The organism is Massilia sp. BSC265 (genome assembly GCF_000740675.1).
In the GTDB taxonomy this organism is placed as follows: Bacteria; Pseudomonadota; Gammaproteobacteria; order Burkholderiales; family Burkholderiaceae_D; genus Telluria.
Genome location: NZ_JPXI01000040.1, coordinates 1 through 114,044, shown reverse-complemented (window position 1 = coordinate 114,044; position 114,044 = coordinate 1). Strand labels below are relative to the sequence as shown.

At 65.6% G+C, this 114,044-nt stretch carries 100 protein-coding genes, 1 tRNA gene, 1 pseudogene and 1 riboswitch (1 of these 103 running past the window's edge); of the genes and pseudogenes, 28 read left to right on the top strand and 74 right to left on the bottom strand.

The genetic code is table 11. From position 1 onward, the window contains the following. The 22 genes from MA09_RS20745 to MA09_RS20640 form a co-directional block, all read right to left on the bottom strand. A protein-coding gene (locus MA09_RS20745) for an alginate lyase family protein (RefSeq protein ID WP_036252697.1) crosses the window boundary here: on the bottom strand, positions 1 to 1,425 show its 5' portion. Its footprint begins 552 nt before the window's first position; 1,425 of the gene's 1,977 nt are visible here — the first part of the coding sequence; the start codon lies at positions 1,423 to 1,425; its stop codon lies off the left edge, out of view. A gap of 42 nt (positions 1,426 to 1,467) precedes the next feature. Continuing rightward, complete coding sequence (locus tag MA09_RS20740) at positions 1,468 to 2,580, bottom strand: glycosyltransferase family 4 protein (protein ID WP_229440803.1); 1,113 nt, start codon at positions 2,578 to 2,580, stop codon at positions 1,468 to 1,470. A 126-nt stretch (positions 2,581 to 2,706) separates the two neighbouring features. Continuing rightward, the gene (locus tag MA09_RS20735; protein WP_036252695.1) at positions 2,707 to 3,924 is read right to left on the bottom strand and encodes a glycosyltransferase; all 1,218 of its coding nucleotides are present in this window, start codon (positions 3,922 to 3,924) and stop codon (positions 2,707 to 2,709) included. 105 nt (positions 3,925 to 4,029) lie between these two features. Beyond that, positions 4,030 to 4,890, bottom strand: coding sequence for a beta-1,6-N-acetylglucosaminyltransferase (locus MA09_RS20730; RefSeq protein WP_036252693.1), 861 nt, complete (start codon positions 4,888 to 4,890; stop codon positions 4,030 to 4,032). Positions 4,891 to 4,976: 86 nt separating this feature from the next. Continuing rightward, entirely contained in the window at positions 4,977 to 7,211 is a 2,235-nt protein-coding gene (locus MA09_RS20725) for a DUF4962 domain-containing protein (protein WP_036252691.1), read from the bottom strand. A gap of 287 nt (positions 7,212 to 7,498) precedes the next feature. Next, a complete protein-coding gene (locus tag MA09_RS20720; protein WP_081897732.1) occupies positions 7,499 to 8,320 on the bottom strand; it encodes a glycosyltransferase family 2 protein in 822 nt (273 codons plus the stop codon). Next, entirely contained in the window at positions 8,310 to 9,518 is a 1,209-nt protein-coding gene (locus MA09_RS20715; RefSeq protein WP_229440802.1) for a glycosyltransferase family 4 protein, read from the bottom strand. The genes MA09_RS20720 and MA09_RS20715 overlap by 11 nt, the downstream gene beginning before the upstream one ends. A gap of 15 nt (positions 9,519 to 9,533) precedes the next feature. Beyond that, a complete protein-coding gene (locus MA09_RS20710) occupies positions 9,534 to 11,057 on the bottom strand; it encodes an oligosaccharide flippase family protein (protein ID WP_036252688.1) in 1,524 nt (507 codons plus the stop codon). Further along, a complete protein-coding gene (locus MA09_RS20705; RefSeq protein WP_036252686.1) occupies positions 11,057 to 12,532 on the bottom strand; it encodes an O-antigen ligase in 1,476 nt (491 codons plus the stop codon). The genes MA09_RS20710 and MA09_RS20705 overlap by 1 nt, the downstream gene beginning before the upstream one ends. Positions 12,533 to 12,568: 36 nt before the next feature. Beyond that, on the bottom strand, positions 12,569 to 13,333 hold the full coding sequence (gene epsI / locus MA09_RS20700) for an exosortase-associated protein EpsI, B-type (RefSeq protein WP_036252684.1): 765 nt from the start codon (positions 13,331 to 13,333) through the stop codon (positions 12,569 to 12,571). Further along, positions 13,330 to 14,334 carry an exosortase B gene (gene xrtB / locus MA09_RS20695; RefSeq protein WP_307184160.1) on the bottom strand — a complete coding sequence of 335 codons (1,005 nt, stop codon included), beginning with the start codon at positions 14,332 to 14,334 and terminating at the stop codon, positions 13,330 to 13,332. The genes epsI and xrtB overlap by 4 nt, the downstream gene beginning before the upstream one ends. Position 14,335: 1 nt before the next feature. Further along, positions 14,336 to 15,250, bottom strand: coding sequence for a chain length determinant protein tyrosine kinase EpsG (epsG, locus tag MA09_RS20690; protein ID WP_373887861.1), 915 nt, complete (start codon positions 15,248 to 15,250; stop codon positions 14,336 to 14,338). A gap of 69 nt (positions 15,251 to 15,319) precedes the next feature. Further along, positions 15,320 to 16,726: a chain length determinant protein EpsF gene (gene epsF / locus MA09_RS20685; protein WP_036252682.1), complete on the bottom strand. Its 1,407-nt coding sequence runs from the start codon at positions 16,724 to 16,726 to the stop codon at positions 15,320 to 15,322. A gap of 216 nt (positions 16,727 to 16,942) precedes the next feature. After that, a complete protein-coding gene (gene epsE / locus MA09_RS20680; RefSeq protein WP_036252680.1) occupies positions 16,943 to 17,731 on the bottom strand; it encodes a polysaccharide export protein EpsE in 789 nt (262 codons plus the stop codon). 54 nt (positions 17,732 to 17,785) lie between these two features. After that, a complete protein-coding gene (locus MA09_RS20675) occupies positions 17,786 to 18,850 on the bottom strand; it encodes an EpsD family peptidyl-prolyl cis-trans isomerase (protein WP_229440801.1) in 1,065 nt (354 codons plus the stop codon). Positions 18,851 to 19,022: 172 nt separating this feature from the next. Further along, complete coding sequence (locus MA09_RS20670; RefSeq protein WP_229440800.1) at positions 19,023 to 20,060, bottom strand: GDP-L-fucose synthase; 1,038 nt, start codon at positions 20,058 to 20,060, stop codon at positions 19,023 to 19,025. Between the two features lie 2 nt (positions 20,061 to 20,062). Next, positions 20,063 to 21,178 (bottom strand): GDP-mannose 4,6-dehydratase, encoded by a 1,116-nt coding sequence (gene gmd / locus MA09_RS20665; protein WP_036252678.1) that lies wholly within the window; start codon positions 21,176 to 21,178, stop codon positions 20,063 to 20,065. Positions 21,179 to 21,458: 280 nt separating this feature from the next. Further along, entirely contained in the window at positions 21,459 to 22,841 is a 1,383-nt protein-coding gene (locus MA09_RS20660) for an undecaprenyl-phosphate glucose phosphotransferase (RefSeq protein WP_036252676.1), read from the bottom strand. 18 nt (positions 22,842 to 22,859) lie between these two features. Continuing rightward, positions 22,860 to 24,089, bottom strand: a complete 1,230-nt coding sequence (gene epsL, locus MA09_RS20655) for an XrtB/PEP-CTERM-associated polysaccharide biosynthesis outer membrane protein EpsL (RefSeq protein ID WP_229440799.1) — start codon at positions 24,087 to 24,089, stop codon at positions 22,860 to 22,862. Positions 24,090 to 24,145: 56 nt separating this feature from the next. Beyond that, the gene (locus MA09_RS20650; protein WP_081897731.1) at positions 24,146 to 24,874 is read right to left on the bottom strand and encodes a CAAX prenyl protease-related protein; all 729 of its coding nucleotides are present in this window, start codon (positions 24,872 to 24,874) and stop codon (positions 24,146 to 24,148) included. Positions 24,875 to 24,915: 41 nt separating this feature from the next. Next, positions 24,916 to 26,874 (bottom strand): ATP-binding cassette domain-containing protein, encoded by a 1,959-nt coding sequence (locus MA09_RS20645; RefSeq protein WP_036252794.1) that lies wholly within the window; start codon positions 26,872 to 26,874, stop codon positions 24,916 to 24,918. Between the two features lie 175 nt (positions 26,875 to 27,049). Beyond that, positions 27,050 to 27,124 (bottom strand) — tRNA-Arg (locus MA09_RS20640). A 346-nt stretch (positions 27,125 to 27,470) separates the two neighbouring features. Here MA09_RS20640 and MA09_RS25485 point away from each other — a divergent pair. Further along, positions 27,471 to 27,602, top strand: coding sequence for a hypothetical protein (locus MA09_RS25485; RefSeq protein ID WP_267872590.1), 132 nt, complete (start codon positions 27,471 to 27,473; stop codon positions 27,600 to 27,602). Between the two features lie 3 nt (positions 27,603 to 27,605). Here MA09_RS25485 and MA09_RS20635 read toward each other — a convergent pair whose 3' ends face one another. From MA09_RS20635 to MA09_RS20610, 6 genes are all read right to left on the bottom strand, one after another. Continuing rightward, positions 27,606 to 28,382, bottom strand: a complete 777-nt coding sequence (locus MA09_RS20635; protein ID WP_051933661.1) for an EAL domain-containing protein — start codon at positions 28,380 to 28,382, stop codon at positions 27,606 to 27,608. A gap of 101 nt (positions 28,383 to 28,483) precedes the next feature. Continuing rightward, positions 28,484 to 28,993, bottom strand: a complete 510-nt coding sequence (locus tag MA09_RS20630; protein WP_152594744.1) for a MarR family winged helix-turn-helix transcriptional regulator — start codon at positions 28,991 to 28,993, stop codon at positions 28,484 to 28,486. Positions 28,994 to 29,000: 7 nt separating this feature from the next. Next, positions 29,001 to 30,647 (bottom strand): AMP-binding protein, encoded by a 1,647-nt coding sequence (locus tag MA09_RS20625; protein WP_036252674.1) that lies wholly within the window; start codon positions 30,645 to 30,647, stop codon positions 29,001 to 29,003. Positions 30,648 to 30,743: 96 nt separating this feature from the next. Continuing rightward, the gene (locus MA09_RS20620; RefSeq protein WP_036252673.1) at positions 30,744 to 31,427 is read right to left on the bottom strand and encodes a response regulator transcription factor; all 684 of its coding nucleotides are present in this window, start codon (positions 31,425 to 31,427) and stop codon (positions 30,744 to 30,746) included. A 51-nt stretch (positions 31,428 to 31,478) separates the two neighbouring features. Next, the gene (locus MA09_RS20615) at positions 31,479 to 35,744 is read right to left on the bottom strand and encodes a two-component regulator propeller domain-containing protein (RefSeq protein ID WP_051933659.1); all 4,266 of its coding nucleotides are present in this window, start codon (positions 35,742 to 35,744) and stop codon (positions 31,479 to 31,481) included. Next, positions 35,741 to 36,910, bottom strand: coding sequence for a patatin-like phospholipase family protein (locus MA09_RS20610; RefSeq protein WP_036252672.1), 1,170 nt, complete (start codon positions 36,908 to 36,910; stop codon positions 35,741 to 35,743). The genes MA09_RS20615 and MA09_RS20610 overlap by 4 nt, the downstream gene beginning before the upstream one ends. Positions 36,911 to 37,189: 279 nt before the next feature. On the opposite strand from MA09_RS20610, the gene MA09_RS20605 reads away from it, so the two are divergent. Next, entirely contained in the window at positions 37,190 to 37,918 is a 729-nt protein-coding gene (locus tag MA09_RS20605) for a PEP-CTERM sorting domain-containing protein (RefSeq protein ID WP_036252671.1), read from the top strand. Between the two features lie 151 nt (positions 37,919 to 38,069). On the opposite strand, the gene MA09_RS20600 is transcribed toward MA09_RS20605, so the two are convergent. The 5 genes and pseudogenes from MA09_RS20600 to MA09_RS20585 all read right to left on the bottom strand — a co-directional run bounded on the left by MA09_RS20600 (position 38,070) and on the right by MA09_RS20585 (position 41,884). Further along, complete coding sequence (locus MA09_RS20600; RefSeq protein ID WP_373887860.1) at positions 38,070 to 38,261, bottom strand: RNA 2'-phosphotransferase; 192 nt, start codon at positions 38,259 to 38,261, stop codon at positions 38,070 to 38,072. 54 nt (positions 38,262 to 38,315) lie between these two features. Beyond that, positions 38,316 to 38,388: pseudogene (locus tag MA09_RS25610) on the bottom strand (hypothetical protein); the annotation flags it as partial. 18 nt (positions 38,389 to 38,406) lie between these two features. After that, a complete protein-coding gene (gene ggt, locus MA09_RS20595; RefSeq protein WP_229440807.1) occupies positions 38,407 to 40,185 on the bottom strand; it encodes a gamma-glutamyltransferase in 1,779 nt (592 codons plus the stop codon). Between the two features lie 104 nt (positions 40,186 to 40,289). Continuing rightward, complete coding sequence (locus MA09_RS20590) at positions 40,290 to 41,048, bottom strand: 3-hydroxyacyl-CoA dehydrogenase (protein WP_036252670.1); 759 nt, start codon at positions 41,046 to 41,048, stop codon at positions 40,290 to 40,292. A 149-nt stretch (positions 41,049 to 41,197) separates the two neighbouring features. Next, positions 41,198 to 41,884 carry a hypothetical protein gene (locus MA09_RS20585; RefSeq protein WP_036252669.1) on the bottom strand — a complete coding sequence of 229 codons (687 nt, stop codon included), beginning with the start codon at positions 41,882 to 41,884 and terminating at the stop codon, positions 41,198 to 41,200. Between the two features lie 163 nt (positions 41,885 to 42,047). Here MA09_RS20585 and MA09_RS20580 point away from each other — a divergent pair, with 163 nt between their 5' ends. Continuing rightward, positions 42,048 to 42,560, top strand: a complete 513-nt coding sequence (locus tag MA09_RS20580) for a thioredoxin domain-containing protein (protein ID WP_036252667.1) — start codon at positions 42,048 to 42,050, stop codon at positions 42,558 to 42,560. 110 nt (positions 42,561 to 42,670) lie between these two features. Here MA09_RS20580 and adk read toward each other — a convergent pair whose 3' ends face one another. The 6 genes from adk to MA09_RS20555 form a co-directional block, all read right to left on the bottom strand. Then, on the bottom strand, positions 42,671 to 43,327 hold the full coding sequence (gene adk, locus MA09_RS20575; protein ID WP_036252665.1) for an adenylate kinase: 657 nt from the start codon (positions 43,325 to 43,327) through the stop codon (positions 42,671 to 42,673). 204 nt (positions 43,328 to 43,531) lie between these two features. Further along, the gene (gene kdsB, locus MA09_RS20570) at positions 43,532 to 44,284 is read right to left on the bottom strand and encodes a 3-deoxy-manno-octulosonate cytidylyltransferase (protein WP_036252663.1); all 753 of its coding nucleotides are present in this window, start codon (positions 44,282 to 44,284) and stop codon (positions 43,532 to 43,534) included. 4 nt (positions 44,285 to 44,288) lie between these two features. After that, entirely contained in the window at positions 44,289 to 44,459 is a 171-nt protein-coding gene (locus MA09_RS24305; protein WP_081897729.1) for a Trm112 family protein, read from the bottom strand. Then, complete coding sequence (gene lpxK, locus MA09_RS20565; protein WP_036252661.1) at positions 44,440 to 45,465, bottom strand: tetraacyldisaccharide 4'-kinase; 1,026 nt, start codon at positions 45,463 to 45,465, stop codon at positions 44,440 to 44,442. Before lpxK ends, MA09_RS24305 begins: the two co-directional genes overlap by 20 nt. Before the next feature lie 30 nt (positions 45,466 to 45,495). After that, on the bottom strand, positions 45,496 to 45,939 hold the full coding sequence (locus MA09_RS20560) for a biopolymer transporter ExbD (RefSeq protein WP_036252659.1): 444 nt from the start codon (positions 45,937 to 45,939) through the stop codon (positions 45,496 to 45,498). Continuing rightward, positions 45,939 to 46,544: a MotA/TolQ/ExbB proton channel family protein gene (locus MA09_RS20555; protein WP_036252657.1), complete on the bottom strand. Its 606-nt coding sequence runs from the start codon at positions 46,542 to 46,544 to the stop codon at positions 45,939 to 45,941. Before MA09_RS20555 ends, MA09_RS20560 begins: the two co-directional genes overlap by 1 nt. A gap of 1,296 nt (positions 46,545 to 47,840) precedes the next feature. Here MA09_RS20555 and xseA point away from each other — a divergent pair. Then, positions 47,841 to 49,214 carry an exodeoxyribonuclease VII large subunit gene (gene xseA, locus MA09_RS20550; protein ID WP_036252655.1) on the top strand — a complete coding sequence of 458 codons (1,374 nt, stop codon included), beginning with the start codon at positions 47,841 to 47,843 and terminating at the stop codon, positions 49,212 to 49,214. A gap of 85 nt (positions 49,215 to 49,299) precedes the next feature. Beyond that, positions 49,300 to 49,878 carry a superoxide dismutase gene (locus tag MA09_RS20545; protein WP_036252653.1) on the top strand — a complete coding sequence of 193 codons (579 nt, stop codon included), beginning with the start codon at positions 49,300 to 49,302 and terminating at the stop codon, positions 49,876 to 49,878. Between the two features lie 64 nt (positions 49,879 to 49,942). On the opposite strand, the gene MA09_RS20540 is transcribed toward MA09_RS20545, so the two are convergent. Beyond that, positions 49,943 to 50,851, bottom strand: a complete 909-nt coding sequence (locus tag MA09_RS20540; RefSeq protein WP_051933658.1) for a LysR family transcriptional regulator — start codon at positions 50,849 to 50,851, stop codon at positions 49,943 to 49,945. Positions 50,852 to 50,960: 109 nt separating this feature from the next. Between MA09_RS20540 and MA09_RS20535 the strand changes: the two genes are divergently transcribed. From MA09_RS20535 to MA09_RS20515, 5 genes are all read left to right on the top strand, one after another. After that, the gene (locus MA09_RS20535; RefSeq protein WP_036252651.1) at positions 50,961 to 51,806 is read left to right on the top strand and encodes an oxidoreductase; all 846 of its coding nucleotides are present in this window, start codon (positions 50,961 to 50,963) and stop codon (positions 51,804 to 51,806) included. Positions 51,807 to 52,002: 196 nt separating this feature from the next. Continuing rightward, entirely contained in the window at positions 52,003 to 52,407 is a 405-nt protein-coding gene (locus MA09_RS20530) for a heme-binding protein (protein ID WP_036252649.1), read from the top strand. 45 nt (positions 52,408 to 52,452) lie between these two features. Then, positions 52,453 to 53,265 (top strand): SDR family oxidoreductase, encoded by an 813-nt coding sequence (locus MA09_RS20525; protein ID WP_036252647.1) that lies wholly within the window; start codon positions 52,453 to 52,455, stop codon positions 53,263 to 53,265. A gap of 59 nt (positions 53,266 to 53,324) precedes the next feature. Continuing rightward, the gene (locus tag MA09_RS20520; RefSeq protein WP_036252646.1) at positions 53,325 to 53,861 is read left to right on the top strand and encodes a nuclear transport factor 2 family protein; all 537 of its coding nucleotides are present in this window, start codon (positions 53,325 to 53,327) and stop codon (positions 53,859 to 53,861) included. Positions 53,862 to 53,936: 75 nt separating this feature from the next. Continuing rightward, entirely contained in the window at positions 53,937 to 55,736 is a 1,800-nt protein-coding gene (locus MA09_RS20515) for a monovalent cation:proton antiporter-2 (CPA2) family protein (protein WP_229440798.1), read from the top strand. Here MA09_RS20515 and MA09_RS20510 read toward each other — a convergent pair. Beyond that, entirely contained in the window at positions 55,733 to 56,605 is an 873-nt protein-coding gene (locus tag MA09_RS20510) for an EAL domain-containing protein (protein WP_051933657.1), read from the bottom strand. The genes MA09_RS20515 and MA09_RS20510 overlap by 4 nt on opposite strands. 170 nt (positions 56,606 to 56,775) lie before the next feature. Between MA09_RS20510 and MA09_RS20505 the strand changes: the two genes are divergently transcribed. Then, the gene (locus tag MA09_RS20505; protein WP_036252644.1) at positions 56,776 to 57,669 is read left to right on the top strand and encodes a LysR family transcriptional regulator; all 894 of its coding nucleotides are present in this window, start codon (positions 56,776 to 56,778) and stop codon (positions 57,667 to 57,669) included. Positions 57,670 to 57,935: 266 nt separating this feature from the next. Here the strand turns inward: MA09_RS20505 and MA09_RS20500 are convergent, their stop codons facing one another. Continuing rightward, a complete protein-coding gene (locus tag MA09_RS20500) occupies positions 57,936 to 58,874 on the bottom strand; it encodes a LysR substrate-binding domain-containing protein (RefSeq protein WP_051933656.1) in 939 nt (312 codons plus the stop codon). Positions 58,875 to 58,969: 95 nt separating this feature from the next. Between MA09_RS20500 and MA09_RS20495 the strand changes: the two genes are divergently transcribed. Beyond that, entirely contained in the window at positions 58,970 to 60,040 is a 1,071-nt protein-coding gene (locus MA09_RS20495) for a tartrate dehydrogenase (protein WP_036252640.1), read from the top strand. A gap of 99 nt (positions 60,041 to 60,139) precedes the next feature. On the opposite strand, the gene MA09_RS20490 is transcribed toward MA09_RS20495, so the two are convergent. Further along, positions 60,140 to 62,122 (bottom strand): S9 family peptidase, encoded by a 1,983-nt coding sequence (locus MA09_RS20490; protein WP_081897726.1) that lies wholly within the window; start codon positions 62,120 to 62,122, stop codon positions 60,140 to 60,142. A 319-nt stretch (positions 62,123 to 62,441) separates the two neighbouring features. Here MA09_RS20490 and MA09_RS20485 point away from each other — a divergent pair, with 319 nt between their 5' ends. Further along, the gene (locus tag MA09_RS20485; protein WP_036252638.1) at positions 62,442 to 63,131 is read left to right on the top strand and encodes a response regulator transcription factor; all 690 of its coding nucleotides are present in this window, start codon (positions 62,442 to 62,444) and stop codon (positions 63,129 to 63,131) included. Positions 63,132 to 63,271: 140 nt separating this feature from the next. Here MA09_RS20485 and MA09_RS20480 read toward each other — a convergent pair whose 3' ends face one another. From MA09_RS20480 to MA09_RS20470, 3 genes are all read right to left on the bottom strand, one after another. After that, complete coding sequence (locus MA09_RS20480) at positions 63,272 to 63,970, bottom strand: hypothetical protein (protein WP_036252631.1); 699 nt, start codon at positions 63,968 to 63,970, stop codon at positions 63,272 to 63,274. Next, on the bottom strand, positions 63,970 to 64,815 hold the full coding sequence (locus MA09_RS20475) for a MipA/OmpV family protein (protein ID WP_036252629.1): 846 nt from the start codon (positions 64,813 to 64,815) through the stop codon (positions 63,970 to 63,972). The genes MA09_RS20480 and MA09_RS20475 overlap by 1 nt, the downstream gene beginning before the upstream one ends. 68 nt (positions 64,816 to 64,883) lie before the next feature. After that, entirely contained in the window at positions 64,884 to 66,119 is a 1,236-nt protein-coding gene (locus MA09_RS20470; RefSeq protein WP_152594742.1) for a protease complex subunit PrcB family protein, read from the bottom strand. A gap of 305 nt (positions 66,120 to 66,424) precedes the next feature. Here MA09_RS20470 and MA09_RS20465 point away from each other — a divergent pair, with 305 nt between their 5' ends. Together MA09_RS20465 and MA09_RS20460 are read left to right on the top strand one after the other, a co-directional pair. Continuing rightward, entirely contained in the window at positions 66,425 to 67,726 is a 1,302-nt protein-coding gene (locus MA09_RS20465) for an ATP-binding protein (RefSeq protein WP_036252624.1), read from the top strand. 57 nt (positions 67,727 to 67,783) lie between these two features. Beyond that, entirely contained in the window at positions 67,784 to 68,368 is a 585-nt protein-coding gene (locus MA09_RS20460) for a DUF6151 family protein (RefSeq protein WP_036252622.1), read from the top strand. A 16-nt stretch (positions 68,369 to 68,384) separates the two neighbouring features. Here the strand turns inward: MA09_RS20460 and MA09_RS20455 are convergent, their stop codons facing one another. From MA09_RS20455 to MA09_RS20435, 5 genes are all read right to left on the bottom strand, one after another. Further along, positions 68,385 to 68,714 carry a hypothetical protein gene (locus MA09_RS20455; RefSeq protein ID WP_036252621.1) on the bottom strand — a complete coding sequence of 110 codons (330 nt, stop codon included), beginning with the start codon at positions 68,712 to 68,714 and terminating at the stop codon, positions 68,385 to 68,387. After that, a complete protein-coding gene (locus MA09_RS20450) occupies positions 68,711 to 69,373 on the bottom strand; it encodes a thiol:disulfide interchange protein DsbA/DsbL (protein ID WP_036252620.1) in 663 nt (220 codons plus the stop codon). Before MA09_RS20450 ends, MA09_RS20455 begins: the two co-directional genes overlap by 4 nt. Before the next feature lie 227 nt (positions 69,374 to 69,600). Continuing rightward, positions 69,601 to 71,286: an alkaline phosphatase gene (locus MA09_RS20445; protein WP_036252619.1), complete on the bottom strand. Its 1,686-nt coding sequence runs from the start codon at positions 71,284 to 71,286 to the stop codon at positions 69,601 to 69,603. A gap of 82 nt (positions 71,287 to 71,368) precedes the next feature. Continuing rightward, the gene (locus tag MA09_RS20440) at positions 71,369 to 72,262 is read right to left on the bottom strand and encodes a cobalamin-binding protein (protein WP_036252618.1); all 894 of its coding nucleotides are present in this window, start codon (positions 72,260 to 72,262) and stop codon (positions 71,369 to 71,371) included. Continuing rightward, positions 72,262 to 74,271: a TonB-dependent receptor gene (locus tag MA09_RS20435; RefSeq protein WP_036252617.1), complete on the bottom strand. Its 2,010-nt coding sequence runs from the start codon at positions 74,269 to 74,271 to the stop codon at positions 72,262 to 72,264. Before MA09_RS20435 ends, MA09_RS20440 begins: the two co-directional genes overlap by 1 nt. 92 nt (positions 74,272 to 74,363) lie before the next feature. After that, positions 74,364 to 74,690, bottom strand: a riboswitch (cobalamin riboswitch). Positions 74,691 to 74,815: 125 nt separating this feature from the next. Between MA09_RS20435 and MA09_RS20430 the strand changes: the two genes are divergently transcribed. From MA09_RS20430 to MA09_RS20420, 3 genes are read left to right on the top strand one after another with little or no spacing between them, the layout of a single operon-like run. Beyond that, on the top strand, positions 74,816 to 77,050 hold the full coding sequence (locus MA09_RS20430) for a M1 family metallopeptidase (RefSeq protein WP_152594741.1): 2,235 nt from the start codon (positions 74,816 to 74,818) through the stop codon (positions 77,048 to 77,050). Beyond that, positions 77,047 to 77,970: a hypothetical protein gene (locus MA09_RS20425; protein WP_036252616.1), complete on the top strand. Its 924-nt coding sequence runs from the start codon at positions 77,047 to 77,049 to the stop codon at positions 77,968 to 77,970. Before MA09_RS20430 ends, MA09_RS20425 begins: the two co-directional genes overlap by 4 nt. A gap of 50 nt (positions 77,971 to 78,020) precedes the next feature. Beyond that, positions 78,021 to 78,821, top strand: a complete 801-nt coding sequence (locus MA09_RS20420) for a class III extradiol ring-cleavage dioxygenase (RefSeq protein ID WP_036252615.1) — start codon at positions 78,021 to 78,023, stop codon at positions 78,819 to 78,821. Positions 78,822 to 78,936: 115 nt separating this feature from the next. On the opposite strand, the gene ylqF is transcribed toward MA09_RS20420, so the two are convergent. Continuing rightward, positions 78,937 to 79,884 carry a ribosome biogenesis GTPase YlqF gene (ylqF, locus tag MA09_RS20415; protein WP_081897725.1) on the bottom strand — a complete coding sequence of 316 codons (948 nt, stop codon included), beginning with the start codon at positions 79,882 to 79,884 and terminating at the stop codon, positions 78,937 to 78,939. Positions 79,885 to 80,051: 167 nt separating this feature from the next. Here ylqF and MA09_RS24920 point away from each other — a divergent pair, with 167 nt between their 5' ends. After that, positions 80,052 to 80,204, top strand: a complete 153-nt coding sequence (locus tag MA09_RS24920) for a hypothetical protein (RefSeq protein WP_161783243.1) — start codon at positions 80,052 to 80,054, stop codon at positions 80,202 to 80,204. A 25-nt stretch (positions 80,205 to 80,229) separates the two neighbouring features. Here MA09_RS24920 and MA09_RS20410 read toward each other — a convergent pair whose 3' ends face one another. The 3 genes from MA09_RS20410 to MA09_RS20400 form a co-directional block, all read right to left on the bottom strand. Continuing rightward, entirely contained in the window at positions 80,230 to 81,432 is a 1,203-nt protein-coding gene (locus tag MA09_RS20410) for a hypothetical protein (protein ID WP_200883108.1), read from the bottom strand. A gap of 13 nt (positions 81,433 to 81,445) precedes the next feature. Then, positions 81,446 to 82,339, bottom strand: a complete 894-nt coding sequence (locus MA09_RS20405) for a hypothetical protein (protein ID WP_373887859.1) — start codon at positions 82,337 to 82,339, stop codon at positions 81,446 to 81,448. Positions 82,340 to 82,511: 172 nt separating this feature from the next. Beyond that, positions 82,512 to 83,441 carry a histone deacetylase family protein gene (locus tag MA09_RS20400; protein ID WP_036252612.1) on the bottom strand — a complete coding sequence of 310 codons (930 nt, stop codon included), beginning with the start codon at positions 83,439 to 83,441 and terminating at the stop codon, positions 82,512 to 82,514. A gap of 240 nt (positions 83,442 to 83,681) precedes the next feature. Between MA09_RS20400 and MA09_RS20395 the strand changes: the two genes are divergently transcribed. From MA09_RS20395 to MA09_RS20375, 5 genes are all read left to right on the top strand, one after another. Then, on the top strand, positions 83,682 to 84,602 hold the full coding sequence (locus MA09_RS20395) for a MoxR family ATPase (protein WP_036252611.1): 921 nt from the start codon (positions 83,682 to 83,684) through the stop codon (positions 84,600 to 84,602). After that, positions 84,603 to 85,625 (top strand): DUF58 domain-containing protein, encoded by a 1,023-nt coding sequence (locus tag MA09_RS20390; RefSeq protein WP_036252610.1) that lies wholly within the window; start codon positions 84,603 to 84,605, stop codon positions 85,623 to 85,625. Further along, positions 85,622 to 87,631, top strand: a complete 2,010-nt coding sequence (locus MA09_RS20385; protein ID WP_036252608.1) for a DUF3488 and transglutaminase-like domain-containing protein — start codon at positions 85,622 to 85,624, stop codon at positions 87,629 to 87,631. Before MA09_RS20390 ends, MA09_RS20385 begins: the two co-directional genes overlap by 4 nt. Further along, positions 87,628 to 88,839: a lytic murein transglycosylase B gene (gene mltB / locus MA09_RS20380; protein ID WP_036252607.1), complete on the top strand. Its 1,212-nt coding sequence runs from the start codon at positions 87,628 to 87,630 to the stop codon at positions 88,837 to 88,839. Before MA09_RS20385 ends, mltB begins: the two co-directional genes overlap by 4 nt. A 451-nt stretch (positions 88,840 to 89,290) precedes the next feature. Beyond that, entirely contained in the window at positions 89,291 to 89,626 is a 336-nt protein-coding gene (locus MA09_RS20375) for a hypothetical protein (RefSeq protein WP_036216124.1), read from the top strand. Positions 89,627 to 89,832: 206 nt separating this feature from the next. On the opposite strand, the gene cysM is transcribed toward MA09_RS20375, so the two are convergent. The 18 genes from cysM to gyrA all read right to left on the bottom strand — a co-directional run bounded on the left by cysM (position 89,833) and on the right by gyrA (position 108,987). Continuing rightward, positions 89,833 to 90,735, bottom strand: coding sequence for a cysteine synthase CysM (gene cysM / locus MA09_RS20370; protein ID WP_036252606.1), 903 nt, complete (start codon positions 90,733 to 90,735; stop codon positions 89,833 to 89,835). Positions 90,736 to 91,010: 275 nt separating this feature from the next. Continuing rightward, complete coding sequence (locus MA09_RS20365) at positions 91,011 to 92,417, bottom strand: M20/M25/M40 family metallo-hydrolase (RefSeq protein ID WP_051933655.1); 1,407 nt, start codon at positions 92,415 to 92,417, stop codon at positions 91,011 to 91,013. A 234-nt stretch (positions 92,418 to 92,651) separates the two neighbouring features. Beyond that, entirely contained in the window at positions 92,652 to 92,951 is a 300-nt protein-coding gene (locus tag MA09_RS20360) for a hypothetical protein (protein ID WP_161783242.1), read from the bottom strand. A gap of 87 nt (positions 92,952 to 93,038) precedes the next feature. Next, positions 93,039 to 93,431, bottom strand: a complete 393-nt coding sequence (locus MA09_RS20355) for a hypothetical protein (protein WP_152594739.1) — start codon at positions 93,429 to 93,431, stop codon at positions 93,039 to 93,041. A gap of 383 nt (positions 93,432 to 93,814) precedes the next feature. Then, the gene (locus tag MA09_RS20350) at positions 93,815 to 94,180 is read right to left on the bottom strand and encodes a helix-hairpin-helix domain-containing protein (RefSeq protein ID WP_036252603.1); all 366 of its coding nucleotides are present in this window, start codon (positions 94,178 to 94,180) and stop codon (positions 93,815 to 93,817) included. Positions 94,181 to 94,278: 98 nt separating this feature from the next. Continuing rightward, a complete protein-coding gene (gene rfaE1 / locus MA09_RS20345) occupies positions 94,279 to 95,256 on the bottom strand; it encodes a D-glycero-beta-D-manno-heptose-7-phosphate kinase (protein WP_051933654.1) in 978 nt (325 codons plus the stop codon). 12 nt (positions 95,257 to 95,268) lie between these two features. Continuing rightward, entirely contained in the window at positions 95,269 to 96,444 is a 1,176-nt protein-coding gene (lapB, locus tag MA09_RS20340; protein WP_036252601.1) for a lipopolysaccharide assembly protein LapB, read from the bottom strand. A gap of 33 nt (positions 96,445 to 96,477) precedes the next feature. Further along, positions 96,478 to 96,801 carry a lipopolysaccharide assembly LapA domain-containing protein gene (locus MA09_RS20335; RefSeq protein ID WP_036252599.1) on the bottom strand — a complete coding sequence of 108 codons (324 nt, stop codon included), beginning with the start codon at positions 96,799 to 96,801 and terminating at the stop codon, positions 96,478 to 96,480. 197 nt (positions 96,802 to 96,998) lie between these two features. Continuing rightward, positions 96,999 to 97,304, bottom strand: a complete 306-nt coding sequence (locus MA09_RS20330; RefSeq protein ID WP_036252597.1) for an integration host factor subunit beta — start codon at positions 97,302 to 97,304, stop codon at positions 96,999 to 97,001. Positions 97,305 to 97,324: 20 nt separating this feature from the next. Further along, positions 97,325 to 99,031: a 30S ribosomal protein S1 gene (gene rpsA, locus MA09_RS20325; RefSeq protein ID WP_081897724.1), complete on the bottom strand. Its 1,707-nt coding sequence runs from the start codon at positions 99,029 to 99,031 to the stop codon at positions 97,325 to 97,327. A 262-nt stretch (positions 99,032 to 99,293) separates the two neighbouring features. Continuing rightward, complete coding sequence (gene cmk / locus MA09_RS20320) at positions 99,294 to 99,956, bottom strand: (d)CMP kinase (protein ID WP_036252594.1); 663 nt, start codon at positions 99,954 to 99,956, stop codon at positions 99,294 to 99,296. A 63-nt stretch (positions 99,957 to 100,019) separates the two neighbouring features. After that, a complete protein-coding gene (aroA, locus tag MA09_RS20315; protein ID WP_036252592.1) occupies positions 100,020 to 101,363 on the bottom strand; it encodes a 3-phosphoshikimate 1-carboxyvinyltransferase in 1,344 nt (447 codons plus the stop codon). Continuing rightward, positions 101,360 to 102,265, bottom strand: coding sequence for a prephenate dehydrogenase/arogenate dehydrogenase family protein (locus MA09_RS20310; protein ID WP_036252591.1), 906 nt, complete (start codon positions 102,263 to 102,265; stop codon positions 101,360 to 101,362). Before MA09_RS20310 ends, aroA begins: the two co-directional genes overlap by 4 nt. After that, entirely contained in the window at positions 102,265 to 103,368 is a 1,104-nt protein-coding gene (gene hisC, locus MA09_RS20305) for a histidinol-phosphate transaminase (protein ID WP_036252589.1), read from the bottom strand. Before hisC ends, MA09_RS20310 begins: the two co-directional genes overlap by 1 nt. A gap of 23 nt (positions 103,369 to 103,391) precedes the next feature. Then, positions 103,392 to 104,462: a prephenate dehydratase gene (gene pheA / locus MA09_RS20300; RefSeq protein ID WP_036252587.1), complete on the bottom strand. Its 1,071-nt coding sequence runs from the start codon at positions 104,460 to 104,462 to the stop codon at positions 103,392 to 103,394. Between the two features lie 148 nt (positions 104,463 to 104,610). Further along, positions 104,611 to 105,702: a 3-phosphoserine/phosphohydroxythreonine transaminase gene (gene serC, locus MA09_RS20295; protein ID WP_036252585.1), complete on the bottom strand. Its 1,092-nt coding sequence runs from the start codon at positions 105,700 to 105,702 to the stop codon at positions 104,611 to 104,613. Between the two features lie 15 nt (positions 105,703 to 105,717). Next, complete coding sequence (locus MA09_RS20290; protein ID WP_036252583.1) at positions 105,718 to 106,284, bottom strand: DUF2059 domain-containing protein; 567 nt, start codon at positions 106,282 to 106,284, stop codon at positions 105,718 to 105,720. 87 nt (positions 106,285 to 106,371) lie between these two features. Continuing rightward, the gene (gyrA, locus tag MA09_RS20285; protein WP_036252581.1) at positions 106,372 to 108,987 is read right to left on the bottom strand and encodes a DNA gyrase subunit A; all 2,616 of its coding nucleotides are present in this window, start codon (positions 108,985 to 108,987) and stop codon (positions 106,372 to 106,374) included. A gap of 349 nt (positions 108,988 to 109,336) precedes the next feature. Here gyrA and ompA point away from each other — a divergent pair, with 349 nt between their 5' ends. From ompA to MA09_RS20265, 4 genes are all read left to right on the top strand, one after another. Continuing rightward, a complete protein-coding gene (gene ompA, locus MA09_RS20280; protein ID WP_036252579.1) occupies positions 109,337 to 110,053 on the top strand; it encodes an outer membrane protein OmpA in 717 nt (238 codons plus the stop codon). A 144-nt stretch (positions 110,054 to 110,197) separates the two neighbouring features. Then, positions 110,198 to 110,899 carry a bifunctional 2-polyprenyl-6-hydroxyphenol methylase/3-demethylubiquinol 3-O-methyltransferase UbiG gene (ubiG, locus tag MA09_RS20275; RefSeq protein ID WP_036252577.1) on the top strand — a complete coding sequence of 234 codons (702 nt, stop codon included), beginning with the start codon at positions 110,198 to 110,200 and terminating at the stop codon, positions 110,897 to 110,899. A gap of 52 nt (positions 110,900 to 110,951) precedes the next feature. Next, a complete protein-coding gene (locus MA09_RS20270; protein ID WP_036252566.1) occupies positions 110,952 to 111,659 on the top strand; it encodes an HAD family hydrolase in 708 nt (235 codons plus the stop codon). Positions 111,660 to 111,796: 137 nt separating this feature from the next. Continuing rightward, positions 111,797 to 112,531, top strand: a complete 735-nt coding sequence (locus MA09_RS20265) for a glycine zipper 2TM domain-containing protein (protein ID WP_036252565.1) — start codon at positions 111,797 to 111,799, stop codon at positions 112,529 to 112,531. 91 nt (positions 112,532 to 112,622) lie between these two features. Here MA09_RS20265 and MA09_RS24300 read toward each other — a convergent pair. Next, positions 112,623 to 113,995, bottom strand: a protein-coding gene (locus MA09_RS24300) for an IS3 family transposase (RefSeq protein WP_152594738.1) whose coding sequence is annotated in 2 segments (ribosomal slippage) — positions 112,623 to 113,524 and positions 113,524 to 113,995 — 1,374 coding nt in all. Because the reading frame shifts where the segments join, the coding sequence is not laid out codon by codon here. Positions 113,996 to 114,044 lie beyond the last annotated feature (49 nt).

The window sequence follows — 114,044 nt, the reverse complement described above, 5'->3', positions numbered from 1 at the left end:
CTGCCAGTAGGAATAGGTGCCGGGATCGATCAGGCACTCCTCGCCGGCCACGGACAGGGTCATCGCAAGCGCGTCGGCATGCCCGTGGGCAGCGATGCCGAGGTAGCCGAGCGGACCGCAGTCGAGCATGCCCTTGATTTCCTGGTGCTCGCCGAAGTGACTGCCGAACAGGAGGTAGCCGCCGTCTGGGAAGGCCCAGCCGCTGTCGACCTCGTGCGGGTCGCAGTCCGGGCGCGGGCCGGGCAGCGCGTGCAGCAGCCAGCGCACGCCCGGATGGTTGTCCGCGAATCTGTCCCCACCTGCGCCGAAGACGATGTCGCCCAAAGCCAGCAGCTGGGCGGCGCGGTCCATGCCCGAGGCATCGAGGCGGAACACGCAGCCATCGTCGGCGTCGCCCACTGCCGGCAGGTTGCCGCCGGCGTCGCGCACCGAGCGCAGGAAGCGCAGCGCACGCTGCAGCGAGGCCCAGTACGGGCGCGGGAAAGGCTGGCCGCAGGCCTGGCCCATCAGGCCGGCCACGAACAGGAATTCGCTCGAGAAGATATGGTAGGCAAAGGCCTGCTCCCGGTTGACGCCGTCACGCGAGAACTGGACCACCGCCTCATGCTCGAGCTCGCGGCGCGCCTGCTCCAGCCAGCCGGCGGACTCTTTCCAGCACGGCCAGGTGCTGGCGCCGACGTACAGACCGGCCAGCTCGCCGATCAGGTGGTTGTTGGCCGAGGAGTGGCGCGACAGGTGGCGCGCGATGCTGCGGCAGTGGGCGTGGATGCTGCCCTGCCAGTCCTCGCGCAGCTTCTGGCCCGATTCGCCTTCGAACAAGGAACTCTTCTCGCCGCCCACCAGCTGCCATACGAGGCTCCAGTTGATCAGGCGGATGCCGAGCTCCAGCGAGCTGGTCCAGTTGGGACCGGTGAGCGGCGGGCATTGGTCGAGCCAGCTGCGCAGCTGCTGCGCGAGCGCATGCAGCCAGCGCACCTCGCGGCTCAGCACCCAGGCTTGCGCCAGGCGCACCAGGTGCAGGTGGCGGTTCAGTTCCCACACGTGCTTGATGTCGCCGACCAGCTCGCGGTTGGTGATCGGGATGTCGCCGGCATAGATCGCCGGACCGACGACGCCGGTCTCGGGGTCGCGGTTCCAGGCGGTGGGCACGCCGACGTCGAAGCGGCGTTCGGCAAACAGGACCACGTGGCCGGCGCAGATGCGGTCGGCATCGAGCAGCAAGGCCTCGATCTCGGCGGCGTCCAGCGTAGGAGCGCCCTGCACGGGCAGCGTACGTGCACGCGGCAGCGGCGCCGGCGCCGTGCGGCCGGCCATGCGTCGGCCCATCCTGGTGGCCGCCGCCTGGCGGACACGGTAGCCCACTTCGGCAACCGACATGCAGCGCAGCCGGTTCACCAGCCATCCCAAGCTTCCTGTTGCGTTCATAGCTCTCCCCTCGCTTTGCGAAGTTGCCGCGATGTCTTTCACTCAGCTGCGCTGATGCCGCTGTTGCCGCAGTTGTTGATACACCGCTGATATTTGTCCGATCACGACGCCGGACTCGAATTCCTGCTCGATGGTGGCGCGGGCGCGCGCACCCAGGCGCTCACGCTCTGCCTCGTCGCCGAGCAGCCTGCCGAGGGCGTCCGCCAGCGATGCCACGTTGCCGGGCTCGACCATCAGCCCGTTGTCACCGTCGCGCAGCGCGTCCGGGATACCGCCGACGCCGGTGCTGACCACCGCCTTGCCGGCCGCCATCGCCTCGAGCAGCGCCATCGGCAAGCCTTCGGCATGCGACGGCAGGCAGAAGATCGACGCACGCGCCAGCTCTTCCGCCTTGCGCCGGGCGGTGACCCAGCCCAGCTCGGTGATGCGGTCGGCCACGCCCAACTCGGACGCGCGGCGCTGTACCCGATCCAGCTCGCCTTGGCCGCCGATCGCCAGATGTACGTACGGAAAACGTTCGCGCAGCAGCGCGAGCGCTTCGAGCAATTCGTAGATACCCTTGCGCGGCTCGACCTGGCCCAGGAAGAGGATGCGGCCCGGCTCGCTCCCAGCCCCTGTCCGCGGCGGCAGCGGTACCGAATTCGGGATCACGACGATGTTCGCGCGCGGGGCGAAACCCTGCAGGTAGCCGGCCCAGCGGCTGGAGAGCGCGATGACGACCGAGCTCTTTTCCAGCGTGTGGCGGATCCAGCGCCGCATGAGCGGACTCGAGCGTTCGATGAAACTGTCGAAGCAGGCGCCGTGCAGGTGGAAAACGGTCTTGGCGCCGCTGGCGCGCGACAGGGCCAGCAGCACCGACTTGCGCACGAAACTGCCGTTCGAGGCCGCGTGCGCATGCACGACTTCCGGGCGGCGCGCCAGGCAGGCCAGGGTGCGCAGCAAGCCCTTGAAGGCGGCGCCGACCTTGGCCGCACGGCTGCCTTCGGCATGCGTCGGGACGTAGCAGACGCCTTCGCGCTCGAACAGCCCGTTCTGGCGCAGCAGCGAGACCACGGTGGCGACACCGCCCCGTCCGCCAGGCTCGGTCCCCAGCATGAGCACCTTCGGCGACGCATGGGTCGCCGCTGGCGCTGCTGGTGCCGATGCCCGGTTCATGCCATTTGCCTTTCCTTCAGGTGCTTCCAAACGGGTTTGCAAATTAGAAATTGTTTTGGATAGTACAACAGTGTTTACTCCCGGTCGCGCACAATACGATGCCCGACGGATCAAGATGTTGCTTTTTCACCCTCGTCGCGGCAGGATTTTCGTGTACGTTTCTGCAACAATGCGACCCAGAATAGCATAGGTCCGGTGGCTTCTTACGTACGCTGGGCCACGTTTCCCCAACTCTGCGGCGAGCTCCTTGTCCTGCAACAGGCGCCGCACGGCCGCAGCGAAAGGTGCCGCCTCCATGGGCGCGCACAGCCCTGCCCTGCTCTCGTCGATGACCAGTTGCTGGTCCGGGATGTCGTTGGCCACGCTGGGGATGCCCAGCGCCAGGTATTCGACCAGCTTGGTCGGCGAGGAAACGTCGAATAGCGTGCCGCGCGGGATCGGCGACAATCCGACCTCGGCGCGCACCGCATAGCCGAGCGCGGTGCGCTGGGGCAGCCAGCCGGTGAGCAGCACGTGCTCCCCGATGCCCCGTTTCGCGATCTCGGCGCGCATCCAGTCCATTTCGTCATTGGAGGCGGCGTCGCCGGCAATCACCAGCAGCAGGTCGGGGAAGTCATCCTTGAGCTGCTCGGCCACGTCGAGCAGGAAGTCGGAGCGGCGCGCCTGGGCGATGCGGCCCAGGTAGAGGACGACGCGGCGCCCGATCAGGCGGGGATCGTCGACCGGCTCGACGCTGTTGCGGTCGAACAGCGTGGCATCGACGCCCATCGGCACGGCGGTCATGCGCGCCCGCTCGAAACCCTTGGCGGCCATCCAGTCGGCCATGGCCTCGCTCTGCACGAAGATGTGGTGGGCGCCCGGCAGCACCAGGCGGTAGATGACGATGCGCGAGGCCCAGGCGCGCAGGGCGTGGCCGAGCCACGTGAGTCCTTTCCCGCGGCTGCCGATCTCGTCGCGCCGCACCTCAAAGCCTTCGACGATCGGGAAGGACATCCAGTAAACAAAGGGGACGCGCAGCACGAAGGCGGCGATGCGCCCGAGCAGGCCGGAGGCGATCTTGTCGCGCACCTGGATGCAGTCGGGCCGCCCGCGCCGCCTTGCGCGCAGCAGGCCGCGCAGGTCCCAGAGCGGCGACATGACGGCGGCAAAGCGCGACTTCAGGCTGCCCACCGTGTGCATGCCCCCGGCCGGCCAGGGGGCGCCGGCTTCGCTGCCGGACTGGCCGACCAGTTCGGTATTCACGCCGTAGCGCGGCATCTCGGCGCCGAACAGGGTCGCGACGTCGGCACGCAGCGGCGGCAAGGGATCACGAACGATGAAGGCAATGGACAGGGGCTTGCGCATGAGGCCAGTATCGATAGGACGGACCCGCCGATTCTAGCGCGGCCGCAAGCGCGCACGTTTCAGGAATGGTATCGATATGTGCGCCAGGACACGCGCGGCAGATGCTCAGGCAGCTGCCCGGCTCTCCTTCCACTGCACCAGCACCGGCAGCAGCCCGGCGCTGGCCTGGCTGTCCAGCTTGCGGCAGAAGTGGGCGTTCGAGGCGCGGATGCGCTCGAAGTCGCCGGCATCGAGCACCTTGGGGTTGCGCGCGCCCTGCTCGGGCCATTGCACGTAACGGAAGTTATCCGACAGCACCCGGCCGGCAAAGCGGGAATGCATCACCAGGGTCTGGAACAGCATCTCGTCCGGACACTGGACGGTGCGCATGAAGCGCATCAGGCGCGGGTAGGCGTCGGCGAGGCGCAGCACCTCGGCCAGACAGTCGCGCGACAGTGCCCACCACGAGGAACCGCCGTGCGGCACGAAACCGTCCGGCATGCTGCGCCGGCGTCCGCTCGCGCGCAGGACGCGGTTGGCCAGGCCGCAGGCCAGGCGTTCCAGCCGCCCTCCTCCTTCCCGGTAGAAGAACTGGTAGCGGAAGCCGACGTTCCAGCCGCCCGGACGGATCGGCGCCGTCTCCAGCAGTTCACGGTCTTTCAAGCGCATGAGCTCGCGCTTGAGCAGGGCATTGGGCAGCAGGGGGAAGTCCTGGGCCGACAGGAAGATGACTTTGTCGAACTCGGGCTGCTCGTGCAGGATCTGGCGCAGCGACACCAGGGTTGCGTTCACCTGCGAGAAGCCGCCCCAGCGCACGTCGATGCGCGGCGCCACCTGGCGCGCCGATGGGTGCAATGCGGCGGGGTCGAGCGCGCTCTTGCGGTCGAGGTGGACGTAGACCGTGAAGTCGGGGTCGCACAGCGCCGCGACCAGCGCGTTGAGCTGGTCGATGTCCTTGTGCGCACAGATCAGGAACACCTGCTTCATTGCCGACTCCGCAAATAAAAAGCCCCTCGCGGCGCGTGCCGCGAGGAGCCAGAGTCTAGCAGTTGCGTGAAGCGGACAGCGCTCTGTTAGTTGATGGTCACCGACTGGCCGCCCACGGTCACGGTGCGCACCGAACCCGAGGTCGAGATGTTCACGGCCGGCTTCTTGCAGCCCGGGTCGAGCAGCACCAGGTACTCGGCCGTGGCGTTGGCCTCGGCCTTCAGGTAGAAGGCGCCGTGGTCTTCGATCACGTTGGCCTTGGCGCCCGGGCCGATCCATTTGGCGAAGCTGGCGTTGCCGTGCAACGAACGCACGCACAGCGACTGGGTGCCGGTCACCACCTTGACGTTCTGGCCGTTCTCGATGGTCATGATCGAGTTGGTGTGCATGTTCCACTCGTAGGTGCGGGCCACGGTGCTGGCCAGGCGGTCGCGCACCAGGATGGCATTGCCGGCATTGCGCAGGTGCCAGACCTGGCGCTTGGCCATGGTCAGCTGGCCGCCATACGACGGGGTGGCGTCGCCTTCGGCATAGTCGTAGCTCGGCTGCGCGGTGAAGGCGGTGATCCTGCCGTTGCGCTGCAGTTGCTCGCGGTAGCCGGTCACCATCTGGCCCTTGCCGCCGTCGAAGGTGATGGCGTTCTGCGAGCGGGTCTGGTGGTACCAGTCGGTCCAGTACGGCGAGCCGTACCAATCGTACCAGCCTGCCTTGACCAGCATCGGCTGGCCGGCGATCGACAGCAGCAGGCCGTTCTGGTCGCCGTGGCTGTGGTTGAACGAGCCGTAGGGGCTGGACTTGAAGAAGGTCGAGGTGCGCGAGGTCGAGCCCAGGTCGCTGTGCATCGCGACCCAGCCGATGCTCGGGTAGTAGGCCGAGTTCTGCGGCGCTTCCTGGAAGGTGGTGTAGGTCACCGGCAGCGGGTATTCGGCCTGCAGCAGCGACATCGCGTCTTCCATGCCGGTGGTGTTCTTCACGTACCAGGCGGCGCGCGGCGACCACATGCGGGTGGCGAAGGCGCGGAACACGCGCGGGTCCGGCTTGGTCTCGGAAGCGTCGCCGAAGGCGTGGGTGCGCGCGCCCGGCGGAGTGAATTCCATCGCGAAGTCGAGGAAGCCGAGGGTCCAGGGCTTGCCGAAGAAGTTCACGCCGCTCGCATGGGTCAGCGGGTCCCACAGGGCCAGCAGGTAGCCGGCCGCGTATTCGGCGTAGGCGGTGCCGTTGGCGTAGCCGCCTTCCGGGCCGCTCCATGGGTTCGGGCTCAGGGCATAGGCACGGAAGGAGAAATCGAACCACTTCTCGGCTTCCGGGATGTCGCCCAGGGTCAGGGTCGAGATCAGCACCAGGAACACCATGCTGGTGTTGCCGTGCGAGTCGAACGGGTACTGGTCGAGGCGGCCATTGTCGCCGGCCAGGTTGTTGTAGATTTCAGTGGTGCGGATCTTGATCGAACCGAGCCAACGGGCCTTGCGGGTGCCGTCCAGCGCGCTGCCCAACAGGTCGATGGTCTTGGCCAGGCCCCAGGCGATCTGGCGGGTTGCCTGGTCCTGGTTGACGTAGCTGGTCGGCCCCGAGGGATTCAGCGCGGCCAGCTCGTCGCCGCGGCGCAGGGCTTCGGTCAGGTAGACGCTCTCGCCCCTGAGCTTGTACATCAGCGCCGCCGCTTCCATCTGGCGGGTCGCTTCGTTGATGCGCTGGCGCACATCGGTCTGCTGGGAGGCCATGGCGGCGGTCAGCGGCGAGCTGATGACGATGGTCCAGCGCGAATCCGACAGCGTCGGCACGGCGGTGACTTGCGCTTTGACTTCGTTCCCCAGGCGGCTCAGGTAGGGTTCGAGCGTGGTGCGCTTGGCATAGTTCCAGGTCGAGAACGGCGTCACCGAGCCTGGGAGCGAACGCGGGCGGGCCTTCGACAGGATGCGGCTGCGCAGCGTAGCGTTGTCCGGCACTTCGAACTTGGTCGATTTGCTGGTGATCGAGAAGGTGCGCGCGGTCGACCAGTCGTTGGTGCCCACCGGGCGCACGCGCCAGGTGTAGTTGCCGAGGGCGAAAGCCTTGGTCGGCAGGTACCAGTTGCGGTCGACCACCGCGCGGGTCGGCGTACCGCCCACCGGCGTGATCTCGACTTCGTAGCTGGCCGGACCGGTGCCGTGGCGGGCCCAGGTGAAACCGGGAGGGTTCTGTGCCTGCACCGAGTTCATTTCAGGCTTGGCCTGAACGACCAGGGGATCGGTCGACTGGACCCAGTCGGCACGCGCGGAGACGCTCGCGAACAGCGAGGCGACAGCAGCCGCCAGGACCAGGCTCTTCCGTTGAAATTGCATGTGGGTACTCCGAAAAAAATCTTGAAATCCATGCGCCAGACCGGCGTCGCCGGCGGGCTTGAGAACGATTGCTGCGCTTCAGAAACACTTACTTGACAGCAGTTATGCTACCCCAAAGTAAGTTGAGCACAGGCAAATTCTCCAAAGAAATTACAGATTTTTTGCTTGCTTTGCAGAAATCCCACGACAGAATTTCAACTTTTACCGAACAATATTTGCAGGCTTCTAACGGTCGTAAACCGCCTGGAAAGAAAAAACGGCAAAGCTGTCAGAAAACCATCGGCGCCTCATTGCACAGCGACCGCGCGCGCCTCGGCCTGCAGTTCGCGCACCCGTTTCAGGTAGCGCAGGCAATAAATACCGAAGGCGAGCGGCGCCTTGTCCATGTGGCGCCTGCGCACACTGAATTCCTCCTTGCGCGCTTTCAGCCGGTTGGCCGAGGACACGCTGCCCGCATGGTCGCGGAATACAGTCAGGGGCTGGTCGATCATGGCCGGGCGCGACACCGCCCCCAGGCGCAGCCACAGGTCGATGTCCATTGCGTATTTCAGCTTTTCGTCGAAGGTCCCGACGCGCTCGAAGGCCGACTTGCGGACGAACACGGCCGGGTGCGGGATCGAGCTGCGGCCAGCCACGAAGGAGCGGTAGGAGAAGGCCGGCATCGCGTACGGCGGCACCATCTTGCCGTCCTTCAGGACCTGGATGTTTCCATATACCCAGTCCACCGGCTTCCCGGCCGCCTGTGCCTGCTCAAAGGCACGCTTGACGGTGGCCAGCACGTCCGGACCGTTGTAGTAATCGTCGGAATGCAGGTGGGCGATGTATTCGCCACGGGCCGCTTCGATGCCCTGGTTCATCGCGCGGCTGATGCCCCCGCCGACGTCGCGCAGCACCCGCTTGTTACCCGGCTTGTCGTGCATATACGCCGCGATCATGTCGAGGGTACCGTCGGTGGAACCGCCATCGACGAAGATGTGCTCGTAGTCCTGGCAAGTCTGGCCCTGGACCGAGGCCAGGGTATCGGCCAGGGTCGCGGCACTGTTCCAGGTGCAGGTGACGATGGAAAAAGTCGGCTTGCCGGCGGATGGGGTCGAAGTATTATTGAGCATAGAAATCCACGATCTTGGGGAGGGCCTGGTAAACGTCCATCCCGGCGATTGCCGGCAAGGGACGTGCTTGGGCCGGGCGCGCCAGCTCGTCGCACAGGAGCGTGACCAGCTCCGGCATCGACGTGGCCAGGCGCAGCTGGCCGGGATAGGACTCGTAGACGGCAAGTTCGGGATTGCCGCCGCGCGCCAGTGCCAGGCAGGGGCGGCCCAGCGCCAGCGCTTCGAGGATGGTGGTGCCGCAGGGTTCTTCCCACACCGAAGGCACCACGCAGACATGGCTGGTGGCGGTCAGGGCCACCACTTCCGGGTTCGGCTGCCAGCCGAGGAAGCGTATCTGCTCGCTCGTATACTCGGCCTCGAGGCGTGCGCGCAGCGGGCCGTCGCCGACCACCAGCAGTCGCGTCCCCACCGGCAGGCGGCCGCGTGCGGCGGCAAGGAATTCAGCAAAGCCCTTGCCGGTATCGATGCGCCCGGCCAGCAGCACCTGCCCCTGCTTCGGCTCGCCGCTGGCGGCGGCCAGCCGTGCCAGCTTGCGGTAGTTGATGAAGTTGTGGATCACGCGCGAGCGCGACAAATCGGCATGCGGCAGCGCGCGCAGGAACTGGCGGCGCAGGAAGTCCGATACGAAGATGGTCTTATGCTGCGCGAAGGTACGTTCGGTCTCGCCGCGGTAGCGCGCCACCGCGTGGCCGGACAACAGGGTACGCACCGGTCCGGGTGCCGAATGGGCACAGCCGGCGCAGGCGCGCGGCGAAGTCTCGGTGCACACCGCGTCGTTTCTGAAGCGCAGGTGGGTCACGCACTCGCTGCCCTGGTCGTGGCGGGTCTGGACGAAGTTCAGGGCGGGATCGACGTACAGCCCGGTCATGGGCAGGTGGCCGTGGTAGTGCACCACGTCGTAGTTGCCGATCTTGCGCGCATGGTCGGACAGCGCGCGCGCGACTTTCGCCGCGAACCAGGGCCGCTTGGCCGGATTGAAGAAGCCGAGCTGGGCTTCCTTCCAGCCGACCCGGCGAAAATCGAAGCCGGGGACGAAGCGCCCCTGGAAGCCGATCTCCTCGGCGCTCTTGGGGTGGGCCCGGTCCGAGCGGCCCATGATGTCCACGTGGTGGCCTTCTTCGAGCAGGGCATTCGACAGCGTGACGACATGCTTGGCCAGGCCGCCGAGCTGGGCGCCCGGCAAATCTTCCGACACCATCAATATCCGCAAAACTTAGCCTCCCACCGCCTGCGAGCGCGACAAGCCTGCTTTCAGGCGCGACCAGGCCAGCAGCCGGTCGTCGCGTTCGACGACGAACAGCGCACCGTGCACGCCCAGCAGCAGCACGGTCGCGCCAAGAATGAACAGGAAATCCCAGGCCCCGCGGTCGAACAGTTGCTCGGCGGCGCTGGCGGCGACCGCCACCAGGGCGACGCCGAGCAGGCCCGGGGCATAGCCCTGGCCCAGCAGGCGACCGAGCGTGGTCGGCACCGTGCGGCCATGGACGTAGACCAGGAAGATGCTGGTGAATACCAGCGACGCCACCAGGTGGCCCCAGGCGGCGCCATCGATGCCCCACCCCGCCACGCCCACGTAGACGATGGCCAGTCCGGCCAGGGCGCGGGTCACGGCGAACAGGCCGGACACGCGCGGGTGGCCCATGCCGTCGTTGACGAGCGAAGGCAGGCTGGTGAGCGAATCGACGAACTGCGACAGCGCCATCACGGCCAGCACCAGCGCGCCGTTGCGGGCAAACGCGTCGTTCATCCAGTAGCCCAGGATCTGCTGGGCGAACACGGCCACCAGCACCAGGATCGCGGCGTTCAGGAAGACCACGTAGCGGGTGGCCTTCAGGTAGACGCGGTCCAGGCGCGCGTATTCCCCGCTTGCCGCCAGCGCACTGGCCGCCGGGAAGAACACGCCGGACAGGCGGAAGGTCAGGCTCAGCACGCGGTTGGCGAGCGTGGCCGCCACCGTGAAGTAGGCCAGTCCGGTCACGCCGACCAGGGCCCCGATGATCAGCTTGTCGGCGTGGGCGTAGGACAGCGTGGCGAAGCGCGACAGGAAGGAATAGGCCGAAAAGCCGAGCAGCGCATTGCGGAACTGCACCCCGGGCCAGCGCCAGCGCATGCCGGGCAGCAGGCGCCGGATCGCGCCCCACAGGATGGAACAATGGATGGTAGAGGCGACTACCCGCAGCAGGATGACCTCGAACAGGCCGTAGCCCAGCAGCAGCACGCCGACGGTGGCAAGCGGCACCAGGGTGCCGAACACCATCTCCAGGCGCGCCGAGATGTCGTAGCGCATCAGCGACTGCGGCACGCTGTTCAGGTAGCTCTGCAGCTGGCCGGCCAGGAAGCCCAGCGAGGCCAGCTGCAGCGTGGCGGTCGCTTCGGGAATCAGGCGCTGCGGCACCGCGAATACGCCCTCCACCAGCCAGCCGGCGCTGAAGAACAGGCCGAGCGCGCCCAGCAGGCCGATGCCGGTGTAGGTGGCGAGGCCGAAGGAGACGGTCTCGTGGATGCGGTCCTCGTCCTTGCGTGCATTGTGCTCGGCGATGTACTTGACCGAGCCGGCGGTGACGTTGATGTCGATGACGGCGAAATAGCCGACGATGGCCGTGACCAGCGAGTACAGGCCGTAGCCGGCGTCGCCCAGTCCCTTGACCACCAGCGGCACGGTGCCGAGCATGACCAGCGCGGGAATGGCCGCGCCCAGCAGGTTCGACCAGGCGTTACGGGCAAGACGCAGGTTCATCAGGCGGGCACCAGGTTGGGACGCGGCGGCGTGAAGGGCCGCACTGCAGGCGAATTGCCACGACTGGTCACCGGCGCCGCCTTGGCCACCGCCATCGCCAGATAGGGCAAGGCAATACAGACGGCCAGCATCTGGCTGGTGCGCACCTGCGGGAACGGCGTGCCGATCAGGAAGTCGGGGATCATGAAGGCTAGCCCCGCTACCCCGGCCGTGGCCAGCCCGAGCAGTTCAGGCGGCAGCTGCTTGAGGGCGCGGCGCGCGAACAGGACGAAGGTGAGGAGGGTCCCGAACAACAGCACGGTGCCGATCAGGCCGCTCTTGAGCGCGATGTGCAGCACACCGCTGTGCAGGAACAGGCCGCCGTCAGGATTCTGCTGCCACGAGATGTACTGGTAGCCGGTGTACCTGCCCCAGGTGCCGATGCCGGTGATGGGGTTGGCCAGGAAGTCGCCCAGCGCGAACTTCAGTTCCAGCACCCGCTCGCTCTCGGGCCCGAAGCGCTTGGACTGCATGTCGTAGACCAGGCTGGACAGGCCGGTGCCCGCCCCCTTGGTCTGCGACAGGCGCTGCACCGCGACGTAGGCGAGCGCAGCCCCGACCACCGGCAGCCCGGCCGTCATCAGTTGCATGCGGCGCTTGAGCGGGAAGCGCATCATGATGACCAGGAAGGCCAGCATGAAGCCGATCCAGGCGCTGCGGCGGTAGGACAGCAGGATGCACAGCGCGGTGGACACCAGGGTCATCCATTCGATGGCGCGCCAGAACTTCGGACGGTCGGTCTTCACGGTCTGGAACAGGTGGACGGCGGCGATCGCGAAGGCGATGGTGCACACCAGGCTGTCGTTGATGTCGAAGAAGGTCAGGCGGATCTTGATCGCGTTCAGGTTGGCGTAGACGTTGTTCGGGTCGCCCCCGAAGGCAGCCCAGCGTACCAGGCCGAACAGCGAGCGGCACAGGCCGACGATCAGGATGAAATGGGTCAGCTCGATCAGGTGCTCGCGGGTCCGGAAGGACAGCAGCATCAGCGAGATCAGCGGCGCCATCCAGACGATGTTCGAGAATCCCTGCGGGGTCAGCGCCTCGGCCACCGTGACGCCGTTCATCAGGCCGACGGCGAGGTGGCCGAGCAGCAGCACGAACCAGGCCCAGAACCAGGGCCGCAGGTTGCAGGCCGGGGTCGGGTAGCGCTGGAAGGTGGCCGCCACCCGGGCGCAGGCCCAGGCGCCCAGCACGTACCACAGCACCAGGCCGAACAGCAGCAGGCCGGAACCGCGGCTGTAGATGCTGCGGCTGGCGAAGATCGCCATGTTCCCGTAGCTGGTGGAGTTCATGCAGAAATACACCGCCAGGTAGGGATAAACCAGGAAGCGCGGCCACGCGATGCCGATGCCGATCCCCGCGACGGCCGCGATCGACAGGCCGATGATGAAGGCCCACGGCAGCGAGTAGTAAATGTATGGGAGGATCGTGTTCATCAATAGCTCTTAGTTTCTCTCCTGGCCGTCCCTGTCTCAACCCTGCGCCGGTCCCGATGGGGTGGTCGCCGACCCGGCCGCAGCCGAGGCCGCCTCTGGCGCCGCCTCGGCTGCCGATGCCAGTCCTGCGCCCAGCAGGCGGGTACGGTCGCGCGGCGCCATCGTGCCCAGCATGTCGGTCACGAAGCGGTCCTGCACCCGGTAGGCCTGGGCGTCATTGGCCTGGATGGTCGAGACGCGCACCAGCATGCCGTCCGGGATCTCGCCCGACAGGCCGTAGGCCAGGCGCCGCAGCTTCTGCTGGATGCCGGCCCGCGAGGCATGCTCGCCGATCGTGATCCAGTAGGTGATCGGCTCGTTGCGCTCGTGCAGGCGCGCCACCAGGCGCTTGACCGGCAGTTCGCCGAAGCGGGTCGCCAGGTTGTCATCGGCTTCCTTCTGCATCTGGAAGCCCTGGGCCACGTAGCAGACCTCGGGCAGGTGCAGCTGCAGCGACTTGCTCTGGTCGCCGCCATAGGCGATCGACAGCATCACGCGCTGGCCGTGGCCGTTGATGTAGGTGCGCGACAGGGTCTGGTCGTAGATCTTTTCCAGCATGCTCTGCTGCTCCGGATCGGGCGCGAGCGGCACCACGGAAGGGTCGATGCGCCAGTCGCTGAAGCGCTGGGGGATCATCTGTTCCAGGCTGAACTGTTCATGGGGCTGCAGCACGCGCGGCTTGGGCGTGAGCGCGCCGGTCAGTGCCGAGGTGCCGGCCATGGCCACGCCCAATACGATGCTGATGGCGAGACGGCGGTTCATGTTGCCTCCTTCAGGGGGCCCGTCCGCGGGCCCGGCATGCGGCCGCTGCCCGATCCCGGGCCGCCGGTGCCGCCGCCGCTGCCCTCCCCGCGCTTGATCCACCACTGCAGGCCGTTGTCGACCGCCAGGATCAGCAGCAGCGCGGTGACGAACAGCACCATGCCCGCGAAGCCGTGCAGGAAGCCCTGGCCGGCGGCGTCGCCGAAGTAATAGGTGATCAGGGTCAGTGCGATCACGCGGATCACGTTGGCCGTGAACGAGATCGGGATGATCAGGATCGCCAGCGCGATGTTGCGGAAGGCCGACGGGTGGCGCATCAGGTTCAGGTAGAACAGGCCGAGCGCTTCCAGCGTCAGCAGGGTCTGCAGGCCGGCGCAGGCGTCGGCCACCAGCAGCTGGTACTGGCCCATCTGCAGCACCACGCCCGAACGCGAGATCGGGTAGCCCAGGGCGAACAGGATGTGCTCGGTCACCCAGGACACGGCCATCTTCATCGGCATCGTCACCGCCGCCACCAGCTCGCTCGGCAGCGGCACCAGGAACAGCATGAAGAAGAACGGGAACCACAGCACGCGTAGCGCACGGCTGCCGAACTTGAGCAGCACCAGGGCCGCCATCACCACCACGATCGAGCCGACCTCGAACATCAGGATCTTCTGCGAGCGGCCCAGCAGGTGGAACATCAGGCCGAGGGCCAGCACCGGCCAGCCGCTCCAGCTGCCCGAAGGCAGGGGACCGACCGCGGCCATGACCTCGGGCCACTTGCGCCAGATGAGCCAGAGCGCCAGGAAGAAGATGATCGGTCCATGGCCCTGCTCCTCGCCGATCCAGGCGCCGGTGAACAGGTCGTAGAAGGTGGGGCCGAACAGGATCGCCAGGCCGGCGTAGATGGGCCACCATTCGGGCAATGAGCGCCGTAACGCATCGAGGGTGCCGGCCAGGGTCGGGGGGGACGGCTGCGACATTGCTGCCGCCGCCTGGTTCTGTGCCGCCGTCGCCATCTCAGAACTCCACGACCACCGAGCCGACCACTTCGGCGCCGGATTCGGCCATCTGCTCGGCCATGCGGCTGATGTTGGCGATACGGGTCCGGTGCTTGCATGCCACCAGCAGAACGCCGCCGGCACGGCCCGCCACGGCCAGCGCGTCGGCCCCGGCCGCGAACGGCGGCAGGTCGTACAGCACCACGTCGTAGCGGCTTTCGAGCTGGGTATTCAGGTTGCGGAAGCCTTCGCGCGCCAGCAGTTCCTGCGGGTTCGGCGGCAGGGTGCCGGCCGGCATCAGGGACAGGTCGACAAAGGCAGGCACGCGCGAAATGACGTCGAGGTCGGCGCGGCCGGCCAGCAGGTCGGACAGGCCCTGGCGCGGCTTGACGCCGAACATCTCCTGCTGGCGCGGACTGCGCAGGTTGGCGTCCACCAGCAGGGTCTGCTCGCCGAGCTGGGAGAACACCACCGCGAGGTTGGCCGCGAACAGGCTGGAGCCGTCTTCCGGCGTGACGCCGGCGATCGCCAGGGCACGCCGTCCGCGTGCGAACCAGCGCAGCATCAGCTGGCTGCGGATCGCGCGCAGGGCCTCGACCTGTGGCGAGAACGGGTCATAGGCCGCGACCAGCTTGGGCGACAGGTTGGCCTGCCCTTTCTGCAGGTAGGGGTAGGAAAACTGGCGAGCCAGCACCTGCTGGATATCCTCCTCGCTCACCAGCCCGAGGCGCACGGCGGCCTCGCCGAAGCGGATCCCGAGGTCCTTCTGCATGCGCAGGACGCGCTCGGCACTCTCGGGCGTGAGCTTGCCGGAATCGAGCAGCAATGCGCCCATGCTCGAATCGGCGTGAGGTTCGTTCTGCAATGCGCCGTTATGCAATGCGCCCTCATGCGGTGCGCCGGTAGGCAATGCGGATAGCACGGATGAATTCATGATCGTGTCCTGTTCTTTTGGTTCGGAATGCGCCGGTGCCACGCGCGCCTCATGGGCGCGCGTACCACTTCAGTTCAGCCGCAGCAGGCGGCGTGGAGTCATCAGCGCGCGGATGCCGGCGGTGCGCGGGCGCTTCATGCGCCACTCGATGGTGCCGAGCACCGGGATGCCCAGCATGTCCTTGACGTCGCCGGTCGAACGGACCGGGCGGTTGATCAGTTCCAGCAGCAGGGCCAGGCCCACGCCGAGGATGGTGCCCAGCAGGATCGAGACCAGGGTGTTGAGCAGCACGCGCGGGCCCGCGGGCTCGGTCGGCGGCACAGCCGGATTCAGGATCGAGATGTCGGACTGCTCGGACTGGGCCTCGATGCGGGTCTGGGAGAAGCGGCTGCTGGCGGCGTCGAAGGCGCGCTGGGCGCTGTCGAGGTCTTTCAGCAGCACGCCGAGCTCGTCGCGGGTGCGGTTCAGCTCGAGCACGCGGGTCTTCTGGGCCGCCAGTTCGGCACGCAGCTCGGCCTCGCGCTGGCGGTAGACCTGGGCATTGGCCCCCACGCTCTTCGACACGCTGCCCAGGGCGGCGTTCAGCTCGGCGCGCATCTTGCCCACCTCGGCTTGCGCCGACTGGTAGGCCGGATGGTTGCGGCCGTAGCGCGATGCGGCTTCGGCCAGCTTGGCCTCGCCGCTGGCCAGGCTCACGCGCAGGCTCTGCACCAGGGCGTTGTTGGCGACGTCGGGCGAGCCCACGCCGGTAGCCATGCGTTCGCGCGAGCTGGCTTCCATGGCCTGGGTCTGGGCCGCGACCAGCTGGGCCGAGAGGTCGTTCAGGCGCGACAGCTCGACGTCCACGCGGTTGTTGTCGAGGCTGACGATGCCCTTCTCCTGCTGGTACTTCGACAGGCGCGCCTGCGCGGCTTCCACGTTGTCGCGCAGCTGCTTGGTCTGTTCGTTGAAGTAGGACGAGGCTTTCTTGGCCGGCTCGGTCTTGAGCTGGACGCTGATTTTCTGGTATTCGTCGGCGAAGGCGTTGGCGACGGCGGCGGCGAAGGCGGGGTCGGCGCCCTTGAAGCTGATCTCGACCACGCTCGACTCGCGCGAGGGCATGATCTCGAGCTTCTTGAGCAACAGGTCGGCCAGCCAGTCGCGCACCGAGCCCTTGCCTTCGCTGGCTTCGCGCCACTGCGCCTGCACGGCCGGGCTCGACGCGAGGCGCAGCGAATCGACCACCCGCAGCGCCACGTTCTTGCTGGTGATAATGTCCATCTGGGTGGCCATATAGCCCGGCATCAGGTTGCCGGGCATGGTGAGCCCGCTCACCGGGTCCACCCCCTTGTAGTTCAACAGCACGGATGCGGTTGCCTTGTAGGTCTTCTGCTGGATCAGGCTCCAGCCCAGCGCAAGCAGGACCGTGACCAGCAGGGTTCCTAGGATGATCTTCTTCCTGGCGAGAAGAATGAGCAGGAATTGTTGAACGTTCATGGCCTTACCTTTGCATCAGATGCCTTTGACAGCGGGTGGACAAAACGGGTGAGTCTGGTGAATCTTTACAGTTTCGTAGGGTGGGCGGCTCGAGAATCGGTCCACTGGACCAATTCACCCCACGCGGTCAAATCACAGTACTGCAGCCTGAGCGGCTATGCATCATCCAACTATCACCGCGCGGAGAATCCGCCCACCCTGCGCAAAACCACAAGCTCAAAACCACGATTCACGCACGACGATGACATCGTCCACTTGAACCGGGTCACTGGCCTTGACATCAATCGTCACCGGGTTGCCGCTGGCGTCCTTGCGGGTGACTTTCATGCCGTTATTGCTGCCGCGCATGCTCAGGCCACCGCCGGCCGAGACGGCCTGCTGGACGGTCATGCCGCGTTCGAGGCGGAACGGACCCGGGCGCTGGACTTCGCCGGTGACATAGGCACGTGGGGCGCGCTCGACGTAGATGATGTCGCCGCCGGACACTTCGTAATCCTTGTTCAGCTCGCCCTTGCGGACCATGTCGACCACGTCGATGGTCTCGCGCGTGGTGTTGCCGTCGCGGGTGCGCACCAGGCTGATGACGTCGCCGCCGTCGCCGTGGATGCCGCCAGCCATCGCCAGCAGGTCCAGCACCTTGCGGCGCCCTTCCACCGCATAGCGGCCCGGACGGTTCACATAGCCCAGCACCGACACCTGCTGGCTGGCCAGCGTGGTCACCAGCATGTTGACCTGGGCCTTCTTCAGGTAGCCGCCCTTCTCCAGCAGGTCGCCGATCTTCTTCTCGGCCGCAGCCACCGACAGGCCGCCCACCGCCACTTGGCCCAACAGCGGGAAGGTGATGTTGCCGCTTTCGCTGACGCGGGTCTCGAGCGAGAGGTCCGGGCTGCCGTAGACGGACAGCTTGACCACGTCGCCCGGTCCCAGCAGTACTTCGGCGGCACCGGCGACACCCATGCTCAGCACGAGCGCAGCTGCCATCATCCACTTGACGAATCGTTTCATGATTGCTCCTTCAATTCCTGTTATTGCTGTTAGTAGATTGAGTCGATGAGGTCATTACTTCAGGCCGGCGACACCACGTTCGAGCGCAGACTTGTCGGTGGCAGCGCCGGTTTCGGCCGGCGGCGCCACGGACTGCCCGGCTGGCCCGGTCGCCACCGCGGTCGCGGACGGATCCGCAGTGATGGCCGGGGTGCCCGCGGCCGGCGCCGCCGCAGGGGCGCCGCCTGCCGGAGCGTTCGGGTCCGGCTGATAGTCCTTGTTCAGGTAAGCAATCTTGGCGGTACCGCGCAGGCGCTGGATCTCGGCGGCGGCCAGCTCCTTGTTCTTCTTGTTCATCAGGTACTGGCTGATCTGCGGTGCGGCGATGGCCAGGGTGACGGGCGCATCGCGTACTTCGGCGATCGAGATCAGCATGGCGCGGTCGCCTTCCTTGACTGCGAACAGTTGGCCTTTCTGCATCGACAGCAGCTTGGCGGACAGCTGCGGGTTCAGGTCGGCGGTGCTGCGCGTGACCTGGGCGCGGCCGTACTTGATGTTGCGCGCGTCGAGGAACACGGCCACTTCCTCCAGCGACTTGGCGTTGTCGGCGGCGGCACGCACTTCCGGCGTCAGGTCGCTTGCCGAGAGGATCAGCTCGTTCATGGCGAACTGCTTGCGGTTGCTGAAGAACTGCGGGTTCTTGTTGAAGTAGTCTTCCACTTCGGCCTGCGACGGGCGCACCGGCTCGCCGAGTCGCTTCTGCATGTAGGCCTGGGCGATGATCAGCGAGCGCGCACGCTCGATGGCCTGCATCACTTTCGGATCACGGTCGAGCTTTTCCTTGGCAGCCTCGCTTTCCAGCAGTTCGCGGTCGATCAGGGCCTGCAGCACCTGCTTGCCGGCCACCTGCTGCTGCTGTGCGCCGACGCCCAGGCGCTGCAACTCCTCGTTCAGCTGCAGTACGGTGATTTCCTCGCCGTTGACGCTGGCCAGGGCCTGGCCCGGCTTCGACTCCTTGGGTGCTTCATCCTTGCTGCAGCCGGCCAGGGTCGCCGCACACAGCACCAGCGCCGCCGCAGACAGCATGCGCCGTGGGGTTGGGAAGGAGATCTGGTTGGCTGCCAAATGGAAGGTTTTCAAGATAATTTCCTCGACGTTGGTTAGCGGGCGAGCCCGCCGCTTGTTCTCTTTTTATCGTGCCCCGTACAAGAAGTCAGGGATGATTCAGCACTCATCCATTCTGGGTTCCGCACGATTCCTTCTCTGTTCGTCAATTAACAAACTGCTAGCACGCCCACACAGTTGAGGGAACTCATGCCGCCACCGAGGTTACGCCACCTGGCCCGCGTCCCAGCAGCTCGGCCGGGACGTCCTGCGGACCGAGCTCTTCCGCTTCCTGCTCGGCAACAAAGGCTTCGTAGGCGCGGCGCAGGCCTTCCTGCAACGGTGTGCTGGCGCGCCAGCCGAGTGCGGCCAGCTTCGACACGTCGAGCAGCTTGCGCGGCGTGCCGTCCGGCTTGCTGGCGTCGAACACGATGCGGCCGCGGTAGCCCACGGTCTCGCCCACCAGCCGCGCCAGCTCGGCGATCGTGACGTCCTGACCGGTGCCGACGTTGATGTGCGAATGCATGGGGTCGGTGTTGGCCGCATAGACCTGGTGCGGCAGGTTCATCACGTAGACGCTGGCAGCCGCCATGTCGTCCACGTACAGGAACTCGCGCATCGGCTTGCCGCTGCCCCAGATGACCACCTCCGGCGCGTTGTTTTCGCGCGCTTCGTGGAAGCGGCGCAGCAGGGCCGGGATCACGTGGCTGTTTTCCGGATGATAGTTGTCGCCCGGGCCGTACAGGTTGGTCGGCATCACGCTGCGGTAATCGGTGCCGTACTGGCGGTTGTAGCTCTCGCACAGCTTGATGCCGGCGATCTTGGCCATGGCATAAGGCTCGTTGGTCGGCTCGAGGATGCCGTTCATCAGGTACTCCTCGCGGATCGGCTGCGCCGCCAGCCGCGGATAGATGCAGGAGGAGCCGAGGAACAGCAGCTTCTGGACGCCGGCGCGCCATGCTTCATGCACGACATTGGCCTGCACCATCATGTTGTCGTAGATAAATTCCGCCGGATACGTGTTGTTGGCGTGGATACCACCCACCTTGGCCGCGGCCAGGTAGACCTGGTCGATCTGTTCGGTACGGAAGAACTCGCGCACCTGCGCCTGGTCGGTGAGTTCCAGTTCGGCGTGGGTACGGGTGACGATGTTGGTGTGTCCCCCGTTGCGCAGGACGCGCACGATGGCGGAGCCGACCAGGCCACGATGGCCGGCGACGTAGATTCTGGGCTGATTGTTCGACACGCTTACTCCAATGAAAGTGCAACGTTGTAGCCATGCGATGCGAGCAGCTTGTGGCGGCGCGCCGTGTCCAGGTCATGCGCCACCATCTCCTGCACCATCGCTTCGAAACTGGTTGTCGGTTCCCAGCCAAGGCGCTCGCGCGCACGGCTTGGGTCGCCCAGCAGGGTCTCGACCTCGGTCGGACGGAAATATTGCGGGTCCACGGCGACGATGGTCTGGCCGACCTTGACGCCCGGCGCGCGGTCGCCCGCTACCTTCGCCACCACGCCGCGCTCCTCGACCCCCTCCCCCCGCCATGCGATCTCGATGCCGAGCTCGGCTGCTGCGACCTCGACGAACTGGCGCACCGAGTACTGGCGCCCGGTGGCGATCACGAAGTCTTCCGGCTTGTCCTGCTGCAGCATCAGCCACTGCATGTGGACGTAGTCGCGGGCATGGCCCCAATCGCGCAAGGCACTCAGGTTGCCGAGGAAGAGCCGGGGCTCCAGGCCCTGGGCGATGTTGGCCAGCGCGCGGGTGATCTTGCGGGTGACGAAGGTCTCGCCGCGGCGCGGCGATTCGTGGTTGAACAGGATGCCGTTACAGGCATACATGCCGTAGGCCTCGCGGTAGTTCACGGTGATCCAGTAGGCGTACAGCTTGGCCACCGCGTAGGGACTGCGCGGATAGAAGGGCGTGGTCTCGCGCTGCGGGATTTCCTGCACCAGGCCGTACAGTTCGGAGGTTGAGGCCTGATAGAAGCGGGTTTTCTTTTCCAGTCCCAGGAAGCGGATCGCCTCCAGCAGGCGCAGGGTGCCGAGGCCGTCGACGTCGGCGGTGTACTCGGGCGACTCGAAGGAGACGGCTACGTGGCTCATCGCCCCCAGGTTGTAGACCTCGTCCGGCTGCACCTGCTGCAGGATGCGGGTCAGGTTGGAGGTATCGGTGAGGTCGCCGTAGTGGAGGATCAAGCGCGGATTGTCGGCGTGCGGGTCCTGGTAGATATGGTCGATGCGCCCGGTGTTGAACAGGGAGGCGCGGCGCTTGATGCCGTGGACCTCATAGCCCTTTTCGAGCAGCAGCTCCGCCAGGTAGGAACCATCCTGGCCGGTAACGCCGGTAATCAGTGCTTTCTTCATATTGTTTTCCCGTGCGGAACCAGACGAACACCAGCTCCGATAGTTGCAAACTCATCAACGATTCTACGCAGCCCGTGTGGTCATGCAAGCAAGATGCCAATCGTGCGCGTTGCTTTTAAGTTGAGCTTAAGCGAATAATTGCCAACTTGAATTTAAAGTGTTTTCACCAGTAAATAACTACACATTGAAAGCAGTTAATTACTTTTCGCAATACGACGATTTCCGATCACCCTGTCGTTCGATGCCCGCGGCACCGCCGGGTTCAATGCGACCGGTGCGCTCAGTGCGCGTTCTCGCGCGTCAGCACGACCTTCACGGTCTTGATGATGATCCACAGGTCGAGCCAGAGCGACCAGTTGCGCAGGTAATCGAGGTCGTACTGGATGCGCGCTTCCATCTTGTCGAGCGTGGCGGTTTCGCCGCGCAGGCCGTTCACCTGGGCCCAGCCGGTAATTCCCGGCCGCACCTTGTGGCGCAGCATGTAACCCTTGATCAGCTTGCGGTACTGCTCGTTGTGGGCGACCGCGTGCGGACGCGGTCCAACCAGGCTCATGCGTCCTTGCAGCACGTTGATGAACTGCGGCAGCTCGTCGAGCGAGGTGCGGCGCAGGAAGCCGCCAACCTTCGTCACGCGCTGGTCATTCTTCTGCGCCTGTACCACGTTGGGGCCGTCTTCGGTCACGGTCATCGAGCGGAACTTGTACACGAAGATTTCTTCGCCATACAGGCCGTAGCGACGCTGGCGGAAGATGACGGGGCCAGGCGAGCTGAGCTTGACGGCCATGGCGATCACCAGCATCAGGGGCGCCAGCAGCACCAGGATGATGCTGCCGATGACGATGTCGCTGCCGCGCTTGATCACGCTGTTCCAGCCCATGAAGGGAGTCTCGCTGATCGCGATGACCGGCATGCCGCCGACGGTGTCGAACCTGGCCTGCATCAGGTCGAATACATAGACGTCCGGCAGGAAGTAGACCGAGGCCGTGGTGTCCTTCAGCTCGTCGATCAGCTTGCGGATGCGCGGCTGGGCCGAGATCGGCTGGCTGATGAAAATCATCTTGATGTTGTGCTGACGCACGTAGTGGCACACGTCCGCCATGCCGCCCAATACCGGATGCCCCACCTCGCTTGGGCGGCGCTCGTCGTTGCGGTCCTCGAAGAAGCCGCAGACTTCCATGAACAGGTTCGGGTGACGTTCGCACACCTTGGCAAACTTGATGCCGACATCGTTGATGCCGACCACCACGATCGAACGCACCTCGCGCTTGCGGTCGCGGCTGCCGGTGGCCTTGCGCACCGCCAGGTGGCTGGCCAGGATCGTCACCGGCGTGGCGATGAACCAGGCCAGCAGCACGCGCTCGTCATAGAAGTACTTCAGGCCGCTGGCCGAGCCCAGGAAGTACAGCACCGCGATGGTCAGGCACCAGCCGAATACGGTGTCGCGCGCATAGGCCAGCATGCGGCCGCTGCGCCAGGTGCGGTAGGGATCGACATGCTGGTAGATCGAAGACGAGATGAAGAACGCCAGGATCATCAGCACCAGCGAGTACCCCGAGAACGGCTCCTGGTAGTACAGCGTGGCCAGGTACAGGGTCCCCATGATGATCAGGGGATCGAGCACGCGCTGGAAAAACGAGATGATCGGGATGTCGTTGACCGTCATAAGTCACTTCATGGTGCTTCAGAACAGCACGTTCGCGTTCACCATCACGGTGTTGGCGTCGAATTTGCCCAGGTTGAGCGTCTGCGAACCGCTGCGCGACTGGTGCTGCCAGCCGGCCGAGACCGCGACCTTGCGCTTGACCTGCCAGGTGGCGCGCAGGCTGGCCGTCTTCAGCGTATCGTCCAGGTCGCCCAGGCTGGCGACCCCGACCGAGCGAGGGTTGTAGGCGCGCTGTTCGTAGGCGGCGTTGGCGTCGACCTTGATCTTGCCGGTGGCCTGCCAGCTGGCGCCGACGCTGGCGCCGCGGTTCAGCGTGTAGCTGACGATGGAGCTTTCGATCGGGGCGAATTCGCGCCATACCGAAGCGTTGTAGGTCACCTTGCCGCGCGGCTGGTAGTAGGCGTTCACGCGGCCGTTGAAACCCTTGGTGCTACCTTCCCCGAACGAGGGCTGCTCGCGGCGCACATAGCCGGCCAGGGCCTGCACGGTCGTCGATCCGGTGGCGTACCAGTTGACGCGCACCTTCAGTTCGTCCTGGGTGAAGTCGTCGTTCAGCACCCCGATCGTGGTCGGGCGCCGAAACGGGTATTCGCCCTCGACACGGCGCGCCACCAGGCCAACCGAGCTGCCGCTCTTCGGCCGATACAAGAGTTCGACTTCGGAGGCCTTTTCGGTGCGGTTGTTCCAGCGCTGGCGCAGCAGCTCGTATTCGTAGCGTTCGCGGGTGAAGCCGGTGCGCAGCTTCCAGCTCGGGTGCATCTTCCAGCCGGCATCGAACCATTGGCGGCGGCGCTCGCGCACGTTGCGCTCGTCGCTGAAGAAGTCGGTGTACGAGGACAGCGAGCGGTCGTACAGGGTGCCGGCCTGCCCTTCGAACTTGTTGCCCAGCTCCCAGAACCAGGTCGCCTGCAGGTCGCGGCCGTCGTAGTCGAGCTGCTTGAAGAAATCGAAGTCGACCTTGGAAGCCTTGGCCACCACCGCCACGCGCTGGCGGCTGATGCGCTTGTTGTACACGACGCCGGCCTCGGCCTGGCGCCAGCGGTCGCTGCGCTTGCCCCCGAAGGCCGGCCGGTTGTCCGGCACCCGCAGCAGGTTGTCGTCATAGCCCCAGCCGATGCCGCCATACAGCTTCAGGCCCTCTTCCGGCTGTTGCTGCTGCTGGGCGGCCGCCTGGTGGGCCGGGAACATGAACATGGCACCGATAAACAGGGCGATCGGGCGCAGGGATGGGTGGCGTAAAGGCATCATATTGTTTGTCTTTTCCGAAGTCATTGCGCTTGGGTGATGATCGGTTTGCGTGCGGATTACCAGAAGGCCCAGCTGCCGGTTGCGACCACCCAGGCGCCGAGCAGGCCATTGGTGACAGCGTGGGCGATCACCGCAGACCAGAGGTTGCGGTGACGCATGTAAAGGAGGCTGTAGGCCACGCCGGCGACGATGCCGGCCAGCCACAGGTTGTGTTCGAAGCCGAACAGGACGACCGACACCAGGAAACCCTTGATGCCGACCCGCGCCGGCTCAAGCGCCTCGAAGTCGGCGGCATCGACCCAGCGCATCACGAAGGAGCGCCAGAACAGTTCTTCCATGACGGGCACGACCAGGGCGGCGCCGGCGATGCGGATGACGATCAGAAGCCAGTCGAGCTCGCCGTTGGTGCGGGGGTCGTAGCCCGGGCTCGAGCCGAGCGTCATCCAGGGCGCGTCGAGGTTGATCCAGAGGACCAGCACGAGCACCCCTGTCGCCACCGACACCAGCAACTGCCCCGCAGTGGGCAGCGGCGCGCGCAGCTCGTGGTAGCGGCGCCAGAACACGGCCAGCAGGATGGCCACGGCGCCGATCTGCACCGGGTAGAGCCAGCGCAGGTCGGCGCGGGACATGCCCGTGCGCTCGAGCATGTCGCCGAGGATGATGAAGAAGATGTAGGCGCCGAAAGGCAGGATCCGCGCCCAGGCGGCGCGGCTGAAGAGGGGTGCGTCGACCGATAACGCGGCTTGTGGTGATGGAGCGGTACGGGAGTCGTTGTGCTCGGTCATGTCCTTGTAGAGCAGGCGCCTGGCCTGCCTGGTTAGTTACGCTACTCGCCCCTTGCGCGGGCTTCGATGCGTTCCCAGCGTTCGAGGGCGTCGAGCAGCAGGTCGTCGATCTCGGCGTGGCGCTCGCTCAGGCGCCGCGCATCGCCGGGATTCTGCTTGTAGAAGTCCGGCGAATTCAGCTGGGCTGCAATCGCCGACTGCTCATCTTCAAGAGTCGCGATCAGCTGGGGAAGTTCCTCCAGCTCGCGTTGCTCCTTGTAGCTCAACTTTACCTTTTTACCAGACCCGCTCTGTGCGGTAGATGACATTTCACCAGCTTTGGCTGCTGAGTTGACGGGCGCTGCGGGGGGCGCCGCAGGGCTCTTCGCAAGAGTGGCGGCGGCCTTCGCCGATGCTGCAGGCTCGCTGGCGCGCGCACGTTCCCAGTCGGTGTAGCCACCGACGTATTCGCGCCACAGTCCGTCCCCTTCGGCAACGATCACCTGGGTCACGACATTGTCGAGGAAGGTACGGTCGTGGCTCACCAGGAACACGGTGCCGGCATATTCCTCAAGCAATTCCTCGAGCAGTTCCAGGGTTTCGATGTCGAGGTCGTTGGTCGGTTCGTCCAGCACCAGGCAGTTGGCCGGCTTGGCGAACAGGCGCGCCAGCAGCAGGCGGTTGCGCTCACCACCGGAAAGCGATTTCACGGGCGAGCGTGCGCGTTCCGGTGCGAACAGGAAGTCGCTGAGGTAGGTCATCACATGCTTCTTCTGGCCGTTGATCTCGACCCAGTCGCTGCCCGGCGAAATGGTATCGGCCAGGCTCGCCTCGTCGTTGAGCTGGGCGCGCATCTGGTCGAAATAGGCGACGTTCAGGCGGGTGCCGAGCTTGACCGTCCCGCTGTCGGCCGTCTCTTCGCCGAGGATGATCTTGAGCAAGGTGGTCTTGCCGGCGCCGTTCGGGCCGATCAGGCCGACCTTGTCGCCACGCATGATCGTGCCCGTGAAGTTGCGCACGATGACTTTCTCGCCGAACGACTTCGAGATGTTTTCCATGTCGGCGACGATCTTGCCCGAGCGTTCGCCGGCGCCGATGTCGAGGCGGACCGTGCCTTGCTGCTCGCGCCGCGCCGCACGCTGCAGGCGCAGCGCCTCGAGGCGGCGCACCCGGCCTTCGTCACGGGTACGGCGCGCCTGCACGCCCTTGCGGATCCAGACTTCTTCCTGGGCCAGGAACTTGTCGAACTTGGCGTTCTCGACCTCCTCGTTGGCAAGCAGCTCGCGCTTGCGCTCCTGGTAGGTCGAGAAGTTGCCGGGGAACGAGAGCAGGCGCCCACGGTCGAGCTCGATGATGCGGGTGGCGACGTTGTCGAGGAAGCTGCGGTCGTGGGTAATGAACAGCACCGAGCCGCGGAACTCGCGTAGCAGGCCTTCGAGCCACTTGATCGAGGTGAAGTCGAGGTGGTTGGTCGGTTCGTCCAGCAGCAGCACGTCGGGGCCGGACACCAGCGCCACGGCCAGGGCCACGCGCTTCTGCATCCCGCCCGACAGCGTGCCCATCCTTGCATCGCGGTTCAGCCCGAGGCGGTCGAGCGTGGTGTCGACCTTGTGCGCCAGGTTCCAGCCGTCGACGGCGTCGAGCTTGAGCTGGAGCTCGTGCATGCGCTCCATCAGCGCCTCGTCGTTGCCACCGCCGAACTGTCCGGTGAGGGATTCGTACTCGGCCAGCATCGCCTGCTGGTCGCCCATGCCGGCGGCCACCGCATCGAACACGCTCGCTTCCGGATCGAAGACGGGTTCCTGCTCGACATAGGCGATCTTGACGCCCTGCTGCATGACCAGCAGGCCGTCGTCGAGCCTGGCGCGACCCGAGATGATCTTCAGCAACGAAGACTTGCCGGTGCCGTTGCGGCCGATCAGGCCGACGCGCTCGCCGGTCTCCAGGGAAAAGTCAGCGTGGTCGAGCAGCGCGACGTGGCCGAAAGCCAGTTGCGCGGAAGTGAGGGAAATGACAGCCATGATCCGTGAACCGTCCGCCGCCGCTACATGGCGCGGACGCAAAATGTTGAAAGAAGCGCCCATTGTACCGACTGGCAGCCGAGCGCCCCAGTTTCCTGGGACCAGGCAAGCAAAGACGGGCCGCACGGGGCACTGGTGAAGTCTGTGGAAGCTTTGCCCGGATGGGCCTTGAAGATGGTGTCGCCAGCAGGAATCGAACCTGCATCTAAGTCTTAGGAGGACCTTGTACTATCCATTGTACTATGGCGACACATCGCCCCATGCTGAGCGCGCGGGTGCAGACTCGTCATGGAGTCCCATATTGTACCAGCCGGCTTGCCAAATCAGAACAGTGGCAAACGCGCCACTTTCACCCTTTTTCCTGCAAATAGGTTCACATGCCACGAGCATTTTTATTTACTGGCGCAATTTTATTATCAAATTGAGATATTAGTGTTCAGTTTTTCAACTATCCAGCGCGGTGACCCTGGCCCGCCTGCTCCGCATCTCCTGCACCATGCTGTGGCTCTTCGCCCTGCTGGGCACGCCTGCCGCGGCATCCGCAACGCCGATCACGGTGGACGAGACAATCGGCCAGGCCTTGTTGTCGGATTCCGGTGACGATACGCAGCGGGCTGCCTGGCGCCGAGCTCGGGATCGGCAACGGGGAAGGCGGCGCCCGGGAACGCCAGGAGCTGCCGCCCTTGGGCGCGCTGTGCGTCCACGGCGCCCGCCGCCGCACCCGCTGAGTTCTACGCCCAGGCTTCCGGGCGGATATCGCCGGCCGCACGCAGCACCGGCCTCGCGAACAGGTAGCCCTGCATCAGCTCGACGCCCGCCTCGGCCAGCCAGTCGCGCTCGGCCGGCGTCTCGACACCCTCCGCCAGCACGCGCACCGGCAGCGCGGCGCACATCGTCATTACCCCCTTCACGATCGCCTGGCGCGCCCGGTCGCCATCGATGCCGCGCACCAGGGCCATGTCGAGCTTGAGCACGTCGGGCTGGAATGCCGACAGCAGGTCCAGGCCCGCATAGCCGGAACCGAAATCGTCGATCGCCGTGCAGAAGCCGTAGCGGCGGTATTCGCGGAAGATGTGGACCAGGTGCGGCCGGTCGCGCACGCGCTCGCCCTCGCTGACTTCGAACACGATGTTCTCGGGCGGGAAGCCGGCTTCGTTCGCGGCCGCGAACGTGCGCTGGATGCAGGTCGCCGGATGGTACACGGCGTTCGGCAGGAAATTGATCGACAGCCGGCCTGACAGGCCGAGGCGCGCCGCTCCATGGATCGCCTCGATGCGGCAGGCCTGGTCGAACTCGTAGAGGTTGTCTTCGTTGACCAGGGACAGCACCGACCAGGCGCCTTCGCCGCGCGGTCCGCGCACCAGGGCCTCGTACGCCCAGATGTCGCGCGCCTTCAGGTCGACGATCGGCTGGTAGGCAAAGGCGAGCTGGAAGCCCAGTTCGCGTGGATTCCGGCAGCGGCCGCAGGCTCGGACTTCCGGTGGCACTTCGGGCGGTGTCAGGCTCATGGATTCCTCTCGGCGGATTCGTCCATTATCCTCGGCCCAGCACGGCGGGTCGCACGATTGCAACCAAGGGTCGCTGCAGCCTGTTGACCGCCCTTCCCCGGCTAGCGTTCGTCGCCGGTCCTGAGCCGCTGCTTCATCGACGCCAGCAACGCGATCAGGCTGGACTTGTCCTCGGCCGGAATATCGGCCAGCATCTCGTCGATCCAGCGCTCGTGCACCGCCGCCATCTCGGCGAAAGCGCTGCGCCCGGCCGGGGTCAGGCGCACCGCCCAGGCGCGGCGGTCGTGCGGGTCGGGCACACGCACCACCAGTCCTTCGCGCTCGAGTTGGTCGGTGATGCCGGTGACGTTGCCGCCGGTGACCATCATGCGCCTGGACAGCTCGCCCATGCGCAGGCCGTCGGGATGGCGCTCGAGCTGGGCCATCAGGTCGAAGCGCGGCAGCGTGATGCCGAAGGTGGCGCGCAGCCGCGAGCGGATCTCGTTCTCGATACGCACGGTACAGGACAGCATGCGCAGCCACAGCTTGAGCGACTGATGGTGATCCTGCGTCAGCCGGCTGGCCAGGTCGAGCTCCTGCTCTCCCGGTCCCTGGTCCTCGAGATCGGACATGTTTTCCTCAGACCGCATCCGTGCGTAATTTAAACCGTTGCAGTTTACCGGTTTCGGTGCGCGGCAGCTGTTCGCGAAAGCGCACCACGCGCGGATACTTGTAGGGGGCGATCTGGGCCTTGACGAATTCCTGCAGCGCCGCGGCCAGCTCGCTGCTGGCCTCCACCCCGGGCTTGAGCACGACATGGGCCTCGACCACCTGCCCGCGCTCCTCGTCGGGACGCCCCACCACGCCGCATTCGGCCACCGCGGGGTGGTGCAACAGCGCTTCCTCGACCTCGGCGCCGGCGATGTTGTAGCCGGCCGAGATGATCATGTCGTCCAGGCGCGAGCGGTAGTAGAAGTAGCCGTCGGCGTCCATCTCGTAGGCGTCGCCGGTGATGTTCCAGCCATCCTGCACGTAGTTGCGCTGGCGCGGGTCGTCGAGGTAACGGCAGCCGGTCGGGCCTTTCACGGCCAGCCGTCCGACCACGCCTGGTCCCACCGGAAGCCCGTCCTCGTCGAGGATGCAGGCCTGGTAGCCCGGCACCGGCTTGCCGGTCGCGCCGGCCCTGGCCTCGCTGCCGGCGGCGGAGATGAAGATGTGCAGCATCTCGGTGGCGCCGATCCCGTCGATCATGTCCAGGTTTGTCGCGGCTTTCCAGGCCGCGCGGGTGGCGACCGGCAGCGCCTCGCCGGCCGACACGCTGCGGCTCAGGCTGCGCAAATCGAAGCGGGACGCGAGCTGGGACATCTGGCGGTAGAAGGTGGGCGCGGTGAAGCACACCGTGGCGCGGTGTTCCTGGATCGCCGCCAGCAGGCTTTCCGGGCTCAAGCGTTCGACCAGCACGGCGCTGGCGCCGACGCGCAGCGGGAACAGCAGCAGCCCGCCCAGGCCGAAGGTGAAGGCCAGCGGCGGCGTGCCGATGAAGACATCGTCCATGCGGGAGCGCAGGACATGGCGCGGGAAGCAGTCGCAGATCGCCAGCAGGTCGCGGTGGAAGTGCATGGTCCCTTTCGGCACGCCGGTGGTGCCGGAAGTAAAGCTGATCAGGCAGACGTCGTCGGCCGCCGTATCGGGCGCATGGAAGGCGTCGCCATGGGCCGCCATGCGCGCTTCCAGCGAATCCGGGGCATCCGCGTCATCGAACAGCACCAGCGGAACGGGAGATCCCGACGGAGCGCACGGCTCCATCGCATCCACGTCGGCGCGCAGGGACGCCGCGCACAGCACCGCGTCGACACGCGCACGGCCGGCGATGGCGCCCAGCTCGCGGGCGCGCAGCAGCGGCATGGACGGCACGGCAATGCAGCCGGCCTTGATCACGGCCAGGATGCAGGCGGCCATCATGGGGCAATTGGCGCCGCGCAGCAGCACCCGGCTGCCGGTGGCCAGGCCAAGGTCGCGCCGCAGCACATGGGCGATGCGGTCGACCCGCGCGCGCAGCTGGGCGTAAGTAAGGCGCTCGCGGCTCCCGACCAGGGCCGTGCGTGCCTCCCACCCGCGCACCGTCGCGGCATCGAGCAGCTCGGCCACGCTGTTCAGGCGCGGGGGATACTGGAGCTCGGGCAGGTCGAAACGGAATTCGGGCCACGCATCGGGCGGCGGCAGGTTGGCGCGGGCGAAGCCGTCGGCGTAGCCGGACGGCGCAAGTGCTGCGGAAGCGTCGGTCATGTCGGGCCTTTATGGAAATTCCGGCAATGATGCAGCGGTAGTGCGGCAGCGATCCCGCTTTACTTTAAATCTAAAGCAATTCGGCGGCAAGCATATTTATTGGCTGGCTTGCGCGCGCTGCCGCTGGCGTTCGACGGCGGCCAGCGCATGCGCGATGGCCGCCTGCAAGGCCTGCGGCTGGCCCCGGCCCGTTACCGCGCGCAACCGCGCCGCGCTGTCCGCCAGCCCAAGGGTGGCGCAGCCTTCGGCCAGGCGCTGCAGGCGCGCCGTGTCCCCGTCGGCCGGAGACTCCGGAGCGAAATCCGGCCCCGCCTCTTCGAGCTGGCGTCGCAGGCCGTCGAGGTAGGCCAGCAGGCGCTCGGACGTGATGCCGAGGCGCTGCAGTACCGAGGCGGGCTTCTCGTCCTGAGGCGCCAGGCGCGCGAGCTGGGCTCGCACCTGCCCCGCGGCGAAAGGCTTCACGATGTAGCCGTCGGCGCCGAGGCGCCCGGCCTCGGCCAGGGTGTCGGCGTCGGAAGCTGCCGACACGAGCACGAAGGGCAAGGTCTTCAGGGCAGGATCGTGTTCGGCGGCGCGCAGCCGCGCCAGCAGTCCCATGCCGTCCAGGTGCGGCATGCGCAGGTCGCAGAACACGATGCCGGGACGCAGGCCGGCCGCCAGCTGGCGCCAGGCATCCTCGCCGTCCTCGGCCTCCACGATCTCGTATTGTCCGCAACTGTCGACCAGATGCATCAGCATCATGCGCGACACCACGTCGTCATCCACCGCCAGCACTTTCATGCCCTGTGTCCCCTTACCAGCTTCGAGCCGCCATTATAGTGGGCAAGGCCATCAGGATGGCTGGAAGGCCGCCAGCTGCACGCCCAGGCACGCTACCCCGGCCAGCAGGCGCGTGCGGTCTCCCGCATCGGCCGCCGCTTCCAGTTCGGCACACAGCTGGCCGAGCGCGGTCTCGCCCAGGTAGGCGGCGCTGCCGCGCAGGCCGTGCAACACCCTGCCCGCCGCCTCCAGGTCATCGGCATCGAGCGCCGCCTCGAGCTCGGCCCGGCGGCGCGGCAGGTCGGCGGTGAAGGCGGCGCGCAGGCGCGCGGCCAGGTCGTCGGCGCGCCGGCCCGGCTCGGTCCCCATGGATGCCGCAGCTTCCGTGGACGCGGTTTCCGGCGCCGGGGCGACGCCGAACATCGCATCCAGCGCCGCCATCGGAGAAACCTGCTCCGGCTGCCCCGAGACGGGAGCAGGGCCGGGCATTGGCGGCAGCGCGATGCCGCGCGCCAGCTGGCGCTCGATGGCGCGCGAGATCTCCTGGTGCAGCGCGTCCTCGTCGATCGGCTTGGTCAGGAAGGCGTCCATGCCGCAGGCCAGGTAGCGCGCCCGGTCTTCGCCGCTCGCGTTGGCGGTCAGGGCCACGATCATCAGGTGCGGGTCCAGCACGCGGGTGTCCGGCGTACCGCCGGCGCGGATGATGCGTGTCGCGGTGGCCCCGTCCATCTCGGGCATGCGCCCATCCATCAGGATCAGGTCGTAGCGGGTGCGGGCGCAGGCCGCCACCGCATGCAGGCCGTTGTCGGCGATGTCGACCTGGTGGCCCATCTCCTCGGCCATGGTGCGGGCGATGATCTGGTTGGTCGGGAAATCCTCGGCGCACAGGATGCGCAGGCGGTGGGTGTGCGGGACGCGCGGCGCGGGCTCGACGTGCGGCGGCTCGACACCGTCGGCCAGCGGCACCAGTACGCTGAAGGTGCTGCCCTTGCCCTCGATGCTGTTGACGGCGATCGAGCCGCCCATCAGGGCCACCAGCTGGCGGCAGATCGCCAGCCCCAGGCCGGTGCCGCCGTAGCGGCGCGTGGTGGTGGTGTCGGCCTGTTCGAATTTCTGGAACAGGCGCGGCAGTGCATCGGCCGGGATGCCGATGCCGGTGTCGCGCACCGTGAAGCGCACCATGTTCCAGCCCTCCCCGCGCACCTGGTCGTCCTTGCGCAGCTCGACCTGCAGGTCGATGCTGCCGGAGCGCGTGAACTTGAACGCGTTCCCCACCAGGTTGACCAGCACCTGGCGCAGGCGGGTCGGATCGCCCACCACGAAGCGCGGCAGCGCCTCGTCGAAGGCCACATGGAAGCCGATGCTCTTGCCGGCGGCCTGCTCCTCGAACAGGCTGGCCACGTTGCGGATGGCGGCGTGCAGGTCGAAGTCGATGTTCTCGATGCTCAGCTTGCCGGCCTCGATCTTGGAGAAGTCGAGCAGGTCGTTGATGATCGCCAGCAGGGCCTGGGCATTGCCCTGCCCGCGCTGGATCTGCTCGCGCGTGGTGTCGCGCAAGGTCGGGTCGCGCAGTGCGAAGCCGAGCATGCCGATCACGCCCGCCAGCGGCGTGCGCATCTCGTGGCTCATGTTGGCCAGGAATTCGGACTTCTGGCGCGTCGCATCCTCGGCACGCTGCTTGGCCTGGCGCAGGAATTCCTCGTTCTCCTGCAGCGCGCGGTAGGCGCGCGCCAGCTCGTTGGACTGCTGGCGCACGCGCTGCTCCTGGTCGCGCAGCTCCTCGGTCTGGCGCTCGAGCATGCGGTTCTGCTGCTCGACCTGCTCGGTGCGGGCACCGACCTGGCGCGCCAGCTGGTCCTTCTGGCGCTGCAGGCCGGACATGCGCATCCGCACCGCGGCGTAGCCGAAGGCCGCCAGCAGCAGCACCGCGATGGCACGAAACCACGGCGTGCCCCAGGGCGGCGGCTCGACCGTGATCGCGAGCGCCGCCACCTGCTCGCTCCAGACGCCATCCTTGTTGGCGGCGCGCAGCCGGAACACATAGGTGCCGGGATCCAGGTTGGTGTAGGTGGCGAAGCGCTTGGCGGTGTCGCCCTGCACCCAGTCCTGGTCGAAGCCGTCGAGGCGGTAGGCGAAGCGGTTGCGCTCGGGCGCGGCGAAGTGCAGGGCCGCGAACTCGAGCGTGAACACCGATGCGCCGGCCGGCAGCGTCACCGTCTCGGCATGCTCGACCGGGCCCTTGAGCAAGCCGGGCAGCGCCTCCTCGACAGGCTTGTTGAAGATCGTCAGGCCGGTAATCACGGGACGCGGCGCTACCCGGTTGTCGCGGAGTGCGCGCGGATCGAAGGCCGTGATGCCGTTGAAGCCGCCGAAATACAGGATGCCGTCCGGGCCGCGCACGGCCGACGAATCGAAGAAGGCCCCTTCGGTGAGGCCGTCGGCGGCCGTGTAGTTGCGCCAGCGCCCCGACGCCGGATCGAAACGGGAAATGCCGCTGGTGGTGCTGACCCACATGCGGCCGTCGCCATCCTCCAGGATCGCCGCGACCGCGTCGTCCAACAGGCCTTCGCGCGTGGTGTAGCGCACGAAGCTGACCGAACCGTCGGCGGCGGTCACCATGCGGTTCAGGCCCACCGCAGTGCCGACCCAGACGTCGCCGCGGCTGTCCTCGAACAGCGCGTGCACCTCGTCATGGCTCAGGCTCGCGGCGTCGTAGGGATCGTGGCGAAAGTGGCGAAAGCGTCCGCTGGCCCGGTCCATCAGGTCGAGGCCGTCGAAGGTGCCGATCCACATGCGGCCGCGCCCGTCCAGCAGCATGGGGCGTACCACGTCGTCGGCCAGGCTGGCGGAGCGGGCCGGGTCGTGGCGCCAGCTCTCGATCTTCCGCGTGGCCGCATCGAACCGGTGCAGGCCGCCACGGCTGGCGATCCAGACGCTGTCGTCCGGCGTCACGTACAGGGCACGCACGTTGTTGGTGTCGGCGTCGCCGGGCAGCGCCAGGCGCGCGAAGCGGCGCGTCGCCGGGTCGAACGAGCTGAGCCCGGTGCGGCTACCGATCCACAGGCGACCGCTGCGGTCGCGCGCCAGCGCGCTGGCCGGCAGGTCGGCCAGGCTGTTCGGGTTGCGCGGATCGGGGCGGTAGACCCTGGTCGCGCCGGTGGCCGGGTCGACGTGGTTGAGCGCGGTGGCGGTGCCGACCCAGAGCTTGTCGCCGTCGCCGAGCAAGGCCCGGGCCTTGTTGTCGGCCAGGGTGTCGGGCATGTCGCCACGGCGCACGATGCGGGCGAAGCCGCCGCTGCCCAGGTCGACGCGCGACACGCCGGCATGCCAGGTGCCCACCCAGAAGGTACCGAGGCGGTCGCGGTACAGGGACGCCACCTGGTTGTCGCCCAGGCTGTGGCGGTCGCTGACGACGTGGCGGTGGCTCTCGAACTTGTCCTCCCGGCCGCGCCAGCGCAGCAGGCCGTCGTCATGGGTGCCGACCCAGATCTCGTTGCCGGCATCGCGGTACAGGGCCGTGATCCACCACGGGCCGATGCCCTCCGCCGGGCCGAAGCGGCGCACCGTGCCTGCATCCGGGCCCTGGATCACGCGCCGTTCCAGCCCGCCGAGGCGCCCGATCCACAGGCGCTGCTCGCCGTCCACCATCAGCGCGTGCACCGGATTGCCGCGCGGGCCCAGTCCGGACGGATGGTGCTCGATGCGCCTGCGCTCCGGGCCGAGGCTGTCGAGCCCCCCGCCGGTGCCGATCCACAGGCGTCCGCCGGCGTCCAGTGCCAGCGCGTTGACGTTGTCGTCGCTCAGGCTCGCGTCGTTCCCGCGTTCGTGGTGCCAGGTGGTAAAGCGGCGCAGCGTGGTGTCGAAGTGCTGCAAGCCGTCGTTGGTGCCGATCCACAGGCCATCGCGGCCGTCGGCGATGATGGCGTTGATGTGGCGGTTCCCGCTGCCGCGCCGCATGGCCTCCTCCGGCACGAACAGCGTGAAGGACTGGGTGGCGGGGTCGTAGAGGTTGAGCCCCCCGTCGGTACCCAGCCACAGGCGGCCGTGACGGTCGAGGTGCAGCACCCGCACCCAGCTGTTCGACAGCGAGCGCGGCTTTCCCGGCACCGTACGGTAGTTGATGACGCGGTAGCCGTCGTAGCGCGACAGGCCGTTCTGGGTGCCGAACCACATGAAGCCGTCGCGGTCCTGCACCATCGCCAGCACGGTCTCCTGCGCCAGCCCCCCGGCCACGGACAGGTGCTCGAAGCGCAGGGTCGGGCGCGGCGGGCCGGCCAGCACGCTCGTGCCCAGGACCAGCAACAGTAGCGCCGCGAACAGTCGAATCAGCGTCTTCATTCGGGAAAGAAGGCCAGCACGTCGTCGCGCCGGGCCAGGGTATCGTGTTCGCCGAGGCGGATCAGCTCGCGCGTGTAGCTGCCCTCGAACAGCAGGTAGGAGGCCAGTGCCGCACCGCGGGTTTCAAGCGCGCCGATCCCGCCCAGCAGCGTGCGCACCGGGGCCGGCAGGTTGTGGACGTGGCGCAGGGCGATGTCGTCGAGCCGTTCGGACGGTGCGATCACCAGCAGTTCCACGCGGCGCAGCGGCAGCGCCGCGCGGGCCGCCAAGGGCATGCGCTCGAGCGTCTGGTTGATCCGCTGGAGACGCTCGATGTCGGCTGCCAGGCTGTCGAGGAAGATCGAGGACAGCGCATGGCCCGCGATCTGCGCCAGGCTTGGGTAACCACTATTGGGTTGCGGATCGACCGCCGGCTCCGACATGCGCCCTGCCCCGACCACCAGCACCCGCGTCGCGCCCAGGTGGATGGCCGGCGCGATCGGCGCCAACTGGCGCATCGACCCGTCGCCGCAGTATTCGCGCCGTCCTCCTAGATAAAGCGGCACCGCCGGGAAAATGAAGGGAATGGCGCTCGATGCCAGCAGGTGCTCGACGCTGATCTGGGTCGGCAGCGCCAGGCGCTGGTGCCGCAGCCAGGGCGCGATCTCGCGCGCGGCCTGGTAGAAGGTGATGTGATGGCCGCTGGAGTACGAGGACGCCGTGATCGCCAGCGCATGCAGCACGCCGTCGGCCAGGGCGGCATCAAGGCGCGGCAGGTCGAGGGCACGGTGCAGCAGTCCGGCCAGCGGGGTGTTGTCGAGCAGGGACTGGGGCGGTGACGCATGCCACTTGCGCAGTAGCCAGCCGAAGGACAGCAGCGACAGCCAGCGCGCGCCCGAGCGCAGCACGGCCAGGGAATCGGCGCGGTAGACCTGGTGGGCGGCGACGCCTTCCCACACGTTCAGCAGCCCGCGCACGGCGCTGCTGAAGTCGTCGGCGCGGCAGGCCAGCGCGGTGGCGTTCAGCGCCCCGGCCGAGGTGCCGCAGATGATGTCGAAGGGGGAACGCAAGGGGGGACGCCCCGCGTCGGCAAGGATGCGGGCGATCGCATGCATCACGCCGGCCTGGTAGGCGGCGCGTGCTCCACCGCCTGTGAGGACCAGGCCTGTTTTCGCTCCACTGTCCATCGGCGAAGCTTAGCAAAAGTCGGATATCTCTTGGGAAATAAATCGAGTTTAGTTGGACATAACCGACGCTTGGTCCGCCATAGGGGATCAGCACGGCCGCACGCTCATGCATCGCACTGGATAAACACGCGTCACGAGTTGAACTGAATGTCGAAAAACTTTACAGTTGGAGCACGAATGCCGACGAGCAAATAAAAATAATATGAAGAAACAATAACTTGCAGAATTGGCACGAATGTTGCTTGCAGGTATCACATCATCCACCACAACGAAAACGATATGAACCAGTCCACCCTGAAAAAGATTGCCCTTTGTATGATCTGCGCCGCCGGCATGGCTTCAGGAGCCCTGTCCGCTGCACCGATCCTCGTAGGAACCTCCCACACCTACAACCTGTCGACCAGTTCGGAATTGCCCGGCAACACGACGCTAGCGACCATTACCCTCACCCAGGCCTCGGCTACCCAGGTCGACGTGCGCGTAGCACTTGCGACCAATTACTATTTCGCAGGAACGAGCGGCACCAGCAGCCCGACCTTTGCATTCAGCCTGCTCGATGCGTACAAGGAGGCGAGCGTTTCCTACACGGGGACCGACTTCACCGTGATGGACAGTGGCACCTACAACCTGACACCGGATGGCCTGTTCACCAACGGCATGCGCCTGACCTCGACGGGGACTTCCGGCAGGGTGGGGTCGCCGCTGGATTTCAGTATCAGCCTGCAGTCCGGCATGTCGCTGGAGGCCTTTGCCTTGAGCGGCAAGAAAAACAACGGGCAGCCGGGCGGCTACGCATTTGCTGCCCATGTCGGCAACCAGAACGGCCTCACGGGCAGCATCGGCTACGTCGGCCTCATCCCCACGAAGATCCAGGCGCCGGTCCTGCCGGAGCCGGACGAAGGCGGCTCGAACGAAGTGCCGGAACCGGCTTCGGTGGCCCTGATGGGCCTGGGCCTGGCGGGCCTGGCTTCGCTGAGCAGGCGCCGCAGCGCGGGCGCGAGAAGCTGAGGAAGACCCGGCGCGGCGCGCCCGGGTAGCAGCCGCCGCCCGACACCGATGCCGCTCAGTCGAGACTGGGCGGCATTTGTACCGTAGCAGACCGCCGTGCCCATCGCGGCATCGGCATGTTCATGGGGCTCGTCCAGGCTCCGGTTCGCGGCTACCAGGCCGGCCCCTTATCCCCGTGCTTCGACAAGTACCGGGGCGGCACCGCGTCGGTCAGCCATACGCCGTTCTCGGAGCGGTAAAAGCGGAACCCGGCCGCGTGCATGGCGCCCGCGTCGACCGCCAGCACAAGCGGCTGTCCGTGCCTGCGTCCGACGGCGATTGCCGTCTCCATGTCGGCGGACAAATGGACGTGACGGCGCTCCCTCGGCGTCAGCCCAGCCGGCCTCGTCGAGCGACAGGCCGATGGCCTCCGGCTTGTGCCGGAGGACGAGACTCAGGAACTTGCTGGCCGATGTGCGTCCATCGCTCATCGCGCTACTCGTCCCCTTTCAATCCCCTTTCGCGACGCCTTCCCGGCGCGGATCGGCCCCGCCGTACCACAGGGGTACGCCATGCACCTCGATGCGCTGGATGCCGTGCAGGCCCGAGGTTTGCTCGCCCAGGCGCACCTTGTGGCCGCGCGCGTTCAGGGCTTCGATGGTGGTGGACGGGAAGCGTCCCACTTCGAGCTCGGTCGGCCCGTTGCGGCTGCCGAAGTTCGGCATCGCGATCGCCTGCTGTACATTCAGGCCCCAGTCGAGCGTCCCGACCAGCACCTTGGCGACGTAGTTGATGATGGCAGGCCCGCCGGGCGAACCGACCGTCAGCACCAGCCTGCCGGTCTTGCGGTCGAACACCACGGTCGGCGACATCGCGCTGCGCGGGCGCTTGCCGGCTTCCACGCGATTGGCGATCGGGCCGTCGGCATCGACCGAGGCGAAGGAGAAATCGGTCAGCTGGTTGTTGAGGATGAAGCCGCCCACCATCTGGCGCGACCCGAACGCGTCTTCGATGGTGGTCGTCATCGCCAGGCCCGCGCCGAAACCGTCGACCACGGACAGGTGCGAGGTGGACGGCGTTTCGATGGCATTGTCCTTGCCCCAGTGCCAGGCCATCTCCATGCCCGGCGGCTTGCCGGCCGGCGCCTCGCCCATCGAGCGCTGTCCCACCAGTTTGGCACGCGTAGCCAGGTAGGTCTTGTCGATCAGGCTCGGCACGCCCCGGCCCGGCAGCGGCACGAAATCGGTGTCGGCGGCGTAGCGGTTGCGGTCCGCATAGGCAAGGCGCGCCACTTCGCTGAACACGTGCAGCGCATCCGGGCCGGGAACGCCATTGGTAGGCGCGAGCGAGCGCATGTCCATGGTCTCGAACATGCCCAGCATCTGGGCGACGGCGATTCCTCCAGAAGAAGGTGGCGGCATGCCACATACCGTGTAGGCACGATAATCGCTGCACACCGGGGTGCGCACTTTTGGCTGGTAGGCGGCGATGTCGGCGGCGCTGAGCAGGCCCGGGTTGGTCGGGTGGCCCTGCACCTTGGCAGCGATGTCGCGTGCGATCCGGCCCTGGTAGAAAGCATCGGCGCCGCCTTCGGCGATCTCGCGCAGGGTTTTTGCCAGCGCCGGGTTCTTCAGGATATGGCCGACCGGCCAGGGCTGGCCGCCGTTGCCGTAGAAGTAGCGCGCGGCCTCCGGGTCCTTGCGCAGGTGGACGTCGCCGGACAGGAGCGCATGCAGGCGCGGACTGACCGCAAAGCCTTCTTCCGACAATTTGATGGCAGGTGCGAACAGGGCTTTCCAAGGCAGTCGACCGTGCTCCTTGTGCGCCAGCTCGAGCATGCGCAGTACGCCCGGCGCACCCACCGAACGGCCGCCGACGATGCCCTCGGTGCGCGACAGCGGCGTGCCGTCGGGGCGCTGGAACAGGCGCTCGTCGGCCTTCGACGGCGCGGTCTCGCGGCCGTCGAAGGCCTGGGTCTTGCGGCCGTCGTAGTGCACGAGGAAGGCGCCGCCGCCGATGCCGGAAGACTGCGGCTCGACCAGGGTCAGCACCAGCTGGGTGGCGATGGCGGCGTCGATCGCGCTGCCGCCCTGCTTCAGGATCCGGTGGCCCGCTTCCACCGCCAGCGGATTGGCCGCGGCCACCATGTAGTTCTTCGCGGGCCAGCCGGCCTTCGCGGTATAGCCGGTGGCGGCTTCGGGAGCGGCCTGGCGCGCATCCTGCGCCAGGGCCGCCGGGCTCGCGGCGAAAGCCAGCGCCAGGGTGAGCGCGGCATGGCGCATCTTCATGTAGTTCAAATCGTCTCTCCAAAAACAAAACGGACGCGCGGCTTGCGCCACGCGCCCGACATCCGCCAATCCTACAACAATTGGCAGGGGCGTTCAGGAGGCGATCACTTCGGCTGCATGCGGATCGCGCCGTCGAGGCGGATCGTTTCGCCGTTGAGCATCACGTTTTCGATGATGGCCTTGGCCAGGTGCGCATATTCCTTCGGCATGCCGAGACGCGGCGGGAACGGGACCATCTTGCCGAGCGAGTCGCGCACTTCCTGCGGCATGCCCATCAGCATTGGGGTCTCGAAGATGCCTGGGGCGATGGTCATCACGCGGATGCCGCTGCGCGCCAGGTCGCGCGCCATCGGCAGGGTCATGCCGGCGACCGCCGCTTTCGACGAGCCGTAGGCGGCCTGGCCGATCTGGCCGTCGAAGGCCGCGACCGAGGCGGTGTTGATGATGATGCCGCGCTCGCCGAATTCGGATGCGTCGGTCTTGCCCATGGCGTCGGCCGCCAGGCGGCACATGTTGAACGTACCGACCAGGTTGATGTTCACCGCGCGCTGGAAGGCGTCCAGCGGGTGCGGGCCGTCCTTGCCGACGGTCTTGACGGCCGGCGCCACGCCGGCGCAGTTGACCAGGCCGCGCAGGGTGCCCAGCCCCGTTGCCGCTTCGACGACCGCCAGGCCGTCGCTTTCCGAGGTGACGTCGCACTTGACGAACTGGCCGCCGAGCTCCTCTGCCAGGGCAGCGCCGGCTTCCGCCTGCACGTCGGCGATGACGACCTTGCCGCCGGCTTCCGCGATCATGCGCGCCGTGGCTGCTCCAAGGCCCGACGCGCCACCGGTCACGATGAACACATTGTTCTGAATTTGCATGGTTTTCCCTTTTAAAAGTTCTAGTGCCGCTGTCTTCGGCGGTGATGACGGCCTACGCAAGTCTTACGTTAACGTAAACGTCAAACAGCGGCATTGTAGCGAACTTTTGGGAAGAAAAACCAACCGGAATGCCCGGTTATCTCTTCCGGTCAAAGGCACTGGACATTGGCGCCGTTGGTGGTGCACAGGCGCCCGCTGCTGCTGACCGCGACATTGCCCGGGCCGCCGGCATTGTAGGTCGCGCCGTTGGCATCGGTGCAGGTGCCGCCCATGCAGCCCACCACCTGGCTCGACTGCGGCGCAACCGGGCCCGGCGCCGCCGCTACGCCGGCCCGCGGCGATGGCGCCGGGGACGGCGCGGCGATGCCTGGCGTGGGCTCGATGCGCTGGACCGCGCCCGGACGGCGCTGCGCCTGCTTCTTCGCCTGCTGCCGGCGCTCGGGCTGGCCTTGCAGTTCCTGCTGGGTCCTGGGCTGCAGCTGCTGGGTGCTCGGCCGCGTGCTCGGCTGCGTGTTGGTCGGCGCCGGCGTCTGCCCGGTCCCGGGGGCTGGCCGTGCCGAAGGATCGACTTCGTTCTGCTTGCTGGTGACCGGCGGCTGGCCCGAACGTTCTTCCTGCGCCTGCGGGCGGGCTTCGCCTGCCGCCTGCGTGCTGGCCTGGGTCGGCTGCCGGGTGGTGGCCGGGGTCGGCTGCTGGGGGTTCAGCACCGGGCCATAGGCGGCGCTGTCGTCCACCGGCTTGCCGGTCGGCGGCTGCGGCGTTGCCCCGTTCTGGGCCAGCGCTGTCGCCGAACCCAGCGCGAACAGCACGGCAATCATGGACTGGATGGGACTCATGGTGCACCTCATGCGATTCGGATAATGGACAGTCCATTATCTGCCCCCACAGGCGCGGTCGGCGCACGCGAAACAATTCCTCACATGATTGTTGCGCGGTAACGGGCGGCATGCCTGCCCGCCGCCATGCGAAGATCGGCCCATCACATTCACAGGAGCGAACATGAGGCGGGTAGAGATCGTGGAAGGCGACCACGTACGGGGCAGTCCGGATGCCGGCATCGTCATCGTCGAGTACGGGGATTTCCAGTGCCCCTACTGCGCACGGGCCCACCCGACGCTGGCGGGGCTGCAGAAGCAGTATGACCAGCGCATCGCCCTGGTCTGGCGCCACCTCCCGCTCGGCATGCACCCGTATGCGGAAGCGATGGCCGAGGCGGCGGAAGCGGCCGGCGCCCAGGGCAAGTTCTGGGAGATGCACGACAGCCTGTTCGAGCACCAGGCGCAGATGGCACCGGCCCAGCTGCCCCTGCTGGCCCAGGGCATGGGGCTGGATGCGGCGCGCTTCGATGAAGACATGGCGACGCGCAAGTATCGCGAGCGGATCGGGGCGCAGGCGGAAGAAGGAAAAACGCTGGGGGCAAGCGGGACGCCGAGCTTCTTCATCAACGGCGAGCGCTACCACGGGGATTCGGACCAGGAGTCGCTGACGGCGGCGGTAGAGCGGTATTTGTAACGAGCGCCACGCGTGACGCGTGGGCGGGAAACCGCCCCTCTACGAAAAACAAACCCGCGCCAACATGCAGAACGGCCCCCACGGGGCCGTTCGATCAACTTGCTGAGTATTTATTCCGACAGCGCCGCGAAAGCTGCATCGCGCACCTGCTCGACCGGGCCGACGCCCGAAATCTTGCGGTACTTCGGCGCACCCGGCAGGCCCGACTGGGCCCACTTGTTGTAATAGCCGAGCAGCACTTCGGTCTGGTTGTGGAACACGGCCAGGCGCTTCAGGACGGTCTCTTCCTTGTCGTCATCGCGCTGCACCAGCGGCTCGCCGGTCACGTCGTCGACGCCCTCGACCTTCGGCGGGTTGAACTTGGTGTGGTAGACGCGGCCCGAGGCCGGGTGGCTGCGACGGCCCGACATGCGCTCGACGATCAGCTCGTCCGGCACGTCGATTTCCAGCACGTAGTCGATCTGCACGCCGCTGTCCTTCATGGCGTCGGCCTGCGCGATGGTGCGCGGGAAGCCGTCGAACAGGTAGCCGTTGGCGCAGTCGGTCTCCTTCAGGCGCTCCTTCACCAGGCCGATGATGATGTCGTCCGACACCAGCTGGCCAGCATCCATCACCTTCTTGGCAGCCAGGCCCAGTTCGGTTCCAGCCTTGATCGCGGCACGCAGCATGTCGCCGGTGGAAATCTGCGGAATGTTGAACTTTTCCTTGATGAAGTTGGCCTGGGTGCCTTTACCGGCGCCGGGTGCTCCTAACAGAATGAGACGCATGAGTTTCCTAGATTCTTAGAGGATGTTGATAATTTTTATGTTGGCGATCATTCGTCTAAACCATCGCCTTGGATGCCGCATTTGATATATATCTGACTATTGACACGAAAGTTACCACAAAAGTCAGCTTTAACGCCAATTCTGAGGCCCTTCGCCAGCTCGTTTTGATGTGGCGCAGACAACGTAAATCTAGTGTCAGGAAGTTCAGGCAGTGTAGTGGCGGCGCACGCGCTCCAGGTCGTCCGGGGTATCGACGCCGGCCGGCGGCGCACTCTCGGTAATGTGCACGGCGATCGGGTGGCCGTGCCACAACACGCGCAATTGTTCGAGCGCCTCGATGGTTTCAAGCGGCGAACTCTCCAGTGCCGGATAGGCCTGGAGGAAGGCGTTGCTGTATGCGTAAAGGCCGACATGGCGCAGCGGCGCGTAGCCAATCGGCAAGGTTTCTTTGGAAGCAGCGAAAGCGTCGCGGTGCCAGGGGATGGTCGCGCGCGAGAAGTACAGCGCCCTGCCCGCCTTGTCGAGCACGACTTTCACCACGTTCGGGTTGAACACGTCGGCCACGTCGTGGATCGGGTGGGCCACGGTCGCCATCGGCACGCCGTCGCGAATGCGCGCGGCGCAGGCGGCCAGCAGGGCCGGGTCGATCAGCGGCTCGTCGCCCTGCAGGTTGACCACGACCTCATCCGGCGCCAGCCCCAGCGTCATGGCGACTTCGGCGATGCGGTCGGTGCCCGACGGGTGGTCGGCACGGGTCATGCAGGCTTCGATGCCGTGCGCTTCGCAGGCAGCCAGGATGCCTGGCGCATCGGTGGCGACGATGATGCGGGCGGCGCCCGACTCGCGCGCACGCTCGGCCACGCGCACCACCATCGGCTTGCCGCCGAGGTCGGCCAGCGGCTTGTTCGGCAGGCGGGTCGAGGCCAGGCGGGCCGGGATGATGACAGTAAAGCCCATCGGCTTACACCGGCTCGATCTTGCGCGCCTGGTCAGCCCACATGATCGGGATACCATCGCGGATCGGGTATGCAAGGCGGTCCGGGCTGCAGGTCAGTTCCTGCGCCTTCTTGTCGTACTGGAGTGGGCCCTTGCACAGCGGGCAGACCAGGATATCAAGCAGTCGAGCGTCCACGACATTTCTCCACGATTTGTTCGGCCAGCGCGGGGTCGATCCGCGCTGTCACGGGCACGACCCACAAGCGCGGGTCGTCCTTCAGGTTATCAAGTTGCCGACATTTTACTGCATCCTTCTCCGTGATCAGGATGACATCGGCGTCGACCCTGTCGAAAGGACGGTCGAGGAAGTCATGGTGGTCGGGCAGCGGCAGCTCCTGGAACTGCAGGCCGGCGCCGCGCAGCATGGTAAAGAAGCGGCCCGGGTTGCCGATGCCGGCGGCCGCGACGATGCGCTTGCCCTTCAGGCGCCCCAAGGGAAGGCAGTCTTCCGGCCGCATCAAGGGTTCGGCGAAGTCGCCCGCCAAGCCCATGCGGAAAGGCCGGCCGCCGACCGCGCGCGCGAGTTGCGGGGTGATCTCGGGCGCGTTCACCACGGTGAAATCGCGCCGGCGCGAGGGCGCCTCGCGCAGCGGCCCGGCCGGCAGCAGCCAGCCATTGCCGACGCCGCGGCCGTCGAACAGGACGATCTCGATGTCGCGCGCCAGGGCGTAGTGCTGCAGGCCGTCGTCGGTGATGAGGACGTTCACGTCGGGGTGGGCGGCGAGGAGCATTCTTCCCGCCTCCGCACGCTTGCGCCCGACCACGACCGGGCAGCCTGCGCGGGCGGCGATCAGGAGCGGTTCGTCGCCGACGTGAAGCGGGCTCGACTGCGGCGTCACTTCGCGCGGCGCGCCTGACGCACCGCCGTGGCCGCGCGAGATCACGCCCGGAAGCAGGCCCGCGCCGCGCAGGTTTTCCGCCAGCCAGATCGTCAGCGGCGTCTTGCCGGTTCCGCCAATGAAGATATTGCCGACCACGATGACCGGCACCGGCAGGCGCTCGCTCTTCTTCAGGCCAAGGCGGTACAGCAGCGTGCGCACCCCGGCGAGGACACGGAACAGCAGCGCCAGCGGCAGCAAGGCCAGCGCCAGCGGGCCGCGGCGCAGCCAGGCGCGGGTAAGGATCGATTCGAGAGAAGACATACGATGGCGGACGCCGCAGCGCCCGCTTGCTTACTGTTTGGTGCCGGTCTGGGCGGCGAAGGTCAGCTTGTCGTAGCCGGCCACGCGCGCCGCTTCCAGAACGTTGATGACCATCTGGTGCATCGCGAACTGGTCGGCATTGACGATCACCACCGGGTCCTTGGCCGGCTGGCCATCGGGACCTGCGCTACGGGCGGCGTTGCGCAGGTCTTCGGCCAGGCCCGCCACGCTGTGGAAGGACACCGGCACCTTGTTCACCGTGTAGTTGCCCTTGGCGTCGATGGTGACGTTGATCTCGAAGGGACGCTCCTGCACCTTCTCGGCATCGGCGGTCGGCAGCGTGATCTGCAGCTCGGTGAACTTGCTGAAGGTGGTCGAGACCATCAGGAAGATGAGGACCACCAGCAGCACGTCGATGAACGCGATCAGGTTGATCTCCGGTTCCTCGCGCCGGCGGTCGCGGCGAAAGTTCATCATTTGCGGCTACCGTGGACGACGTCGACGAATTTCACGGCCTGCAGTTCCATCTCGACGATGAAGCTGTCGACCAGGGCGCGGAAGTGGCGGTAGAACACCAGGGCAGGCATGGCGATCGCCAGGCCGAAGCCGGTGTTGTACAGGGCCACGGAAATGCCGTGCGCCAGCTGCGCCGGGTTGTTGCCGGTCGGGCTTTGCGCGCCGAAGATCTCGATCATGCCGACGATCGTGCCGAACAGACCCATCAGCGGAGCCAGCGAGGCGATGGTGCCGAGGGTGGTCAGGAAGCGCTCCAGGCCGTGGGCGACGCCGCGGCCGGCTTCTTCGATGGATTCCTTCATGACGTCGCGCGGGGCATCGACGTTGCGCAGCGCGGCAGCCAGCACGGTGCCGAGCGGCGAATTGTGTTCGAGCTTGTCAACGACATCGGGCGTGACCTTGCCGGCGCGGTAGACACGGATCACTTCGTCCAGCAATTGCTTCGGGAGGATCTTCTCGCGACGCAGGTAGATCAGGCGTTCCACGATCAGGGCAACAGCGACGATCGAGGCAATCAGCAACAGCCAGATCGGCCAGCCTGCAGCTTGGAAAATAGCGAGCAAGAGAAACTCCTGTGGGAAAGAAAATCAATTCAGCAATGTAACAAGTTGCCAGCAGTGCGGCAAGTGTGGTTCTGCACAGCTTCTGTGGATAAAAATGTGCGCAAGGCCTCCGTTCGGATCGAAGACCCTTGATTTCAAAGGACATTCTGTGCCTGCGCAAGAAAACGGCACGTGTCAGATGAGCATGCTTACAGCTCATCCGTGTTTTCAAGGATGATGTTGATCCAGCTCAACCGTTTGCACTTACGAACAAATTCTGTGGACAAAATTGTGTGCAATGGCGTCCAGCACGACGTAAGTCATTGATCCCTATGGGGAAATTTCTTAAGCGCAAAAAACAGGCAGTGTGGCGCCTTGTCCTCACTTCCCCCGGTATGTTTGGTTCCTCACATTTTTTGTGGACAAAAATGTGAGCAAGGGCCTATTTCTGATGCTAAGTTATTGATCTAACACAAAAAACTAGCACTGCATAAAATTTCATCACTCAGCAATAAACCAAGGATTTGTGTGCAATGTTGGCCTGCTGTGCATGACTTGTTCTGCCTGCGAGGGCTGGTGGCAAAGAAAATTCACATCTGCACATTTTTTGTGGATAAGGATGTGATGAATCATGTACGCCTCAATCCAAGTCATTGATTTTTAAGCGATCAGACCCCACTGCCTTCGAAATATGCAAGTGCCTGCAATCAAGGTAACAAGCCTTATGTGGACGGGTTCACCCAGCCTTTCCACAGTGCTGGACGCCGACTGTGGGCCGGTCGGATGCACGGCCTGGCCGTCGGACTGCCGTTGTGCACACTTTTTGTGGACAAAATTGTGTGCAAGGCGCCCCTCGACAAGCTAAGTTATTGATCTACCACAATAAAATTTCCTAGCGTCATTTTTGAGCACCGGCGCTCTCCTGGCCAGTTGCCATCCGGCTGGGTTAGCCTGCTGCGCTTGGATGCGCGATATGCACATTTTTTGTGGACAAGAATGTGTCCAAGGCAGGCACAGCGCTGCTAAATCCTTGATGCATAAGGAGGGCGGTCGACCTGCCCCATCCTTGGGCAGTCTTTGGTCTTATGGATGAGTTGCCCACAGATTTTGTGGATAAAGTCAGCTCAAAACCTGAAGACCCATCCGCAAACCATTGATTTCAAAGCGTTTCAATAGAATGCATTGAAAACTGGCAACAATGGTGCACGCCAGACAATGCTCCCTGAACCCACACACGCCTGGCGTCGACCCTTGTCGTTTTCGCCAAGATGTGACATAAGCATCAGCTTCATCAAAGCAGCCAGACAGACAGCCTCCATGGAATATCGAAGCGACGCCGACCCCGCCTACACCGCACCGCCCGTCATGAGCGTGACGGCCCTGAACCAGCAGGTTGCGCGCCTGCTCGAACGGAGTTTTCCACTGGTCTGGATCGGGGGCGAGATCTCCAACTTCACGCGCGCCAGTTCCGGTCACTGGTATTTCACACTGAAGGACGATGCCGCCCAGGTGCGCGCCGTCATGTTCCGCAGCCGCGCGCAATACGCCGGCTTCAATCCGCGCGAAGGCGACAAGGTCGAGGTGCGTGCCCTGGTCACCCTGTACGGCGCGCGCGGCGACTACCAGATCAATGTCGAGACCATCCGCCGCGCCGGTGTCGGCCAGCTCTACGAAGCCTTCCTGAGGCTCAAGGAAAAGCTCGAGGCCCAGGGCCTGTTTGATCAAGCGCGCAAGCGCCCGCTGCCGCTGTTCCCGCGCACCATCGGCATCGTCACCAGCCCGCAAGCCGCCGCCCTGCGGGACGTGCTCACCGCCCTGCGCCGCCGCGCGCCGCACGTGCGGGTGATCCTCTACCCGGCCCCGGTCCAGGGCCAGTTCGCCGCCGACAAGATCGCCGAAGCCATCATGACGGCCTCACGCCGCCAGGAAGCCGACGTGCTGCTGGTATGCCGTGGCGGCGGCTCGATCGAGGACTTGTGGAGCTTCAACGAGGAATGCGTGGCGCGCGCCATCGATGCATGCCAGATCCCGGTGATCTCGGGCGTGGGCCACGAGACCGATGTCACCATCGCCGACTTCGCCGCCGACGTGCGCGCCGCCACCCCGACCGCCGCCGCCGAACTGGCCGCCACCCCGCGCGCCGACTGGCTCGCCTCGCTCGCCGCCGATGCCCAGGACCTGCGCCGCGCCATGCGCCGCACCCTGTCGGAAGCCAGCCAGGGCCTGGACGGCTACAGCCGGCGCCTGTTGAGCCCCTCTGCCCAGATCCGGCACCAGCGCGTGAAGCTGCTGTCGGTGGCCGCCGCGCTGACCCATGCGGTGCGCACCCCGGTGAACCGCCAGAACCTGGTGCTGGCCCAGCTGCAGCAGCGCTGGATGCGCCACCGCCCCGACATGCGCGCCCTGCGCGCCCAACTGCTGGCGGACGGGCGCCACCTGAACACCAGCCTGTGTAACGCTGTCAAACGGCGGCGCGATGCCCTCGATGCCCTGTCGGCCCAGCTGGAACTGCTGAACCCGCAACGTACGCTGGAGCGCGGCTATGCGATCGTCCGCAATGCCAAGGGGGAAGTATTGCGCGACCCGGCGCAGATCAAGGCGCGTAACAAGCTGTCGGTGCGACTGGCAGGCGGCAGCGCCGACGTCGTCGTCTCCAGCGTGCAGGCCGCACTCGATGACGCGGCTGGGTAGCCAAGCATGCAACATCGCGCTATCCGGTTTAGAATAGCGCGGTTTTGGAACAAAACCCGTCCAACCAACGCACAAGGAATAGAACATGGAACATACCCTGCCGCCACTGCCGTACGCTAAAGATGCTCTGCAGCCGCACATCTCGGCCGAGACCCTGGAATTCCACCACGGCAAGCACCACCAGACCTATGTCACCAACCTGAACAACATGATCAAAGGGACCGAGTACGAAAACCTGTCCCTGGAAGAGATCATCCAGAAGTCGACGGGCGGTGTGTTCAACAACTCGGCCCAGGTGTGGAACCACACCTTCTTCTGGAACTGCATGACCCCGAACGGCGGCGGCGCACCGACCGGCCAGGTGGCTGACGCGATCAACGCCAAGTGGGGCTCGTTCGACAAGTTCAAGGAAGAGTTCAACAAGTCGGCACTGGGCAACTTCGGCTCGGGCTGGACCTGGCTGGTGCAGAAGACCGACGGCAGCGTCGACATCGTCAACACCTCGAACGCCGGCACCCCGCTGACCACCTCGGACAAGCCGCTGCTGACCGCCGACGTCTGGGAGCACGCCTACTACATCGACTACCGCAATGCGCGCGCCAAGTTCCTGGATGCGTTCTGGAATGTGGTGAACTGGGACTTCGTGAACCAGAACATGGCCTAAGCCGTTCTCGTTCCCCCTTGCACAGCCCGGTCCGCCGGGCTGTGTGCGTTTACATCCCTCTACTTCAGGGCGCACCGGCCAGACGCGCTCTGGCTGCCTCGACCGCGTAATCGATGAACAGCCGCACGCGCGAAGGAAGACCCGTCCGCTGCGGGTAGTACATGTAGATGCCGGCACTGCGGGTATCCAGTTCCGGCAAGAGATGGACCAGCCTGCCGGCGCCGATGGCGTCGTCGGCCAGGTAGCCGGCAAGCTGGCCGATGCCCAGTCCCGCCGCAACCGCCGCCGCTTCGCTCTCCACGGTATTGAAGGTGGCAACCCAAGGCATGTCGAGGAACAGCGTGCCGCCCTCGCCCTGCAACTCCCACGGCAATACGCGGCCGGTATTGGCCTGCCGGTACCCGGTGCACCGGTGACGGGCCAGCTCATCCATGCTGGCGGGGCTGCCGTGCTGCATGAGATAAGCCGGTGACGCACACAGCTTCAGTACGATGTCGCCGATCCGGCGCGCGACCAGGTTGCGCTCGGGCGGGTTCCCGGCACGAAAACCGACGTCGATGCGCGAGGCCACGAGGTCGGTGAACTGGTCCGCCAGCACCAGGTCGAAACGCACGCCCGGATAGCGCTCCTGGAACGCGCACACGAGCGGCGCCAGCAAGTGCGTGCCGAACGAAGTCGGTGCGGCGATCCGGATCAGTCCTTCCACCTCGTCCCGGCTGCCGCGGACCTGCTCGAGCGCATCGTCCAGCAGGCGAAGCCCGGGGTGCGCGAGGTCCAGCAGGCGCTGCCCTTCGTCGGTCAGCGCCAGGCTGCGCGTGGTGCGATGGAACAGGCGCACGCCAAGATGCTCCTCCAGTTGGCGGATCGCTTTGCTGACCGACTGCGCGCTCAGGCCCTGCGCCGCCGCTGCCTGGCTGAAGCTGCCCGCACGCACCACGTTGATGAACAGCGACACTACCCGCGCTTTATCCATGCCATTTACAACCAGAAGGTGAAAATCAATCAGCTTTACCCTCACTAGTTTAGCAGGTGGATCCTCCCTACACTGCCCTCATTCCCAACCACCCACGAAAGGAATGAACATGAAAACCTGGTTGATCACCGGCGCTTCGCGCGGCTTCGGTCTTCTCATCGCACGGCTTGCCCTGGCACGCGGCGACAATGTCGTGGCGACGGCGCGCCAGCCGCAATCGGTCCTGCGGGTGCTCGGCGAACATCCTCGGCTGCTGGCGCTGCCCTTGGACGTCACCGACGAACACGCCGCCGCACAAGCCGTCACGCAGGCGACCGCGCGCTTCGGGCGCATCGACGTCCTCGTCAACAACGCCGGCTATGGCCTGCTGGGCGCCGTGGAAGAATCCTCCGCCGAGGAGGTGCGCCGGTTGTATGAAACGAACGTCTTCGGCCTGCTGAATGTGACGCGCGCCGTGCTGCCGGTGATGCGCAGGCAGCGCAGCGGCCACGTCATCAATATCTCCTCGATCGGCGGCTACATGGCCTACCCGGGCTGGGGGGTGTACGGCTCGACCAAGTTTGCGGTGGAAGGCATCACCGAAGCGCTGGCGCAGGAACTCCAGCCCCTCGGCATCCACGCGACCGTCGTGGAACCGGGCTTCTTCCGCACCGACTTCCTGGATGCCAGCTCGCTCTCGTCCACGGCGGCCGTGATCGACGACTATGCGGCCACGGTCGGCGCCATGCGCGGCCATGCCGCCGAGGCCAACCACCAGCAGCCGGGCGACCCGTACAAGCTTGCCGTTGCCATGCTGCTGCTGGCGGACGCCGTCCGACCGCCGGTGCGGCTGCCGCTGGGCAGCGACACCGTTGCGCGCCTGCGTGAAAAGAACCGCGTGGTCGAGCGCGAACTGGAGGAATGGATGGCGGTGGCCCTGTCCACCGACCACGACGCCGCGGTGCCAGCGCCGTAAGGGAAACGGGGGACAAGCCAGGCAGCACCTCGGGCTTGTCCCTCCGCCGTTCTTGATTTTCCCTTGATAGCGATTATCCTGATTCAGGCTCTTTATTTTTTTGCCACACATTATGCGCAATGCATATGCATGACTCCGAGACATTACCTTGATTAGGGTAAGCAACGTGACTCTCACTCACGAAAGGAGGTAGCGAATGCAAGTGACAATCGAGCAGGCGCAGGCGGTCATCGCGCGCGCCGAATCCAGGGCACGGGAACTCGGTGTCCCGGTCATCATCAGCGTCCTCGACGCAGGCTGTCACCTGAAAGCCCTGTACCGGATGGATCACGCGCCGATTGGCTCCATCGATATCGCGATCGGCAAGGCGCGTACCGCGGCACTCTTCTCCTGCAACAGCGAAGACGTCTGGGAATACTGCAAGCCCGGCGCGCCCGCCCCTGGCCTCGAACACAGCAACGGCGGCCTGATGCCATTCGCTGGCGGCATCTCGCTCAAGGCGCCGGACGGAAGCCTGATCGGGGCCGTCGGCGTCTCCGGCGGAGCGGTATCCCAGGACAGGGAGATTGCGCAGGCGGGTGCGGCAGCCGTGCTCCTCTGATTTCCAGTTTGATGACACGACAACAGCCATGAAAGGAATCCTGACATGTCCAAAACGATCCTCATCACCGGTTCGGCCGGTGGCTTCGGGCATGGCGCCGCCATCGGCATGGCGCGCAATGGCCACAAGATCATCGCCACGGTCCACGTGGCATCGCAGGTCACACCCTTGCGCGAGGAGGTCGAGCGGCTCGGCCTGAAGGACCGGATCAAGGTCGCCCGCCTCGACCTGACCGATCCCTACGACATCGACCAGGCCGTGACCTGGGACTATGACATCCTGTGGAACAACGCCGGCATGGGCGAGGCCGGCCCCGTGTGGGAGATCCCCATCGACCTGGTGCGCAAGAATTTCGACGTGAATGTGTTCCTTCCGCTGGTGCTGACCCAACGGGTCGTGCGCAAGTGGATCGACGAAGGCAGCGCGCGGGGCAAGAAGGTCGTGTTCACCTCGTCGATGGGCGGACTGTTCACGCCGGCCAACTGGGGCACCTATGTGTCGACCAAGCACGCCCTCGAATCGATCGCCGAGGCCCTGCAGCAGGAACTCGCTTCGTACGGCATCAAGATCCAGACGATCAACCCGGGCGCCTACTACACCGGGTACAACGAGACCATGGCCGACAACCCCTTCCGTTGGCTGGATCCGAAAAAGCACCTGACCGACCTGGCCGCGCTGCGCAAGGGATTCGACGATTTCTTCGCCACGCCCGAAGGCAGGATGGACGCCAGGGAAATGATCGACACGATGATCGAGGTCGTTCCCGCCGATACCGGCAAGTTCCGCAACGTGATGCCCAAGAAGATCGAGGACATGCTCAAGCAGCACCAGATCCAGGCCTGGGAAAACCAGATCTGAGCAAGCGCGATGGTGCAGGCAGTCCGGCCTGCACCCCTTCGACTTCACCAGGAGCCATCATGCGTATCGGCCTCAAGCCATCATTGACCAAGTCCCCGTTTGCGCCCGCGGCCCTGCTCCTGTCGGCCGCGCTCGCGCTGCCTGCTGCGGCAGGCGAACAAGGAGGAAACGTGTATTCCGATACCGAAAAAAACAACAAGGCGCTCGTGCAAGCGGCATTCGACGGCTGGGCCGCCGGCACCGGACGGCCCTTCGACCTGCTGGCTGACAGGGCCGAGTGGACCATCGTCGGCAAGACGCTGGCGTCGAAGACCTATCCGGACAAGGCGGCATTCATGAGCGAGGTCATCCAGCCGTTCAACGCCCGCATGAGCAAGCCGCTCAAGCCGGTGGTCCGCGGCTTGTATGCCGACGGCGACACGGTCATCGTCTACTTCGATGCGCAGGGCACCGCGACCGACGGCAAGCCCTACAAGAATACCTACACCTGGATCATGGACATGGAGGGCGGGAAGGCGGTACGCGTCGTTGCCTTCTTCGACCCGATCGAGTTCAATGACCTCTGGACGCGGGTCAGGCCGACCGCCTCCAGATAGGTGCAAGAGGTCCTGCCGCATGCCACACGCCGGGCAGCGGCATGCATGTTTCCCCACCCGGCACAGGAGGCATCCGTGAGTGCGATTTCGGAGACCGCGGGCGTTCCGGCACATGCGGGCGTCGACCTCCTGCCTGTCCTCGTCCTGCTCGGAGCAGCCGTACTTGCCGTCCCGCTCTTCAAGCGCCTCGGCCTCGGCTCGGTGACCGGCTACCTTGCGGCCGGCATCGTCATCGGCCCCTACGGGTTCGGGATCATTGCCGATCCCGCATCCATCCTCCACATCGCCGAACTGGGCGTCGTCCTGTTCCTGTTCGTCATCGGCCTGGAGATGCAGCCATCGCGTCTGTGGGCCATGCGCGGCGAGATCTTCGGTCTCGGCTTCGCCCAGGTCGGGATCTGCAGCGCCCTGTTGACCGGCTTCGGCATGGCGCTGGGCTTCCCCTTTGCCCAAAGCTTCGTCGCCGGGACCGGGTTCGTGCTCACCTCCACGGCGATCGTCATGCAGATACTGGAAGAGCGCCATGTGCGGGGATTGCCGCGCGGCCGCCGCACGATCGCCATCCTGCTGCTGGAAGACATGGCCATCGTGCCGCTGCTCGCAATCGTCGCCCTGCTGGCTCCCCAGGAAACGGGCATGGCGGCCGGCGGAAGGATAGGGGCGGTCGGCGCCGGGCTGGCCGCCCTGGCGGCGGTGGTACTGGCGGGGCGCTACCTGCTCAATCCGGTCTTCAGGTTTCTCGGCAAGGCTCATGCCCGCGAAGTCATGGCCGCCGCCGCCCTGTTCGTCGTGCTGGGCTCCGCCTATGCCATGCAGCTCGGAGGACTGTCCATGGCCATGGGGGCCTTCCTGGCCGGGGTGCTGCTGTCGGAGTCGGCCTTCCGCCACCAGCTCGAGGCGGACATCGAGCCTTTCCGGGGTATCCTGCTCGGCCTGTTTTTCCTGAGCGTCGGCATGGCCCTGGACCTGGCGGTCATCGCCGGGAACTGGAACGCGGTCGCCCTGCTCGTCGCGGCCTACATGCTGCTGAAAATGGCGGCCATCTATGTCGTGGCGCGCCTGTTCAAACTGGAGAACCGGGAAGCCATCGGGCGGGCGGTGCTCATGGCCCAGGGCGGGGAATTCGCCTTCGTGCTGTACGCCGCGGCAACCGAGGCCGGCATCATCGATGCCGAGGCGAACGCCATCCTCACCAGCGCCATCATCGCGTCGATGATCCTGACGCCCTTCCTGATCTACCTGTACGACCTCCTGATGCCCAAGCCGGCGCAGCCGGCCGCAGGCATCCAGCCACCCGGGAACCTGTCGGCCAAGGTGCTCCTGATCGGGTTCGGGCGCTTCGGGCAGATTGTCAGCCAGCCCCTCCTGGCGAGCGGCGCGACGGTCTCCATCATCGAGGCAAGCACCCAGGCCATCCTCGACCTCGAGGCGTTCGGATTCAAGGTGTACTACGGAGACGGCAGCCGGCTCGACATCCTGCACGCCGCCGGTGCGCAGGACGCCGGGCTCATCGTCGTTGCGATCGACGACCGCGCAAGCGCGACCAAGATCGTCGAAATTGCCAAGAGCGCCTTCCCCGCCATTCCCGTGCTGGCGCGTGCCTACGACAGGGAACACGCGATCGAGCTGGCGCACGCCGGGGTGGACTGGCAGGTACGGGAAACCTTCGAGTCCGCGCTTGCCCTGGCGGACAAGGCGCTGGACCTGTTGCAGGTCGAAGCCTCCGTGCACCAGCAGCTCATGAGCGAGGTGCGCCAGCGCGACAGCGACCGGTTCTCGATCGAACGTGTTCATGGCCTGTATTCGGCGCGCGACCTGGTGCGCAACAACGTCACTCAGGGAGAACATTTGGGAGAACATTTGGGAGAACATTAATCAGCCGCCTGTCCGGTGGCGATCGGGGTCCTGCCAGCCTCGAGACTCCTGAGGAAGTGCAGGTGGGACATCGGCAGCCCGAGGAAATATCCCTGGCCCACCTCGCATCCCAGCGCGCGCAGCAGGACGATATCCTCGCGCGTTTCGATCCCTTCGGCCACGGTCCGGAGTCGAAGCTTGCCCGCCAGCTGGATGATCGACTCCAGGACCAGCGCCGCTTTCGGGTCGTGCACTGCGCCGCTCACCAGGCTGCGGTCGATCTTCAGCTCGGTAAAAGGCATTGTACTGAGGAGCTTCATGGAAGAATATCCTGTCCCGAAATCGTCGATCGAGATCTGGAAGCCGAGCTCGCGCAGCCGGATGAGCGATTCGTGGACGGCGGCGCTGGTTTCGCAGGCCACTGTTTCGGTGAGCTCGATGGTCAGCTGCGCGGCGCACATGCCGGATGCCGCCACCAGCTCGGCGAGATGCTCGGCCGCATGCGCGGCCTGCAGCGTCGTCGGCGAGATGTTCAGTGCCAGGCTGATGTCGCGTCCATGGACCTTGCATCCGGACACGCAGGAAAGGGCCTGCGCCATCACGCAATCGGTCAGCTGTTCGATCAGTCCCTGCCCTTCCAGTTGTTCGAGGAATTCGGACGGCAGCAGCATTCCCTGCTCGGGATGCCGCCACCGCGTGAGAACCTCGACGCCGGTGAGCCGGGCGGTCTTGAGGTCGACCTTCGGCTGAAAGAAGGGCACGAACTGCCGCGACGCGATGGCCGACACCAGTTCCGCCCTGCTCCACCGCCTGCGTGCCGGCTGTTCGCCGGCGGCCGGTCCCGGCTGCCTTTTCCATAGCTTGGCCAGGACCTCGATATCGTTATGCATCTCACGCTCCATTGATCAGTGCTTTCATCACGGACAGACCAGGCTCGGGCGCGGCCCGGGATATCCCGGTCAAATCCCTCGTCCGCCTGATTGATGAATGCACTTTACGCGCAAGGCATTAGTGTGATAATCGCCTTAATCTGGAAAAGGTATGTGAGCATCGTTCACCAATGAGAACCGCTTCCCATTCCGAGCTGGAGATTTTTCTGGCCATCGCCAGGCAGCTGAACCTGAGCAGGGCGGCGATCGAACTCGGTGTCTCGCCTTCGGCCCTGAGTCATGCCTTGCGCGGTTTCGAAGAAAAACTCGGGGTCAGGTTATTCAATCGCACCACCCGCAGCGTGGCGCTGACCGAAGCGGGAAGTCGCCTTCTCGCCCGCCTGGCGCCGGCATTCCGGGATATCGACGACGCCCTCGAAGACCTGAACCGTTTCCGCGACAAGCCGACCGGCCTGCTGCGTATTTCGTCGGGTCGGGCGTCGACGCACATCGTCCTGCTCCCCCTTGTCGCGAGATTCTTGCGGGCATTCCCAGAGATAAAAGTCGAGATACTCGACAACGACGCCATGGTCGACATCGTTTCCAGCGGCGCCGATGCCGGCGTACGTTTCGGAGAGCGCCTGGAAGCCGACATGGTCGCCATTCCGATCGGACCGCCAATGCGCTCCGTGGTGGTCGCTTCTCCCGCGTTTTTCGCTGCGTATCCAGCGCCACAACACCCGCAGGACCTGCTGGGGCTGCCGTGCATACGGCATCGCTTCCCGAGCGGGCTGGTGTACCGATGGGAATTCGCACAGGCGGACTGCAAACTCGAGACGCAGGTCGACGGCCCGCTCACGCTGGGCGATGTCGGCCTGATGACCACGGCTGCGCTGAACGGGGCCGGACTGGCCTACGTCTTCGAACAGATGGTGCTGGATCACATTGCCGCTGGACGCCTGGTCCAGGTGCTGGGCGACTGGTGCCCACCTTATCCGGGCCTGTACCTGTATTACCCGAGCCGCCGCCAGATTCCGGCAGTACTCAGGTCTTTCGTGGAATTTGTCAAAGCGGACATGCATTAAGCAATGTCCTGTGGCGTAACACCGAGGGAGTCGATACGCAGCCAGCTAGCCTCGCGCCTTCGCATCGATCTTCGCGTTCGCGCCCTCGAGGGCGCCACGATCGCGGAACAGACCAAGCTGGTGCTTGAACGAGAAGTTCGAACCAGAACATGGCCTAAAGCCGGGTTGATCGGTCCGACCACGGCCCGCCTTTGCAGTCCGTTTTTATTTCGGGGCTCCATTTCATCGGACATCGTCACGTAGTTTTCTCACGTATTCATCGACCACTAGTTCGTTCCGCTCCGTCCAGGCACGTCTCTCCAAGCGTGCAGCGATTCCGCCAGGTGCCGGCACAGGAACTCCACGCACACGCGCACCCGGCCGGAACTGGCCAGCCGCTGCGGATACACGGCCCACACACTGGCCGGCTGCGTGTACTCGGGCAGCACCTGTACCAGCGCACCGCTTTCCAGGTAGCTGCGCGCATCCCACATCGAGCGCAGCACGATGCCCGCGCCTTCCACCGCCCAGCGCAGCGCGATCTCCCCGTGGTTGGTCGACAGCGCACCAGACACCCGTACGGTCTCCTGCCCAGCCTTGCCGCGCAGGCGCCACGTCCCGAACGGATGGTCGCGCTCCTTGATTGCCAGGCACTGGTGGCTGGCGAGTTCCTTCAGCGATTTCGGCATGCCGTACTTTGCAAGATAGGCCGGTGAAGCACACAGGATGCGATGGTTATCCATCAGCTTGCGCGCCACCAGCTGCGGCGGCAGGTTGTCGCCGATACGCACGTCCAGGTCGAAGCCTTCCGCCACCGTGTCGACCAGCCGGTCGAACACCTCGAAGCGGATCTGCAGCTTCGGGTGGCTTGCCGCCAGCTTGGCGATCACCGGCGCCACCACATTGCGCCCGAAGCCGAAGCTGCTGCAGATGCGCAGCCGTCCGGCAGGTTCCTGGCGCCGCTCGGACACGTCGTCGAGCATGTCGTCGAGCTGCTCGAGGATCAGCTGGGCTCTGGCGTAGACCTGTTCGCCCTCTTCCGTGATGACGACGCGGCGCGTGGAGCGCTCGAACAGCCGCACGGCAAGCTGCGCCTCCAGCACGTCGATGCGCTTGCTGACGAAGGCCGCGGACATGCCCAGCGCTTCGGCCGCTGCCGAGAAACTGCCCTTGCGTACCGCTTCGACAAAAACCCGCAGGTCGCCATGTTCGATTTCATTATTCACGATTCGTGTTCCATGAAGCCACACTGAACAGGATTATAAACGCGGCGTTTTCTTGCTAAGCTGACCACCGACATGAATCAGCACAGGAGCCAGCAATGAAAAAGCACAGGATCGCCCTGATCGCCGGGGACGGCATCGGCAAGGAAGTCATGCCGGAGGGACTGCGCGTGGTCGAGGCGGCTGCGCAGCGGTTCGATATCCCGCTGGAGTTCGTCACCTTCGAGTGGGCCAGCTGCGACTACTACCTCCAGCACGGCAGGATGATGCCGGACGATTGGAAACAGCAGCTCGACGGTTGCGAAGCCATCTTCTTCGGCGCGGTCGGCTGGCCCGACACCGTTCCCGACCACATTTCGCTGTGGGGCTCGCTCCTGAAATTCCGCCGCGAGTTCGACCAGTACGTCAACCTGCGCCCGGTGCGCCTGATGCCGGGCGTGCCCTGTCCGCTTGCGAATAAAAAACCGGGCGACATCGACTTCTACGTGGTGAGGGAAAACACCGAGGGCGAATACTCGGCGGTCGGCGGGCGCATGTTCGAGGGCACCGAGCGCGAGCTGGTGCTGCAGGAAGCGATTTTCACCCGCCACGGCACCGACCGCATCCTCAAGTACGCTTTTGAGCTGGCCCAGCGCCGCCCGAAGAAGCACTTGACCGCCGCGACCAAGTCGAACGGCATCGCGATCTCGATGCCGTACTGGGACGAGCGCGTCGCTGCGATGGGAGAGTCCTATCCGGATGTCCGCTGGGACAAGTACCACGTCGATATCCTGGCGGCGCGCTTCGTGCTGTCGCCGGAACGCTTCGACGTGGTGGTGGCCTCGAACCTGTTCGGCGACATCCTGTCGGACCTGGGACCGGCCTGCACCGGGACGATCGGGATCGCGCCCTCGGCCAACCTGAACCCCGAGCGGGCCTTCCCCTCGCTGTTCGAACCGGTGCACGGCTCGGCGCCGGATATCTACGGAAAGAACATCGCGAACCCGATCGCCATGATCTGGTCGGGGGCGATGATGCTGGAGTTTTTAGGCTATACGGAGGCGCACGATGCGGTCGTGCAAGCGATGGAGCATTGCCTGGTGAACGGGCCGCGTACGCCGGATATGGGCGGGGCGGCAAACACGACCGAGGTCGGGAAGGCGATCGCGGAATACATCGCGACCGCGTAGGGTGCACGGCTATGCCGTGCGCGCGTTCAACGAACGAATGCAAACCACGGAGCGGGCCAGGATCCACGGTTTGCACGCGCGGTCGGCGTAGCCGACCACCTACTTCAGCAGGTAGGTATTGAAGAAGTCGATCGTCGAATAGAACAGGTAGTCGGCATTCGCCTTCTTGCCGAAGCCATGTCCCTCGTCGTTCGCCGTCATGTACCACACCGGCGTGCCGTTCTTCTTCACCGTGGCCACGATCTGGTCCGCCTCCTGCCACGGCACGCGCGGGTCGTTCTTGCCCTGCACGACGAACAGCGGCTTCCTGATCCGATGCGCGTTGTTGGCCGGCGCCGTCGCTTCCATCCACTTGCGCATTTCCGGATCGCGCTCGTCGCCGTACTCCACGCGGCGCAGGTCGCGGCGATAGCTTTCGGTGCGCTCGAGGAAGGTGACGAAGTTCGAGATGCCGACGATGTCGATCGCCGCGGCGATGCGCTCCGGGTACATGACCGATACGGCGAGGGTCATGTAGCCGCCGTAGGAGCCGCCCACCACCGCCACGCGCGAGGCGTCCATGTCGGGCTGGGTCGCGATCCAGTCGAGCAGCGCACCGATGTCCTTCACCGAATCCTCCCGCAGCTTGCCGTTGTCCAGCTTCAGGAAGCTCTTGCCGTAGCCGGTCGAGCCGCGCACGTTCGGGTAGATGACGGTCAGGCCCATCTCGTCCGTGTAGTAGTTGTTCCGGCCCAGGAAGCCAGGCGTGGACTGCCCTTCCGGACCGCCGTGGATGTTGATCACCACTGGACGCTTGCCGGGGAATTTGCTGGCCAGGGGCCGGTAGACGAATCCCGAGATCTCGCGGCCATCGAAGGACTTCCAGCGCACCAGCGAAGGCTCGACGAACTTGTCCATGTCCACATCCATCTTCTCGTGCCGGGTCCAGCGCGTTACCGCCCCGGTCTTCGCATCGATGCTGTAGACCTCCGACGGACTGCGCGCCGAGGACAGCGACAGCGCCAGGTTGCGGCTGTTGTTGTGCCACTCGATGCGGCCGATGACGCCCATCGGCAGCTTCGGCTGCGCCACCAGCTTGCGGTCGCGCGTAGACATCATGCGCAGCACGCTGGTGCCGTCCTCGTTGGCCACAAAGGCCAGCAGCTTGCCGTCTTCGGTCAGGTCGAACTCGTCGATGTCCCAGTTGATGCCAGGGGTCAGCACGGTCTCCTTGGCGCTGGCCAGGTCGATGTAGACGAGGCGCCGGAATTCCGAGCCGCGGTCGCTGGTCGTATAGATGCCCTTGCCGTCGCGCGCGAACACGGCATTGCCGTAGGAGACCGGTTCCTCACCCTTGCCGCCTTTCTCGGTCAGGCGCCGGCTCTTGCCGCTGGCGACGTCCATCAGCCACAGGTAGGATTCGTTGGCCGACACGTACTCGCTGTACACCAGTTGCTTCTCGTCGTGCGAGAACGCGAAGGAGCCCCAGCCGCCGCCCGGCAGCTCGGCCAGCACCCGCGCCCCTTCCGGCTGGGTCGGGTCGACGATGCTGATGGTGGAGTTGATCTGGTCGTTCGAGCCCTGGCGGCCCACCGGGACCGTCACGTACAGCAGCCTGCCGCTCTTTTTCGCCCAGGCCGTGTCCTGCACGCGGCGGTTGTCCGGCGTGACGGGAGTCGCATCACGGCTTCCGACGTCGCGGCGGTAGGCACGGAACACCTCGTTGCCGCCGGTGTCGCGGCCGAACACGTAGAACTTGCCATGGCGCGGCTCGTACTGGGCCGAGCGTACCGGCTCGGCATAATCGGTCATCAGCTCGAGCGGCGCGCCAGGCTTGGCCACGCGGAACAGCTGCGGCGTGTTGTTGTGGCGGCGCGAGACGATCATCTCGAGCCTGGTCGGATGCCAGGAGGCGTAGGAGGTCGGCTTGAATTCGTTGTACTTCGCTACCTGGCTGGCCAGGCCGGCGCGTACCGGCGGCACGTTTTCCAGCACCATCGCGGCTGGCGGCGCGACGGTGGCTTCCTGCGCCGTGGCTGCGGCGGTGGCGAGGAACAAGGTGGCGATCAGGGTGAGCCCGAGCGGGCGGCGTACAGGTATCATCCGGCAGTCTCCGATTGCGTGTCAGGTTGTTCGTATCTCGTGTTGTTACTGAGCGTCACAACTTTACACGATCTCGGGCCTGCCGGAACCATCCGCAAGAGGCAGCTCCCCGCTCGGCTCACCTCGTCTTCCACCTGTGGCGTGGTCGACGCCGCGGAGTCCAGTGGTGTAAAGTTTTTCGGTGGATGACAGACAGCCAAGGGCCTGTCAGCCATCCTGCATGCAAATGTCACCACTTGTAAGAGAATGTCCCCCCTTTGTAGGGGCTGTGCTGCTACGCAACAAGTTCTATACAATCTCGGGCGAAGGAGATACAAGCATGTACCGAGTGATGTTGGTGGAAGACGATGCGCGTTTGGCGGAGCTCGTCACCGAATACCTGTCCGGCTATGAATTCGCGGTCGACCTGGTTACTCGCGGCGACCAGGCGCTGGAGCGTTTCAAGGCACTGTCGCCCGATGTCGTCGTGCTCGACCTGATGCTGCCGGGCCTTGACGGCATGGTGGTCTGCCGCCAGATCCGCGAGCTGTCCGAAGTGCCGATCCTGATCCTGACCGCGCGCGAGGACTCCTATGATGAAGTCTCGGGCCTGGAACAGGGCGCCGACGATTTCGTCAACAAGCCGGTGCAGCCGCGCGTGCTGCTGGCGCGCCTGCGTGCCCTGATGCGGCGCACCGCCCAGGCCAAGGGCGGCGCGGATGCGCGCGTGCTGCAGTTCGGCGCGCTGCGCATCGTCACCACCGACCGCAGCGTGGTCTGGCGCGGCGAGCCCTGCGTGCTGTCGAATACGGAATACAAGCTTCTCCTGGTGCTGGCCGAAGCCGCCGGCCGGGTGCTGTCGCGCGACGCGCTGCTCAAGAAGATGCGCGGCATCGAGTTCGATGGCCTGGACCGCAGCATCGACAACTGCATCTCCAAGCTGCGCCGCAAGTTCGAGGATACCGACTCGGAGAAGATCAAGACGGTGTGGGGCGAAGGCTACCTGTTCTCGCCGTCTGCGTGGAATTGAACTGTAGGGTGGGCGGGTCTCCCGCCCACGCGGTCAACGATCGCCAGAACCAGCACGACGCATCTTCCTTTCACGATCACCGCGCAGGGTAACTCGGGCTAGATGCCCGAGTTACGAGCCGCCCGCCCTACAAAAACCTGTCATTCGAGCAGCGGCACGATCGCCAGCGGCGCGCTATAGGTAATCACCTGCGCACGCTCGGCGCCAAAGCGGTAGTTCACGGCCGGAAAATCGGCATCCACGTCGCCACTGAACGCCGGCCCTGGCGTAATGGGCAGGGCCTGCTCCCCTTGCGGGCGGCGCAGCTTGACCGAGGCCTCGACACCCTTCTTCGGGAACACCATGCGCACCCCCACGCACTGGCGCGAGCGCGCCGTGGCGTCGACGTGGCGGGCATAGGCCAGCGCCTGGGCGCAGGCGGCACGCAGCTCGTCCGTGTCGTAGACATTGTCCGCACGCGGCGCGATCGTCACACGCGGCTGCAGGGTGAACGGACCGATCTTGCGGTTCGGCGCCAGCACGGCGTTCTCGTCGTAGGCCGCTTTCACCAAAGGCAGCACGCCGCGACCCAAGGCGTCGAGCGCGAGGCTGGTCTGCACGGTCTTGCCTGCCAGGACCAGCTGCACGCCCTCTTCGAGTACCCCTTTTTCGCGCGGAATCAGCTGCAGGTGGCTCTGCAGCAGGTTCTTGGCGCCGCCGTATTTCTCGAACACGACCACGCTACGATAGGCATCGCGATAGCTCGCCCACTCCGACGCGGGCGCAAGCGCCTGCGCCGCGGCCAGGCTGGCCGTGGTCAGGAGGCAGACGCATGCGGTGGCGTGTGCGAGTCGCATCATCAGAACCGGTAGGCGAAGGCGGTCGAAACCGTCACGTTGTCGGGCCGCTCGACGAGCGGGCTACGGCGCGCATCGCCCGCCAGGCGGACCGCCTGCAGGGACGAGGTCAGCATCCAGGAGGGCGACAGCGCCCAGTTCCAGCGCGCGCCGATGCGCACGTCCTTCAGGCCGCCGTCCGGGCGGTAGAGGCGATTGCCGCTGCTCATGGCTTGCTCGGGGGTGACGCCGAAATAGCTCTGCTGGTAGGCGCGGTTGGCGAAGCCCAGTCCGGCCGACACCGACACCGTGTGGTGCGGGGCCAGCTGCATCGCGAGGCGCTGGATGCCGATCTCGCCGCGCACGCCGTCACGGTCGCTGCCGGCGCCGGCCAGCACGCTGCCGGTCAGGCGCCATGTCGGCGACAGGTAGACATTGAAAAACGCGCCGGCCTCCGGGCGCGCCTTGATCTCGTCCATGCCGGCGAGCGGATTGTCGCTCGGCATCTCGCGCACCGTCGACGGCAGCAGGGCGGTGAAGCCTTCCACGCTACCGACGCCGTCGCCGGTGCCGGATTCACTGCGGCGCGGATGGATGGCCAGTAGCGGGCCGTATTCGACCACCGGGCTGGCGGACAGGTGCATTCCCGCGCTCATGCCGGAAATGAAGATGCCATTGCTCCATTGAACCTGGAGGACTGGCAATGCCCTGACTTTCCTGCTGTCCGCCCCCTCGTACCGCGGCGCCGACACGACGCCCAGCCCCGCATACATGTCGCGGCTGCCGTCGGGCATCGGGTTGGTGGTCGGCGTCTGTGCGCTTGCGGCGCTTCCCGAGACAGCCAGGACCAGGGCGAAAAGCTTTTTCATGTCTTTCACAATCTGAGAGTTCGGCAATCCGATATTTTACGTCGGGCAAGCCAAACTCTCACCCATTGTTACTGGATGGGTCGAACTTCACGGATAAATTCCACCGGGGCTTCGCTGCGGTTCACGATCGCCAACGCCGCCGGGTAGACGATTGCCATGGTGCAGGCGATACCCTCTCCCGGGACCGTGTCGACGTGGACGACGTTCAGCTTGCCGTCACGGAAGTCCACGGCGCCGATCGAGGTGCCGCGGCAGCCGTCCGGCTGGGCGCCGCGGAACACACCGACCACCATCTTCTTGCTGAAATCGATCTTGGGAAGGGGGACATCCTTGCCGGCATGCTCGGACCACAGGGCGGTCCAGGCCGCCTCGTCACGCACGACGACATTGCGCGGCGCGTGGATACCGGTACGGACGTTCGGCTCGACCGCCTGGAAATTCGGATAGTCGGAGACGATCTTGCGGAACTCGACCGGCGCATCGACCTTCGGCACCGAGACCACCCGCATCGGCTGGGTCACGGCCGCCAGGCAGATTGCCACCGGCGACATGTCGCGGATTTCGTACTCGACCAGCAGCTTGCCGTCCTTCGATCCGACATGCACCACGTCGAAGGTGCCGCAGCCCGGGTTGCCGCTGCCCTGGAACACGGCCACCAGCATGTTGCGCGTAAAATCGACTTCAGGCGCCGCGATACGGGTCTTGCTGTGTTCAGCCCACAGCGTCGACCAGGCAGCCGCGTCCTTGATCACGACTTCGCGTGGCGTCTCGATGTTCGAGAAGCTCTCGCTGACGATGGTCTTGAAAGCGACCGGGGTGCCCGACTTCGGCAAGAAGCCGACCGGCTCGACCTTGTGGCCGGCGCCCAGGCCGAGGTCGGCCTTGTCGAGGTTCTTCAGCATGGTGTCGAACAGGGCGCGTGCGCTTTCGTCGGTGCAGCTGGTGCGCGGGCCGGCGATACTGTCGCCCGACGAGCACAGCACCGCCTGCGGGGTCGCGCCCATCAGCACGGTCCCATACGCATTGTCGGCGCAGCTGCCGGCGCGGTCCCACAGCACATACTTGCTGTCGACGACATACAGCTTATTGCGGGTCGAGGCGCAGGATGCTTCCTGGGCCATCTTGATGTACTCGGAAACGACCGGGACGCCGCCATTCGGCTCGCCGACGGCGATGCCCTGCCCTGCCGTCTGGTTCTTCATGACGGTAGCGTTTTCAGCGCCACCGCCGCCACAGGCTGCCAGGGTCACGCCCACGCCAACCATGGCGGCGGCAGTGACCAGAGAGCGTCCAAGCTTACTCATCTTCTTTTTCTCCACGCATCGCCGGTGCTGTGCACCGATCGTTTCCTTAGGAATAAAAAAACCCGCCGACACTCGCATATCAGGCGGGCAAACGGAAAACCAGATAATCCTTGACCTGATGTTGAGCATAGTAAGAATTCCCGGGTCGATATTCCCCCTCGAACTGTCGAGGAATTGTCGTCAATTTGTAAGGTCGGAAGCCAGCAGGAAGATACCTAAGAGACCTTTGCTCCTATACAATGCTGCCAAGGAGATACTATGTGTTGGGCAGCATTTCGTAACCGTGGGTTGTGCGGGATGGGCACGTGAACCGGATATTCTTCCGTTTCTTCGTGCTGGTCATGCTATCGATCACGGCGGCCACCTTCGTGATTTATTTCGCCTTCAGCCGGCTGTTCGGGGATCCGCTCGAGGACATCGCACGCCGCCAGGCTGCGGGCCAGATCTTCCTGCTCGAACAGTACGTCGACCAGGCCCCGCCCGACGAATGGCTGGCGCGCCTGAACAACGTCCGCATCGTGTCGGACGTGCGCTACGACCTGATTCCGCTGGCGCAGGCACGCAGCGTCCTGCCCGCCGGCCAGCGCGCGCTGCTCGACCGCGGCGAGCTGGTGCTCGACCCCGCCAATCGCAGCTTCTACCGCCGCGTGGACCTCGACGGCGAACGCTACATCGGCAGCCACGAGGAAGTCCTGCATGCGCAGGACCTGCCGGTCGACATCGGGCAGGCGCTCAAGATGGAAGCGCTGCGCTACGTGATCGTGGCGGTGGCGCTGCTGGTGCCGATTGCGCTGTGGTCGCGCTCGCACTGGCAGGGCCTGCAGTCGCTGTCGCGCATGGCGGACGAATTCGGCAGCGGCAAGCTGAGCGCGCGCTCGCAGATGAAGCCCTCGGCCTCGATCTATCCGCTGGCCGAGCGCATCAACCACATGGCCGACCGCATCGAAGACCTGCTGGAAGCGCAGAAAAGCCTGTTGCACTCGGTGTCGCACGAACTGCGCACGCCGATCGCGCGGCTCGAATTCGGCCTCGAGCTGCTCGACGCGCGCGCCAGGGATCCCGACCTGAGCAAGCGTGTCAGGGCGATGGAAGGCGACCTGCGTGAACTGAATTCCCTGGTCAATGAGCTGCTCGACATGAGCAAGCTCGACAGCACGCGCACGCTGCAGATCGAGCCGGTCCGGCTCGGCGCGATACTGCACGAGTGCCTGGAGATGCTGCCGCCCTCGCCGCACACGCTCGACTGCCTGCTGTCCGAGGACCTGGGCGGGCTGGAGCTCGACCGCCGCCTGCTGGCGCGCGCCGTGTGCAACCTGCTGCGCAACGCGCAGAAGTATGCGGGCAGCCGCATCCTGCTCTCCGCGACGCGCACCGACGGCGCCGTCGAGATTGCGGTCGACGACGACGGCCCCGGCATCCCGCTCGAGGAGCGCGAGAAAATATTCGACCCGTTCTACCGGCTCGATCGCAGCCGCGACCGCGCCACCGGCGGTTTCGGTCTCGGCCTGTCGATCGCCCGCAAGGCAGTGGCGCTGCACGGCGGCAGCCTGCGCGCGGACAGCTCGCCGCTGGGCGGGGCGCGCTTCGTGCTCACCCTTCCCACGTGAGACGATCACGGCGGAACACCAGCATGACACAATGGCGCGACTGAATGGAGGACAGACATGACGATCGCTCTACGCTGCCGCTGCGGCCAGCTGCGCGGCCAGGTCGACCCGGGGCGCGTGGCCGCGCGCGCCGTCTGCTATTGCAAGGATTGCCAGGCCTACGGCCATTTCCTCGGTACCGGCGTGCTGGATACTGCCGGGGGCACCGAGGTGGCCGCCACCCTGCCTGCCGCCGTGCGCTTCGACGCCGGCCTCGAGCACCTGGCCTGCATGTCGCTCGGCCCGAAGGGAATATACCGCTGGTACGCCAGCTGCTGCCGTACGCCGATCGGCAACACGCCGCGCGATCCGCGCACTTCTTACGTCGGCCTGGTGCGAGCCTGCCTGGATGCGCCGGATGCGGAACTCGAACGTCAACTCGGGCCGCTGCGCTGCCGGGTCGAGACGCAGTCGGCCAGCTCGCCGGTGGCGTCGAGCGGCCTGAGCACGGCCTGGGCCGTGTGCAAGATCGGAACGATGATCGTGAAGGCGCGCCTGGGCGGCGGCTACCGGGAGAATCCCTTCTTCCGGCCGCAGACGAGCGAGCCGGTGAAGCCGGTACAGGTGCTGTCTTTGCAGGAAAGGAAGGCGCTGACCCCGTAGGGCCAGCGCAGGCGTATCAGCGGCCGCTCTGCTCGGGCCGCGCATGCACGTGCGTCACCGCGTGCCACAGGTGTTCCCACCAGTGGTCGCGCGAGCGCACGGTCACGAGACATGTCTTGTCGATGCCGCCCTTGAAGAGCGGATCGGGACACTTGTTGGTCATCAAGGCGTAGCGCTGGTTCTCGGCATTGACGAGGGCAATGGCGAGCCAGACGGCGATGCCCGCGAAGAACACCGCCAGCGACCACGCGATGTGGTTCACACTGCTGGTCTCAAACAGGTCGTCCTCGTTGGGCCGTGACCCATCGTACATCTTGAGGACTTCGCGTTCGACGTCATTGCTCATTTGGTTTTGGCTGCCCTTGCAACGAGTGCGTCCATGACCTGGGTGGTCGCCTGCAACACCTGGGCGCCATCCTGGATCTTGTTGGCTTCGCCCACCTGGCCTGGCGACACCACGTACTTGCCGTCGATGACGATGGTCGGGGTGCCGCTGACCTTGTAGGCTGCCGCCACCTGTTGCAGGCGACGCAGCTTGGTGGTCACGCCGAACGAGTTCCAGGTTTCCATGAACTTGGCCTTGTCGAGGCCGCTCTTGACCGCCCACTCGATGATCTGGTCATCCTTCATCAGGCGCTGGCGCTGGACGTGCACGGCCTGGAACACGCGCGGGTGGTACTGGTCGAGCTTGCCCATCGCCTCGAGCGTCAGATACAGGCGTGCTTCCGGATCCATCGGTCCCTGGAAAGGCAGCGGGATCTTGCGCATGACAATGTTGTCGCCCTGCTTCTTGATCCATTGGTTGAGGGTCGGTTCCAGCATGTTGCAGGCCGGGCAGTGGTACGCGAAGAATTCGATGACCTCGACCTTCTTGCCCGTCGCCTGGACCGGCTGCGGCGCGGCCAGGGTCTGATAGTCCACGCCGTTCTTCGGGTCGGCTGGCGACGCGAACGCGGTACTGGCGACCATGGTGGCGGCGATAAGGGCAAAACGCAGAGAACGCATAGGTTTCCTTCCACAGTGATTGAGCAAACGCCGGGAGATTACCACTTTTTCGGCTCCCCATTCTGAGGAAGGCCTGAATTTTGCATTTGCTTACGGAATTAACGCGTGGATTACGGGAGTGTGGCGTGCAAGACCCGGCGGCGAGGGCGACGCCGCGAGCTCACTGCACGAGAAAGCAGGCGGCCGCTGCCCCGGCGCACAGCGCCAGGGCAGCGGCCTCGGCACGATCACGCCGCCAGGATCTTCCGGCTGGCCGGTCCAGGCAAGGTGCGCAGCGTCTTCCTGACCGATGCCTTGTAGGTCTTCGACCGGATGGTGTCGACGTAGCGATATTCGGCGCGGGTTTCGGACGGCGTGACCGTCAGCACGACGAAGCCGCGCGATGCGGTCTCGGCGTATTGCAGCGGACCGATCAGTTGTTCCATGCTGGTGGCGATTGTCGCCGGATCGTAGGTCGGAAAGTAAGTTTCGAAGCCCGGCGAGGTCACGGACGGCACGCCGAATTCAACGCCCACCGGCTGTCCGCCAGCGTCGAGCAGGTCGCTGGCCCATGCGTTGTGCGTGTCGCCGGCCAGCACGACCAGGTTCTTGTCGAGCGTGCGCGCCATGTTCAGCACCGTTTCGCGTGCGGCCTGGTAGCCGTCCCAGGCGTCGAGGTTGTAGGGAATCGGCGTCGCTGCCAGCTGCTGCTGTTCCGTAGCACTCAGGGCCACCCCGGCGCGCACCTTGGCCGCGATGGCAAAGTACGCCGCGTAGCCCACGGTGCCCAGCACCATCGGCGCCGGCAGCAGCATCCGCGCCATCAGCACCTGCTGGCCCAGCACTTGCCAAGTGGCCTTCGACTTGCTCATCTGGCTCTGCAGCCAGGCGGTCTGCTCGGCGCCCATCAGCTGGCGCCCCGGGGCCGAGACGTCTGCCAGGAAGGCCGCGCCGTTGAAGCTGCGGTCCGCTCCCACGTAATTGGCATAAGCCAGTTGCTTGTCGCGGCCGATCACGCGGGTATCGAGCATGTGCAGCGACAGCAGGTTGCCGAAGTCGAAGGAGCGGTAGATGCGCTCGGGGCGTGCCGGATCGGGCTGGCGGATCGGCATCCATTCGTGATAAGCCTGGATCGCCATCTGGCGGCGTCCGGCCCACAGGCCCTCGGTAGCCGGGTCGTGGTTTTCCGCGCCGTCGCGCCAGGTATCGTTGGTCAGCTCGTGGTCATCCCATACGGTAATGAAGGGCATGCGCGCATGCACGGCCTGCAGGTCCGGATCGCTGCGGTATTGCTGGTAGCGCAGGCGGTAATCCGACAGGGTGATGATTTCATTGGCCGGCTGGGACACGCGGCCCATGCTCGCGGCGTTCTGCGACGCGTAACCGCCGGCCGCATACTCGTAGATGTAGTCGCCCAGGTGCAGGCCGACGTCGATGTCGTCGAACTTGGCGGCATCGGCATACACGTTGAAGTAGCCGGCAGGGTAGTTCGAGCAGCTGAACACGGCAAAGCGCACGCGCGACACGCTGCCGGTCGGCAGGGTCTTGGTGCGGCCCACCGGCGACAGCACTCCATGGGAGCCGAAACGGTAGTAGTAGCCGCGGTTGGCTGCCAGGCCGGTCGCGTCCACCTTCACCGTATAGTCCTGGGCCGCGCCGGTGGTGACGATGCCGGATGCGACAGGCTTGGTGAAGTCGCTGTCCTCCGCGATCTCCCAGCCCACATCCAGGTCGCCCGACCCGGTTGCAGTGACGCGGGTCCACAGGATGACACGGTCGGCCAGCGGGTCGCCGCTGGCCACCCCATGCGCGAAGCTGACCGAGCGGTCATCCGAATCGCCCCCGCCACAGGCGGTCAGTGAGATGGTGGAAACGGCGACCGTGCCGAGGGAGAAGTTACGGATGAACTTGCGGCGGGAATTCGATTGGGTCATAAGTGCGTTAGAAGTAGTGAAAAACGAACGCATCTTAGGCAGAGCGAGTTACGCTCTGATGACTTGGCGGCCTCGCACCGACTTACCCGCGCCGCTGCCGAACCCCTTCAAGCGCCTCGCATAAGGCAGCAGCCCCATCCACCACCCTCGGCCCCGGGCGCGTCAGCAACTCGCCATTCACCGTTAGCAAGTTACCCCGCTTCACGGCCGTCATGCTCCTGTACGGCTCCCACAACTTCAGCCCCGGATTGGCAGGATCGACACGCTTGCCGGCCATGATCGCCTCCGGATCCGCCTTCAGCACCGCCTCGATGCCGACCTCCGGCGCAACGACCTTGAGCCCGCCGAACACGTTGCGCCCGCCGCAGATGCGGATCGCATCGCTGGCGATCTGGGCATCGTTGAGGGTGTACAAGGGCTGGTCCCAGATCTGGTAGAACACCGTGACCGGCGAGCGCCGGGCGTAGCGCCCTTCCAGTCCTTCCAGCTGGGCGCGCAAGGCCCCGGCGGCGGCCTGGGCCGTCGGCCCTGTTCCCAGCAGCTGGCCCAGGCGCTCGATGTTGTCGGGCACCTGCGCGAGCCGGCGCGGTTCGCTGTGGAAAACCGGCACGCCCAGGGCCTCCAACTGGGCGATCTGGCGCGCCGTGTTCCCGGTGTGCCAGACCACGATCAGGTCGGGTTTGAGCGCCAGCACGCGCTCGATGTCGATCACACTGTTGCTGCCGACCAGCGGGATCTTCCTGGCCGCTTCCGGATAGTCGCTGTAGTTCATCGCCCCGACCACCCGCGCGCCGCCGCCGGCCGCGAACAGCAGCTCGGTAGCGTGCGGCGCCATCGAGATGACGCGGCGCGCCGGCTGCTGCACGGTGACGCGGCGGCCGGCGTCGTCGACCACGGTCACCGCGGCCTGGGCGCCGGGAGCCGCCAGGAGCAGTGACGCCAGCAGCGCAGCGATGAATCGTCGGGGCGAGGCCATCAGAAGTCGTAGCGCAGCGACAGCTTCAGCTGGCGGCCGTCGCTCGGGTAGATGCCCGAGCGGCAGTCGAAGGCGTTGCTGTAGTACTGGCGATCAGCCAGGTTGAGCCCGCTGACAGCGGCTTCCCAGGCACCCACGCGGTAGGCGTAGCGCGCGTCGATGGTGGTGTAGGACGGAATGCGCGCGCCGCAGCTGTTGGTGAAGTCGCTGCCGTAGCGCTGGCTGCCGACCCACTGGGCGCCGATGTCGGCGCTGTGGCCGCTGAGCGTACCTGAGGGAGTCCAGGCGGCGCGCACGGTCACGACGTTCTTCGGCACCAGCACCATCTCGCGGCCCGCATTCGGGCCGCCGGTGAACTCGGCGTCCACACGCTGCCACTGGGCACTCAGGCGCAGGTCCTGGGTCACGGCATGCCGGCCTTCGACCTCGAAGCCCTGGCGGCGGGTCGGATCCAGGTTGGTGTTGGCGCCCCAGCCGATGGTCGGATCGTAGAAGATCTCGTTCGTCAGGCGGTGGCGGAACAGACGCGCGCTCAGCTGGCGGTCGGCGCCGCCGGCGGTCACGCCCAGTTCCAGGTCACGCGAGGTCTGCGGCGCCAGCACGTCAAGGCCCGAGCGCAGGCTGTTCTCGTCCACGTTGGCGATGCGATAGCTGCGGCCGGCCTTGGCGAACAGGATCACCTGCGGCGCCACGTCGACGCTGCCTTCCAGCGACCAGGCATTGATCGACTGTCTGCGGTGCTCGTTCACCACGGGCGGGAAAGCCAGCGGGTCCGAATAGTCCTTGGTGAAGCGTTCATGGCGGCCGCCGATGGCCAGGCGTGCATTGTGCGGTGCGTTCCACAGCACTTCGTTGCGCAGGTAGAAGGCCTTCGAATCCTGCTCGGCGTCGCCGCGCGAGAAATCGGATTTGACCTGGCGCTCCCAACGCATCAGGTCGATACCGGCAACCAGCTCGTTGCGCTTGTCGCCGAAAGTAGCGATGTGGCGCACGCGCGGCGAGAACTGGGTCTGGCTGGCGTCATAGCGCGAGCGCGAGGCGACCTTGGCGCCGCCGCTCATGTAGAAGTAGTTGGCCTCGACCTCGCGCTCGCGGTGCGAGAGCTCGGCGGCCAGTTCCACGGCGCCGACACGGTGCTCGACGAAGGCGCCGATACGGTCGGTGTCGAGGGTGCCGAAGTCGTCGCGCGTGAAGCTGTCGCGCGGATTGTCCAGGAACTGGGCTTCGGTCAGGGAACCCGGGAAGCGCGCATCCTGCTCGGAACGCTCGAAGCGCAGGCCGGCGCGGCCCGCGCCATAGCTGTACTGGACGCCGCCGCTCGCTGTCTTCTGCCTGAACTCGCTGTTGTCGCGGTAATTGTCGGTGCCGCGCTTGGCCACCGCCACGTCAAACGACAGCGGGCCGGCGCCGTGGGTCAGCGAGGCGCGCAGGTCGTGGGCGTCGAAGCGGCCGGCTTCGGCGAACAGCGAACCGTGGGTGCCCTGCTTGCCTGCGCCGCGGGTGATGATGTTGATCACGCCGCCGGTTGCGCCCTCGCCGTACAGCACGCTGCTGCCGCCGCGCTGGATCTCGATGCGCTCGACGGTGTCGACCGGGATGCTCGACAGGACCGCGTTGGTCAGCTCGTTCTCGTTCAGGCGTACGCCGTCGACCAGGATCACCACGTTCTGGGCACTGTTCGAGCCGAAGCCGCGCAGGTCGAGCGCGAAGTCCGGCGAGGCGTCCAGGCTCTGGCGTCCATAGACGCCGCCGACCTTGCGGATCGCCGCGTTCACGTCGGTGGCGCCGGAGCGGCGGATGTCCTCGGCGGTGATCACGGTGGCGCCGATCGGGGCAGTGGCGGCCTGTGCCGGGAAGCGTGCGCCGGTGACGACGATCGATGGCAGGGTATCCTGGGCGGCTTGTGCGGCAACTTGGGCAAACGCGTCGGCGGCAAGGACGGACAGGGCGCAGGCGAGCGCGAGCGGCTTGAGCGCCGGCGCGCTGCGTGGTACGACAGCAAATTTCATGTTATGGATAGTCTCGGTAATGGCACCGGCCTGCGTCCCCGCAGATCCGGAGTTCAACGGAAGCGGCCGCGCGCCAATATGAACACGCGCGCTCGCGCTTCCACCTGTCTGGCCGGTATCCGGGCTTGCAAGACTGACCGCCCCACCTTCCTATGCTTCATGCACAGTGGTAATCGGAGCAGCCTATCGACCGCGCCTGACAGGGGCCCGAGAGCAAGGCGCATCGTCGAAGACGGTACGCGAGTACGGCGAGACGAATGCAACGCAGCAATCGGAGTTCTGTCAGGCGCGGGCGGTGCTTGTTGACCGTTGCGGGGGCAGCACACCTCGGCGCCGGCGCGCAGCGCCTTTGCCTCGTGTTTCCCGTTTAACTGCGCATGCAGATGGCATGCGCGGGCACCAGAACGCCGCGATTATAACCTGACAAGCTTTTCGCGTATGCGCCGCCTGCATGGCGTTTTTACCCTAAATGCTTGGAAATATTTCAGGCTTCTCGCTATAGTCGCGCTCATACAAGAACAACATCGGTCAAGGGGAGTCCTGCATGCAGTTCCAATCGAGTCGAAAGAGGCTGCACGCGCTGGTCGTCGCGCCGGTGGCAGCACTGCTGGCGCTGCTGGTGCTCGCTGGCGCCGGGGCCTGGCTGGCCCGGGCCGACGCGCCGTCCCCGTCCGATTCGCCGTCACTGGACGGCATCGCATTGGCCGCATCCGATGCCGCCGCCGTCAGCGTGCCGAGTAGCCCGGAGGCATGGGGCGGCATCCGCAGCGGCGACCACGCGACACTGTCCGACCGCGTGGTGAGCTACCGCATCGCCGCCACGCTCGACCCGGACAAGCACGTGGTGACGGGCCGGCAGCAGCTCACCTGGCGCAACCGCAGCGCGGTTCCCGTGCGCAGCGTCTACATCCACCTGTACATGAATGCCTTCGAAGGCGAAGGCAGCACCTTCTTTACCGAGCAGCGCCTGCGCGGCGAAGACTTTCGGAGCAGCCGCAAGTCGGGCGACGGCGAATGGGGCCACATTGCCCTGCGCAGCGTCACCCAGGGCGGCGCGGCGGTCCCGTGGCGCTTCGTCCAGCCCGACAACGGCCCCGCCACCGACCACACCGTGGCGCGCCTCGACCTGCCGGATGCGGTCGCGCCGGGCGCCTCGACCACGCTCGACATGGCCTTCAGCACCCAGCTGCCGCGCGTGATCGCGCGCACCGGCTACTACGGCAGCTTCCACATGGTGGCGCAGTGGTTCCCGAAGATCGCCGTCCTCGAACTGCCGGGCGAACGCGGCGCGACAAACCCGCGCTGGAACGCCCACGAGTTCCACATGGAATCCGAGTTCTATGCCGACTTCGGCAGCTACGACGTCAGCCTGACGGTCCCCAAGGACTATACCGTCGGCGCCACCGGCGAACTGCAGGGCACGTCCGTCGAGAAGAGCGGGATGGTGACGCACCGCTACGTGCAGCATGACGTGCACGACTTCGCCTGGACCGCCGACAGGCGCAGCGCTCGCCCGCTGGTGGAAACCTGGACCGGTCCGGGCAGCCCGACCGTGAGGATAGAGGTGCTCTACCCGCCCGAATACGAGGCCAGCGCCAGGCCGGCGATGAAGGCGGCCAAGGAATCGCTGACCTATTTTTCGCGTCGGCTCGGCCCCTACCCCTACCGGACGCTGACCATCGTGATTCCGCCTTACGGGGCGGAAGAAGCGGGCGCCATGGAATACCCGACCCTGTTCACGGCCTCCGGCTACGCCAAGGTACCGGAGAAGTCCTTGGCCGAGTACGAGCTCGATGCGGTGACGATCCACGAGTTTGGCCACGGCTACTTCTACGGCATCCTGGCCAGCAACGAGTTCGAGGAACCGCTGCTCGACGAAGGCCTGAATTCGTATTGGGAAGCACGCCTGATGCGCGACCGTGGCCAACTGGCCTATCCCGCCCCGGCCTTCCTGAAACGGATCGGTGTCGACCCGGGATTCGATGGCTTCGACCTGAACCGCCTGTTCATGCCTCGCGAGCGCCCCGCGGACGCGCCGGGCCAGAACGCCTGGAACCGCCTGCAGGGCATCGGCCCGGTGTACAGCCGCAGCGCGATCGTGATGCGTGACCTGGAAGAGCGCATCGGCAGCGAGGCGATGGAACTCGGCTTCAAGGAATATTACCGGCGCTGGAAATTCCGCCACCCGAGCATCGCCGACCTGCGCGAGGCGCTGGCCGACGGCAGCGGCGAGCGGGCCGCCGTCGAAGAGGTGTTCGCGCAGCAGGTCTACGCGGCTAACCGCGTCGACGACAAGGTGGCTGAGCTGTCGACCGAGGAAGAGCTGCCGCTGGCGGGCAGCCGCCTTGTGGATGGCAAGCGCGTCGAGGAAAGCCGGGGCGAGGTGGAAGAACGCATCGCCCGGCTGCGTGCGGACTGGCAGAAGGCCAACCCGAATGCCAAGCCTGGCAGCGGCCCCTTCCCCTGGCGCTCCCGGGTCACCGTACGCCGCGACGGTGCCAGCGTGCCACAGACGCTGATGGTGCGTTTCGTGGACGGCAGCAGCGAGACGGTGGCCTGGAACCCCGCGTCGCCGGACGAGAAATGGCGCACCTTCACCTGGGTCAGGCCGGTACGCGCCGTGTCGGCCGAGCTCGACCCGCGCCGCAGCCATTACCTGGACGTGAACAAGCTCGACGACAGCCGCACGACCGTACGCAATCGAAGCGCATCGACCCGCTGGACGAGCGACGTGGCGGCTTTCCTCCAACTCATCCTGTCCTTGATCGCCACCGTATGACGACCACGACTGCTTCCCTCGCGCCCGACCAGGTGCCGCACATGCCAGTCTCGAAAAGCCGCGGCGGACTGCCTAGCTTGCTCTCTCCCCTGCGCCTCGCCCTGCAATGGCGCCTCCTGCTGCTTTGGCTGCTGGCCCTGCTGCTACCCACGCTGGTCGCCGCCCTGCCCGTCTGGACCATGTTGGGGGCGGCCTTTGACCGATCACTCCATGTGCCTGCCCTGGCCAAGCGCCTCGACCTGGTGGCCATTGCCGACCTGATGGGCCTGCATGCCCAGCACGCCTCGGCCATCCTGGGTGGCGGCACCGTCGCCTTCATCATGACGCTGCTGCTGTCGCCGCTCCTGACCGGCGCGGCGATCACCGCCGCGCGCGCGCCGACGCCACTCGGTCTCGCGGCGTTGGTGGCGGGCGGTGTGCGCGAATACGGCCGCCTGCTGCGGATGCTGGTCTGGGCAGTCGTGCCGCTCGGTGCGGCGGTGTTCCTTGGCGGGATGGTGGCCGCCGTCGCGGAGCAGCCCGGCGCCGTGCTCGCGTCCTCGGTGTCCAGGGCGGCACTGGTCTCCTCGCTGCTGGCCACCCTGTTCCTGCTGCTGGCCCATGCGACACTCGACACGGGCCGCGCGGTGCTGGCGCTGGACCGCCGCCGCAGCTCGGCGGTGCTGGCCTGGTGCGACGGTATCAAGGTGATCATGCGCCGTCCGCTTGCCGTATTCGGCGTGTACCTCGGGATTACCGCCGCCGGGCTGGCATTGGCCGGGACGCTGGCGGTGGCACGCCTGAACGTTCCGGCGCTGGGCGCGGACAGCTTCGTCGGCGGGCTGCTGCTGGCCCAGCTGGCGGTGCTGGTGCTGGCCTGGATGCGTTGCGCGCGCCTGTTCGGGCTGATGGAACTGGCCAGGGGCGCCGGCGCACGCTGAGTTCCCCGTTCGGCTACCATGGGTACTTCGACGGAAGCATTGGAGCACCCATGACTCTTCCCACTTATTTCGTTTCCCACGGCGGCGGGCCGTGGCCGTGGATGAAGGAGCAGACCGGCGGCGCCTACGACCGGCTGGAAGCCTCGCTCGCCGCGCTGGGGCAGGCCCACGGCGGCGACGCGCGCTCGGTGCTGGTCGTGACCAGCCACTGGGAAACGCCGGGCTTCATGCTGTCTTCGGGCAGTGCGCCCGGCACGATCTACGACTACGGCGGCTTCCCGCCGCATACCTACCGCATCCGCTACCCTGCCCCGGGCAACCCGGCGCTGGCAGGACGCGTCGCCGCGCTGCTGCACGCGGCCGGGCACCCGGCCGGACTCGATCCGGAGCGCGGCTTCGACCATGGAACCTTCTCGATGCTGTATCCGGCCTATCCGGAAGCGACGATGCCGGTGGTGCAGTTGTCGCTGCGGCGCGACCTCGATCCCCGGGTCCATATCGAGGCCGGCCGCGCACTGCAGCCCCTGCGCGACGAAGGTGTGCTGATCCTGGGGAGCGGCCTCTCGTTCCACAACCTGCGGCAGTTCGGCCCGGCGGGGGCGCTGGCCTCACGGGCGTTCGACGGCTGGCTGCAGGAGACGATGGCGAAGGCACCGCACGAACGCACTGCGGCGCTGCTGCGCTGGGAGGAGGCGCCGATGGCGCGGGCCGCGCACCCGCGCGAAGAACACCTGCTGCCGCTGATGGTGGTGCTGGGGGCCGCCGAGCACGAGGCTGCGGCCTGCGTGTATCACGAAGAGGATTTTTTCGGGAGCCTGACGGTGTCCAGCTTCCGGTTCGGCAGTGCGTAGGGTGGGCAAAGCCGGCGAGATCTGCCTGTACGACTCATCAACCGCAACCTGTCACCGCGTAGGCGGGGAACCCGCCCACCCTACAACAGCATCGGCAATAGCAAAAGGAAAGCGATCACGTTCCGCGCTTGCCGCGCGCCGCTTCCTCGGCCTTGAGCGCCGCCTTCTCTTCGGCGATGCGCGCCTTCTCCGCCATCTCCGCGGCATGGCGCGCCAACGCAGCAGCGCGGGTTTCCGGCGTCTCGAGGCTGATGCGTCCCAATGCCCCGGTGCGGTAGTCGTGCAGCAGCACGTGAGAGGCTTTCTCGTAGTCGAAGTCGCCGCCGCGCACGCGGAAGCCGCGACGCTGGGCCACGTTCTCGATCACGGCAATGCCGTCCAGGCCTTCGGTCTTGAAGCCGTAGCGCGCCGTGAGCAGGTGCGGATAGCGTTCGAGCAGCAAGTTGGCCAGGAATTCGGCGACTTCCTCTTCGATCAGCGCATTCGAGCCCACCGCGTGGCTCGCGGCCAGCATCAGGCCGTCGCTCGCCATCGCGATCTTCGGCCACAGCATGCCCGGGGTGTCGACCAGCACGATGTGCTTGCCGAGGTAGAGCTTCTGCTGGGTCTTGGTGACTGCCGGCTCGTCGCCCACCTTGGCCACCCGCTTCTTGAGCAGCGCGTTCATCAGGGTCGACTTGCCGACGTTCGGGATCCCCATGATCATGATGCGCAGCGGCTTGGTCGGCACGCCGCGGTGCGGCGCCAGCGATTGGCAGATGTCCGGGATGCGCGCCACCTCGTTCGGCCGCTTGGTCGTCATCGGATAGGCGGTCACGCCCTCCTGCGCCTCGTAGAAGGCCTTCCAGGCCGCGGTGGCCGCCGGGTCGGCCAGGTCGGTCTTGTTCAAGATCTTCAGGCAAGGACGCTGGCGGAACTTGCGCAGTTCCTCCACCAGCGGGTTGCAGCTCGCCTCGGGCAGGCGGGCGTCGAGGACTTCGATCACCAGGTCGGTGTTCTCCATCTGCTCGGCGGCTTCCTTCTTGGCCGCATTCATGTGCCCCGGGAACCATTGTATCGACATGCTCTACTTTCCAAATCTTCAGTCAGGCCGCTATTCTACGCTGGCGGGCGGCCTATGAAAAAACAGCACACCTGAACGCACAATCCATTGATAGGCAGCAATGCATCCGCTCGGGGCCGGCACACACTCCAGATTCCGCCCACAGGGCCGTATTCTGGAGAACCATCATGCGTCACATGCCTAGGACTTCGCCACCGCGCCGGGCCTCGATCGAGCTTCCCCCGAAGAAATCGATGGGCCGCTGGTTCGCCTTCGGCATCCTGTGCGGAATGGTGGGCGCCGCCTGCCTGTTCGATCGCTTCCCGCTGCTGCAGGGCTGATCCGGATCAGCCTGGCTGCGCAGCCTCAGCGCGCGGCCGGTGCGCAGGCGCGCGGCGGCAGCGGCTGGCCCGGATCGAAAGCGGCCAGCTGTTCCCTGGCTGCCTCGCGGTCCTTCGCATATTCGGCCAGGTAGCGCGAACGCTCCTCGCTTTCCCACTCCGCATCCGACACGCCTTGCATGGTCCGGGTGCGGCTGGCGAAGACCTGTCCTTCGAGGCGCGGCATCAGGAGGCGGTCGGGGTCCACGTTCTCGCGCAGCAGGTAGCCGTCCACGTCGCGCAGCCGCAAGGGCAGCGCCGGACGCTCATCCGTCATCAGCTTGCCGAACACGGTCAGCTTCACTTCGCGCGCGCCCACCGCAAGCACGTCGTTGAAGGTCGCCAGGGCGAAGGGCTTGCCGCGCGCATCGTCGACGCGGCCGGTAACGATGTAGCGGCCCGGCTGGCGGACGTCGACGCCGAGGTGGAAGCTGAGCGAACCGTTCTCGACCGCTTCGCGGACCTGGCCGGTCCAGGCAGCCGGCAGCACCGGCGTGTAGACCACGTCGAACAGGACGAAGCCATTGCGTCCGCCCGCGGTGTAGCGCACCTCGGTGCGGATGGTGCCGTGGAAGCCCCCCAGGCCGGTCTGTCCCGGCGCCAGGATGCCGGCAAAGGCATTGTCCCCGGCCACCGGGTCGGCGCCGCCGCCGTCGTCGGCGAAGGACAGCGCCACCTGGGGCGTCGGGCGGCTGCCGCCATAGGTCATGCCCTGCGCCAGTGCGCGCGTGATCACGATCGGCACGGTGGCGCCCTGGGCATCCACCGCGCGCAGGGAAAACGCGACGGCTTCGCCGGCGGCCAGGTAGACGCGCGACTGCGAGGTCTGCAGGAATACCTTGGCATGGTTGCCGCCGCCCTCGATGCGCATCGGATGCATCTCGGTGACGGGCTGGTTCGGGTGCAACTGGTCCGGGTTCTGCGCGGCCGGGCGCGACTCGTGCGGGTATTTGCTGCCTGCGAGGTAGCTGCAATACGTATGGTCGGTGAGCTGGACGTGCTCGACCAGCTGGCGGCGGCGCGCGGCACGGTCGCCGGGAACCGGCAGGCCGCTTTCCGGCACCTGGCTGAAGAACTGCGGCCCGGCGGACGGCGGCGGGCTGGCCGTGGCCTGCGGCGGCGCCTCCGGTTCGCCGCGAGCGAACCAGAGGGCGAGCGCGACGGCCGACGCCACGCCCAGCCCTATCAAGGATTTTGTCCGCCTAGAGAGCACTGTTCACCACCGCGCTGCGCACGACGCCCACGATCCCGCCCCAGTTGCCGTTGATGTAGTGGTTGTAGTCTTCGCTGTCGTCGCGGAAGACCACCGAGTGATAACGCCACTTGGTGCTGCCGCCCTGGTTGTTGGCCGTCCCGAGCGTGAGGTCGTTGCAGAACCAGTCGCCCGGATTGCACAGGGAACGGCCCGAACTGCCGGCCACGCCGCCGCTGCTGTGGTAGGCGATGACCTCGTCGTCCTGGCCCGGCAGCAGGCTGGAATAGAGCGTGCCCCGGGCGCCTGCATACATGTAGAACCAGATGTTGCGCGTGTCATTGTGGTTGTACATGGCGCGTGCCGTGGCGGTCTTGAGGTCCTGCACCAGCGGTTCGGACGTGGTCCACGAACCGGCGTCGGACAGCTCGGAACCGCCGGCCGCGCCGGCGGCGGCGCGTACCCACCGGATGTTCCACCCGGTCTGCGTGCTCCCGTCGCTGTTGCCGCACACGCCGCTGCTGCCCGGACTGGCGTTCTTCTTCAGGCGCGCCGTGCCGCCGTAGTTCGCCAGCGTATAGCCCATCATCAGGTCGCCGGCGCTGTAGGTGACGATGTAGCACCAGTTGGACCCGGTACAGAAGCAGTCGAGTGCGTTGCGCACCTTGCCGCTCTGGGAAGCGATGCTGCTGCGGCCATCCCAGTTGACGGCCTTCTTGTTGACCCCGGCCGGGGTGGTGGCCGGTCCCCAGTAGCTGAAGTCGTTGTAGTTCCCCGGCGCACCCACGGCGCCGCCGGCACGGCCGTTGATCCAGAGGGTGTAGTTGGTGGCGCAGGCCAGGCTGGACGCAAGACTGGACGCGAGAAACAGGCCGAGCGCGCCCACGGTGTGGATTGGTCTCACTCTCATCTCCTTTGTTATTGGTTGTGGTGCGACCGTCGCCTGGCGTACGGGCGTGGATGAGCGCACGACGTGTGCAGAGGCTGCGGGTCGCGGAGATTAGATGTGACGGGATGGGTCCGCGTTCCGCGCCGAGGCTGCACGGAACGCGATATTGCGGAGCAGCCGCCGACGCTTATTCGAGCTCGGCGAGCACTTTCAGGTGGGCCACGACGCTGCGGCCCAGCGCCGACAGCGCATAGCCGCCCTCGAGGCAGCTGACGATGCGCCCCCGTGCGTACTGCTTTGCCACGGCCATTACCTGGCGCGTGATCCAGGCGTAGTCGGCCTCCACCAGCCCGATGCCGCCCATGTCGTCCTCGCGGTGGCCGTCGAAGCCGGCCGAAACGAAGATCATCTGCGGCTGGTGCGCGTGCAGCGCCGGCAGCCAGTAGTCCTGCACCAGCTGGCGCACCGTGTCGCCGTCGCTGAGCGCCGGCACCGGTATGTTGACGCTGGTGGCCGTGACCGGTTCCGGGTCGCAGTAGGGATAGAACGGGTGCTGGAACAGGCTCACCATCAGCACCCGCGGGTCGTGACGGAAGGCGTCGGCGGTACCGTTGCCGTGGTGGACGTCGAAGTCGACGATGGCGACGCGCTCCAGCCCGTGCACGTCCATCGCATGGCGCGCGGCGATGGCGACGTTATTGAAGAAGCAAAACCCCATCGGTTCGGTCGGCGTCGCGTGGTGCCCCGGCGGGCGCACCGAACAGAAGGCATTGTCCACTTCGCCCGCGATCACGGCATCGGTCGCGGCCACCGCGGCGCCGGCCGCGCGCAGCGCCGCCCGGTAGCTGTGATGGCAGAGGATGGTGTCGCCGTCGAGCGGATAGGTATCGCCTTCGGCCGGCACGTTGTCGCGCACCAGCGCCACCGCGCCCGGGGTGTGGTTGCGCAGGACGTCGGACAGGTCGGCCAGCGGCGCGCTGCGCTGCTCGATCAGGCCATCCAGGCGCGCCAGGATCAGCTGGTCGTCGATCGCCTGCAGCCGCGACGGAGATTCGGGGTGCCAGTCGCCCATGTCGTGCCGCAGGCAGTCGGGGTGGCTGTAGATTGCTGTGCTCATCGTTATCGTTTGACTAATCGTGTTACCGGGCGCGTCTCCTGCTGCCGGGTGGCTGCTCATCCATAACGCCCCATGACGGCCGTTCTAGCATAGAATCGAATGCAAAGGCTTGTTGCCGATGGAGTATGAAGCTTGCCGATGGCGCTAATCTACCACGATGACGCCATGGCCTGCTCGCCCTGCCTGCCTCCCGGCTCGTTGGGCACGGCGCCGCCTCGAACAGATCACCGGAATCCAACCATGTTCAATCAACTACATGCCAGCGCGCGCCAGGTCAGCCAGGTCGTGGTCGGCAAGGACCAGCAGGTGCGCCTGGCCCTGACCTGCCTGCTGGCGGGCGGCCACCTGCTGCTCGAAGACCTGCCCGGCGTCGGCAAGACCACGCTGGCGCATGCGCTGGCGATCTCGCTCGGCCTGAAGTTCAACCGCGTCCAGTTCACCAGCGACCTGCTGCCCGCCGACGTGGCCGGCATTTCGGTGTACGAGCGCGAGAAGAACGAGTTCGTGTTCCATCCGGGCCCGATCTTCACCCAGGTGCTGCTGGCCGACGAGATCAACCGCGCCACGCCCAAGACCCAGTCGGGCCTGCTGGAAGCCATGGAGGAGCGCCAGGTCAGCGCCGACGGCGTCACCCGCGCCCTGCCCGAGCCCTTCTTCGTGATCGCCACCCAGAACCCGGCCAACCAGGTCGGCACCTTCCCGCTGCCCGAGTCGCAGCTCGACCGCTTCCTGATGTGCCTGTCGCTGGGCTACCCGGACGCCGCCGCCGAGCGCGCGCTCCTGATGGGCGAAGACCGCCGCGCCATGCTGCGCAGCCTGCAGCCGGCAATGCAGCCGGAGCAGCTGGCCCAGGCCCAGCGCGCCCTGAAGGAAATCCATGCCTCGCCCGCCCTCGTCACCTACGTGCAGGCGCTGGCCCAGGCCTCGCGCCAGAACGGCCTGTTCGCCGAAGGCCTGTCGCCGCGTGCCGCCATCGCCCTGCTGCAGGCCGGCCGCGCCTGGGCCGCGCTCGAAGGACGCGACCACGTCATCCCCGAAGACATCCAGGCCGTGCTGGTGCCGGTCTGCGCGCACCGCCTGCGCCCGCTGAAGGCGGCCCACGGCCAGGCGCTGGCCAGCCGCGACCTCGTGCTGCAGCTGCAGAAATCGGTCCCGGTATAAATGGAAGTCGCAGCAGGAGGATGGCGCGGCTGGCTACGGCGCTCGACGGGCAAGTGGCTGCCGCGCCGCGGCACGCTTGATGCCGGCGAAGTGGTGCTGAGCCAGCGCCGCGTATTCATCCTGCCGACCCGGGCCGGCATCGGCTTCGCCGTGCTGCTGCTGGTGCTCCTGATCGGCTCGATCAACTACACCCTCGGCCTGGGATTCGCGCTGACCTTCCTGGCCCTCTCGTGCGCTCTGGTGGACATGGTCTTCACCTACCGTAACCTGGCTCACCTGGCCCTGCAGCAGGGCCGCGTCCCCGCAGTCTTCGCCGGCCAGGAGGCCCAGTTCGAGCTCCACATCGCCAACCGCACCGCGCTCGCGCGCTACGGCGTGTGGATCGATTTCGCCGACGCCACCACGAAGGCAGAGCCGCGCCACGTCACCGACATCGCCGCCCATGGCAGCGCCAGCGTGCTGCTGGGCGTGCCGACCAGTGCGCGCGGTTGGCTGCAGCCAGCGCGCGTGGTGCTGTCCACCCGTTTTCCGCTCGGCCTGTACCGCGCCTGGAGCTATTGGCGTCCCGCCGCCCGCGCGCTGGTCTATCCACGCCCGGAAGAAGGCGCGCCGCCACTGCCCGTGAGCGATCACGCGGTCGGCAGCGGCCGGGCCTCGTTGTCGTCCACCCGGAATGACGACTTTGCCGGCGTGCGCAGCTACCAGGCCGGCGACTCGCCGCGCCAGCTGGCCTGGCGCCAGATCGCCCGGCTCGACCCGGCGCTCGGCGGCCAGCTCGTCACCAAGCATTTCGAAGGCGGCGTGGGCGACGAGCTGGTGCTCGACTTCGCACAGTTGCCGCCCCAGCTCGACCTGGAGCTGCGCCTGTCGCGCATGACGCGCTGGGTGCTCGACGCCGAGCAGCGCGCCCTGCCCTACGCCTTCCGCCTCGGCGCGATCCATTACGACGCCGGCAACGGCGCCGCCCACCAGGCGGCCTGCCTGCGTGCGCTGGCCTTGTATGGCATCCCGGAGCCGGCATGAAGGTCCTGTCGTCCCTGCCCCGCCTGCCGAGGGATAAAGCCGACACCCTGCTCCTGCTGGGCAGCGCCCTGCTGGTTCTGGCGCCACACGCGGCCCACCTGCCGCTGTGGGTGTCGCTGCTGTGCGTCGCCACGCTGGCTTGGCGCGGCGCGATCACGCTGCTCGGCAAGCGCATGCCCTCCACCCTGGTGCTCTTGCCCATCGCCGTAGGCGCGATGGCCGGCATCCAGTTCAGCTACAAGACCCTGCTCGGGCGCGACGCCGGCGTCGCCATGCTGGTGCTGCTGGTGGCCTTCAAGATGCTCGAGATGCATGCCCGCCGCGATCTCTATGTGGTGATTTTCCTGTGCTTCTTCCTGGTGCTCACCAACTTCTTCTATGCCCAGGGCATCGGCACCGCCCTGTTGATGGTGGCGGCGGTGCTGGCCCTGCTCACTACCCAGCTCTCCTTCCAGTTCACGGGTAGCGTGCCGCCGCTACGCGCCCGCCTGGCGATGGGGGCGAAGATGCTGCTGTTCGCCGCGCCGATCGCGGTGGTGCTGTTCTTCGTCTTCCCGCGCCTGGGCGGTCCGCTGTGGAGCATGCAGGGTGGTACCGGCAACGGCAGCGCCAAGTCCGGCCTGTCCGACCGCATGGCGCCGGGGCAGATGTCGAACCTGGCGATGTCGAACGAACCGGCCTTCCGGGTACGCTTCGAAGGCCCGGTGCCGCCCAAGGCCCAGCTGTACTGGCGCGGCCTGGTGCTCGACGCGTTCGACGGCACCGCCTGGACCCGCGGCGGCTCGATTCCCACCCGTTCGGGCAACTCGCTGCGCGTACGCGGGCAGGCGCAGCGCTACGAGGTGACGCTGGAGCCGTCTGACACGCGCTGGCTGTTCACCCTCGAGATGGCCGGCCACATGCCGGAAGTGCCGGGCTACCGCACGCAAGTCTCGCACCAGCTCGAGCTGAGCACGGACCGGCCATTGGCCGAGCGCGTGCGCTACCCGATGATCTCCTACCCGGATTACGCGCTGGACGGACGCGATGCCCTCGACGACCCCAACCAATGGCTGCTGCTCCCCTATGGCTACAACCCGCAGGCGCTCGCCGCCGGGCTGGCGCTGCGCAAGGAACCGGAGCCGGCGCGCCGCATCGAGCAGGTACTGCGCCGCTTCCGCGAGCAACCCTACAGCTACACGCTGGAGCCGCCGCTGCTGGGCCGCCATTCGGTGGACGAGTTCCTGTACGGGACCCGCGCGGGTTTTTGCGAACACTATTCCGGCGCCTTCGTGTTCCTGATGCGCGCGGCCGGCATCCCGGCGCGCGTGGTCACGGGCTACCAGGGCGGCGAACTGAACCCGATCGACGGCTACGTGACGGTGCGCCAGTCCGATGCCCACGCCTGGGCCGAAGTCTGGCTGCGCGGGCGCGGCTGGGTGCGGGTCGACCCGACCGCCGCCGTGGCGCCGGAACGGGTGCGGCGCAACCTCGCGGCCGCGGTCGAGCCGCCGCCGCCCTTCGGCATCGACGCGCTGCGCGGACTGTCGATGTTCGGCGCTAGCGGCGATTCGCTGCTGGGCCGCCTGCGCAATGCGCTCGGCGCCGTCAACAACGGCTGGAACCAGTGGGTGCTGAACTACACGCCCGAGCGCCAGCGCGGCTTCCTGCAAAGCCTGGGCGACAGCCTGGCCGGCTGGCGGGTTGCCGGCTTGATCATGCTGGGGGCGGGAGTGTTGCTACTGGCGAGAATTTTGTATCTCCGCAGGGAAATTGATCCGGTCGAGGCGGTATACTCCTCCCTATGCAAGCGCCTTGCCCACCTGGGCCTGGCACGTGCAGCGGACGAAGGGCCCACCGCCTACGCGGCCCGGATCGCGGCCTCGCAGCAGCTGGCGCCGCCATCACGTGACGCTGCCGCCGAATTCTTGCGCCGCTATAGCGCCTGGCGCTATGCGCCGCCCCAGCCCGCGCCTCGGCGCCAGCTGGCCGCTACCTTGAAGAGATTACTGTCCCAAGTTAGATGAAATCGATCGTTCCCCTGTTTGCCGCGCTGGCAATCGCCCTTGCCCCGACCGGGCAGGCGGGCGCCGGCGCGACAGATCCGCACGTCCAGACTGCGTCCACCAAGGCATCGGCCAAGGCCGCCAAAGCGAAGGCTGCCAAAGCCAAGGCCACAAGTAAAAAAGACAAGGCTTCCGGCAAGCGCATCGCGATCCGCTCGACGAAAGTGCTGAAGGCGGCGCCGGCTGCCGCCGTGATCGACTACGACGGCGAGCGCCACAACTTCCTCGAATGGCAGGCGGTGCGCGAGTTCATGGACGAGATGAGCACGCAGCACGGCTTCGACCGCGCTTACCTGGAATCGCTGTTCGGACAGGCGCGCTTCATCGACTCGGCGGTGCAGCTGGTCAAGCCGGCCCCGCCGGGCAAGCCGAAGAACTGGCAGGCCTACCGCGACCGCTTCATCGAGCCGATCCGCATCGCCGCCGGCGTGCGCTTCTGGAACGACAATGCCGAGGCGCTGGCGCGGGCCGAAGCCGCCTACGGCGTGCCGGCCGAGATCATCGTCGGCATCATCGGTGTCGAGACCATCTATGGCCGCGACACGGGCAAGTTCCGGGTGCTCGACACCCTGGCGACGCTCGCCTTTGCATATCCGGAAACGCCGAACCGCGCCAGCCGCATGGCGTTCTTCCGCAGCGAGCTGGCCCAGACCCTGATCTTCGCGCGCGAACACCGGGTGGAACCGTTCTCGCTGCTGGGTTCGTTTGCCGGTGCCGTCGGCATGCCGCAGTTCATGCCGGGGAATATCCTGAAGTACGGCGTGGACTTCAACGGGGACGGCCAGATCGACCTGCGCCAGTCGTCGGAAGATGCGATCGGCAGCGTGGCCAATTTCCTGATCCAGCACGGCTGGAATCCGGAATACCGCGGCAGCCCTGTCTACCCCGCCGACGTGTCGCTGAACCACGCCTGGGCACCGTTGCTCGAGCGCGGGCTGAAGGCCACCTTGCGTCCGGAAGAGCTGCGCGCCGCCGGTGTGTCGTTCGGGGGTGCGCTGCCGGCCGAGCGCCTGTACGGGCTGGTCGACCTGCAGAATGGCGCCGAAGCCACCGAGTACTGGGTCGCCAACGATAACTTCTTTGCTATTACAAAGTACAACCGCAGTTACTTCTATGCCATGTCAGTGATCGAGCTGGGCCGTGCTGTGCGTGCCTCGCGCGGCGGCTGAGCATTACTCTGCGGGAAACTTTGTATCGATTTGTAACTGGTTTCCCGCAGTTTCTCCCCTTTCCGTCCGGTTTCCTCCCCGCATACTCCCCGGGGGTATGCGTCTCTTTGCTGCAGATTCTCTGCAGAAACATCCCACCTCGTGCAATACCCCCATTTTTCTTAGTAATCTGCCAGCATTTTTCATACCGTGCTGCATCAAATACTGTTTGCCTATACACTAGGGATTAATCAAAAAACAATTATTATTTCCGTGAGTTTGTGAGAGAATTGCATTGCGGCTATTGTTGCGCTGAGACAACGATACTGAATAAGTTCATCTGATTTTTATTGCTACTGAGTATCAGATTAGAAATTAGTTGTACAATTGAATAGAAAATTACGAAATACCGAACCTTTGGAGCCGAGCGCCGCATGGGGCTCCGTCCAACCCAAAAATAGGATATTGAATCATGACAAACCAAGTCGGCATTGATATGAATAGCGATTCGGAGTCCGATGAGCTGCTGCAGTACAACCCGAACCGCCTGCTCGACACCCTGATCGAGAACCTGCGCCTGAAGAACGACGCTGCCCTGTCGCGCGCACTGGAAGTTGCACCGCCGGTGATTTCGAAGATTCGTCACCACCGCCTGCCGGTCGGCGCTTCGCTGCTGATCCGCATGCACGAAGTGAGCGACCTGTCGATCCGTGACCTGCGCTACCTCATGGGCGACCGCCGCGCCAAGTTCCGCATCAGCGACAAGCAGTTCAAACCGAAAGAAGGCGCCGCCCCGAAAGAGGCGTAATCACGCCGGGCGTCGCACGCCGGGCGTCGTGGCAGGGAGCGTGCCTGCCGCCGGACGCCAGCGCGAGCCTTGCTGGATGCGAGTTCGGCACGACGGGCGTATGCGAACGCAGGACCGCTGCGGGCGATATGGCCGGACGTTCAAGAAGTTGCAGAAAATAAAAAGCCATCCGTCAGGATGGCTTTTTACATTGCCGGTGTCGATGCTCAGGCGGGGAACACACCTGTCGACAGGTAACGGTCGCCGCGGTCGCACACGACGAACACGATGGTCGCGTTCTCCACGGTTTGCGAAATGCGCAAGGCCACTTCGCAAGCGCCCGCCGCCGAAATGCCGCAGAAGATACCCTCTTCCGCCGCCAGCCGGCGCGCCATCTGTTCGGCCGCGGCCTGGCTCACGGGCTCCACCTGGTCCACGCGTGCCTTGTCGTAGATTTTCGGCAGGTAGGCTTCCGGCCACTTGCGGATGCCCGGGATCGACGAACCTTCTTCCGGCTGGGCGCCGACGATACGCACCGCCGGGTTCTGCTCCTTCAGGTAGCGCGACACGCCCATGATGGTGCCGGTGGTGCCCATCGCGCTGACAAAATGGGTGACGCGGCCTTCGGTGTCGCGCCAGATTTCCGGGCCGGTGGTCTCAAAGTGGGCGCGCGGGTTGTCGCCGTTGGCAAACTGGTCAAGGATGATGCCCTCGCCGTTTTTCTGCATCTGCTCGGCCATGTCGCGCGCGTATTCCATGCCGCCCGACTTCGGGGTCAGGATGATCCTGGCGCCGTAGGCCGCCATGCTCTGGCGGCGCTCGATGGACAGGTTGTCCGGCATCAGGAGCACCATCTTGTAGCCGCGGATGGCAGCCGCCATCGCCAGCGCAATGCCGGTATTCCCGCTGGTGGCTTCGATCAGCGTGTCGCCCGGCTTGATCTGGCCGCTCTGCTCCGCGCCGCGCAGCATCGACATGGCGGCGCGGTCCTTCACCGAGCCGGCCGGATTATTTCCTTCGAGCTTGCCAAGGATGATGTTGTTGCGGGCAGCCGCGTCCGCGCCGGGCAGGCGCACCAGCTGCACCAGCGGGGTATTGCCGATCGTGTCTTCGATGGTCTTGTAAGCCATTCCTTGCTCTCTCGCGATTTCCTAAACCGCTATTTTAATCCGGACAGCCGGGAGGCGTATTGGCCGGGGCCGTTCGTAGGGTGGCGCGGCTGCCCCCCTACTGCCTGATCAGCCAACGGCGCTGGCGCCGCCCACGCGTTCACATCCCTGTCGAGCAGACGTCCAGGCTGCCCGGATCGCACTTGAACGCGTGGGCGGCGACAACGCCAGGGACCACTCGGAGCGCAAGGTGTAGCCGCCCACCCTACGGGAAAACCGAGCCCGTCACGGCTGGATCAGCGCTGCGGCAGCGGGTAGGTGGCGACGCTCACGTTGCCATCCTTGTCGACTGCCTGCACGCCAAAGAACACATTGTCCTTCGACAGGTCGACCGTCGCCTCGGTGACGTTGCCAACCCACTTCGAACCCTGCCAGTCGGCGGCGGTGGTCTCGCGCCAGACGATGCGGTAGCCCGCCACGTCCGGCTCGGCGTTCGCCTGCCATACCAGGGTCGAATCATTGGTCAGCTTGTCGGTGCGCAGCTTGACGTTCTGCGGCGCGCCTGGCGCCAGCGCCAGCGAGGCCAGTGCCGCGGCGTTCACCTTGGTCACCTTGGCGATGTAGTCGTAATCATTAAACTCGATCAGGTCGCCGTAGACCTTGCCGTTTTCGGTACGCAGGTCCTGGTGCTGGTGGGCGAAGTCCTCGGCCGGCTCGGTGAAGCGCAGCGCGGCGTAGCCCTGCTCCAGGAAGGGCATGTGGTCGCCGCCGCGCAGGTAGCGGTCGGCGCGGTGGATCACCGTCACCTTGAAGCCCTTCACGTAGCGCTCGCCCATCTCCTTGGTGTGGCGGGCCAGCTGGCGCGAGAGCGAATCGCTGTCGCCGCCGGTGGCCACCAGCTGGCGCACGGCCTCGCTCATCTCCTTGGTGGCCGGGATGCTCTGCGAGAACAGGCGCACCTGCTTGTTGTCCACCTTGCCATTGTCGGCGCGCGAGCTGCCGATGATGTCGTTGGTGTACATGCCGGCAATGTTCAGGTTCTTCTGGCGCGCCTGAGTGGCCCAATGGCGCGCGCCCAGCAGGCCCTGTTCTTCGGCGGCCACGGCCATGAAGACGATGGTGGCGTCGAACTTGTGCTTGGCCATCACGCAGGCCAGTTCCATGGTGGCCGCGGTGCCGGAGGCGTCGTCGTTGGCGCCCGGGGCGTCGGCGGTGTAGTTCATCACGTCGCTGACGCGCGAATCGTAGTGGCCGCTGACCACGTAGATGCGGTCCTTGGAGGCTTCCTGGGTACCCGGCAGGGTGGCGACCACGTTGACGATCTCGGTCGGGCGCGAAATGCGCGCCGACACTGGAGCGATGTGGCTGTCGAAAGCAACCTGCAGCGGCGTGCCGGCGCCGCAGCGCTCCAGCTCGGCCTTGATCCAGCGGCGCGCGGCGCCGATGCCGCGCGTGTCCGATTCGGTTTCCGACATCGTGTGGCGGGTGCCGAAGCTCACCAGCTTGGCGACATAGCCCTCCATGCGCTTGGGCGAGATCTCGGCGAGGATCTTGTTGATCTGGGGCTGCTGGCGCTTGAAATCGGGTGCCGCCGGGGCTGCAGGGGCCGGGGAGGCGGCCGCTGCAGGGCGCACCCATGCGGCGCCGGCGCTAACGGCAAGCAGTGCGGCCAGCAGGGAGGAAGAGATGCGGGCGTGAGGCATGAGTACCTTTCTAGTCGTGGAGTGCAAAAAGACATGCACATCTTCTCATGCGCGGTGATTGGTGTCAGTCAATACATACGGTGCAGTGTTTGCGAAAAGAAAGCCGATGGAGACAATCTGCGCGGTCGGCCGCCTGAATCTATCAGGCGTACTCGAACTACGCTCCTCATTACGAGCGCCATGACCGGCGCGACCCGCAGGTCGACATCCGTATCCGCCAGTATGCCGGCGCCCTCACAGCGCCATCAGCAGCAGCGAATAGACGACCACGGCCCCGAGGAAGGCCGGGAAATAGGTCGGATGGTCGTCCGAGAACTCGTCCTGGATGATCATCAGCACCGCGCTGCCGGCGACGAAGGACATCAGCAGGGCAAGCAGTCCGGGTGCAATGGCAACCTGGACGCCCCGCAGCCACCCGTTGGAGAAGGCCGCGATCAGCACCCAGCGCCCGAACAGGGTATAGGCCCAATGCCTGTCAGTTAGGAAGAACTGTAGGGCGGGCGGGGTAATGCCGGGCAATGCCCGGAATGACAAACGCCCACGCGGTGATAGTGAAGATACGAAAAATCGTACGGGCTGCAGTACTGTGATTTGACCGCGTGGGCGGGAGACCCGCCCACCCTACGGATGAGCGGCGCCTCTTAAGTGACCGGCATTAGGTATAGGCCCGCTTGTGCATTTCCAGCAGGTGCACGTCCATGACGAGAAATGCAGGCGCATCGCGCCGGTGAAGACGAGCAACGAAGTCCAGGTACCGGTCCGGGTCAGCAGGTAGCCGAGCAGCACCTTGTACAGGATCAGCCCGACGATGTGGGCCCGGAAGCGCACCGATACATTGACCTGGTCCTCGGCGATATCGGGCGAAGAACGTTCGATCCATTTCCCCAGTCCGTAGAACAGCGGGAACCCCATCAGTAGCGGAAAGTACGGATTGTGCTCCAGCCAGTGCACCATGGCCTGCCCTGCCGGAAGTTCGAGCACATCAGGCCGGTCGGCAGCTTGGGGCGGCACCACGATGACTTGCGCCGGTCGCCTTCGTGCATGTGCAAGTACAGTGCCCATTGATGGACAAAGGCAAGAAATACGGCGGCGACCAGTGTCGCGACGATGTGTGGTATCCATGGGGTACCACCGGTGGCCCGGGCGTCGTGACAGGCTACACGAGAGTGTGCGATCGCTGCGCGCCTGAGATGTGCAAAGCCCACGACAAAAAACCCGCGGCGCCGTAATGCCTTCGGTTAAGCGTAGGGTGGCCGGGTTCTCCCGGCCGCGCGTCCAGCTCCGATGAGAGCTGCCACTATGCATCAGTGATTTGAACGCGCGGCCGGCAAAGCCGGCCACCCTACATGTTTAGGCTAGCTGAACACCATTACCCGCGTCGCCGCGGGTATTTCTTCTTACATCGCTGCTTTCTGCTCGGCCGGCTTGGCCTTGCCATCCGCCTTGGCCGAGGTCTTCTCGGCCTTCGCACCGCCCGGCTTGGCGGCCGCCCCTTCCATTGCCTTGCCGTTGACGGTCAGCCCGGCCTCGGACAACTTCATCGCCTTCTTGTCGCCCACGCCTTTGACGCGCTGCCGGAAGTCTCCCCAGTCCTTGAACTCGCCCTTCGCGCGCTCGTCGAGGATCATCTTCGACATGCTCGGGCCCACGCCCTTGACGCCATCCAGCGCGGCCGCATCGGCCTTGTTGACGTCGACCTGGGCGAAGGCGATACCGGTCGAAGCGACCAGCGCGGCAACAGCGAGTACCAGTTTCTTGATCATTGATTGTCTCCATAGGTTCGCAAAGTGGACGACGACGCCATCCACCTTGCCCTAACGGAGCTGCCGGGCCGCCGTTGACGGCCCGGACTTGAGCGAGCTCAACCGGGGAAGAGTTCCTCGCGGGTGACGGTCGCCGTGCCCAGCTTGCCGACCACGATGCCGCCGGCGCGGTTGGCGGTGGCCAGCGCTTCGGCCAGCGGCGCGCCCGCGCCCAGCATCGCGGCCAGGGTGGCGATCACGGTGTCGCCGGCGCCCGAGACGTCGAACACTTCGCGCGCCTCGGCGTGCACGTGCAGGACCTCGTTGGCGGTGTACAGGCTCATGCCCTCTTCGGAACGCGTCAGCAGCAGTGCGTCGAGCTCCAGTTCGGCGCGCAGGCGCTGTGCTTTCTCGGTCAGTTGGTCCTCGGTCTTCCAGCCGCCGACCACGCGCTGCAGTTCCGAACGGTTCGGGGTCAGGATGCTGGCCCCGCGGTAAGGGGTGAAGTCGTCGCCCTTCGGGTCGACCAGCACGGTCTTGCCTGCAGCACGCGCCTCCTTCACCATCTCGGCCACGTTCACCAGCGCGCCCTTGTTGTAGTCGGACATGATGACGACGTCAAAGTCCGGCAGCAAGGCGCGGAACTGGTCAAGCTTGTCGCGCAGCACGGTCTCGGTCGGTGCGTCCTCGAAGTCGATGCGCACCATCTGCTGCTGGCGGCCGATGACGCGCAGCTTGATGATGGTGGAGATCGCATCATCGCGCTTGAGGTAGCTGTGGATGGACGATTCGCGCAGCAGCTTCTCGACCTCGTCGCCGGCTTCGTCGTTGCCGGTCACGCCCAGCAGGCCCGTGTGGGCGCCCAGCGCGGCGGCATTGCGCGCCACGTTGGCGGCGCCGCCCAGGCGCTCCTCGCGGCGCTCGATGCGCACCACCGGCACCGGGGCTTCCGGCGAGATGCGCGAGACGTCGCCGAACCAGTAGCGGTCGAGCATGACGTCGCCCACCACGAGCAGGCGCACGCTGGAAAGTTCAGGAGCCGCCTCTCGGCGGAAGCTGTCTGCCGCCAGCAGGCGGCTCGGGATCGGGTAATTCATAGGCTTGCTGCGTCAGTTCATCACGTTGAGTTCTTCGGTACGGCGCGGCGGATAGGTTTCCCAGCGGCTGCAACCCGGGCACTGCCAATAGAACTGGCGCGCCTTGAAGCCGCAGTGGCTGCACTGGTAGCGTGCCAGCTTCTGGGTGTAGCGCTGCACCAGGTTCTTCACCATCGACAGCTCCTCCCAGACATGGGCCGGCGCATCCATCAGGCGTGCCTCGAGCAATTTATCGAGGCCCAGCAGGGTCGGATTGCGGCGCAGCTCTTCGATCACCAGCTGTTTGGCAGCTTCCACGCCGTCGAGTTCGATCACGGCCTTGAACACCACCTCGATCAAGTCAATGGAAGATGCTTCCGCCAGGTAGGAACGCAGCAGGTTGACGCCTTCCTGTGGTCTGCCAACCTTGCGGTAGCCGTCCATCAGGCGTTGGGCCACCAGTGCCACGTGCGGCACGCTCTGGTGCTCGACGCGGCGCCAGGTCATGATGGCCGCTTCGGTATCGCCCTGGGCCAGCTGGGCGTCGCCGATCAGGATGGTGGCGCGCACGCTGGAGCGGTCGGCCTGCAGCGCCTTGTCGAGCAGCTGCATGGCGTCGCTCGGCTGCAGGTGCACCAGGGCGTCCTGGGCCAGTTCGCAGTAGAACTGCGCGATTTCCTTCTGGCGCGCACCCGCGCCGGATTCCTGCAGGCCGCTGGCGACGTCGATCGCGCGGCGCCATTCCTTTTCGCGCTGGTAGATCTCGAGCAGCGCGCGGCGCGCCTGCACTTCGAACGGGGTGTCGACCAGCAGGTTGAAGGTTTCCTCGGCGCGGTCGAGCAGGCCGGCTTTCAGGTAGTCCATGCCGAGTTCGTACTGGGCATGGGCCTTCTGCTCGCTCGGGAGGTCCGGGCGCGCCAGCAGGTTCTGGTGGACGCGGATGGCGCGCTCGGTCTCGCCGCGGCGGCGGAACAGGTTACCGAGGGCGAAGTGCATGTCGGCCGATTCCGGGTCGAGCTTGACGATCTCGATGAAGGAATCGATGGCCTTGTCCGGCTGGTCATTGAGCAGGTGGTTCAGGCCCTTGAAGTAACCGCGTGGCAGGGTGCGCGATTCGAAGACCAGGGCGTTGATGTCGACACGGGCGGCGATCCAGCCCAGGCCGAAGAAGAATGGGATGCCGAGCAGCATCCAGAGTTCGAATTCCATGTGTTCTTGTTCTGTGTTGGCGCGTGAAGGAGCTTATTGGGCCAGCTTCTGCGCCGGGTTCACGGCATCCGGGGCCGGCTGCAGGTTGGCCGTGCCGGTACCGGCGGCGCTCTGCAGGGCCTGGATGGTGTTCTTGTGCTGCGAGGTCTGGCGGCGCTGGCGGAACACGGTGGGCGTCAGGGCCAGGATGCCGAGGGCGGCGCCGGCCACGAAGAAAGCCAGCAGCATCAGCACGAGCGGGCCGCGCAGCTCGTAGTTGAGGAAGAAATGCAGGTCGACTTCCTGCGTGTTCTTCAGGGCAAAGCCGAAGAACAGGACGAACAGGATGATGCCAACAATGGTGGAGATAAATTTCATCAGCAGTGCCCGCTGGTTATGTAGGCAAATGAGTAGGCAAATGAGTAGGCAAATGAATGCACAAAGGCGAAGTGTCGCATATCCAACATGATATTTCAAAAGCCGAGGTGGCGCTGACCTTGCACCGATGAAAGACCGGCGAAAAAAAACGGCATCCCCGAAGGGACGCCGTTCTTGTCTGCAGCTAGCAGACGACTTCAGTCTTCAATGATCGGTTGCCCGACCATCGCGTCCACCCGCTCGCGCAACTGCTTGCCCGGTTTGAAGTGGGGCACCCGTTTTTCGGGCACCATCACCTTGTCGCCGGACTTTGGGTTGCGGCCGATGCGAGGCGGCCGGCTGTTCAGTGCAAAACTGCCGAAACCACGGATCTCGATGCGCTGCCCGGTCGCCAGGGCGTTGCTCATCGCATCGAGGATGGTCTTGACGGCAAACTCGGCATCTTTCGCCACCAGCTGGGAATAGCGCTCAGCCAGGCGGTTGATCAGCTCGGACTTGGTCATCTGGTCGCCTCAAAAAGGGATTAACCTTTGTTGTCGAACTTGGCCTTCAGCAGTGCGCCCAGGCTGGTGGTGCCCGATGCTGCGCTGTTGTCCGAAGCCAGCTTGCTCATTGCTTCCTGGGTGTCAGCGCTGTCTTTCGCCTTGATCGACAGCTGGATGCTGCGAGCCTTGCGATCGATGTTGATGACCAGGGCTTCGACCTTGTCGCCCACTTTCAGGTGGGTGCCGGCGTCTTCCACGCGGTCACGCGAGATTTCCGAAGCGCGCAGGTAGCCTTCGACTTCTTCGGTCAGGGCGATCACGGCGCCTTTCGGCTCAACCGATTTCACGGTGCCGGTGACCAGCGAACCCTTGTCGTTCAGCGACGAGAAGGTGTTGAACGGGTCGCCTTCCAGCTGCTTGACGCCCAGCGAGACACGCTCGCGCTCGACGTCGATCGCCAGAACGACGGCTTCCAGCTCGTCGCCCTTCTTGAAGCGGCGCACGGCTTCTTCGCCCGGCTCGGTCCACGACAGGTCCGACAGGTGCACCAGGCCGTCGATGTTGCCCGGCAGGCCGATGAACACGCCGAAGTCGGTGATCGACTTGATCGAACCCTTGACCTTGTCGCCCTTCTTGTGGGTCATGCCGAAGTCGTCCCACGGATTCGCCTTGCACTGCTTCATGCCCAGCGAGATACGACGACGCTCTTCGTCGATTTCCAGAACCATGACTTCGACTTCGTCGCCCAGCTGGACAACCTTGTTCGGAGCCACGTTCTTGTTGGTCCAGTCCATTTCCGACACGTGCACCAGGCCTTCGATGCCCTGCTCGACTTCCACGAACGCGCCGTAGTCGGTCAGGTTGGTGACCTTGCCGAACAGACGGGTGCCCTGCGGGTAGCGACGCGACAGACCGGTCCACGGATCGTCGCCCAGCTGCTTGACACCCAGCGAGACGCGGTTCTTTTCCTGGTCGTACTTGAGGACCTTGGCGGTGATTTCCTGGCCAACCGACAGCACTTCCGACGGGTGACGCACGCGACGCCATGCCAGGTCGGTGATGTGCAGCAGGCCGTCGATGCCGCCCAGGTCGACGAACGCACCGTAGTCGGTGATGTTCTTGACGACGCCGGTGACCACGGTGCCTTCTTTCAGGGTTTCCATCAGCTTCGCGCGCTCTTCGCCCATCGATGCTTCGATGACGGCGCGACGCGACAGGACGACGTTGTTACGCTTGCGGTCCAGCTTGATGACCTTGAATTCCAGGGTCTTGCCTTCGAACGGGGTGGTGTCCTTGACCGGACGGGTATCGACCAGCGAACCCGGCAGGAATGCGCGGATGCCGTTGGTCAGGACGGTCAGGCCGCCCTTGACTTTACCGTTGACGGTACCGGTGACGATCTCGCCCGATTCCATTGCTTTTTCCAGAGCCAGCCACGATGCCAGGCGCTTGGCCTTGTCGCGCGACAGGATGGTATCGCCGAAACCGTTTTCCAGCGATTCGATGGCCACGGAGACGAAGTCGCCGATCTGGACTTCCAGCTCGCCCTGGTCATTCTTGAATTCTTCGACCGGAATGAAGGCTTCCGACTTCAGGCCGGCGTTGACGATCACGAAGTTGTGATCCAGGCGCACGACTTCAGCCGAGATGACTTCGCCCGAACGCATGTCCTGACGCGACAGCGATTCTTCGAACAGGGCGGCGAAGCTTTCCATGCCGGTATCTTGATTGGTTGCAGTAGACATAAAGGTTATTACTCGAGTTAGCCCAGCAGGCCGGCGATGGTGCGGACTGAACTGGGGTTAGGTTGAAACACACCTGTGACGGCAGGATTACCGCTACAGGCACCTACACGGGTCATAGACCCACCACGAAGGCAGAACCAGGTTTCGCAGCGCAGCCATCTGGCGATGACTCAAGCCGACGATGATGCACAGAACCTGGATCCGCCTGCGCGGAAAGTCCTCGCTGCCGTTGGCAACGAAGACGATTCAAAACACGACAACATCAAACATGCGCATACCAGGCCAACACCTGTTCGACCGCTTCCGCAGCCGACATGTTCGAGGTATCCAGCAGGTGCGCATCCTGCGCCGGGACCAGGGGAGCGATGGCGCGCTTGGTGTCGCGCTCGTCCCGCTCCTTCAAATCCTTCAGCAGATCGTCCATATTAGCAGAAAATCCTTTGTCAATCAATTGCTTATACCGACGTTCTGCACGCGCTTCCACGCTTGCAGTCAAGAAAACCTTTAATTTCGCCCCTGGAAAGATCACTGTGCCCATGTCGCGCCCGTCGGCCACCAGGCCGGGGGTTTCGCGAAAGCCCAACTGCAGCCCGTAGAGCGCCTGGCGCACGGTGGGCAGCGCGGCGATCTTCGATGCCATGTTGCCAACTTCTTCCGCCCTGATCGCCTGCGTCACATTCTCATTGTTCAGGAAGATGTCGCCGCCCACGAAACGCGCCGGCAGGTGTTCGGCCAGCTTGGCAATGCCGTGCTCGTCGCGCAACTCGACGCCGCGGCGCAGGGCCTGCAGCGCCGTCAGGCGGTACAGGGCGCCCGAGTCGAGCAGGTGGAAGCCCAGGCGCTCGGCAACCTTGGCGGCAACGGTGCCCTTGCCGGAGGCGGTCGGGCCGTCGATGGCGATGACGGGAATGGGATTATTTGGCATGTGGTGGGTCGCAGAGGTAAAACAGTCCAGTCGACTATTTTACGTTCCCCTGCGGCCTTGTGTTCAAAACAGTTCGTTACGGGCGATGCCGGCGAAGGCCTCGAAATATTCCGGGAAGGTCTTGGCCACGCATTTCGGATCGTTGATGCGCATGGCGTTCCCGCGCCGCGCCTTGCCGTCGAGCGAGGCCAGCGAGAAGCACATCGCCATCCGGTGGTCGTCGTAGGTATCGATGGTGGCGGGCTTGAGCTGTTCCGGCGGGGTGATGCGGATGTAGTCCGGCCCCTCCTCCACCTCGGCGCCCACCTTGCGCAACTCGGTCGCCATCGCCGCCAGGCGGTCGGTTTCCTTCACGCGCCAGCTGGCGATGTTGCGCAGCGTGCTCGGACCGTCGGCGTACAGCGCGGCCACGGCGATGGTCATGGCGGCGTCCGGGATGTGGTTGAAGTCGGCATCGATGGCCCTCAAGACGCCGTTCGACCGGGCTTCGATCCAGTTCTCGCCCCGCGTGATTGACGCGCCCATGCGCTCGAGCGCGTCGGCGAAGCGCACGTCGCCCTGGATGCTGTGCTCGCCCACGCCTTCCACACGCACCGGCCCGCCCGCGATCGCGCCGGCGGCCAGGAAATAGGACGCCGACGAGGCATCGCCCTCGACGTGGATGCTGCCCGGCGAGCGGTAGCGCTGGCCCGGGTGCACGGTGAACGAGGCCCAGCCGTTCTGCTCGACCGTCACGCCGAAGCGGCGCATCAGGTTCAGGGTGATCTCGATGTAGGGCTTTGAGATCAGCTCGCCGACCACGTCGATCGACACCGCGTGGGTGGTCGCCATCAGGGGCGCCGCCATCAGGAGCGCGGTCAGGAACTGGCTCGACACGTTGCCGCGCACCGACATGCGGCTGGCGTGAATGTGGCCGCGGCGGATGCGCAGCGGCGGGAAGCCTGGTTCGCCCGTGTATTCGATCTGGGCGCCGACCGCGTTCAGGGCATCGACCAGGTCACCGATCGGACGCTCGTGCATGCGCGACACCCCGTGCAGGGTGTAGTCGCCGCCGATCACGGCCAGCGCGGCCGTCAGCGGACGGATCGCGGTGCCGGCATTGCCCATGAAGAGGTCGGCCTCGTGGGTCGGCAGCACGCCGCCGTTGCCGTGCACGACGACGGTCCGCTCGTCCACTTCGTCCCACCTGATGCCGAGCGAGCGCAGCGCGCCCAGCATCACCATGGTGTCGTCCGAGGCCAGCAGGTCGTGGATCGTGGTCGCACCCTCGGACAGCGCGGCCAGCAACAGCGTGCGGTTCGAGATGCTCTTGGAGCCCGGCAGGCGCACGCTGCCCTCGACGTGGATCACGGGTTCGAGGTCGATGTGCTGCGGGTAGTGTTTTTGATGCGGCTTAGGCTGCGTCATTCTATGTCCTGGTTCTGCGGGGGAGGCGGCGAGCCGGCCTCGATCGCCTCGATCCATTCGCGCCGCGCGCGCTGCGCGTTGGCGAATACCTGTTCGAGGCCGTGTCCGTCGGCGGCGGCAAGCAGCGCCCGCAATGAAGTCAATTGTGCCAGATATGCATCGAGCTCGGTGAGCAAGGCGCCACGGTTGGCCAGGCTGATGTCGCGCCACATTTCGGGCGAGGAGCCGGCGATCCGGGTGAAGTCGCGAAAGCCACTGGCGGCGTATTGGAACAGCAGGCTGGCGTGGGGTTTGGCGGCGATGTCGTCCACCAGCGCGTAGGCCAGCAGGTGCGGCAGGTGGCTGACGGCGGCGAACACGCGGTCGTGGTCCGCGGCGCTCAGGGTATGGATGAGCGAGCCGCAGTGGCGCCACGCGCTTGCCACGCGTTCGACATCGAGCGCGTCGTTCTCCGGCAACGGCGTGAGCACGGTCTTCTTGCCCCGGTAGAGCTCAGCACGCGCCGCATCCGGGCCGTTGGATTCGCTGCCGGCAATCGGATGGCCGGGCACGAACTGCCTGATGCGCTCGCCCAGCACTGCCCGCGCGCTGGCTACCACGTCGCACTTGGTGCTGCCGGCATCGGTCACGATGGCCTGCGGTTCCAGCCAGGGCAGCAGCGAGGCGAGGATCGCCCCGGTCTGCCCGACCGGCGCCGCCAGCAGCACCAGGTCGGCGCCGCGCATCGCCTGCGCCGGGGTCTCGCAGACCTCGTCCACGATGCCCAGTTCGAGCGCGCGCGCCATCGCTGCCGGTTCGCGGCCCAGCCCGGCCACGGTACGCACGACGCCGGCCTGCTTGAGCGCCAGCGCGAAGGAACCGCCGATCAGGCCGACGCCGACGACGACGAGCCGCTCGATCATCAGCCGAGTACTTTCTTGAGGGCTGCAATGAACGCGGCGTTCTCTTCCGGCAGGCCGATCGAGATGCGCAGCCACTGGTGCAGGCCGTAGTTGCCGACCGGGCGCACGATCACGCCCTGCTTGAGCAGCGCCAGGTTGACGCGGGCGCCGGCCTGATCATCGCTGCCGACCTTCACCAACACGAAGTTGCCGAACGACGGCACGTACTGCAGGCCGAGTTCGTCGAAGGCGGCGGTCAGCTGCCGGTAGCCTTCCGCATTATTCCGGGCGCCCTTCTCCAAAAATTCCTTGTCGTTCAGCGCGGCGATGGCGGCAGCCTGCGCCAGCGAATTGACATTGAAGGGCTGGCGGATGCGGTTCATCAGGTCGGTCACCGCCGGCTGGGCAATGGCGAAGCCCACGCGCAGGCCGGCCAGGCCGTAGGCCTTGGAGAAGGTGCGCGAGACGATCAGGTTCGGGTACTTGCGCACCCACCCGCTCGATTCGAACTGGTGCTCGGGCGCCAGGTATTCGTTGTAGGCCTCGTCCAGCACCACGACCACGTTGGCCGGCACCTTCTGCAGGAAAGCTTCGATCTCTCCGGCAGGGATGAAGGTGCCGGTCGGGTTGTTCGGGTTGGCGACGTAGACCAGGCGGGTGTCGGCGTCGATGGCGGCGGCCATCGCATCCAGGTCGTGACCGTAATCCCTGGCCGGGACCACGATGGCGCGGCCACCCACGCCCTGGGTGGCCAGCGCGTACACGGCGAAGGAGTACTGCGCATACACCACTGCCTCGCCCTTCTGCACGAAGGCGTGGGCGGCGATCTCCAGGATGTCGTTGCTGCCGTTGCCCAGGGTAATCCAGTCGGCCGGCACGTCGTAGCGCTTCGACAGCACGGCCTTCAGCTCGAAGCCGTTGGCGTCCGGATAGCGGCCGAGGTCGGCGGCAGCCTGCGCCATCGCGGCGCGGCTCGATTCGGGCACGCCGAAGGGGTTCTCGTTGGAGGCGAGCTTGACGATCTTGGCTTCGTCGAGGCCGAACTCGCGGGCGACTTCAGCGATGGGTTTGCCGGCCTGGTAGGGCGCGATGGCACGGACGTAATCTGGACCGAGTTGCGACATGGGATTCTCGAAAAAATGAAAAATTAAAGACTTTGCGGGTAGGAACCGAGCACCTTGAAAAAGGCTGCGTTGTCCTTCAGCTCGTCGAGGGCGCGGGCGACGGCGGCGTCGCGCACATGGCCCTCGATATCGACGTAGAAGTAGTACTCCCAGGTGCCGATGCGCGCCGGGCGCGATTCGAAGCGCGTCATCGACACATCGTGCTTGGCCAGCGGCGCCAGCAGGTTGTAGACGGCGCCCGCCTTGTTCGGCACGGCCAGCACGATGGAGGTATGGTCGCGGCCGGACGGGCCGGTTTCCAGGCTGCCGATCACGGCGAAGCGGGTGCGGTTGTGCGGGTCGTCCTGGATGTGGGCCTGCACCACGCCCAGGCTGTACTGCTCGCCTGCCATCTCGCTGGCAATGGCCGCCACGGTCGGGTCCTGGCTGGCCAGGATCGCCGCTTCGGCGTTGGAGGCCACGGCGCGGCGCTCGATGCCGGGATGGTGCAGGTTGAGCCACACCTGGCACTGGGCCAGCGCCTGCGAATGGGCGCATACCACGGTCACGCCGTCCATGCTGCCGGTTTTCGTCATCAGGCTGTGGTGGACCGGGATCGAGATCTCGCCGCTGATGACGGTGGTGGTGGCCAGCATCAGGTCGAGGGTCCGGTTGATCGCGCCCTCGGACGAGTTCTCGACCGGGACCACGCCGAAGTCGGCGGTACCGGCCTCGGTGGCGCGGAACACCTCGTCGATCGACACGCAGGGCAGCGTCTCGATGGCGGTGCCGAACTGCTGGTACACGGCCTGCTCGCTGAAGGTGCCCGAAGGGCCGAGGTAGGCGACCGTCACGCGCTTTTCCAGCGCGCGGCAGGACGACATGATTTCGCGGAAGATGGTCTGGACGTCGCGGTCCTTGAGCGGGCCGGGGTTGCGCTCGGCCACGCCGCGCAGCACCTGGGCTTCGCGTTCGGGACGGAACACCGGGGCGTTGGTCTCGGCCTTCACGTGGCCGACCTGCTGGGCGATCTTGCCGCGCCGGCTCAGAAGATCCAGGATTTGCGCATCGATCGCGTCGATCTGCTCGCGCAGGGGGGTGAGTTTGTCTGTCATTCGTATGCTCGTTTATTTTCCGTAGGGTGGGCGGGTCCCCCGCCCACGCGGTGATGGTTGGCAGCGAGATCATCCGACACGATGTCGGAGCCGTTGCGTATCACCGCGTGGGCGGCGAAGCCGCCCACCCTACGAACTGCGGTCGCTGTTACCGCCCCGCGAATTCGTTCAAATAATCGACGAGGGCCTGCACACCCTCGAGCGGCATCGCGTTGTAGATCGATGCCCGCATGCCGCCGACGGACTTGTGGCCCTTCAGTTGCAGCAGCCCGCGCGCCTTCGCGCCGGCCAGGAATTTGTCGTTCAGGGATTCGTCGCGCAGGAAGAACGGTACGTTCATGCGCGAGCGGTATTCGGGCGCGACGCGGTTCTGGTAGAAGTCGTCGGCGTCCAGCGCCTCGTACAGCAGGCGCGCTTTTTCGATATTACGCTGTTCCATCGCCGCGACGCCACCCTGCTTCTTGAGGTGGGCGAACACCAGGCCCGCGATGTAGATCGAGTAGGTCGGCGGCGTGTTGAACATGGAGTCGTGCTCGGCCACGGTCCTCCAGTGGAAGGCCGAGGGGCAGATCGGCAGGGCGTCGTCCAGCAGGTCCTCGCGCACGATCACCAGAGTCAGGCCGGCCGGGCCGATGTTCTTCTGGGCGCCGGCGAAGATCACGCCGTACTTCGACACGTCGACGACGCGCGACAGGATGTGCGAGGACATGTCGGCCACGATCGGCACCTTCGGCTTGGACTCGGGCACGAAGTTGTACTCGACGCCGTCGATGGTCTCGTTGGTGCAGATGTGCAGGTAGGCCGCATGCGACGTCAGGCTCCAGGTGTCCTGCGGCGGCACCCCGGTAAACCCGCTCGCCTCGCTCGAGGCGGCGATGTTGACGTGGGCGTAGCGCTTGGCTTCCTTGATCGACTTGCCCGACCAGGAGCCGGTATGGATGAAGTCGATCGTCGCCGGCTGCGGGCAGCAGCCGACCATGTTGAGCGGAATGATGGCGTTCTGCGCCAGTCCCCCGCCCTGCATGAACAGGATCTTGTAGTTCGGCGGCACCGCCAGCAGCTCGCGCAGGTCGCTTTCCGCCTGCCGATAGATCGAGATGAATTCCGGACCACGGTGACTCATCTCCATGACCGACATGCCGCTGCCGTGCCAGTCGAGCATCTCGCTCGCTGCCTGCTGCAGCACTTCCCTCGGGAGTACGGCCGGACCGGCCGAGAAATTGAAAACCTGGTTCGTCATGCGGTCCTTTCGTTCTTAGGGTTTCTGCACGTCCTGCATCACATCGTTCAACAGCTTGCCGAGCCGCGGCGTGACCACGCGCTGGGCGACGGCCATGGCTTCGGTCGACAGCTTCGGCGTCAGCGCCATCATCTTGCGGCCGACCGGGCTCTGGTAGAAGGCGGTCAGCTGCTTGATCTCGGCGACCGTGTAGTTGTTCGCGTACAGCGGCACCATTTCCGTGATCATCTCATCGATCAGGGCCGGATCGCTGAAGATCTTGCCGACCGACTGCACCACGCCCGGCAGGGTCCTGTCGACCCGGGCCACCGCTTCCTTCTTCTGCTCGGCGCTCATCTTGGGATCGGCCTGGATCAGGCCGACCGCCTGCTGGCGCATGATGGCCGGCATGGCCTTCTGCATTTCGCCGTACATGGCGAGCATGTTCTTGCGGACTTCCATCGCGTCGAGCATGGCTTTCACGGCCGCGGTGGTCTGCTGGTCAGCAGTCGGGGCAACTGCGGCCGCCGGCGCCGCCAGCGCAAACGAAGGGAGGGCTGCAAAAACGGCTGCAGCGTACAAGCCGAGGACAAACTTCTTCATGTGGTTCACGGGCTTCCAAAACTGGGCCGGCACGTCCGGGCCCGGCAGTAAAAAAACGGGCCGCGCAATGGCGGCCCGCTCGACGCTTTATTGCGGCGCTTGTTCGAGTTCGACCTCTTCGAGGTCGGTCTCGACGATGCGCTGCAGGCCGGACAGCTTGGTGCCGTCTTCCACCGCGATCAGGGTCACGCCCTGGGTGGCGCGGCCCATCTCGCGGATCTCGGCCACGCGGGTGCGGATCAGCACGCCGCCCGTCGTGATCAGCATGATCTCGTCGTTGGCATCGACCAGGGTTGCAGCCACTACCTTGCCATTGCGCTCGGACTGCTGGATCGCGATCATGCCCTTGGTGCCGCGGCCGTGGCGGGTGTATTCAAGGATCGGGGTACGCTTGCCGTAGCCGTTCTCGGTTGCCGTGAGCACCGACTGCTGCTCGTTCTCGGCCACCAGCAGCGCGATGACCTGCTGGCCTTCCTCCAGGTTCATGCCGCGCACGCCGCGCGCGGTGCGGCCCATCGGACGCACGTCGTTCTCGTCGAAGCGCACCGCCTTGCCGCCGTCCGAGAACAGCATCACGTCGTGCTGGCCGTCGGTGAGTGCGGCGCCCACCAGCACGTCGCCGTCGTCCAGGTCGACGGCGATGATGCCGGCCTTGCGCGGGTTGCTGAAGTCGCGCAGCGGGGTCTTCTTGACGGTGCCCAGCGAGGTCGCCATGAACACGTAGTGGTCTTCCGGGAAGGTCCGGTTCTCGCCCGACAGCGGCAGGATCACGGTGATCTTCTCGCCGTCCTGCAGCGGGAACATGTTGACGATCGGCTTGCCGCGCGAATTGCGCGAACCCTGCGGCACTTCCCACACCTTCAGCCAGTACATCCGGCCGCGGTTCGAGAAGCACAGGATGTAGTCGTGGGTGTTGGCGATGAACAGCTGGTCGATCCAGTCCTCGTCCTTCGTCGCCGCCGCCTGCTTGCCGCGGCCGCCGCGCTTCTGGGCGCGGTATTCGGAGATCGGCTGCGCCTTCATGTAGCCCGAGTGCGACAGCGTGACCACCATGTCCTGCGGGGTGATCAGGTCTTCGGTCTCGAGGTCGCTGGCGTTGTGCTCGATGACCGAGCGGCGTGCATCCTTGCCGTTCTCGGTGTAATCAAGCTTGATCTGCGCCATCTCGTCGCTGATGATCGTGGTCACGCGCTCAGGGCGGGCCAGGATGTCGAGCAGGTCGGCGATGTGGGCCATCACTTCCTTGTACTCGTTGACGATCTTGTCCTGCTCCAGGCCGGTCAGGCGCTGCAGGCGCATCTGCAGGATTTCCTGGGCCTGCTCGTCGGACAGCTTGTACAGGCCGTCCTGCTGCATGCCGTAGTGCTTCGGCAGGTGCTCAGGACGGAAGGCTTCGATGCCGCCGGCGGCGCCCGTTTCGGTGCGGTTCAGCATCTCGCGCACCAGGGACGAATCCCAGGCGCGCCCCATCAGCTCGACCTTCGCGATCGGCGGCGTCGGCGCGGCCTTGATGATCGCGATGAAGTCGTCGATGTTGGCCAGCGCCACGGCCAGGCCTTCCAGCATGTGGCCGCGCTCGCGCGCCTTGCGCAGCTCGAACACGGTGCGGCGGGTGACCACTTCGCGGCGGTGCGACAGGAAGCACTCGAGCATCTGCTTGAGGTTCAGCAGCTTCGGCTGGCCATTGACCAGCGCCACCATGTTCATGCCGAAGGTGTCCTGCAGCTGGGTCTGCTTGTACAGGTTGTTCAGTACCACTTCCGGCACTTCGCCGCGCTTGAGCTCGATGACCACGCGCATGCCCGACTTGTCGGACTCGTCGCGGATGTCGCTGATGCCTTCCAGCTTCTTGTCGCGCACGTTCTCGGCGATGCGCTCGAGCAGCGACTTCTTGTTCACCTGGTACGGCAGCTCGTCGATGATGATCGCGACGCGGCCGCCGTCCTTGCCGTATTCCTCGAAGTGGGTCTTGGCGCGCATCACCACGCGGCCGCGGCCGGTGCGATAACCGTCGCGCACGCCCGAGACGCCGTAGATGATGCCGGCGGTCGGGAAGTCCGGCGCCGGAATCAGTTCGATCAGCTCGTCGATGCTGCAGTCCGGATTCTTCAGCAGGTGCTGGGCGCCGTTGATGACTTCCGACAGGTTGTGCGGCGGGATATTGGTGGCCATGCCCACCGCGATGCCCGAGGAACCGTTGATGAGCAGGTTCGGGATCTTGGTCGGCAGGACGGTCGGTTCCTTTTCCTTGCCGTCGTAGTTCGGCTGGTAGTCGACGGTGTCCTTGTCGATGTCGGCCAGCAGTTCGCTCGCGATGCGGTCCAGGCGGCACTCGGTGTAACGCATTGCCGCGGCGCTGTCGCCGTCGATCGAGCCGAAGTTGCCCTGGCCGTCGACCAGGGTATAGCGCAGCGAGAAGTCCTGCGCCATGCGCACCAGCGTGTCGTAGATCGACGCGTCGCCGTGCGGGTGGTACTTACCCATCGTGTCGCCGACCACGCGCGCGCATTTCACGTACGGACGGTTGTGCGCGTAGTTACTTTCGTGCATGGAGTACAGCACGCGGCGGTGCACCGGCTTGAGGCCGTCGCGCACGTCCGGCAGAGCACGGCCCACGATCACGCTCATCGCGTAATCGAGGTAGCTCTTGCGCATTTCTTCTTCTAGGGAAATGGGGACTGTTTCTTTTGCGAATTGATCCATTGGGCGGGTCGACTGCTTTCAGGCTAATGGTTTTAGATTTCAACAGACGATTCTACCATGCGGCACTTAGCGGCAGCACAATTCCGTTTTCTGCCATGACAGTTCGACGATTGTCGAGGCCGCCGCAGCACGCTTGCCAAAATGTTGCGGCTAAACAACATCGATAAAAATATGCATCAGGTTTGATTTAGGTGCAGTCGTGCGTTTTTGGTCCATGTGGCAAAATAGACAGGAAATTAATTGATTGCTTCACAATGCGAAACTGGCCCCTTCCCCGGACGTGTTAGTATCTTGATCATAACGCCCCGCTGAGTTTCGCAAGGCATTTATCCCCGAAAGGAAAAAGAACATGAATAAACTGGCAACCCTCATGCTCGCTGCTTCGGCTGCGATCGCTGGCAACGTGTATGCCCAAAGCGATGCGCCGTATGCACCGCTGACCACGGACATCCAGGCGCGCACCCCGTACAGCGCCTATGTGCAGGACAGCCGCGGCGTGATCGCCCGCAATCCTTTCGGCCTGTGCTGGCGCACCGGTTACTGGACCCCGGCAGACGCGGTCCCCGGCTGCGACGCGCCGCTGTGCGTGCCGCCCGAGAAGCTGGAAAACGGCAAGTGCGTCGCGCCGCCGCCGCCTCCGGTTGCCGCACCGGCACCTGCTCCGGCTCCGGCTCCGGTTCCAGCTCCGGCTCCGGTCCCGACCTCGGAAAAAGTTTCCTATTCGGCTGACGCCTTCTTCGACTTCGACAAGGCCGTGCTGAAGCCGGCCGGCAAGGCATCGCTCGACGATCTGGTCTCGAAGCTGAGCGACATGAACCTGGAAGTCATCATCGCCGTCGGCCACACCGACTCGGTCGGCACCGATGCCTACAACCAGAAGCTGTCGATCCGCCGTGCCGAAGCCGTCAAGGCCTACCTGAAGGGCAAGGGCGTGGAAGAAAACCGCATCTACACCGAAGGCAAGGGCGAATCGCAGCCTGAAGCCGACAACAAGACCTCGGCTGGCCGCGCGAAGAACCGCCGCGTGGAGATCGAAGTCGTCGGCACCCGTACCGTCAACAAGTAATCCTTTCGGATTGCATGCTAAAACCCCGCCCAGGCGGGGTTTTTTTCGTTTTGACAAGCAGGACACGGCCGCCTACCGACGTATGCGTACATATTTTCCGTGCTGCACCCCGTGAGCTTCGTCATTTCCAGTATGATCCCGAGTATGAACACGAACGCAGACCCATTAGAAATCCAGAAATTCAGCGAACTGGCCCACCGCTGGTGGGACCCGACGTCGGAATTCCGACCGCTGCACGAAATCAATCCACTGCGCCTCGAGTGGATCAATGCCCGCGCCCCGCTGCTTGGCAAGCGCGTGATCGACATCGGCTGCGGCGGCGGCGTGCTGTCCGAAGCCATGGCGCGCAAGGGCGCCAAGGTGACCGGCATCGACCTGTCGAAGAAGGCCTTGAAGGTCGCCGACCTGCACAGCCTGGAATCGGGCGTCGAGGTCCGCTACAAGCACATCTCCGCCGAAGAAATGGCGCTTGAAGAACCCGGCCAGTTCGACGTGGTCACCTGCATGGAAATGCTCGAGCACGTGCCGGACCCGGCTTCGATCGTGCAGGCCGCGGCCACCCTGGTGAAACCGGGCGGCCATGTGTTCTTCTCGACGCTCAACCGCAACCCGAAGTCCTACCTGTTCGCCGTCATCGGCGCGGAATACATCCTGCGCATGCTGCCGCGCGGCACCCACGACTACGCCAAGTTCATCACGCCGGCCGAACTGTCGCAGTTCGCACGCCTGGCCGGCCTGCAGGTCGACGGCCTGAAAGGCCTGACCTACAATCCGCTGACCAGGATTTACTCGCTCAACAACGACACCGACGTGAATTACATGGTGGCGTGCAGTAAATCAGTTTAACCTCGCGATGCAACCTCGCGATTTGACCCCGCCCGATCGCCCGACTTTTCCCATGACCCTCCCGACCGTCCTGCCCGCACCGCGTGCCATTCTGTTCGACCTCGATGGCACGCTCGCCGACACCGCGCCCGACCTTGCGGCGGCCGTCAACTGGCTGCGTACCGAACGCGGCCTGCCGCCGACCCCGTATTCGGTGCTGCGCCCCACCGCGTCCGCCGGCGCGCGCGGCATGATCGGCGCCGCCTTCGGCCTGGCGCCGGGCGACGAGGGTTACGAGGAACTGCGCATGCAGTGGTTCGACCGCTACCAGGAAACCATGGCCGTGCACAGCTCGCTGTTCGGCGGCGTCAGCGAACTGCTGCACGGAATCGAACAGGCCGGCATGGCCTGGGGCATCGTCACCAACAAGCCGGCGCGCTTCACCGATCCCCTGCTTCCGCAGATCGGCCTGTCGCATGCCGGCTGCGTGGTGTCGGGCGATACCACCGGCTTCCCGAAACCCCACCCTGCCCCGCTGCTCGAGGGCGCACGCCGCCTGGGCGTGGATCCGGAGCAGTGCTGGTACGTGGGCGACGACAAGCGTGACATCGAAGCCGGGCACGCGGCCGGCATGGTCACGGTGGCCTGCAACTGGGGCTACTGCGGCGCCATCGAACCGTCGACCTGGGGCGCCGACTACCTGCTCGACACTCCGACCGACCTGCTGCAGACCCTGCGCACCGTGGTGGAAACCGCACGCGCCGCTACGTCCGCCGCCTGAGCCCCCCTCTCTTATAGAGCGAGCCCTCGGGCTCGCTTACAAGTCTTTACGATTGATACAGGCTTCTGTCTAGTTCTGTGCCGGACTCGCCGGTAATCTACTCCCATACGACAACAACGTCTTTACCGGAGCAGAACATGGAAACCACCCGCCAGAATGTCATCACCTCGCGTATTCATCCCCTGATGGCCGCTGCCGCCGTGTCGGTCGTGGTTGTCAGCCTGACTGGCGCCGCCGCGATCGCCGGCCTGCTGCCGAACTCGAACAGCGCGCCGGACGTCCCGTCGGCCCAGCTGGCCGCCGCTGCGCCCTACGGCGTGCAGCCTGCCATGCAGCAGCCGGGGCTTCAACAGCCGAACCTTGTTCCGATGACCACCGCCCAAGGCCAGGTCGTGATGGTGCCGGCCGCCGCGGTCCAGGGCCAGATGGCCGCACCGCTGTCGGCCACCCCGGTGACCCCGCAGCTGGCTACCCAGCTGGCAGCCGGTCCAGCACCGCAGATGGCCATGCCGGTCGCCGCAGCCCAGCCGATCGCCTATGCGCAACCGGCTGCCCAGCCGGCGCCGGCACCGGAGCGGGTCGTGATCAAGGAAGTGATCCGCGAGAAACCGGTGGTGAAGGTGGTCGAGAAGACCCGCGTGGTGCACGCGAAGCCGAGTGAGCCGCGCTACAGCGAGCCGCGCTACTATCCGCAGCAAGCACCGGCTCCGGCGCCGGCCCAGCCCAACTACGTCGGCATCGGCACCGGCGCGGTGATCGGCGGCCTGATCGGCAACCAGATCGGCGGCGGCAACGGCAAGAAGCTGGCCACCGTGGCCGGCATCATCGGCGGCGGCATGATCGGTAACGAGATCGCCAACCGCAACCGTTAAGCAGCATAGGGAGCGGCCCCTGCAAAGGCCACCCTGCTCCAGAAAACCGCAAGCATCTGAACTGACCCCATAAAGTTGGACGGTTAGTTTGCTAAGCGGCCAAGGCCTGAGTCCTGTACTGAACGGGACTCAGGCCTTTTAGTTTGAGCTTGATGCGGTCGTGATTGTAATAGCGGATGTAGTCAGTCAAGCCATCGCGCAACTCATCGACGGTGGAAAACTTGTTCAGGTAGAAGAACTCGGACTTGAGGACTGCGAAGAAACTCTCCATGGCCGCGTTGTCGAGGCAGTTGCCCTTGCGTGACATGCTCTGCACGAGCTGGCGTTCACGCAGCTGGCGTTGGTAGGCCGGCATCCGGTATTGCCAACCCTGGTCGGAGTGCAATAGTGGCCTATCACTTGGTCCGAGCTTGGCCAGTGCTTTCTTGAGCATCGAGTCCACTAGTTCGAAGGCAGGGCGTTTGCTGGTCTCGAAAGCGACGATTTCGCCGTTGTATAAATCCAGCACTGGCGAGAGGTACAACCTTTCTCCGGCCACGTGAAATTCGGTCACATCGGTTACCCATTTCTGATAAGGGGCTGCTGCCTTGAATCGGCGCCGCAGCTCATTGGGCGCAGCCTGGCCTACCTCGCCTTTGAACGAACGATACTTCTTCGGTCGCACCAGCGATTTCAAGCCCAGCGTGCCCATCAGCCGCTGGACCGTCTTGTGATTGACCTGCTGTCCAAACTGGCGTATTCCGGCCGTGATGCGCCGGTAGCCATAGCGTCCCATGTGGCAATTGAAGAGCGTACGAATCTGCTCCTTGAGCTGCTCGTACGTGTCGGCGCCCTGAAGAGATTTGTGCTGGTAATAGAAAGTGCTGCGCGCCAGGTTGGCCAGCTTGAGCAGGCAAGCCAATGGAAACAGCTGCCTTAGTTCATGCACTACTTGCGCCTTTTCTGCGGCACTTGCTTCTGCCGGGCTTGAACTAAGGCTTGCAATTTTTTTGTGTAAGCAAGCTCCATGCGCAACTGCTTCACCTCAGCTAGCAACTGCTCGCGACTGAGTTTGTCATCGTCCTGCGCACTATCTGGTGCTGGGGCTGGTTCTGGCGTTGTCACTGCTTTGGGTCGTCCACGTGGGCGTGGGATCAATGCCTCAAGGCCTCCATCCCGGTATGCGCGCTCCCAGATGCCAACCATTGCGTGGTGACGAATGTCGAACCTGGCGGCAGTCTGAATCATTGAAGCTTGATTTTCCCACATGTGCCGCAGTACCGACAATTTGAACTCGGCACTGTATGTGCTGGACTTCTTGCTGAGCCCCGCGCTCCCATGCAGCCGATAGGCCATGACCCATCTTTGCAGCATGGCATGACTCGAAAGCCCGTGCCGCTTCGCCATCGCATGGTAGCCAGCTGATCCGTCCGACAGATACTCTTGAACAACCGCGAGCTTGAACTGCTCGTCGTACTTCGCCATAGAAAAACCCCCAAAGTTGTGTCCAACTTTTGGGGGGCAGTTCAGTTGC

What these genes read in the sequence shown, in the direction of transcription:
- adk (WP_036252665.1), bottom strand. Translation starts at nt 43,327, where the DNA reads ATGCGTCTCATTCTGTTAGGAGCACCCGGCGCCGGTAAAGGCACCCAG.
- MA09_RS20610 (WP_036252672.1), bottom strand. Translation starts at nt 36,910, where the DNA reads ATGGACAGTGGAGCGAAAACAGGCCTGGTCCTCACAGGCGGTGGAGCA.
- ggt (WP_229440807.1), bottom strand. Translation starts at nt 40,185, where the DNA reads ATGAAGATGCGCCATGCCGCGCTCACCCTGGCGCTGGCTTTCGCCGCG.
- ubiG (WP_036252577.1), top strand. Translation starts at nt 110,198, where the DNA reads ATGAACACGAACGCAGACCCATTAGAAATCCAGAAATTCAGCGAACTG.
- MA09_RS20490 (WP_081897726.1), bottom strand. Translation starts at nt 62,122, where the DNA reads ATGATACCTGTACGCCGCCCGCTCGGGCTCACCCTGATCGCCACCTTG.
- gyrA (WP_036252581.1), bottom strand. Translation starts at nt 108,987, where the DNA reads ATGGATCAATTCGCAAAAGAAACAGTCCCCATTTCCCTAGAAGAAGAA.
- MA09_RS24920 (WP_161783243.1), top strand. Translation starts at nt 80,052, where the DNA reads ATGCGTCACATGCCTAGGACTTCGCCACCGCGCCGGGCCTCGATCGAG.
- kdsB (WP_036252663.1), bottom strand. Translation starts at nt 44,284, where the DNA reads ATGGGCTTTACTGTCATCATCCCGGCCCGCCTGGCCTCGACCCGCCTG.
- MA09_RS20450 (WP_036252620.1), bottom strand. Translation starts at nt 69,373, where the DNA reads ATGCGTTCTCTGCGTTTTGCCCTTATCGCCGCCACCATGGTCGCCAGT.
- MA09_RS20645 (WP_036252794.1), bottom strand. Translation starts at nt 26,874, where the DNA reads ATGGCTGTCATTTCCCTCACTTCCGCGCAACTGGCTTTCGGCCACGTC.
- MA09_RS20580 (WP_036252667.1), top strand. Translation starts at nt 42,048, where the DNA reads ATGAGGCGGGTAGAGATCGTGGAAGGCGACCACGTACGGGGCAGTCCG.
- MA09_RS20440 (WP_036252618.1), bottom strand. Translation starts at nt 72,262, where the DNA reads ATGGCCTCGCCCCGACGATTCATCGCTGCGCTGCTGGCGTCACTGCTC.
- cmk (WP_036252594.1), bottom strand. Translation starts at nt 99,956, where the DNA reads ATGCCAAATAATCCCATTCCCGTCATCGCCATCGACGGCCCGACCGCC.
- MA09_RS20375 (WP_036216124.1), top strand. Translation starts at nt 89,291, where the DNA reads ATGACAAACCAAGTCGGCATTGATATGAATAGCGATTCGGAGTCCGAT.
- epsG (WP_373887861.1), bottom strand. Translation starts at nt 15,250, where the DNA reads ATGAATTCATCCGTGCTATCCGCATTGCCTACCGGCGCACCGCATGAG.
- MA09_RS20290 (WP_036252583.1), bottom strand. Translation starts at nt 106,284, where the DNA reads ATGAAGAAGTTTGTCCTCGGCTTGTACGCTGCAGCCGTTTTTGCAGCC.
- lapB (WP_036252601.1), bottom strand. Translation starts at nt 96,444, where the DNA reads ATGGAATTCGAACTCTGGATGCTGCTCGGCATCCCATTCTTCTTCGGC.
- MA09_RS20530 (WP_036252649.1), top strand. Translation starts at nt 52,003, where the DNA reads ATGCAAGTGACAATCGAGCAGGCGCAGGCGGTCATCGCGCGCGCCGAA.
- MA09_RS20335 (WP_036252599.1), bottom strand. Translation starts at nt 96,801, where the DNA reads ATGAAATTTATCTCCACCATTGTTGGCATCATCCTGTTCGTCCTGTTC.
- MA09_RS20395 (WP_036252611.1), top strand. Translation starts at nt 83,682, where the DNA reads ATGTTCAATCAACTACATGCCAGCGCGCGCCAGGTCAGCCAGGTCGTG.
- serC (WP_036252585.1), bottom strand. Translation starts at nt 105,702, where the DNA reads ATGACGAACCAGGTTTTCAATTTCTCGGCCGGTCCGGCCGTACTCCCG.
- MA09_RS20735 (WP_036252695.1), bottom strand. Translation starts at nt 3,924, where the DNA reads ATGCGCAAGCCCCTGTCCATTGCCTTCATCGTTCGTGATCCCTTGCCG.
- MA09_RS20545 (WP_036252653.1), top strand. Translation starts at nt 49,300, where the DNA reads ATGGAACATACCCTGCCGCCACTGCCGTACGCTAAAGATGCTCTGCAG.
- MA09_RS20475 (WP_036252629.1), bottom strand. Translation starts at nt 64,815, where the DNA reads ATGAAAAAGCTTTTCGCCCTGGTCCTGGCTGTCTCGGGAAGCGCCGCA.
- epsE (WP_036252680.1), bottom strand. Translation starts at nt 17,731, where the DNA reads ATGAAACGATTCGTCAAGTGGATGATGGCAGCTGCGCTCGTGCTGAGC.
- MA09_RS20505 (WP_036252644.1), top strand. Translation starts at nt 56,776, where the DNA reads ATGAGAACCGCTTCCCATTCCGAGCTGGAGATTTTTCTGGCCATCGCC.
- MA09_RS20495 (WP_036252640.1), top strand. Translation starts at nt 58,970, where the DNA reads ATGAAAAAGCACAGGATCGCCCTGATCGCCGGGGACGGCATCGGCAAG.
- MA09_RS20585 (WP_036252669.1), bottom strand. Translation starts at nt 41,884, where the DNA reads ATGAGTCCCATCCAGTCCATGATTGCCGTGCTGTTCGCGCTGGGTTCG.
- MA09_RS20615 (WP_051933659.1), bottom strand. Translation starts at nt 35,744, where the DNA reads ATGAAGACGCTGATTCGACTGTTCGCGGCGCTACTGTTGCTGGTCCTG.
- aroA (WP_036252592.1), bottom strand. Translation starts at nt 101,363, where the DNA reads ATGACGCAGCCTAAGCCGCATCAAAAACACTACCCGCAGCACATCGAC.
- MA09_RS20430 (WP_152594741.1), top strand. Translation starts at nt 74,816, where the DNA reads ATGCAGTTCCAATCGAGTCGAAAGAGGCTGCACGCGCTGGTCGTCGCG.
- rfaE1 (WP_051933654.1), bottom strand. Translation starts at nt 95,256, where the DNA reads ATGAATTACCCGATCCCGAGCCGCCTGCTGGCGGCAGACAGCTTCCGC.
- MA09_RS20460 (WP_036252622.1), top strand. Translation starts at nt 67,784, where the DNA reads ATGACGATCGCTCTACGCTGCCGCTGCGGCCAGCTGCGCGGCCAGGTC.
- xseA (WP_036252655.1), top strand. Translation starts at nt 47,841, where the DNA reads ATGGAATATCGAAGCGACGCCGACCCCGCCTACACCGCACCGCCCGTC.
- ompA (WP_036252579.1), top strand. Translation starts at nt 109,337, where the DNA reads ATGAATAAACTGGCAACCCTCATGCTCGCTGCTTCGGCTGCGATCGCT.
- MA09_RS20605 (WP_036252671.1), top strand. Translation starts at nt 37,190, where the DNA reads ATGAACCAGTCCACCCTGAAAAAGATTGCCCTTTGTATGATCTGCGCC.
- MA09_RS20400 (WP_036252612.1), bottom strand. Translation starts at nt 83,441, where the DNA reads ATGAGCACAGCAATCTACAGCCACCCCGACTGCCTGCGGCACGACATG.
- MA09_RS20720 (WP_081897732.1), bottom strand. Translation starts at nt 8,320, where the DNA reads ATGCTCAATAATACTTCGACCCCATCCGCCGGCAAGCCGACTTTTTCC.
- MA09_RS20425 (WP_036252616.1), top strand. Translation starts at nt 77,047, where the DNA reads ATGACGACCACGACTGCTTCCCTCGCGCCCGACCAGGTGCCGCACATG.
- MA09_RS20510 (WP_051933657.1), bottom strand. Translation starts at nt 56,605, where the DNA reads ATGCATAACGATATCGAGGTCCTGGCCAAGCTATGGAAAAGGCAGCCG.
- cysM (WP_036252606.1), bottom strand. Translation starts at nt 90,735, where the DNA reads ATGGCTTACAAGACCATCGAAGACACGATCGGCAATACCCCGCTGGTG.
- MA09_RS20590 (WP_036252670.1), bottom strand. Translation starts at nt 41,048, where the DNA reads ATGCAAATTCAGAACAATGTGTTCATCGTGACCGGTGGCGCGTCGGGC.
- lpxK (WP_036252661.1), bottom strand. Translation starts at nt 45,465, where the DNA reads ATGTCTTCTCTCGAATCGATCCTTACCCGCGCCTGGCTGCGCCGCGGC.
- MA09_RS20365 (WP_051933655.1), bottom strand. Translation starts at nt 92,417, where the DNA reads ATGCCTCACGCCCGCATCTCTTCCTCCCTGCTGGCCGCACTGCTTGCC.
- MA09_RS20270 (WP_036252566.1), top strand. Translation starts at nt 110,952, where the DNA reads ATGACCCTCCCGACCGTCCTGCCCGCACCGCGTGCCATTCTGTTCGAC.
- MA09_RS20535 (WP_036252651.1), top strand. Translation starts at nt 50,961, where the DNA reads ATGAAAACCTGGTTGATCACCGGCGCTTCGCGCGGCTTCGGTCTTCTC.
- pheA (WP_036252587.1), bottom strand. Translation starts at nt 104,462, where the DNA reads ATGACAGACAAACTCACCCCCCTGCGCGAGCAGATCGACGCGATCGAT.
- mltB (WP_036252607.1), top strand. Translation starts at nt 87,628, where the DNA reads ATGAAATCGATCGTTCCCCTGTTTGCCGCGCTGGCAATCGCCCTTGCC.
- MA09_RS20485 (WP_036252638.1), top strand. Translation starts at nt 62,442, where the DNA reads ATGTACCGAGTGATGTTGGTGGAAGACGATGCGCGTTTGGCGGAGCTC.
- epsL (WP_229440799.1), bottom strand. Translation starts at nt 24,089, where the DNA reads ATGATGCCTTTACGCCACCCATCCCTGCGCCCGATCGCCCTGTTTATC.
- xrtB (WP_307184160.1), bottom strand. Translation starts at nt 14,334, where the DNA reads ATGGCGACGGCGGCACAGAACCAGGCGGCGGCAGCAATGTCGCAGCCG.
- MA09_RS20265 (WP_036252565.1), top strand. Translation starts at nt 111,797, where the DNA reads ATGGAAACCACCCGCCAGAATGTCATCACCTCGCGTATTCATCCCCTG.
- MA09_RS20420 (WP_036252615.1), top strand. Translation starts at nt 78,021, where the DNA reads ATGACTCTTCCCACTTATTTCGTTTCCCACGGCGGCGGGCCGTGGCCG.
- MA09_RS20470 (WP_152594742.1), bottom strand. Translation starts at nt 66,119, where the DNA reads ATGAGTAAGCTTGGACGCTCTCTGGTCACTGCCGCCGCCATGGTTGGC.
- MA09_RS20715 (WP_229440802.1), bottom strand. Translation starts at nt 9,518, where the DNA reads ATGGTGTCGGAAGATTTGCCGGGCGCCCAGCTCGGCGGCCTGGCCAAG.
- MA09_RS20435 (WP_036252617.1), bottom strand. Translation starts at nt 74,271, where the DNA reads ATGAAATTTGCTGTCGTACCACGCAGCGCGCCGGCGCTCAAGCCGCTC.
- MA09_RS20710 (WP_036252688.1), bottom strand. Translation starts at nt 11,057, where the DNA reads ATGAACCTGCGTCTTGCCCGTAACGCCTGGTCGAACCTGCTGGGCGCG.
- rpsA (WP_081897724.1), bottom strand. Translation starts at nt 99,031, where the DNA reads ATGTCTACTGCAACCAATCAAGATACCGGCATGGAAAGCTTCGCCGCC.
- MA09_RS20540 (WP_051933658.1), bottom strand. Translation starts at nt 50,851, where the DNA reads ATGGATAAAGCGCGGGTAGTGTCGCTGTTCATCAACGTGGTGCGTGCG.
- hisC (WP_036252589.1), bottom strand. Translation starts at nt 103,368, where the DNA reads ATGTCGCAACTCGGTCCAGATTACGTCCGTGCCATCGCGCCCTACCAG.
- MA09_RS20480 (WP_036252631.1), bottom strand. Translation starts at nt 63,970, where the DNA reads ATGATGCGACTCGCACACGCCACCGCATGCGTCTGCCTCCTGACCACG.
- MA09_RS20730 (WP_036252693.1), bottom strand. Translation starts at nt 4,890, where the DNA reads ATGAAGCAGGTGTTCCTGATCTGTGCGCACAAGGACATCGACCAGCTC.
- ylqF (WP_081897725.1), bottom strand. Translation starts at nt 79,884, where the DNA reads ATGTCGATACAATGGTTCCCGGGGCACATGAATGCGGCCAAGAAGGAA.
- gmd (WP_036252678.1), bottom strand. Translation starts at nt 21,178, where the DNA reads ATGAAGAAAGCACTGATTACCGGCGTTACCGGCCAGGATGGTTCCTAC.
- epsI (WP_036252684.1), bottom strand. Translation starts at nt 13,333, where the DNA reads ATGAACCGCCGTCTCGCCATCAGCATCGTATTGGGCGTGGCCATGGCC.
- MA09_RS20350 (WP_036252603.1), bottom strand. Translation starts at nt 94,180, where the DNA reads ATGATCAAGAAACTGGTACTCGCTGTTGCCGCGCTGGTCGCTTCGACC.
- MA09_RS20635 (WP_051933661.1), bottom strand. Translation starts at nt 28,382, where the DNA reads ATGAGCCTGACACCGCCCGAAGTGCCACCGGAAGTCCGAGCCTGCGGC.
- MA09_RS20455 (WP_036252621.1), bottom strand. Translation starts at nt 68,714, where the DNA reads ATGAGCAATGACGTCGAACGCGAAGTCCTCAAGATGTACGATGGGTCA.
- MA09_RS20560 (WP_036252659.1), bottom strand. Translation starts at nt 45,939, where the DNA reads ATGAACTTTCGCCGCGACCGCCGGCGCGAGGAACCGGAGATCAACCTG.
- MA09_RS20620 (WP_036252673.1), bottom strand. Translation starts at nt 31,427, where the DNA reads ATGAAAGTGCTGGCGGTGGATGACGACGTGGTGTCGCGCATGATGCTG.
- MA09_RS20630 (WP_152594744.1), bottom strand. Translation starts at nt 28,993, where the DNA reads ATGTCCGATCTCGAGGACCAGGGACCGGGAGAGCAGGAGCTCGACCTG.
- MA09_RS20330 (WP_036252597.1), bottom strand. Translation starts at nt 97,304, where the DNA reads ATGACCAAGTCCGAGCTGATCAACCGCCTGGCTGAGCGCTATTCCCAG.
- MA09_RS20520 (WP_036252646.1), top strand. Translation starts at nt 53,325, where the DNA reads ATGCGTATCGGCCTCAAGCCATCATTGACCAAGTCCCCGTTTGCGCCC.
- MA09_RS20705 (WP_036252686.1), bottom strand. Translation starts at nt 12,532, where the DNA reads ATGAACACGATCCTCCCATACATTTACTACTCGCTGCCGTGGGCCTTC.
- MA09_RS20310 (WP_036252591.1), bottom strand. Translation starts at nt 102,265, where the DNA reads ATGATCGAGCGGCTCGTCGTCGTCGGCGTCGGCCTGATCGGCGGTTCC.
- MA09_RS20385 (WP_036252608.1), top strand. Translation starts at nt 85,622, where the DNA reads ATGAAGGTCCTGTCGTCCCTGCCCCGCCTGCCGAGGGATAAAGCCGAC.
- MA09_RS20740 (WP_229440803.1), bottom strand. Translation starts at nt 2,580, where the DNA reads ATGAACCGGGCATCGGCACCAGCAGCGCCAGCGGCGACCCATGCGTCG.
- MA09_RS20660 (WP_036252676.1), bottom strand. Translation starts at nt 22,841, where the DNA reads ATGACGGTCAACGACATCCCGATCATCTCGTTTTTCCAGCGCGTGCTC.
- MA09_RS20445 (WP_036252619.1), bottom strand. Translation starts at nt 71,286, where the DNA reads ATGACCCAATCGAATTCCCGCCGCAAGTTCATCCGTAACTTCTCCCTC.
- MA09_RS20650 (WP_081897731.1), bottom strand. Translation starts at nt 24,874, where the DNA reads ATGACCGAGCACAACGACTCCCGTACCGCTCCATCACCACAAGCCGCG.
- MA09_RS20390 (WP_036252610.1), top strand. Translation starts at nt 84,603, where the DNA reads ATGGAAGTCGCAGCAGGAGGATGGCGCGGCTGGCTACGGCGCTCGACG.
- MA09_RS20725 (WP_036252691.1), bottom strand. Translation starts at nt 7,211, where the DNA reads ATGCAATTTCAACGGAAGAGCCTGGTCCTGGCGGCTGCTGTCGCCTCG.
- epsF (WP_036252682.1), bottom strand. Translation starts at nt 16,726, where the DNA reads ATGAACGTTCAACAATTCCTGCTCATTCTTCTCGCCAGGAAGAAGATC.
- MA09_RS20625 (WP_036252674.1), bottom strand. Translation starts at nt 30,647, where the DNA reads ATGACCGACGCTTCCGCAGCACTTGCGCCGTCCGGCTACGCCGACGGC.
- MA09_RS20525 (WP_036252647.1), top strand. Translation starts at nt 52,453, where the DNA reads ATGTCCAAAACGATCCTCATCACCGGTTCGGCCGGTGGCTTCGGGCAT.